We start from the raw sequence: 110,437 nt of genomic DNA, 5'->3' as shown, positions 1-110,437 counted from the left end.
GATGCTGCAGATGCTGTTCATCTACTTCGCGCTGCCCTTCGTGCCGGTGATCGGCATCCGCCTGCCCGATTTCCCGGCGGCGATCGTCGCCTTCACGCTGAACTACGCGGCCTACTTCGCCGAGATCTTCCGTTCCGGCATCCAGTCGGTCGGCCGCGGCCAGTACGAGGCGGCGCGCGTGCTCGGCATGAGCTACGGCCAGACGATGCGGCGCATCATCCTGCCGCAGGTGGTCAAGCGCATCCTGCCGCCGATGAGCAACGAGACCATCACCCTGGTCAAGGACACTTCGCTGATCTACGTGCTGGCCATGAACGACCTGCTGCGCGCGGCGCGTGGCATCGTCCAGCGCGATTTCACGACCATGCCCTTCGTCGTCGCCGCCGCCTTCTACCTGATCATGACCCTGGTCCTGACCTGGGGCTTCATGCGCCTGGAAAAACGCTATGCCGTCTATGAAGACTGAAGCCGTGCCGATGATCTCGGCGCGCGACATCCGCAAGCACTTCCACGGCACCGAGGTGCTCAAGGGCGTCTCGCTCGACATCGGCAAGGGCGAGGTGATCGCCGTGATCGGCCCGTCGGGTTCCGGCAAGAGCACCTTTTTGCGCTGCCTCAACCACCTGGAAACGATCGACGCCGGCAGCATCGTCATCGAGGGCGAAACGCTCGCTACCACCGACGCCGCCGGCCACTGCCGCTACGCGCCGGAAGCCGAGGCGCGGCGCATCTGCCGCAAGATGGGCATGGTCTTCCAGCAGTTCAACCTGTTCCCGCACCTGACCGTGCTGCAGAACGTCATCGAGGCGCCGCTGACGGTCAAGGGCCTGAGCCGCGACGCCATCGTGCCGCGCGCCGAGGAGCTGCTGCGCAAGGTCGGCCTGATCGCCAAGTGCGGCGCCTATCCGTCGCAACTGTCGGGCGGGCAGAAGCAGCGGGTGGCGATTGCCCGGGCGTTGGCGATGGAACCGGACATCATGCTCTTCGACGAGCCGACCTCGGCGCTCGATCCCGAGCTTACCGGCGAGGTGCTGCGCACGATGCGCCAGTTGGCCGAGGAACGCATGACCATGCTCGTCGTCACGCACGAGATGAGCTTTGCCCGCGACGTGTCGACCGAGGTCGTCTTCATGGATCATGGCGAGATCGTCGAGGCGCGGCCGGCCGCCGAAATGTTCGCCGACCCGCGCCACCCGCGTACCCGCTGCTTCCTCGAGCACATGCTCTGAGCGGCCGCCGGCCGCGTCCGCTCAGAATGCCGAGATGCCGGTCTGGGCCCGGCCGAGGATCAGCGCATGGACGTCGTGCGTGCCCTCGTAGGTGTTCACCACTTCCAGGTTGACCAGGTGGCGAATGACGCCGTAGTCGTCGCAGATGCCGTTGCCGCCGAGCATGTCGCGGGCGTTGCGGGCGATGTCGAGGGCCTTGCCGCAGGCGTTGCGCTTCATCAGCGAGATCAGTTCGGGCGTCGCGCTGCCGTCATCCATCATGCGGCCGAGGCGCAGTGCGCCCTGGATGCCCAGCGCGATTTCGGTCTGCATGTCGGCCAGCTTCTTCTGGATCAGCTGGTTGCTGGCCAGCGGCCGCTCAAACTGCTTGCGCTCCAGCGTGTATTGCCGTGCCGTGTGCCAGCAGGCCTCGGCGGCGCCGGTGGCGCCCCAGGCGATGCCGTAGCGCGCTGAATTGAGGCAGGTGAACGGACCTTTCAGGCCGGCCACTTCCAGGCGGTTTTCCGTCGGCACGAAGACCTCGTCCATGACGATGTCGCCGCTGACCGAGGCGCGCATGCCGACCTTGCCGGCGATGGTCGGGGTCGACAGCCCGGCCATGCCTTTTTCCAGGATGAAGCCGCGCAGCAGGCCTTCGTCGTCCTTGGCCCAGACGATGAGCACATCGGCGATCGGCGAGTTGGTGATCCAGCGCTTGACGCCGGACAGTTTCCAGCCGCCCGGCACGCTGCGCGCCCGGCTGGTGGCGCTGGCCGGATCGGAGCCGGAATCCGGCTCGGTCAGTCCGAAGCAGCCGATCAGTTCGCCGCGGCCGAGCCCGGGCAGGTATTTCTCCTTCTGGGCGATGGTGCCGAACTCGTGAATCGGTACCATGGTCAGCGAGGACTGCACCGAGACCAGCGTCCGCCAGGCCGAGTCGACATATTCGACCTCGCGGGCGATCAGCCCGTAGGACACGTAGTTGAGGCCGGCGCCGCCGTATTGCGGTGGCAGCGTCGCGCCGAGCAGGCCCATCTCGCCGAGGGCGCGATAGATGGCCGGGTCGGTGGTTTCGTTGCGGAAGGCGTCGCGGGTGCGTGGCGCCAGTTCGCGCCGGGCGAAGTCGCGGGCGGCATTGCGAACCTGGCGTTCGTCGGCAGCCAGCTGGCTGTCGAGCAGAAAGGGGTCGTCCCAGGCGAAATTCGGCTTGCTCATGCTTGTCTCCTCTGTTTTTTTGGGGATGGCGGCGGACGGTCGAGCGCCCGCCGTCCGGGGTCAGCTACGTACGTGGCCGTCGCCGAAGACGATCCACTTCTGGCTGGTCAGGCCGTCGAGGCCGACCGGGCCGCGGGCGTGGATCTTGTCGGTGGAGATGCCGATCTCGGCACCGAGGCCGTATTCGAAACCGTCGGCAAAACGGGTCGAGGCGTTGACCATGACCGAGGCCGAATCGACCTCGCGCAGGAAGCGCATCGCCTTCGGGTGGTTGTCGGTGACGATGGCTTCGGTGTGCCCGGAGGAATAGCGGTTGATGTGGGCGATCGCCTCGTCGATGCCGGCGACGACCTTGACCGAGATGATCGGGGCCAGGAACTCGGTGGCGTAATCCTCGTCGCTGGCGGCGACGGTGTTCGGCAGCAGGGCGCAGGTTTCGGCGCAACCGCGGATCTCGACGCCCTTGCCGGCGAGCATGGCGGCGATCGGCGGCAGCAGGGCGGCGGCGACGGCACGGTCGACGAGCAGCGATTCGGCGGTGTTGCAGGTGCCGTAGCGCTGGGTTTTGGCGTTTTCGACGATCTTCAAGGCTTTTGCCGGGTCGGCGTCGGTTTCGAGGTAAACGTGGCAGTTGCCGTCGAGGTGCTGGATCATCGGCACCCGCGACTCGGCCAGGAGGCGGGCGATCAGGCCCTTGCCGCCGCGCGGCACGATGACATCGACGAACTCGCGCATGGTGATCAGTTCGCCAACCGCGGCGCGGTCGGTGGTGGCGACGACCTGCACGGCTTCGGCGGGCAGGCCGGCGGCCAGGAGCGCTTCGTCGATCAGCGCGGCGATCGCGCGGTTGCAGTGGATCGCTTCCGAACCGCCGCGCAGGATCGCCGCGTTGCCCGATTTCAGGCACAGCGCGGCGGCGTCGGCGGTGACGTTCGGGCGGGCTTCGTAGATGATGCCGATGACACCGAGCGGCACGCGCATCTTGCCGACCTGGATGCCCGACGGGCGGAACTTGAACTCGCCCATCTCGCCGATCGGGTCGGGCAGCTTGGCCACCTGCTCGACGCCTTCGGCCATGTTATCGACGCCCTTGTCGGTCAGCGTCAGGCGGTCGACCATGGCCGGTTCCAGGCCGCTGGCACGGGCGGCGGCGAGGTCTTCGGCGTTGGCCGCGAGCAGGGCTGCCTTGTCGCGGCGGATGGCGGTGGCGAGGTGCAGCAGCGCCGCGTTCTTTTCCGCAGTGCTCGCCGTGGCCAGCCGGCGCGACGCGGCGCGGGCCTGGCGGCCGAGGTCCTGCATGTAGTTCTTGATGTCCATGGTCTGTCGTGTTCGGGGCAAAAGAACATTATAGCCAGACAAATTACAGGGAACTTCCGGAACCGGGTAAACTCTTATCCGCGATGACAACAGGGCTTTCCATCGAGGAACAGATGGCCGAAAAACTGATATTGCCCACCGAGGTGAAGGTTTGTGCAACCTGCAGCTACTGGGATGGCGAACGCCAGGTGGACGCTGAAATGAAGCTGGTCGTCGTTTCCGACGAGTGCCAGGGCGAATGCCTGGTCCAGGAAACGAACAAGCCGGGACTGCACGATGTGCGCAAGGAATGCGACTGCATCTGGGAGGATCTCGAGCCGGACGACGACGTCGGGTCGCCGCCGGCCGCCGCCTAGGCTGGCTCAGTCGCCGAGGCGCCAGAAGGCACGGTTGCGGCCTTCGGCCTTGGCTGCATAGAGTGCTGCATCGGCGCCGGAAAACAGCCGCGGATCGACATCGCCGCCCGCCGGAACGATGGTCATCCCGCCCAGGCTGACGGTGATCACCGGTGCCACCGGCGATGCCGGATGCGCGATTGCCAGCGCTTCGATCTGCTGACGGAGTTCGTTACCGATCTGGTAACCCGAGTCGGCGTCGGTTTCCGGCAGCAGCACGGCAAATTCCTCGCCGCCGTAGCGGGCGACCAGGTCGCCCGGGCGGCGCAACAGGCCGTTCATCGCCTGGGCGATGCGGCGCAGCACGCGGTCGCCGGCAGCATGCCCGAGATGATCGTTGTAAGCCTTGAAATGATCGACATCGACGATGGCCAGCGATAACGGTGCGGCATTGCGGGCGCAGCGCCGCCATTCGCTTTCCAGAACCTCGGCGTAACGGCGGCGGTTGGCGATCTCGGTCAGGCTGTCGATCATCGCCAGGTTCTCGAGCAGGTGGCGATGGTGTACCGAGAGCAGGTGATTGCGCACGCGCTTACGGACGATCGACGGGTGGAAAGGCTTGGCGATGTAATCGACGGCGCCGAGGTCGAGCCCGCGTTCCTCGTCGGCTGGCGCATCGAGTGCCGAGATGAAGATCACCGGGATGTGACGGGTCGCGTCGTCGTTCTTCAGCGTCTGGATGACTTCGTGTCCGCTCATGTCGGGCATCAGCACGTCGAGCAGGATCAGGTCAGGCTGCTGCTCGCGTGCCCGTTCCAGGGCCTGATTGCCGTTTTTCGCCAGGATCACCCGGCAATCCTCGTGCAGCAGTTCGGTCAACAAGTCGCGATTCTGCTTTTCGTCGTCGACGACGAGAACCGTCGGGAGGGCGGTCATGCCTTGGTTTTTGTCCATGATTCGCGCAGCGTCTGCAGTTTTTCCAGCGCGGCTTCGTATTCGACGTCGTCGATCAATGCGCTGATCTCCTCGATGATTTTATCATTTTTCTTGTAGCTGGTGTTTTTCTCCAAGGCCGTGCGCAGTGCGCAAAAAGCGCTTTCACTGCTGGCACTGGCGCTGCGCAGGTCGTTTTCGAGTTCCGCGAAGAGTTGCTCGGGGGCTGACCCGCTTTCCTCTTCGGCCGGCGGTGGCGGTGCCGGCAAGCCGGCGAGGCTGGCGAGCAGTTCGTTCAGGCAGCGCTCGAGTGCATGCTGGGCCGTGGCCAGGGCTTCCCGGTCGCTATCCGGTGCGGCCAGCAATTGCTCGAGGCGGCGTGCCTGTTCGGCCAGCGGGCCGGCACCCAGCGCGGCACCGACTGACTTCAGCGAGTGCGCCAGCCGGCGCGCTTCGGCGGTTTCGCCTCGGGCCAGCGCGGTGGCAATGGCCTGGCAGCTGCCGGCAAAATCGCGGCGGAAGGCGTGCAGCGATTTGAGATAGAAGGCTGGACGGTTGAGGTGCAGGGCCAGGCCACGCTCCTGATCGATACCGGCGAGCGCAGGCAGGTCGCCGGCCCCCTCGCCGTCGGTGGCGCTGCTTGTCTCACCGAGCGGCGGCAACCAGCGGGCGATCTCGTCATAGAGCAGGCGCGGCATGATCGGTTTGGTCAGGTGCGCATTCATGCCGGCGGCGCTCGACTGCTCATGATCCTCGCGCGTTGCGTGTGCGGTCATCGCGATGATCGGCAGGTCCCGGAAGCGCTCGTCGGTGCGAATCTGGCGGGCGGCGGTGAGACCGTCCATGACCGGCATCTGGATGTCCATGAGGATCAGCCGGAAGCTTTCGCGTTCGAGCGCAGCCAGCGCTTCGTTACCATCGCCGGCGGTGGCGACGCTGAGCCCGACTTTCTGGAGCAGGGCGACGGCGATGGTCCGGTTGACCGGAATGTCTTCGACCAGCAGGACCCGTTCGCCCGACCAGCGCGGCAGCGTCGCCGACGGGCGTGTGTCGGCGACCGCCGGGGCCGGCTCGGGGGCAGCGTCGAACCAGGCGCTGAAGCGGAAGCGGCTGCCGTTGCCGGGGTGGCTATCGACTTCGATCTCGCCGCCCATCAGTCCGACCAGCTGGCGGCAGATGGCCAGGCCGAGGCCGGTGCCGCCGAAGCGCCGGGTGATGCTGCTGTCGGCCTGGCTGAACGGCGAGAACAGTTTGTCCAGCTGTTCGGCGGAAATGCCGATGCCGCTGTCGTCGACCGTGAACGCGATGCCGATGCGCGCGTCGTCGGCGGCGGCAATGCGACTGGCGGTGACCGTGATGCCGCCGCGCTCGGTGAACTTGAGCGCATTGCCGACCAGGTTGATGAGTACCTGGCTGAGGCGCAGTGCATCGCCCTGGAGGCGTTGCGGCAGCGCCTCGCAGCCGGTGAAGCTGAGCGTCAGCCCCTTGCTGCGGGCCTTCAGCGAAAACAGCCCGGCCACCGAGCGGAATACCGCCGCCAGCTCGAACGGGGCTTTTTCCAGCGTCAGGCTGCCGGCTTCGATCTTCGAGTAGTCGAGGATGTCGTTGATGATGCCGAGCAGCGATTCCGACGACTGCACGACCTGTTCGAGATATTCGCGCTGCTGGGTGGCCAGCGGCGAGTCCACCAGCATGTGGCTGAGGCCGACGATGGCGTTCATCGGCGTCCGGATTTCGTGGCTCATCCGGGCCAGGAAGTCGGACTTGGCGCTACTCGCCTGGCGTGCCTCGGCAGTCGCCTGCTGCAGTTCGGCGGTGCGCCGGGCGACCATGGTTTCCAGCGATTCGCGGTAGTTGGCAAGTTCGCGGTCGCGCATCTGCAGCGAATCGAGCATCCGGTCGAAGCTCTGGCCCAGGCTGCCGATCTCGTCGCTGCGCTGGGTCGCGATCCGCTCGTCGAGCAACGCGTCGTGCGAGATCCGGTTGGCCAGGTCGTCGAGCTTCTCCAGCGGCGCGGTCAGCCGGCCGACCACGTAGCGCGTCAGCAGGAGTGCGCCGGTCAGCGCCAGCAGCAGGAGCAGCGCCGTCTCGTTGATCGTCTGGCGCATCGTCGTGTGGTACTGGGCCAGCGACACCTGCAGTTCGATGCGGCCGCCGGCGGTGGTCTGGCCGTCGAGGCGGATCGGTTCGCGGACCAGCAGGTAGCCATCGGCGAACAACTGGCTTTCGTCGCCATCCGGAAAAGCCGGGCTGCTTTCGCCGGGGCGATGGTACTCGCCGAGGATGGAACCGTCGGCGAGCATGACGCGGCCGGCGACGATGGCCGGGTTGACCGCCAGCGATTCGAGCAGGCGAGCGGCTTCGCGGCGGTCGGAGAAGGCCGTCGCGGCCTGCAGGTTGCTGGCCAGGAGGCGGGCCTGGGCGGCCATCGAACCGGCCCACTGCGATTGCAGCAGGTGCTTCTGCTGGGTGAACACCAGCACGAAGACCATGCCGACCACGGTCAGCAGGAACAGGAAGGAGAGCGCGACCAGCTTGTTGCGGATGGTCGGCGCCGGCATCAGCTGGGCGAACAGGCGCTGGCCGCTCATGGCTCGATGACCCGCGCCAGGCGCAGCAACTGCGCGTTGAATTCGAAGCCGCGGGCCTGTGCGGCCTGGCGATTGACGACGATGCCGACGCGGGCGCCTTCGAGCGGCAGTTCGATCATGCCGCCGGCCCGGGCGAAGCCGGGAATGTCGGAGACCGTGACCAGCGCCCGGGCGGCGCTGCGCTCCAGCCAGCTGCCGAGATTGCCGGCTTCGCTGCGCGGAATGAACAGCAGGTGGCAGCTGCCCAGCTCGAACGGTGGCAGGCGGACCTCGGCATGCGGCGTGTCGTTGTCGATCTGGGCAAGGGCGGCACCGAACGGGTTGCGTCCGGCGACGCACAGCACGGTCGGCTTTGGCGCGGGGACGCCGCCCGGCCAGTAAACGAACTGGGCAAGGCGGACGAAGAGCACCGCCTTCATGCCGTACTCGGTCACCTCCTGGGCTGGCGCAGCCAGCGGCCAGAGCGCCAGCAGGAGCAGGCGCGCGCGTCGGAGGCAGGGGCGGCTGGTCACGAGGCGGATCAGAAGCGGTATTCGAGGGTGCCCATCAGCGTTCGCGGCTGCTGCGGCACGGCCTGCATGACGACGCCCGACGACGAGGTGTGGGCCGCGTGATAACGCTTGTCGAACAGGTTGTAGATGTCGACATAGAGCGACAAGCGTTCGTCGGCCAGCTTGTGCAGGCCGACGTGCAGGCTGGCCAGGGCGTAGGCGTCGGTCTTCTTGACGCGGTCGTTGGCGGCCCGGTTGATCGCGCCGGTGGTGGTCTCGCCGATCCACTGCAGGCGCGGCGTCAGCGTCAGCCAGTCCTGGTAGCGCAAGGTGACGCCGAGCTTGAGCTTGTGCCGGGCGATGTTGATCTGTTCGAGCCTGGGGCCATCGTTGACCTCGCGGAAATAGCCTTCGACATAGCTGTAGCTGCCCCAGAAGTCGGCGGTCCAGGCGCCGCCGAGGTGGCTTTGCCACTGCGGGATCAGGTCGATGCCGCGATAGCGGTCGCTGCCGCCGTTCTGCTTCGAATCGGTGGCGGTCAGCGTGGCGCCGGGGATGTACTGGATCGGCGTGGCGTTGGCGCGGGTGATGATGACGTTCTCGACCGCGGTCTGGTAGGCGTTGGCAATCAGGTTGAAGGTCCGGGTCGGGCGCCAGTCCCAGGTCAGCGACAGGGTTTTCGATTTTTCCGGGCGGAGGTCGGGGTTGGGGGCGCGGAAGGTGCCGATCGGGTTGCCGCCGCCGTCGAAGCTGCCGAAGGCGCTGTAGCTTTCTTCCGGCGACGGCGCCCGGAAGGCCTCGCCGTAGAGCAGCTTGAGGAAGTTGCCGGCGCGCGGTTGCCAGACCAGGCCGAGGCGCGGATTGGTGCTGCCGCCGTAGGTCGAGTACCAGTCGTGGCGCAGGCCGGCGACCGTGGAGAAATCGGGGCGCCACTGCGCCTGCCATTGCAGGTAGCCCGACCAGCTGCGGTAGCGGGCCTCGAAGATCTGCAGCGGCAGGCTGGTATTCGGGTAGTTCATGCCCTGGTTGGCGGGTGATTTGCCGGTGTCGTAGGGCTGCGGCAGGTCGGGCGTCTCGATTGCCCGGTAATCGCGGTAGCCGAGGCCGGCCTGCAGCGTGTGGGCGTCGTTCGGGCGCCAGCTGAGGTTTTGCTCGATTCCGGCACGTCGACCGTAAGCGTAGTCGTAGCCGTGGTTCTCGAAGTCGGTGAAGATGTTGATGTAGCGGCTTTTCGGGTCGAGCTGGTAGCGCGAGTGGTCGACCAGCGTCTCGCTGCTCAGGGTCGGCGACAGGTCGGCGCGGTAGCGGGCCTGCCAGGTTTCCAGCGTGGTGTCCCAGTAGGCGCTGTCGAGATAGAGGACGCTGGCCGGGCGGTCGCCGGTGCTCGACAGGCTGCGGAAGCGGTTGCGGTAGAAGCCGAGCGTCAGGCGCTCGCCGACGTCGACGCGCAAGTACTGGCTCTGGCTGCTGATCCCGCCTTTATAGTCCTCGCGCTGGTCGGCCGGGACGACGATGCTGCCGCCGAAGGTGCGCGCCGCGACCTTGGCGAAGTCGCGCGGGTAGTAGTCGTCGAGCGGGGCGCGGTCGCTCCTCTGGTCGTGGGCGCCGGCGGTGATGCCGACGCCGCCGAACTTGCCGCTGACCAGGAAGTCGCCGTCGAGCGAGCCGAAACTGCCGGCGCCGACGGCGAACTTGCTACCGGCTTCGCCCCCCTTGTCGGTGATGATGTTGATCACGCCGGCGACGGCGTCGGCGCCGTAGAGCGCGGCGGCCGGGCCGTAGAGGATTTCGACCTGGCGGGCGAAGTGCAGCGAGAAGTTGTCGGCGACCGGGATCTTGCCGCCGGCCGGGTGGTCGATGCGGACCCCGTCGAGCAGGATCAGCAGCTTGTTGTTGCCGGCGTTGCCCTGGAAGACGAAATGGTTGAACTGGGTGGACCGGGTGCCGCGCTGGAAGTCGACGCCGGGCAGGTCCTCGAGCAGGTCGGCGAGGTTCTTGTAGCGGCGGTCGCGCATCTGTTCGCGGGTGATCACGATGATGTGCGCCGGCGTCTGGGTGCGGGCCTCGGCGCGGCGGGAGGCGGTGGTCACCGGGGTGGCGATCAGCTCGTCGAGCGACAGCGGCAGCAGCGGCAACACGTCGTCGGCCGCCTGCAGCGGCGCCAACGCGAGCAGCGTCAGCGCGGCGGCGATGGCGCGGCGGTCGATGCGAAACATGGAATTTCCCCCGGTATTTTTCCCCGGGTGAAGCTTACACGCGATTTCTTGCGTCAGCCTTACCGGGCTGGCATAGGGAGAGGCCGAGGCGGAGGAACTCCTCCCACAGGTCGCCCTGGCCGATGCCCTTGATCAGGCGGTCGATCCGCCCGGCGTGCCGGAGCGCCGCCTCGAGTGTCACGGTCGACAGGCGTTGCAGGGCTTTTTTCACCGGCAGCTGGCGCGGGCCCCAGACCTTGGCGTCCTTGAGCAGTCCGTCGACCGGGCGGCCGGCGTCGAGGCCGGCGCGGATCGTCGCCAGCGCGCGGATTTCCTCGCTCATCGCCCAGAGCACCAGGGGCGGCGCCTCGCCTTCCTGCATCAGGCCGTCGAGGGTGCGCGCCAGGCGGCCGATGTCGCCGGCCAGCAGCGCCTCGCGCAGGCCTTCGATGTCGTAGCGGGCGACGTTGAGCACCGCTTCGCGGACCTGTTCGTGGGCCAGCTTGCCGGCCGGATAGAGCAGCGCCAGCTTCTGGATTTCCTGGTGGGCGGCGAGCAGGTTGCCCTCGACCCGTTCGGCGATGAACTTCAGGCTCTCCGGGTCGGCGCTCTGCTGCTGCCGGCGCAGGCGACCAGCAATCCAGCCGGGCAGTTCGGCGAGCGGCGGGGCATTGAGCTTGACGGCGACGCCGGCGTTGGCCAGCGCGGTGAACCAGGCAGCCTTTTCCTCGCGCCAGTCGAGTTCGGGCAGGGTCACCAGCAACAGGTTGTCGGGCGACAGGTTCTGGCACCACTGCTGCAGCGCCGCGCTGCCTTCCTTGCCCGGCTTGCCGGCCGGGATGCGCAGGTCGATCAGCTTGCGGTCGCCGAACAGCGACAGGTTGCCGCCGGCAGCGAGCAGCTGGCCCCAGTCGAACTGCGGCAGCACAGTGAGCACTTCGCGCTCGCTGTAGCCGTTGCTGCGTGCCCGGGCGCGGATCGCGTCGGCGGCTTCGATGACCAGCAGCGGCTCGTCGCCGTAGAGCACGTAGAGCGGGCGCAGCTCGCGCTCGAGGTGCGCCGCCAGTTGCTCGGCCTTGAGCAGCATCAGTCGTCTTCCTGCTCGGGGTCCTTGGGCTTGGTCAGGCTCAGGCGGCGCATGATCTGGTTGACCAGGTCGTTGTTCATGTCGCGCCAGAGCAGGCCTTCCTCGATGTCCTTGGTGAGCACGCTCGAGTCATCGAAGCTGATGTCGCGGCTGAGTGCGATGCGGTTCGGGGCGACGATCTCGCGGCCCTTGCCGTCAACCAGCCGGAAGCTGTAGTTCAGCTGCATCCGGTATTCGCGCACGCGGCCCTGGGCGTTGACGCTGAGGATGGTCTTCTGGCGGTTGTCGCCCAGCTGCTGGAAGACCGCGTCGGCAGCCTTGGGGTCGTCGACCAGGCGCGTGTCGCCGGTGGCCTTGATGTAGCGCTCCAGCCAGATCCTGACTTCGGCGGTTTCCGGCAGGGCGATGTGCATCGTCTTGTACGGCAGCTGGCCGCTGCCCGAGCCACGCAGGTGGAAGCCGCAGCCGGCCACCAGGGCGGCGACCAGCAGGGCCAGCAGGAAGCGGAGCGGGAGGCGGGGCAGCGGGCGCATGCGGTTTTCCTCAGACGACGATATTGACCAGGCGGCCGGGGACGACGACGACCTTCTTGGCCGGCTTGCCTTCCATGAACTTCTGCGCGTCCGGGTTGGCCAGCGCGGCGGCTTCGATGCTCGCCTTGTCGGCCTCGGCCGGGACGCGGATCGCACCGCGCAGCTTGCCGTTGACCTGGACGACCAGCTCGATCTCGTCCTGCTTGAGGGCGGCCGGGTCGGCTTTCGGGAAAGCCGAGCTGCCGGCATCGGCACCCGGCTTCAGTTCGGCGTAAAGGGCCTGGCCGATGTGCGGGACGATCGGGAAGAGCAGCAGCACGGCGCTTTCCAGGACTTCCTGGGCGAGCGCGCGGCCGGCGGCATCGGCGAGGTCGCACTTGTCGTAGGCGTTGAGCAGTTCCATGACGGCGGCGATCGCCGTGTTGAACTGCTTGCGCCGGCCGTAGTCGTCGGCGACCTTGCCCATCGTCTGGTGCAGCTTGCGACGCAGGTCGGCCTGCACGGTCGACAGCGTTTTTTGCTCGATTTTCGCGTCGACCGTGCCCGACTGGACGTGGTCGTACACGGTCTTCCACAAGCGGCGCAGGAAGCGGTAGGCCCCCTCAACGCCGGCGTCGGACCATTCCAGCGACTGGTCGGGCGGGGCCGCGAACATCATGAACAGGCGCGCGGTGTCGGCGCCGTACTGCTCGATCAGCGACTGCGGATCGACGCCGTTGTTCTTCGACTTCGACATCTTCTCGGTGCCGCCGATGATCACCGGCTGGCCGTCGGCCTTGAGCGTGGCGCCGGTCGGGCGGCCGCGCTCGTCGGTGACGACATCGACCTCGGCCGGGTTGAGCCACAGCTTCTTGCCGTTCTCGGCTTCGCGGTAGAAGGTCGGGGCGACGACCATGCCCTGGGTCAGCAGGTTGGCGAAAGGCTCGCCGAGGTCGCCGATCAGGCCGACGTCGCGCATCAGCTTGGTGAAGAAGCGCGAGTACAGCAGATGCAGGATGGCGTGCTCGATGCCGCCGATGTACTGGTCGATGCCGCCCTTGCACCAGTAGGCGACGCGCTCGTCGACCATGGCCGTGGCGTTGTCCGGGCAGGCGTAGCGCAGGAAGTACCACGACGACTCGAAGAAGGTGTCCATGGTGTCGGTTTCGCGCCTGGCGTCACCGCCGCATTTCGGGCACTTGCATTCGTAGAACTCGGGCATCTTCGCCAGCGGCGAGCCGGCGCCGGTGATCTCGACGTTCTCCGGCAGGACGACCGGCAACTGGTCATCGGGCACCGGCACGTCGCCGCAAGTCGGGCAATGGATGATCGGGATCGGGCAGCCCCAGTAGCGCTGGCGGCTGATGCCCCAGTCGCGCAGCCGGAACTGGGTTTTCTTCTCGCCCAGGCCCTTGGCGGCGAGGTCGGCGGCGATGGCGTCGACGGCGGCTTCATAGCCGAGGCCGTCGTACTTGCCGGAATTGACCAGCTTGCCCTTGACCTTGTCGGCGTAGGACTCGGCCCAGGCCTGGTCGCTGAAGGTTTCACCTTCGACGGCAACGACTTGCTTGATCGGCAAGTCGTACTTCAGCGCAAACGCGAAGTCGCGCTCGTCGTGCGCCGGCACGGCCATCACGGCGCCGTCGCCATAACTCATCAGCACGTAGTTGCCGACCCAGACTTCGACTTTCTCGCCGGTCAGCGGATGGCTGACGTAGATGCCGGTCGGCATCCCCTTCTTTTCCATCGTCGCGAGGTCGGCTTCGGCGACGCCGCCCTTCTTGCATTCCTCGATGAAGGCGGCGAGTTCCGGGTTGCTGGCGGCAGCCTTGGTGGCCAGCGGATGCTCGGCGGCGACGGCGACGAAGGTGACGCCCATGATGGTGTCGGCGCGGGTGGTGAACACCCACAGCTTTTCGTCAGGATTGTCGGCGAGCGGGAAGGCAAAGCGGACGCCGGTGCTCTTGCCGATCCAGTTCTTCTGCATCAGGCGGACCTGTTCCGGCCAGCCCGGCAGGTTGTCGAGTTCGGCCAGCAGTTCCTCGGCGTAGGCGGTGATCTTCATGTAGTACATGGGGATCTCGCGCTTCTCGATGAGCGCGCCGGAACGCCAGCCGCGGCCGTCGATGACCTGTTCGTTGGCGAGCACGGTGTGGTCGACCGGGTCCCAGTTCACGGTGCCGAGCTTCTTGTACACCAGGCCCTTTTCATAGAGACGGGTGAACAGCCATTGTTCCCAGCGGTAGTACTCGGGCGTGCAGGTGGCGAACTCGCGTTCCCAGTCGATGGCGAAGCCGAGCGACTTGAGCTGCGTCTTCATGTACGCGATGTTCGAGTAGGTCCACCCGGCCGGGGCGACGTTGTTGGCCAGCGCGGCGTTCTCGGCCGGCATGCCGAAGGCGTCCCAGCCCATCGGCTGGAGCACGTTGTAACCCTGCATCTTGTGGAAGCGCGAGAGCACGTCGCCGATGGTGTAGTTGCGCACGTGGCCCATGTGCAGCTTGCCCGACGGATACGGGAACATCGACAGGCAGTAGTACTTGGGTTTGCTGGCGTCTTCGACGGCGCGGGCGGCACCGGTTTCATCCCAGTGTTGCTGGGCGGCGCGCTCGAGGTCGGCCGGGGTGTATTTTTCCTGCATGGGCATGGGGTTCTGGCTGAAATGCGTCGTTCAAACCGCCGATTATAGCGGTTGCGCGGCCGGGTTTCGGCCCCGGTTTTTCAGCGAATCCGACGGTCGACCGTCGGAACCGGGCGTTTTTCCCGGATTCGGGGTTCGGTTCCCCGGGGCGGCGGTGCGACCTGCTGCCCCGGGCCGGACGTCAGCGACGCCCGGTCAGGCGGCTTTTTTTTGGCCGACCATGTCGTTCCAGGTGTTCTGCCAGCAGCGATAGGCATTCTGCGCGGCCATCAGCGAGAGCAGCGACATGCGCGTCTGGTGACGCCACATCCAGGTCAGCTGCGGCGCCGGGTCGAGGCGGTCGCTGGCGATCGCGCCGGATTCTTCCTCGACGATGGCGAGGAAACGCTGCACGGCAAGGCCGCAGAATTCGGCGCCGGCCGACTGGCCGCTCAGGTATTCGGCTTCGCTGACCGCGCGACGCCACAGCTTGAGTGCCAGCTCTTCGCTGATGCCGGCCTTCTTGGCGATCCACGGAAGGATCTTGGGCGCTTGCATGTTGTTCATGATGTTCTTCCTTCTCTGTCGTGGCGGTGACCACTCGCTGTAAGACTGCCTTGTGGGCAAAAAGTTTTGTGCAGTGCAATATATTTTTCGCCAGTATACTTTTTACCGTCCTGGCGGTCAGTAAGGGATAACACGTATCCGATTGTTGCGTTGCACAATCGCAACACGCCGCGCCGCCCCGGCTGCGGGCAAAACCGGGGCGGCGTTGTACACTGGCAGGCTGTTTCCGCGAACCGCCCACACCATGTCCGACCTGCTCGCCAACCTCAATCCTCCCCAACTGCAGGCAGTGACGCTGCCGCCGGTGCATGCGCTGATCCTGGCCGGTGCCGGCAGCGGCAAGACGCGCGTGCTGACGACGCGGATCGCCTGGCTGATCTCGACCGGGCAGACCGGCCCGCACGGCGTGATGGCGGTGACCTTCACCAACAAGGCGGCCAAGGAAATGACCGCGCGCCTGTCGGCACTGCTGCCGATCAACGTGCGCGGGATGTGGATCGGCACCTTCCACGGCCTGTGCAACCGGCTGCTGCGCGCGCACTACCGCGAGGCCGGCCTGCCGCAGACCTTCCAGATCCTCGATTCGGCCGACCAGCTGGCGATGGTCAAGCGCCTGTTGAAAAACCTCAATATCGACGACGAGAAGTATCCGCCGCGCGAGTTGTGCCATTTCATCAACGCGCACAAGGAGCAGGGCGTGCGCGCCGGCCAGGCCGAGGTGTACGACCACTACACGCAGAAGCGCGTCGAGATCTACGCCGAGTACGAGGCCCAGTGCAATCGCGAGGGTGTCTGCGACTTCGCCGAGCTGCTGCTGCGCTGCTTCGAGCTGCTGCAGCGCAACGAGCCGCTGCGCACGCATTACCAGCAGCGTTTCCGGCACATCCTGGTCGACGAGTTCCAGGATACCAACAAGCTGCAGTACGCCTGGCTGCAACTGCTCGCCGGCGGCGGTGCCCGGCTCTTCGCGGTCGGCGACGACGACCAGTCGATCTACCGCTTCCGCGGCGCCGAGGTCGGCAACATGCGCGACTTCGAGCGCGACTACTGCGCCGACAACATCATCCGCCTCGAGCAGAACTACCGCTCGCACGGCAACATCCTCGCCGCCGCCAACGCCATCATCAAGTACAACCGCGAGCGCCTCGGCAAGAACCTGTGGACCGACGCCGGCGACGGCGAGCCGATCCGCGCCTTCGAAGCCTATTCGGACATCGATGAAGCGCGCTTCATCGTCGACGAGATCCGCGAACTGGTCCGCGACGGCGTGCCGGCGACGCAATGCGCCATCCTCTACCGTTCGAACGCCCAGTCGCGCGTGCTCGAACACGAGCTGTTCACCAAGGGCGTGCCCTACAAGGTCTATGGCGGCCTGCGCTTCTTCGAGCGCCAGGAAGTCAAGCACGCGCTCGCCTACCTGCGCCTGCTGGGTAACCCGGACGACGACACCGCGTTTCTGCGCGTCGTGAACTTCCCGACCCGCGGCATCGGCGCCCGTTCGCTGGAAAACCTGCAGGCCGCCGCGCACCAGATGAACTCCAGCCTCTACAACGCCGCCGCCTCGCTGACCGGCAAGGCCGGCCAGACCGTCGGCGCCTTCATCCGCCTGGTCGAGACGCTGCGCCAGGAGACCGAGAAGCTGCCGTTGCCCGAGATCATCGAGCATGTCGTCGAGAGGTCCGGCCTGGCCCAGCATTACCGGCTGGAGAAGGAAGGCCAGGAGCGGCTGGAGAACCTCGACGAACTGATCAACGCCGCCGCCACCTTCGTCGACGACGAAGGCGCGATCGGCGAAGGCGGCGCGCTCGCTTCATTCCTCGCCCACGCTTCGCTCGAATCCGGCGAGCACCAGGCCGGCGAGGGCCAGGAAGCGGTGCAGTTGATGTCGGTGCACGCGGCCAAGGGCCTGGAGTTCGACGTCGTCTTCATCAGCGGCCTCGAACAGGGCCTGTTCCCGCACGAGAACGCGGTCAGCGAGGGACGCGACGGCCTGGAGGAAGAGCGCCGGCTGATGTACGTCGCGGTCACCCGCGCCCGCCAGCGGCTTTATCTCTCGTGCGCGCAGACGCGGATGCTGCACGGGCAGACGCGCTATTGCACGGCCTCGTCCTTCTTCGACGAGATTCCGGAAGAACTGCTGCTCAAGCTCAACAAGAAGGCCGCGGCCCCGGCGCCGACCTGGGGCGGCTACGCCGCCGCCAGCAGCGAGCCGGTGGCCGGCGGGCTGCGCGTCGGGCAGAGCGTCGAGCACGCCAAGTTCGGCCTCGGCGTCATCGTCGCCACCGAGGGGCGCGGCGCCGATGCGCGGGTGCAGGTCAATTTCGGCGGCGGTGCCGGCATGAAATGGCTGGCGCTGGAATATGCCAAGCTGACGCCGGTTTGAGGCCGGCGTTTTTGCCCGGATTTTACGGTCGACCGTCGAAAAGCCCCGATTTCCGCCGCCCCGCGCTAGATCGCCGGCGGCCGCGGTGATACCCTCGGCATCTTGACGACGACAGGGTTTTCCCGAAGACGCATGATGGCGAAAATCAAGGCTGGCCTACTTTCCTTACGCGACCTCTTTGCCACCGCCTGGTGGATCTTCCTGATCGCCGGCATCGGCTTCGTCGTCGCCTACCAGTTCGTCGAGCCGGCGCCACCGCGCCACGTGGTCATGACCAGCGGCGGCGAGAGCGGCGCCTACCATCACTTCGCCAAGCGCTACGCGGCGATCCTCGCCCGTGCCGGGATCACGCTCGAGGTGCGCACCTCGGAAGGCTCGCTGCACAACCTTGAGCGCCTGAAAAGCGGCGAGGCGCAGATCGGCTTCGTCCAGGGCGGCGTCATCCAGCCGCCGCCCGACCTCGGTCTCGACGAAGAGCCTGACAACTTCGGCCTGGTCTCGCTCGGCAGCATGTTCTACGAGCCGGTCTGGGTCTTCTACCGCGGCCCGACCATCAGCCGCCTGGCCGACCTGCGCGGCAAGCGCATCGCCATCGGCCAGGAAGGCTCCGGCGTGCGCCAGCTGGCGCAGCGGCTGCTGACCGACAACGAGGTCGATTTCGCCCGCAACACGGTCGCCATTTCCGGCCTCGACGCCGCCGAGGAACTGCAGCAGGGACGCATCGACGCCGCCTTCGTGATCGCCGCCGAGCACGCGCCGGTGGTCCAGGTGCTGCTGCGCTCGCCGGGGGTCAAGCTGATGAACTTCTCGCAGTCCTTCGCCTACGAGCGCCGTTATCCCTTCCTGACCCGGCTGACGATGCCCAAGGGCGTCGCCGACCTGGTCCGCGACCTGCCGCCGGAAGACACCCGGGTGCTGGCGCCGACGGCCAGTCTGGTGGTCAGCGAGGATCTCCACCCGGCGCTGCAGAACCTGCTGCTGCAGGCGGCGCGCCAGGTCCATGGCAAGCCGGGCTTCTTCCAGACGGCGAACGAATTTCCCGCCTACATGGACGGCATGCTGCCGCTGTCCTCCGAGGCCGAGCGCTTCTTCAAGGCCGGTCCGCCCTTCCTGCAGCGCTACCTGCCGTTCTGGATGGCGGTGCTGGTCGACCGGCTGATCGTCCTGCTGGTCCCGGTGATCGCCCTGCTCATCCCGCTGCTGCGGGTGGCACCGGCGCTCTACAGCTGGCGCGTCCGCTCGAAGGTGTTCCGCTGCTACGGCGAGCTGAAATTCCTCGAGGACGACCTCAAGAACCACTACGATCCGGCCCGCCTCGCCGAATACCGGCAGCGTCTCGACGCGCTCGACGAGGAGGCGGTCGGCCTGCACGTGCCGCTCGGTTTCACCGACCTCGTCTATACGCTGCGCGAGCACGTGAACCTGGTACGCAACATCCTCGACAAGAAGGAGCTGTCGGCATGAAGGGCTTCCTCGTCGCCAATCCCAAGGGCGGGTCGGGCAAGAGCACGCTGGCCACCAACCTCGCCGGCTACTTTGCCCATCGCGGCCACGACGTCATGCTCGGCGACATCGACCGCCAGCAGTCGGCGCGCGAATGGCTGGCGACGCGGCCGTTCGAGCTGCCGACCATCGAGACCTGGGCGATCGGCCACGACAACGTCGCCCGGCCGCCGAAGGGGACCACGCACGTCGTCCTCGACACCCCGGCCGGCCTCGGCGGCAAGCTGCTCGACAAGGTACTCAAGCTGTCCACGCGGGTGATCGTGCCGGTGCAGCCGTCCACGTTCGACATGCGCGCCACCCGCCACTTCCTCGAGGCACTGCTCGACGAGAAGGCGGTGCGCAAGGGCCGCGCCGACGTCGCCGTGATCGGCATGCGCGTCGATGCGCGCACCCGTGCCGCCGGCGAACTCGAACGCTTCCTCGCTTCCTTCGAGCTGCCGGTGCTGGCCTACCTGCGCGACACCCAGGTCTATGTCCAGGCCGCCGCCGCCGGCATGACCCTGTTCGACCTGCCGCGCTCGCGGGCCGAGCGCGACCTCGAACAGTGGCAGGCGATCCTCGACTGGGTCGAGCGCTGACCGGAGTCGCCGCCATGCTCAAATACCTGTTGCTGATCGCCCTGGCCCTGGTCGTCTGGTGGGGCTGGAAGAAGCGCCGCGCCGCCGCCGATGCCGCCGCGGCACCGCCGCCGGCCCGCTCGCCGGAGGCGATGGTCCGCTGTGCCCATTGCGGCGTCTACCTGCCGGCCAGCGATGCCGTCGCCGATGGCGAGCGCCACTACTGCAATCCGGCGCATCGCGACGCCGCCCGCCGCCGGGGCTGACGTGCAGGGCTGGCTGACGGCGACCTGGGAGCCGAACTGGCGCTCCTTCCAGTATTTCATCCTCTACCGCCTGCTCCTCGGCGGGCTCTGCCTGCTCGTCCTGTTCTTTCCCGGTGACTGGAACCAGCGCCTGAGCCTGCTGCCTTCGCCGATGCTGTTCGCGCTGGCTGGCGCCTACCTGGCGGCGACGCTGGCCGGGCTCGGCCTGGCGCATTTCTGGCGCCAGCATTTCAATCTCCAGCTGTCGTTCCAGGTCGGCGTCGACGTCGTCGTCATCAGCATGCTGATGTACATCGCCGGCGGCGTCGGCAGCGGTTTCGGCCTGCTCCTGCTGATCTCGCTGGCGGCTGCCAGCCTGGTCGGCCAGGGCCGCCTGGTGCTCTTCTACGCGGCGCTGGCGACGCTGGCGGCGCTGGCCGTGCAGGCACTGCTGATCGTCGCCCGCGACCTCGATCCGGGCAGCATCGTCCAGGCCGGCTTCATTTCCGCCGGCTACTTCGCTACCGCCATCCTCGCCCGCCTGCTCGGCCAGCGCATCATGATCAACGAGGATCTGGCCCGCCGGCGCGGAATCGCGCTCGACAACCAGATCCGGATCAACCAGCGCGTCGTCGAGCGGATGCAGGACGGCGTGCTGATCGTCGGCCGCGACGGCACGATCGTCCGCCACAACCCGATGGCCGCCCGCCTGCTCGGCCTGCCGGCAACGGCCGGCAACCTCGGCGCGCAGGCGCCGACGCTGGCCGCGGCGCTCGGCCACTGGCTGGCCGGCGGCGGCGACGACAGCATCATCCTGGCCGGCGCCGGCAGTGCCGAACTGGGCGCGCGCTTCGAGTCCACCGCCAGTTCCGAGGGCGAGGTCCTGGTCTTCCTCGAGGACGTCGGCCGGGTCAAGGAGCAGGCCAAGCAGCTCAAGCTGGCGGCGCTCGGCCGGCTGACCGCGAGCATCGCCCACGAGATCCGCAACCCGCTCTCGGCCATCGGCCACGCCGCCGAACTGCTCAAGGAGGAGCGGCGCGGCGAGATCTTCGAGCGCCTGCTGCGCATCATCGGCGACAACACCGCGCGCCTCGACCGCATCGTCGGCGACGTCCTCGAACTCGGCCGGCAGAAGCAGGCGCAGGTCGAAACCATCGAATTGCGCGAGTTTCTCGGCAATTTTGCGGTCGACCTGCTGGGCAACGAAAATCTGCCGGCGGCGACGATCGCCCTCGACGCACCGGCCGGCCTGGCCATCAGCTTCGATCGCTCGCACCTGCAACAGGTCCTGTGGAACCTGGTCGGCAACGCGCTGCGCCATTCGTCGCGCGGCCCGGCCGCGGTGCGGCTGACGGCGCAGGCGGCGGCGAGCGGCGGCTGGGTCGAGCTGCATGTCGTCGACGACGGCCCCGGGGTGCCGGCCGAACTGCGCGACCAGGTCTTCGAGCCGTTCTTCACCACGCATACGCAGGGTACCGGCCTCGGCCTGTTCATCGCCCGCGAGCTGTGCGTCGCCAACGGCGCCACGCTGGTACTCAAGGCCGCTGCCGGCGGCGGCCATTTCATTGTTTCCGGGAGAAGCGATTGGTGTCTGTTACCCGTAGCGAGCGGCGACCCCGCAGCGAACTGAACCGCGTCCTCGTCATCGACGACGAGGCCGACATCCGCGAACTGATCGACCTGACGCTGTCGCGCATGGGCCTGGCCGCGGAGTGCGCCGGTTCGGTCGCCGAGGCGAAGGCGGCGCTGGCCGCCGGCAGCTTCCAGCTGTGCCTGACCGACATGCGCCTGCCCGACGGCGAAGGCCTGGAGATCGTCCGCTACATCGGCGAAAACCACCCGCGCCTGCCGGTCGCCGTGATCACCGCCTGGGGCAGCGCCGAGAACGCCGTCGCCGCACTCAAGGCCGGCGCCTTCGACTACCTGGCCAAGCCGGTCGGCCTCGAACAATTGCGCGCCCTGGTCCGCTCGGCGCTGCGCCTGCCCGAGGGCGTTGCCGAAAACGACGAACTGCGGGCCTTGACCGGCGAGTCGCCGAGCATGCAGCAGGTCCGGGCGATGATCGAGAAACTGGCGCGCAGCCAGGCGCCGATCTACATTTCCGGCGAATCCGGTTCCGGCAAGGAGCTGGCGGCGCGCCTGATCCACGCGCGCAGCGCGCGCAGCGCCGGGCCCTTCGTCCCGGTCAATTGCGGCGCCATTCCCGAGAACCTGATGGAGAGCGAGTTCTTCGGCTACCGCAAGGGCGCCTTCACTGGCGCCGACAGCGACCGTGACGGCTTCTTCCAGGCTGCCAGCGGCGGCACGCTGTTCCTCGACGAGGTCGCCGACCTGCCGCTGGCGATGCAGGTCAAGCTGCTGCGGGCGATCCAGGAAAAGCGCGTGCGCAAGGTCGGCAACGTCACCGAGGAGCCGGTCGACCTGCGCATCATCTGCGCCACCCACCGCAACCTGCGCGAGCGGGTCGAGCAGGGCAGCTTCCGCCAGGATCTCTATTACCGGCTGAACGTCATCGAGCTGCGCATGCCGCCCTTGCGCGAGCGCCTGGAGGACATCGCGCCGCTTGTCGACAGCTTGCTCGGCAAGCTCTGCGGCGACGGCCATCCGCGCTTGTCGCCGGCGGCGATCAAGGCGCTGCAGCTGTATTCCTTCCCCGGCAACGTGCGTGAACTGGAGAACATCCTCGAGCGGGCGACCGCGCTCTGTGCCGGCGATCTGGTCGAGCCCGACGATCTCCACCTCGAGCCCGAGGACGGGGTCGGCGGCGATCTGCAGGGGCGCGGCAGCGAGACGCTCGACGACTACCTCAACCGCCTCGAGCGGCAGGCCATCCTGGAAGCGCTGCAGAAGACCGAGGGCAACCGCACCGCGGCGGCGCGGCTGCTCGGCGTCACCTTCCGCTCCTTGCGCTACCGGCTGGAACGGCTGGGCATCGAATGAGTGCGGCGTGGGCTGAAAATGGCTGGTTGTTGACGGTCGACCGCAAGATTTCGCCAAATTTCGGCGAGCGGCCGGCCGGCGTCGAGGTTTCGCTGGTGGTCGTGCACAACATCAGTCTGCCGCCCGGTGAATTCGGCGGCGACTGGGTCGAGGATTTCTTCCTCAATCGCCTCGATGCGACGGTCCACCCCTATTTTTCCGAGATTTCCGGGCTGCAGGTGTCGGCGCATTTCTACGTCCGGCGCGACGGCCGTGTCGTCCAGTTCGTCGGCTGCGACCAGCGCGCCTGGCATGCCGGCCAGTCGACCTGGTGCGGGCGCGGCAACTGCAACGACTACTCGGTCGGCATCGAGCTCGAGGGCTGCGACGAGCAGCCCTTCACTGCGGCCCAGTACGCGGCGTTGTGGCGCCTGGTCGACGCCTTGCGCCAGCGTTATCCGATCACGGCGATCGCCGGCCACAGCGACATCGCGCCGGGGCGCAAGAGCGATCCCGGGCCGCATTTCGACTGGCCGGCGCTGGCCGCCCGCTACCCCGACCTCGACTTACCGCCCGAAGTGGCGGCGTAGGCGCTCGACCGCCTCGGCCAGCCGGTCGACGCCGGTGGTGTAGGCGAAGCGGATGTACTTTTCCGGCGCGTTAGTGCCGAAATCCAGCCCCGGCGTCGCGGCGACGCCAGCCTCCTCCAGCAGTTCGCGCGCCAGCGCGAAGCTGTCGGCAGCCACCGCCGAGCAGTCGCAGTACAGGTAGAAGGCGCCTTCCGGGCGGGCGACGACGGCGAGGCCGATGCCTTCCAGTGCCGGCGCCAGGAAGTCGCGGCGACGGCGGAACTCGGCCCGCCTTTCCTCAAGGATGGCGATCGTTTCCGGCTGGAAAGCGGCAAGCGCCGCGTACTGCGCCGGCGTCGACGGACAGAGGACGAGGTTCTGCGCCAGCTTCTCGACGTCGCGCACGAAGGCCTCGGGAATCACCATCCAGCCCAGCCGCCAGCCGGTCATCTGGAAATACTTGGAGAAGCTGTTGATCACCCAGATGTCGTCGCCGGCGGCGCAGGCGGTCGGCGCATCGGTCTCGTAGGTGAGGCCGTGGTAGATCTCGTCAACCAGGAAGTGGCCGGCGCGGGCGCGACAGACGTCGGCCAGCGCGGTGATCTCCGGCAGCGTCAGCAAGGTGCCGGTCGGGTTCGCCGGTGAGGCGACGAGCAGGCCGGCGGTGTTTTCGTTCCAGGCCGAGGCGACTTGTGCCGGCGTCGGCTGGAAGTTGCTCTGGGCGCCGACCGGGATGGCGACCGGGCGGCCTTCGTAGGTGCGCAGGATGTGCCGGTTGCACGGGTAGCCGGGATCGGCGAGCAGCCACTCGTTGCCGGGGTCGGCGAGGCAGGCGAAGGCCAGGTTGAGGGCGCCGGAAGCGCCGTTGGTGACGGCGATGCGCGCCGCCGGCACGGCGACGCCGTAGCGCTGACGGTAGAAATCGCTGATCGCCTGGCGCAGCTCGGGCAGGCCGAGCGCCTGGGTGTACAGCGTTTTTCCGCGGTTCAGGGCGTCGACCGCGGCATTGACGATCGGCGCCGGCGTCGCGAAATCGGGCTCGCCGACTTCCATGTGGATGATGTCGCGGCCTTCGCTTTCCAGCTGGCGGGCGCGGGTCAGCAGTTCGACGACATGGAAGGGGGCGATGTCGGCGAGGCGTTGGGCAGAGCGCAGCATGCAGTTCTCCAAAGTAAAACGGCCACCCGCGGGTGGCCGTTCGATTATCGCTCAGGCGATGTTCAGGCAGCGTCCTTGAAGATGCCCATTTCGAACAGTTCGCGCTTGAGCACGAGTTCGCGCGGCATCTTCTCGCCCATCTTGTCGAACCACTCCTTGTGGCCGGCCAGTTCGGCCTTCCAGGCGTCGCCGTCGATCGAGGTCAGGGCTTCGAAGTCGTCCTTGTTGATTTCCAGGCCGGTCCAGTCGATGTCCTCGAACTTCGGCATCCAGCCGAGCACGGTTTCCTTGGCCGCGACCTTGCCCTTGCAGCGGTCGACGATCCACTTCAGCACGCGCATGTTGTCACCGAAGCCCGGCCACATGAATTCGCCCTTCTCGTTCATGCGGAACCAGTTCACGCAGAAGATCTTCGGCGTGGCATCGACGGTCTTGCCCATCTTCAGCCAGTGGTTGAAGTAGTCGCCCATGTGGTAGCCGCAGAAGGGCAGCATGGCGAACGGGTCGCGCCGCACGACACCCTGCTGGCCGAAGGCGGCCGCGGTGGTTTCGGATCCGAGCGTGGCGGCCATGTAGACGCCGTAGTTCCAGTTGAAGGCCTGGTACACCAGCGGCACGGTGGTGGCACGACGGCCGCCGAAGATGAAGGCAGAGATCGGCACGCCGGCCGGGTCTTCCCAGGCCGAGTCAACCGACGGGCACTGGTTGGCCGGGGCGGTGAAGCGCGAGTTGGCATGCGCAGCCTTGCGGCCGGCCTTGCCGTCTTCCGGCGTCCAGTCCTTGCCCTGCCAGTCGATCAGGTGCGCCGGGGCTTCCTTGGTCAGGCCTTCCCACCACACATCGCCGTCGTCGGTCAGCGCGACGTTGGTGAAGATGATGTTTTCCTTGAGCGTGGCCAGGGCGTTGTAGTTGGTCTTCTCGCTGGTGCCCGGGGCGACGCCGAAGAAGCCGGCTTCCGGGTTGATGGCGTAGAAGCGGGTGACGCCGTCGGCATCGACGCGCGGCTTGATCCAGGCGATGTCGTCGCCGATGGTGGTGATCTTCCAGCCATCCAGGGTCTTCGGCGGGATCAGCATGGCGAAATTGGTCTTGCCGCAGGCCGACGGGAAGGCGGCGGCGACGTAGGTCTTTTCACCTTCCGGCGACTCGACGCCGAGGATGAGCATGTGTTCGGCCAGCCAGCCCTGGTCGCGCGCCATGTTGGAGGCGATGCGCAGGGCGAAGCACTTCTTGCCGAGCAGGGCGTTGCCGCCGTAGCCGGAACCGTAGGACCAGATTTCGCGGGTTTCCGGGTAATGCACGATGTACTTGACGGTCGGGTTGCACGGCCAGGCCACATCCTTCTGGCCGGCTTCGAGCGGCGCGCCGACGGTGTGCACGCAGGGAACGAATTCGCCGTCGGTGCCGAGCACGTCGAAGACCTTGGCGCCCATGCGGGTCATCGTGCGCATGTTGACGACGACGTAGGCGGAATCGGAGATTTCAACGCCGATGTGGGCGATCGGCGAACCGAGCGGACCCATCGAGAACGGGATGACGTACATCGTGCGGCCCTTCATGCAGCCCTTGAACAGGCCGTTCAGGGTTTCGCGCATCTTGGCCGGTTCTTCCCAGTTGTTGGTCGGGCCGGCGTCTTCCTTGTTGGCGGAGCAGATGTAGGTGCGGTCTTCGACGCGGGCGACGTCGGAGGGGTCGGAGAAGGCCAGGTAGGAATTTGGGCGCTTCTGTTCGTTGAGCTTGATCAGCGTGCCGGCTTCAACCATTTCCGCGCACAGGCGGTCATACTCCTGCTGCGAGCCGTCGGCCCAGTAGATGCGGTCAGGCTGGGTCAGTGCGGCAATCTCGGCGACCCATTGTTTAAGGCCTTCGTGTTTGACGTAGTCGGGGGCGTTCAGCGGTGCGGTCATGGCGGTTTGTCTCTCTCTAAGGTACTGAAATAGCAAAGTTTCACGCCAGTCGCCGGGAGCTGCCACCAAGACTGCGAGCGGCTGGAGGCCGTCGGCTGGGAAGCCCGTAATTATGCCTGAGATAAGGGTAAATAGCTACTTGACTTTTTTCGACTAAGTGATGTCCGAAATGCCATGCGGCAGACTGCGTGCTACAATTTACCGCATCCCAAAACCGTGTTTCACGATATAAAATGGAGGCAGACATGGATCCCAGGCAACTGCGCGAGGCCGCGCTCTACTATCACCGTCACCCGAAACCGGGCAAGATCGCGGTCACCCCGATCAAGCAACTGACCAACCAGTACGACCTGTCGATGGCCTATTCGCCGGGCGTCGCCTTCGCCTGCGAGGAGATCGTCGCCGATCCGGCCGAGGCCAGCACGCTGACCGCCCGTGCCAACCTGGTCGGCGTCATCACCAACGGCACCGCCGTGCTCGGCCTCGGCCCGATCGGTCCGCTCGCCGCCAAGCCGGTGATGGAAGGCAAGGGCGTGCTGTTCAAGAAGTTCGCCAACATCGACGTCTTCGATCTCGAGATCGAAGAGCGCGATCCGGACAAGCTGATCGACACCATCGCCTCGCTTGAGCCGACCTTCGGTGGCATCAATCTCGAAGACATCAAGGCGCCCGAATGCTTCTACATCGAGAAGAAGCTGCGCGAGCGGATGAAGATTCCCGTCTTCCACGACGACCAGCACGGTACCGCCATCGTGGTCGGTGCCGCCATCCTCAACGGCTTGCACCTGATCGGCAAGGACCTGACCAAGGTCAAGATCGTCACCTCCGGCGCCGGTGCCGCCGCGCTGGCCTGCCTTGATCTCCTGGTCATGCTTGGTGCGCCGGTCGAGAACATCTGGGTCACCGATATCAAGGGCGTGGTCTACGAGGGCCGCGTCGAGGAAATGGACGAGATCAAGGCGCGCTACGCCAAGAAGACCGACGCCCGTACCCTGGGCGAAGTGATCGCCGACGCCGACGTCTTCCTCGGCCTGTCAGCTGGTGGCGTGCTGAAGCCGGAAATGGTCGCGAAAATGGCGCCGACGCCGGTGATCATGGCGCTCGCCAACCCGACCCCGGAAATCCTGCCCGAGCAGGTCAAGGCCGTGCGCGACGACGCCATCATCTGCACCGGTCGTTCCGACTATCCGAACCAGGTCAACAACGTCCTCTGCTTCCCCTTCATCTTCCGCGGCGCGCTCGACGTCGGTGCGACGACGATCACCGAGGAAATGAAGATGGCGGCAGTCAAGGCGATCGCCGAACTGGCTCGCGCCGAACAATCGGAGGTGGTCGCCTCGGCCTACGGCGAGAAGATTTCCGGATTCGGCCCGGAATACCTGATTCCGAAGCCCTTCGATCCGCGCCTGATCGTCAAGATCGCGCCGGCGGTGGCCAAGGCCGGCATGGATTCGGGCGTGGCGACGCGACCGATCCAGGACTGGGATGCCTACCTGCAGGGGTTGAACGAGTTCGTCTACCACTCCGGCCTGATCATGAAGCCGGTTTTCGGTCAGGCACGCATGTCGCCCAAGCGCATCGTTTTTGCCGAGGGCGAAGACGAGCGCGTGCTGCGCGCGGTCCAGGTCGTGCGCGACGAAGGCATTGCCCAGCCGATCCTGATCGGTCGTCCGGACGAAATCCAGCGGCGGATCGAGGCAGCCGGCCTGCGCATCCGTGAAGGCGAGGACTTCGAGGTCATCCACTCGGAAAACAACGCCTTCTTCGATGCGCATTTCGACGAATTCTGGCAGACCTACTACGGGATCATGCAGCGCAAGGGCGTCTCGCCCGATTACGCCCGCCGCGAGGTGCGCCGCCGCAATACCCTGTACGGTGCCCTGATGGTCCGCCTAGGCCACGCCGACGGCCTGATCTGCGGCACCTTCGGCCGTCACGAGACGCACCGCGAGTACGTGCAGAGCGTCATCGGCACCCGTGCCGAGCACGACCGCTACTACACGATGAACCTGCTGCTGCTGCCCGGGCGTACGGTGTTCATTGCCGATACCTACGTCAACTACGACCCGAGTGCCGAACAACTGGCCGAGATGACGCTGATGGCGGCGGAGGAAATCCGCAATTTCGGCATCGTGCCGAAGGTTGCGCTGCTCTCGCATTCGACCTTCGGTACCGAGAACACGCCGACTGCACTGAAGATGCGCGAGGTCCTGGCCGAGCTCAACCGGCGCGCGCCCGAACTCGAGGTCGAGGGCGAAATGCACGGTGATGCGGCGCTCGACGAGCAGATTCGCCAGGCCGCTTTCCCCAACTCGCGCCTCAAGGGGCAGGCCAACCTGCTGGTGATGCCGACGCTCGATGCTGCCAACATCTCGTTCAACCTGCTCAAGGTGGCGGCTGGCGACAACCTGACGGTCGGTCCGATCCTGCTCGGGGCGGCGAAGCCGGTCAACATCCTGACGCCGACGGCGACGGTCCGCCGCATCGTCAACATGACGGCGCTGACGGTGGTTGACGCCTGCTGAAAAGGAGCTTGAGTTTTCGCCGCTATCCTCATGGTTTGATTGAAATTTTGAACCACGTTGATAAACTCGGATAGAATCTGCGGCTATTATCCGGAGCCTATCCATGCGGCGAAAACTACTTGCCTTGCTGGCGTCATTTTCACTGATCGCAGCCCCCCTGCCGACCCTGGCCGCCAAGGCCGAGGCGCAGGCCACCAAGAAGACCGTGGCGAAATCGTCGGTGGCCAAGAAACCGGTGGCCAAGAAGACCCAGGCAAGCAAGAAGAAGGTCGCCCGCAAGAATGCCGGGCCGGTGCGTCACGTTGCCGTCAGCGACGATCCGGCGCGCCTGGCGATCCAGTCGTCGGCGGCGCTGGTGATCGACCAGAACAGCGGCAAGGCGCTGGTCGAGAAGCAGCCCGACGCCGTCGTGCCGATCGCCTCGATCTCCAAGCTGATGACGGCGATGGTCGTGCTCGATGCCGGGCTCGGGCTCGATGAGGTGATCAGCATCGGCCACGAGGACATCGATGATCTCAAGGGCACGCGCTCGCGCCTGCCGGTCGGGACGACGATGACCCGCGAGACGGCGATGCTGCTGGCCCTGATGTCTTCCGAGAATCGCGCGGCGAACGCGCTCGGCCGGCATTATCCGGGTGGCCTGCGCGCCTTCGTCGAGGCGATGAACCGCAAGGCGCGCTCGCTCGGCATGTTCGATTCGCGCTTCGAGGAGCCGACCGGTCTTTCCAGCAACAACGTGTCCACCGCCCACGATCTGGCGCGGATGGTTGCCGCCGCGGCCCGTTACCCGCAGATCCGCATGTTCTCGACTACCGCCGAGGCCAAGATCGAACTCAACGGGCGCATCCAGACCTTCGGCAACACCAATGCGCTGGTGCGTAGCGACAACTGGCAGATCGGCCTGTCGAAGACCGGCTACATTTCCGAAGCCGGGCGTTGCCTGGTGATGCAGGCCTGGGTTGCCGACAAGCCGGTGGTCATCGTGCTGCTCGATTCGCAGGGCAAGATGACCCGCGTCGGTGATGCCAACCGGATCAAGCGCTGGATGGAGAGTGCTTCGCTGGCCAAGGTGACGCGGCCGACCTGAGCCGCCTGGCGGCAAGGTGAAGCGATGCGGGCTGCCCTGGGCAGCCCGTTTTCATTTGCGCGGGCCGGTGTAGCCGAGGGCCTGCGATACGGCGTCGGCGGTTTCCCGGACCTGGCGGGCCCAGTCGGGGTCGTGGCGGTCGGCCGGTGCCGAGACCGACAGCGCCGCCACGACATGGCCTTCGTCGTCGTGGATCGGCGCGGCGACGCACTTGAGGCCGAGTTCGGCTTCCTCGTCGTCGTAGGCGATGCCGTGGCGACGGACCTTGTCGAGTTCCTTCTCGAGGCCTTCGAGGGTGGTCAGCGAGTGCGGCGTCTTGCCCGGCAGGCCGGTGCGGCGGGCATATTCGCGGACGCGCTGGGTGCCCTCGGCGGCGAGGAAGAGCTTGCCGAGCGAGGTCAGGTGCAGCGGCGCACGGCCGCCGACGAGATAGACGACGCGAACCAGCGAGCGGCCCGACGAGGTCCGCTCGAGATAGACGATTTCGTCGTCGTGACGGGCGCCGAGGTTGATCGCTTCGCCGATCTTCTCGTGCAGTTCCTGCATGTAGGGCAGGGCGACTTCGCGCAGGTTGATCCGCGACTTGACGATGTTGCCGAGCTCGAGCAGACGGATGCCGAGGCGATAGGTGCCGGCGTCCTGGCGTTCGACGAAACGGGCGTTGCACATCGCTGCGAGGATGCGGTGGGCGGTCGACGGATGCAGTTCGGTGGCGCCGGCCAGCTGTTTCAGGCTGGCGGCGTCGGGGGCGGCGGCAAGCGCGTCGAGCAGCGACATCATGCGCTCGATGACCTGGATCGAACCGGGCGTGCGGGTGGCGCCCTCGGCTGCTTCTGACAACTGGATTCCTTTATTTGCGGGGTTTGAGTAGCATTGGCTACTTTGCCTTCTTGTGCGGCGCAATATTAGCATGCGGATCGCCTTATTCGTTACCTGCCTCGTAGACCTGATGCGCCCAGCCGTGGGCTTTGCCGCCTTGCGCCTGCTCGAGGCGAGCGGCAACGAGGTGGTCGTGCCGCCGGGCCAGACCTGTTGCGGTCAACCGGCCTGGAGCGCCGGAAACCGCCCGCTTGCCGAGGACCTGGCGCGCCAGACGATTGCCGAGCTGGAAGCCTACGATGCGGTGGTCGTGCCCTCCGGCTCCTGCGCCGAGCAGATCCGCCTGACCTATCCCAAGCTGTTCGCCGACGATCCCGTCTGGGGGCCGCGGGCACAGGCCTTGGCGGCGCGGACCCGCGAACTGAGCGAATTCCTTGCCGGGCAGGAGCCCCCGCTGCTGCCGCCCGGCGAGTTTGCCGGCCGCGTCACTTACCACGACTCGTGCAAGGGCTTGCGCGGTCTCGGCATCAAGGCCCAGCCGCGTGCCCTGCTGGGCCGGGTGCGTGGCCTGAGCCTGACCGAGATGGCCGATTGCGAGGAGTGCTGCGGTTTCGGCGGCGCCTTCGCGGAGAACTACGCCGACATCTCGGCGCGCATCGTCGACCGCAAGTGCGAATCGATTGCCGCGGCCGGTGCCGATGCGGTGGTTGGCGGCGATCTCGGCTGCCTGCTCAACATCGAGGGCCGCTTGCGCCGGCGCGGCGACGAGACGACGCGCGTCCTCCACTTCGCCGAAGTGCTTGCCGGCGAGGAGCCCCGATGAGCGTCACCCGGCACAACGCGGCGCATTCGCAGGCGATGTCGTTCACCGCCCAGGCTGCCGTCAAGACCCGCAACCCGGTGCTGCAGAAGGCCTTGCAGAAGGCCAAGCCGCTCTTCTCCGGCAAGCGTGCCAAGGCTATCGCGGCGCTGCCTGACGACGGGCTCGAGTTCGAGCAGTTGCGCGATGCCTGTGCCGGCATCCGCGACCGGGTTCTCGGCGATCTCGACGTCTGGCTCGAAATCTTCGAGGAAAACGCCCGGGCGCGCGGCGCCGAGGTGCTGTGGGCGCGCGACGGCGCCGAGATCTGCGACCTGGTCATCGATGTCGCTCGCCGCCACGGCGTGCGCAAGGCCACCAAGTCGAAGTCGATGCTCTCCGAGGAGGCGCATCTCAACGCCGCGCTCGCCGCCGCCGGCATCGAGCCGGTCGAGACCGACCTCGGCGAGTACATCATCCAGCTTGCCGGCGAAGCGCCCTCGCACATCATCGCGCCGGCGGTGCACAAGACGCTGGCCGAGGTCGAGGCATTATTTGCCGAAAACCACGGTCGACCGCAACAGCCGCGCACTTCCGACGACATTCCGGCGCTCACCCGCGAAGCTCGCGGCGTGCTGCGCCAGCATTTCCTGTCGGCCGACATGGGCATTTCCGGCGCCAACTTCCTGATCGCCGAGACCGGCACCGCGGCGCTGGTCACCAACGAGGGCAACGGCCGCATGGTGACGACGCTGCCGCGCGTGCATGTGGTCGTTACCGGGATCGAGAAGGTGGTTCCGACGCTCGAGGACTTCGCGACGCTGATGCGCCTGCTGCCGCGTTCGGCAACCGGCCAGACGATCTCCAACTATGTCTCGCTGCTCACCGGCACGCGCGCCGACGACGAAAGCGAGGGGCCGACCAAGACCGTCTTCATCCTGGTCGACAACGGTCGTGCCGACGTCGTCGGTTCGCACTACCGCGAGATCCTGCGCTGCATCCGCTGCGGCGCCTGCATGAACCACTGCCCGGTCTATTTTTCGCTCGGCGGTCACGCTTACGGCTGGGTCTATCCGGGGCCGATGGGGTCGGTGCTGACGCCCTTGTACACCGGCATCGAGAACGCGCTCGACCTGCCGCACGCGTCCACCGGCTGCCGCCAGTGCTCGAACGTCTGCCCGGTGCGCATCCCGCTGCCCGAGCTGATGCACGGCCTGCGCCAGGAGCAGCAGCGGCGCGGCCTGCGCCCTTGGGGCGAGCGCTTCGGCCTGCGCGCCTGGGCCTGGATCGCCGGTCGGCCGCGGCTGTACCGGGCGCTGACCCGGATCGCCGCGCGTTACCTGAACTGGCTGGCCGACGGCCAGGGACGCATCCGCATTTTCGGCTTCGCGCCGGGGTGGACCGCTGCACGCGACCTGCCGGTCGCCGGCGGCCGCACATTTTTCGAACAATACGCAGCAAGAAAGCGAGACTGACGATGGAATTCGCACCCGACGGCCCGATGGCCATTCCGCTCTGGATCAACGGCCGGGCCTGCCTGACCATGGGCGAGCGCTTCTTCGACGTGGTCAACCCGGTCAGCGGCGAGGCCCGCTACCGCGTGCCGATGTGTGCCGCCGGGGAAGCGGCGCAGGCGGTTGCCGCCGCCCGCGATGCCCAGGGCGCCTGGGCGGCGATGGGCCTGTCGGCGCGCCAGGTCTGCCTGGGCCGCCTGGCCGACGGACTCGAGCGCTACGCTGGCCATTTCGCCAAGTTGCTCAGCCAGGACAGCGGTTGCGCCGAGGCTGACGCGGCGGCCGAGGTCGCCGCCGCGGTCGCCGGGCTGCGCACGCTGGCGGTCGGCGAGACCGGCGTTGCCGGCCTGGTGGTCGACGCCGGCAGGCCGCTGGCCGGGCTGGTCGAGGCAGCCGTGCCGGCACTGCTCGCCGGTGCGACGCTGGTCGTCAAGCCGAGCCCGCAGGCGCCGTCGGCGGCCTTTGCGCTGTGCGAACTGGCGACTCGCGCCGACTGGCCGGCCGGCGTGCTCAACCTGGTGCACGGCGACGGGCCGGTGATCGAGGGCCTGTGCGCCGCCGGTGTCGACCGCCTGCGCTTTGTCGGCGACGCGGCGCTCGGCGCCCGTGTCGGCGAACTCGCCGGCAAGTACGGCACTGCCTTCGCTGCCGCCTGATGCAACGGATCGTTTACCTCGAGCGCGAGTCGATCGTCGCCGACGTGCGCCGGCCGGCCTTCGAGCACACCTGGGTCGAGTATCCGAAGACGGCGCCCGGCGAGGTCGTCGAGCGCCTGCAAGGGGCGACCATCGCGATCGTCAACAAGGCGCCGCTGCCGGCGTTTGCGGTCGACGCGCTGCCGGCGCTGAAAATGGTCGCGGTCGCCGCCACCGGTACCAACATCGTTGACCTCGAGGCCTGCCGCCGGCGCGGCATCGTCGTCAGCAACATCCGCGGTTACGCCGCGCAGACCATTCCCGAGCACGTCTTCGCACTGCTGCTGGCGCTCTCGCGCAATCTCTTCGCCTGGCGCGAGACGGTCGCTGCCGGTCGCTGGCAGCAAGCCGAGCAGTTCTGCCTGTTCGACCATCCGATCCGCGACCTGCACGGCGCCACGCTGGGTGTTGTCGGTTCGGGCAGCCTGGGCAGCGGCGTCGTCCGCCTTGGCGAGGCCTTCGGCATGCGCGTGCTGCGCGCCGAGCAGCGCGATGCCACGGTCGTCCGTCCTGGCTACACGCCCTTTGCCGAAGTCCTGGCCGAGGCCGATGCGATCAGCCTGCATTGCCCGCTGACCGAATCGACGCGACACCTGATCGGCGCCGCCGAGCTGCGGGCGATGAAGCGCTCGGCCCTGCTGATCAATACCGCGCGCGGCGGCATCGTCGACGAAGCGGCGCTGATCCAGGCCCTGCGCGAAGGCTGGATCGCCGGTGCCGGTTTCGACGTGATCACTGCCGAGCCGCCGCCCGCCGGTCATCCGATGGTCGATCCGGCCCTGCTGGCGCTGCCCAACTTCATCCTCACGCCGCACGTCGCCTGGTCGAGCCGGCCGGCAATACAGGCGCTGGCCGACCAGTTGATCGACAACATCGAGGCCTTCGTCGCCGGCACGCCGAGGAACGTCGTCGCATGAGCGCGCGCGACGAGATTCTCGGCCGCGTTCGCGCCGGCCTTGCCAAGGGCGATGCCGGCAGTCGCCGGGCGGCGGCGCTGGCCCGCCTGCAGGCGCATCCGCCGGGGCCGCGGCCGACCTTGGCCGGCGACCTGGTGGCGCGTTTTCGTGACAAGGCCCAGAGCCTGGCCAGCACCGTCGAGCAGGTCGACGACTACGCCGCGGTGCCGGCGCGCGTCGCCGCCTATCTCGCCGGCCTCGGCTTGCCGGCGCAGGCGGTGACGGCGCTCGACGTCGCCGGCCTCGACTGGGCGGCGGCAGGCCTGGCCTGGCGCAGCGGTGTCGCGGTCGACGCCGATCCGGTGGGAATTTCCGGCTGCTTCTGCGCGATTGCCGAAACCGGCACGCTGATGCTGCTGTCCGGGGCGTCGACGCCGGCCTCGGTCAGCCTGCTGCCGGAAACGCACATCGCGCTGGTGCCGGCGGCACGCATCGTGGCCACGATGGAAGACGCCTTCGCGCTGCTGCGCGCCGAACGCGGCGCCTTGCCGCGCGCCGTCAATTTCGTGTCCGGGCCGTCGCGCACCGGCGACATCGAGCAAACCATCGTTCTCGGCGCCCACGGGCCCTGCCGGGTGCATCTGATCGTGATCGGGGAAAACGCATGACCATCCAGTTTGCCGTGCGCGGCGACCATATCCAGCTCGACCAGCTGCTCAAGGCGACCGGCCTGTGCGAATCCGGCGGCGCCGCCCATGCGGCGATCGCCGACGGCCAGGTCTGCGTCGATGCGACGGTCGACACCCGGAAACGGGCAAAATTGCGGCCCGGTCAGCGGGTCAGCTTTGCCGGTGCAGAGATCGAGCTGATCGCCGGCTAGGTAGCCGCCGGCCTCAGTCGAGCCAGCGAACCGGGGCGGCCAGCCCGGGATGCTTGCCCGGGCGCCCGGCGTAGTGCGCGGCGATGGCCGCCAGGTCGCGCTCGCGGTCGCCGCTCGGTGTCAGGTAGGCGAGGATGCCGGCCTCGCGCCGGGCGTAATCGACGAAGCCAAGGCCGATCGGCACCCCGGCGGCGACGGCGATGCGGTAGAAGCCGCTTTTCCAGCCGGCGGTCAGCGCCCGCGTGCCTTCGGGGGCGATGACCAGCATGAAGTGCTGGCGTTGCCCGAACTCGGCCGCCATCTGGTCGACGAAGCCGTTGCGTCGGCGACGATCCACCGGGACGCCGCCGAGGCGTCGCAGCAGGCCGCCGAAGGGCCAGCGGAAAAGACTGTCCTTGCCCACCCAGTGGGCGTCGAGACCGAGCGCCAGCTTGACCAGCAGGGCATAGACGCCGTCCCAGTTGGAGGTGTGCGGGTAGGCGACGAGCACCGCCCGCGGCGGGCGATCCGGGCTGTCGACGAGGGTCCAGCCGAGGCTGGCGAGGAGCTTGCGGGCGAGTTTCTGCATCGGGGTTTCAGCACATCTTGACGACGATGTCGTGCAGCGTGTTGGCGCAGTGCGCCATGCGGTCGGCGGCGTTGGACAGGTGGCGGTAGATTTCGCGGCGCTTGAACATGTGGATGTAGTCGTCGCCCTGGAAGAGGTCGGCGATCGCCCGCCGATAGGCTTTCTCGACCCGCCGCTCGGCCTTGCGTGCGGCGTCGGCGTCGTCGGCCGCTGTCGCCGGGCTGGTCGCCAGCCGGGTGAAGCCGAGCAGCAGCGCGTCGGTGCCGAGCTTGATGTGCATCGCCATCTCCAGGCAGTGCTTGTCCGGCGCCAGGCCGAGGACTTCCATCTCGCTGACCGTGGTCTTGCAGTAATTGACGATCTCGTCGAGGTCCATGATCGCGCGGTAGAGATCCTCGCGATCGATCGGCGTCGAAAAGGCCTCGTTCAGCGTGTGCAGGTTGTGGATCTTGACCCGGTCGGCCTCGTGTTCGTCCTTGCGGATCTGGCGGCCGGTTTCGGGCGCGGCGGTTTCCATGAATTCGACCAGCAGGCCGGCGGTTTGCGCCACCTGCTGGCACTGCAGCGTCAGCATCGCGAAGAAGTCGGGCATCTTGGGAAAGATGCGTTCGAGCAGCCGGGCGAACAGCGAGGGCGGGGCGGCGCCTGGATTCATGGATGGCCTCCGAGGAAAAGATGGACCAGGGCATAAGCCTGGATGGCGACGAGGGCGGCGCCGGGAATGGTGATCAGCCAGGTTGTCGCGATGTCCTTGGCCTTCGCCCAGCGCACCGCGCGCGGCCGTTCCGAGGCGCCGATGCCCATGATCGAGGTGGCGACGATGTGGGTTGTCGATACCGGTGCGCCGCCGAGCGAGGCGCCCATGATCACCAGCGCCGAGGTCAGCTGCGAGCCGAGCGCATGCACCGGGCGCACCCGGTAGATGGCGAAGCCGAGGGTGCGCACGATGCGCCAGCCGCCGGAGAGGATGCCGAGGGTGATCGCCGAGGCGCAGGCGAGCATCACCCAGAACGGCACCTCGAAATGCGGGATGAAGCCGCCGAGCAGCAGCACCAGGGTCAGGATGCCCATGCTTTTCTGGGCGTCGTTGGCGCCGTGCGAGAAGGCCAGGCCGGCGGCGGTGAAGAACTGGGCGTAGCGCAGCCGGGTGTTGGCGGCCGGGGTCGCGGCACGCAGCAGCAAGTGCATCAGGCGATGGATCAGGAAGCCGGCCCAGAAGCCGAGCAGCGGCGACAGCACCAGCGCGGCGAGGACCTTGACGATGCCGCTCAGGCGGCCGTCGGCGAGTTCGGCGAAGCCCCAGACGACATGGTCGACGCCGACGCCGACGACGACCGCGCCGATCAGGCCGCCGACCAGCGCGTGCGACGACGACGAGGGAATGCCGAAATACCAGGTCGCCAGGTTCCAGGCGATTGCCCCGAGCAGGCCGCAGAGCAGGACCGACAGCGAGAGCAGCGGGGCGACGCCGTCGAGGGCGACGAACTTGCCGATGGTGTTGGCGACGGCGGTGCCGCCGAGCAGCGGGCCGAGGAATTCGAAGAAGCCGACGACGATGACGGCCTGCACCGGCGTCATCGCGCGCGAGGCGATCACCGTGGCGACGATGTTGGCGGCGTCGTGGAAGCCGTTGGTGTAGTCGAAGAGCAGGACGACGACGACGGTCGCCAGCGCCAGCAGGAACAGGGTATCCATGCATTCGGCCCGGTTGCGGGCCTGCCTCCGTATCGTTCTTGGTTTTTGCCCAGTATAGGCGTCCGCCGGAGCCCGCGGAAGCCCCGCATTGACGGTCGACACGGTAAAATAAGCAAATTCTAATAATTTGTCGTGCTACCGAGAACCGCCATGTCCCGTCCCCGCTTTTTCGAGATTTCCCGTACCTTCGCCCCCGGCTGGTTCGCCGCCGTCATGGGCACCGGCGTGCTCGCCCTGAGCACGCGCGGGCTGGCTGCGCACTGGCCGGCTTTGCTGCTGCCGGCGCAGCTGCTGCACTGGTTCAACGTCGGCCTCTTCTGCCTGCTGGCGCTGCCCTGGCTGACCCGCTGGCTGCGTTTTCCGGCGGCAGCGCTGCAGACGCTGCAGCATCCGGTCCAGGCCAGCTTCTATCCGACCTTCTCGATTGCGCTGCTGGTGCTTGCCGCCCAGTGGCTGCAATTCACGTCGTGGACCGGCGTCGCGCTGGTCTTCTGGTGGGGCGGCGTCGGCCTGCATTTCACGTTCAGCTTCGTGGTGCTGTTCTTCGTCTTTCGCGGCGAACAGGTCACGGTCGACCACGTCACGCCGGCAAAATTCATCCCCGCGGTCGGCCTCGTCGTCATGCCGCTGGCCGGCGCTCCGCTGCTGGCGCATGTCGGCGACGGCCTGCGCGAATGGATGCTGACGATCAACCTGATCGGTCTCGGCGCCGGCAGCATGATGTACCTTGGCCTGCTCGGCATGACGCTGCAGCGGCAGTACCTGCACAAGCCGGCACAGGGCATCCTGACGCCGACCGTGTGGATCCACCTGGCGCCGATCGGCGTTATTCCGGTCAGCCTGATGAACCTCGTCGAGCAACTGCCGTGGCCGGCGCTGCGCGATGTCGCAGCGCTGTTGATGGCGCTGGTCTGGGGCTTCGGCGTCTGGTGGCTGGTGATGGCGACGTTGCTGACGCTGGCGGCGCGGGCCGCCGGCCAGCTGCCGTTCGCGCTGTCGTGGTGGGGGTTCACCTTCCCGCTCGGCGCCTTTGCCGGCGAGAGCCTGCGCCTGCATGCGCTGTTCGGCTGGGCGAGCTTCCTTGTCGTCGCGACGCTGGCCTGGGCGCTGCTGTGCGGCTTGTGGGCGACGACCGCCTGGCGCACCGCGCGCGGCGCGATCGGCGGCGGCATCTTCGCGCCGCATCCCTGAACCTCGCCGGCCCGCGGTGTTCGGCCCCGAACTGCTCTGCCTGCCGCCGCTCGCCTGGTGGCTGCTCAACCGCGCCATCCGGCGCGGTCTGCGCGCGCCGCGCCTGGCCAGGCCGGTGCTGCCGCCCGGCTTGCCGGCCGAGCTGGTGAGCCTGCCGACGGTCAACGGCAAGACCCTGCGCGGCTGGTTCGTGGCGGGGGCGCCGCCGGCCCGCATCGTCGTCCTGATGCATGGCTGGGGCGGCAATGCGGCGACCCTGCTGCCGCTGGCCGAACCGCTGGCCCGGGCCGGCTACGGCCTGCTCATGGTCGATGCGCGCTGCCACGGCGACAGTGACGGCGACAGCTTCGCCTCGCTGCCACGCTTCGCCGAGGATATCGAGGCCTGCCTCGAGTGGCTCGCCGCCCGCCCCGGATTGGCGCCGGCCGGCGTCGCCCTGGCCGGACATTCGGTCGGGGCCGGCGCGGCGCTGCTGGTCGCCAGCCGGCGACCGGGGTTGCGGGCGGTGCTCAGCCTCGCCGCCTTCGCCCACCCGGCACCGCTGATGCGCCGCTGGCTGGCGGCGTTGCGCATCCCTTACCGGCCGCTCGGCGCCTACATCGTGGCATACGTCGAGCGGACCATCGGCCGGCGTTTCGACGACATCGCCCCGGTGCGGACGATCCGCGATGTCGCTTGTCCGGTCCTGCTGGTCCATGGTGACGCCGATGTCACGGTGCCGCCGGCCGAGGCCCGCGAAATCCTGGCGGCTGCCGGCGGTCACGCCGAATTGCTGATGGTGGCCGGCAGCCACGACGATTTCGGCGACGTCGAGGCGCATCTGCCGACGCTGCTGGCCTTTTTCGAGTGCGCATTCGCGGACGAAAAAAAGGCGGGCGACTAGCGCCCGCCCAAGCGGAGTCTGCCCCGTTTGGCGTCAGGGCAGGAGGAAAGAGGCTTTTTCGCGCAGCGTGATCTCGGGATTGCCTTCGGCGGCGATCGTGAAGTGGATCGGGTTGGAGCCGCGCTTGCCGGATTCCGGCGGCGCCGCGACGACGACGTTGAACGAGGTCAGGCCGGCCGCCTTGGCGTCGACGCTGTCGTCGCCGGCGATTTTTGCCCCGTCGAGGCCGTCGACCGTGATCTTGTAGCGCTGCGGCGATTCCGACGTGTTCATGATCTGCAGCATGAAGACGTTCTCGATGCTGCCATCGTCGGCTTCGCGGGCCAGCGTCGAGCGGTCGCGGATGATGTCGACCTTGAGCGGGATGCGGTGCATCAGGAACCAGCCGGCGATCACCGTGATCAGGATCAGGATCGCCGTGTACACCAGGATGCGCGGCCGCACGATGTGCGCCAGGATGCTCTTGTGATCGAGCTTCTCCTTCATCGCGTTCTCGGTCGAGTAGCGCACCAGGCCGCGCGGCAGTCCGACCTTGTCCATCACCTGGTCGCAGACATCGACGCAGGCGGCACAGCCGATGCACTCGTACTGCAGGCCGTCGCGGATGTCGATGCCGGTCGGGCAGACGACCACGCACTGGCCGCAATCGACGCAATCACCGAGCTTGCTGGTGTCGGCGCCTTTCTTGCGGATGCCGCGCGGCTCGCCCCGTTCCGGGTCGTAGGTGATGATCAGCGTGTCCGGGTCGAACATCACGCTCTGGAAGCGGGCATACGGGCACATGTACTTGCACACCTGCTCGCGCATGAAGCCGGCGAAGAGCATCGTGAAGCCGCCATAGACGAAGATCCAGAAGGTTTCCCAGGGGCCCAGGCTGTTGGTCAGGACGTTGTTGATCAATTCATGCACCGGCGTGAAATAGCCGACCAATGTGAATCCGGTCCAGAGCGAGAGCAGGCCCCAGAGCAGGAATTTGGTGCCCTTGATGCGCAGCTTGCGGGCGTCGAGCGGTGCCTTGTCGAGCTTGATCCGGGCGTTGCGATCGCCCTCGACCCAGTTCTCGATCCACATGAACAGCTGGGTATATACCGTCTGCGGACAGGCGTAGCCGCAGAACAACCGGCCGGCGACGGCGGTGACCAGGAACAGGGCGTAGGCCGAAATGATCAGCAGGATCGCCAGGTAGATGACGTCCTGCGGCCAGAAAACCAGGCCGAAGATGTAGAACTTGCGCTCTACCAGGTGGAAGAGCAGCGCCTGACGACCGTTCCATTCCAGCCAGAGTCCGCCGTAGAAGAGGATCTGGGTGAGGACGACGAGGGCGATGCGCCAGTTGTCGAAAAAGCCGCGCACATGCTTGGCGTAGATTTTCCGGCGTTTTTCGTAAAGGGAAACTTCGGCGGGTTGATCCGCTGTTTTCTGACGATCCGCGTGACTCATTGTTGTTCTGCATCCGTTGATTGTTATGGTCGGAAACCGGGGGGCCGGCACCCCGCCCGCCCGGCGGCAAGAAGCAAGCCTGCGGGGCGAACTAAGGGGGAAATGCCCCCGGACGGACGGGGTGCCGGCAGCCCAATCTTGCCAAGGAAAGCGCTGCGAGCTGTGGAAGGTGTCCCCCGGTTTCCACTATTCTGATATCAAGTTGCGTGCCAGCCTATGTCTTTCGTCAAGTGGCGATTCAAATCAATGGCTTGCGGTTTATTTTCAGTGGGCTGGTCCTTTTGTCCGGCGCCTTGTGTCAGAATCGTCTGCAACGAATGACCGGAGTGCCAGTTTTGACATCGCATTTCCTCAGCGAGCTGATTTCCTTCCTCGACGGCCTGCCCGAGCCGCGCATCGTGATGAGTGCCGACTACCGGATCATCGCCGCCAATGCCGCCTACACGCGCGAGTTCGGCGGCGGCCGGGAAATCGTCGGGCGCGCCTGCTACGAAGTCTCGCACCGCTTCAGCGTGCCTTGCGACCAGGCCGGCGAATCCTGTCCGCTCAAGCTCAGCCTCGAAGCCGGCGAACCGCAGCGCGTGCTCCACCTGCACCACACGCCGCGCGGCGAGGAACACGTCGCCGTCGAGACGTCGCCGATCCGCGACGAGACCGGCGAGATCGTCTATTTCGTCGAGACCATGCGAGTCGTCCGCCAGGCCAGCAGTCGGGCCGCGGCGCGCGGCCTGGTCGGGCGCTCGCCGGCCTTCGTCGGCATGCTCGACAAGATGATGCGGGTGGCGCCCTCGAATGCAGCCGTGCTGCTGCTCGGCGAAACCGGTACTGGCAAGGAACTGGTCGCGCATGCGATCCACGAGGCCAGTGCCCGTGCCGATGGTCCCTTTGTCGCGGTCGACTGCGCCGGGATGACGGAAACGCTGTTCGAGGCCGAATTGTTCGGTTACGAGAAGGGCGCCTTCACCGGGGCGACGCATCGCAAGATGGGACTGGTCGAGGCGGCTTCCGGTGGCACATTGTTTCTCGACGAGATCGGCGAGTTGCCGCTGGCGCTCCAGGTCAAGCTGCTGCGCCTGCTCGAGACCGGTACCTTCCGCCGGGTCGGCGGCCTCGACTGGCTGCCCGCCGATTTCCGCCTGGTTTCCGCGACCCACCGGGATCTTGCCGCGATGGTCCAGGCCGAGACCTTTCGCCGCGATCTCTATTTCCGGATCAATACCTTCCCGATCCGGACGCCGGCCCTGCATGAGCGCAGCAGCGACATCCCGCTGCTCGCCGAATCGCTGCTCGGCCGGGTCGACCGCAAACCCGGCCGGCGCTTCACCGAGGCCGCGCAAGCCTGGCTTTCCGGGCGCCGTTTCAGTGGCAACATCCGCGAACTGCGCAACCTGATCGAGCGGGCATCCCTGTTCGCCGATGGCGACAGCATCGATGTCGCCCATCTCGTCGAAATGGACGATTCACCCCCGGCACCTGCTGCCGTTGCTGACGGTAGCGGCTTCGCCGTCGATCGGGTAATCCCGCTCGACCGCCTGGAGAGCGCCTATCTCGACTGGGCGCGGCGCACGCATGGCGGCGATGCGGCAAGCCTGGCAGAGCGCCTGGGGGTCAGTACACGAACGCTGTATCGCAAGCTCGAACGCCGTGAATGATCACCGGGCTTGGTGATTTTGTTGTTTTATCAACGGGCTGTTCCTGGCCTTTGTCATTTTTATTGCCCTTTTTACCTTGATTTTTTTACCAAACCTTACAATCCGGAATGATTGTTAACCTAAAATCAAGTCGAACAGCTGTTTCCCAAATCCAATAGAGGTGCCATGTCCTCAAGTCGGCCGCAGTGCCGGCATGGCGTGGTCAACGTCGGTTCTTTGCGAGCGAACTCATGAAAATCAGAACGATCCCCTTTTTGCTGGCCGTGTCGGTTTATCCGGTACTCGGTCAGGCCCAGGAGCAGACCGCCCCGGAAGTGCAGCAGGCCCTGCGCGAGATTGCCCAGCAGGCGGTGCTGAAAAGCCCGGAGGTCACCACCAAGTGGCGCAACTACAAGGCGGCGGACGAGGAGATCGGGGTCGCGCGTGGCGGTTACTTTCCCCGTCTCGACCTGTCGGCTGGTGCCGGTCGCGAGAGCTTGCAGACGCCGCCGACGAACACCAAGGACGATTACAGCCGGCGTGGTTACTCGCTGACCTTGAACCAGATGGTTTTCGACGGCTTTGCCACGCGCAGCGAAGTCCGCAAACTCGACAAGGCCCGCCTGGTCCGTTACTACGAACTGCTCGAGGCTTCCGAGAATGTCGCCCTGGAAGCCAGCAAGGCTTATCTCGACGTTCTCCGCTATCGCTTCATGCTCGATCTGGCGGAAGACAACTACGTTCGCCACAAGGCGACCCACGAGCAACTGAAGGCACGTACCGCTTCCGGCGTCGGCCGTCGCGTCGATCTCGAGCAGGCTGGCAGCCGCCTGGCCCTGGCCGAAGTCAATCTGACCACGGAAACCGCGAACCTGCACGATGTCTCGGCCCGCTACCAGCGTCTGGTCGGCAGCATGCCGCCGGGGGTGATCATTCCGCCGCGCCTGGTTGGCAGCGCCTTGCCGCCTTCGCCGAAGGCCGCGCTGGAAACGCTGCATCGCCGCAATCCGACGCTGCATGCGGCGATCGAGAACATCGAGGCGGCCCAGCACGATATCGATGCCAAGCGTGCCGCCTACTCGCCGCGCGTCGATCTGCGGGCGCGGACCGAAAGCACCAACAACTACCTCGGCGCCCGCGGCGACCGCGACTACAACGTTGCCGAAGTCGTCGTCAGCTGGAACCTGTTCAACGGCGGTTCTGATCGTGCCCGCGAACGCCAGTACGTCGAACGCAAGCACATGGCCGTCGAGATGCGCGAAAAGGCCTGCCGCGATACCCGCCAGACCTTGTTGATCGCCTATAACGACGTTCAGCGTCTGCGCGAGCAGACCAGCTACCTGGCAACTCAGGTGGCGTTGCTTGAGCGGACTCGTGACGCCTACCGCGATCAGTTCAATGTCGGCCAGCGCACGCTGCTCGACTTGCTCGATACCGAAAACGAACTGCTCTCGGCCCGTCGTGCCTCGGTCAATGCCGATACCGACCTGACGCTGGCTTATCTGCGTACCTACGCCGGAATGGGTACGCTGCTCGAGTTTATGGGGTTGCAGAAACTGGATACCCATACGCCGACCGCGTCCGAACTGTCCGAACTCGATGCCGCCTCGCTCTGTCCGGCCGACTCGGTTGCCATCGGCAGCGAAGCGCGCGATGCGCTCGATGCCAAGGCCAGGGAAATGATGGTTGCGCCGCGTTCGCCAGTGGTCCCGCAAGCACCGGTGGCCGTGGTGTCTCAGGGGGCGGAAAAGGATATCGAGGGTCGTGTGCGTTCGTGGGCCGAGGCCTGGTCGGCGAAGGATTATTCCGCCTACACCGCCTTCTACGCCCAGACCTTCACGCCGGATGGCGGCCTGTCGCGGGAAGACTGGAACCAGTTGCGTCGCGCCCGGATTTCGCCGCGCGAAACGATCTCGGTCACGGTCGACAACCTGTCGGTGCGCATGGACGGGGAAGATCGCGCCTTCGCCGAGTTCGAGCAGACCTACCGCTCGAACATCTTCAACGACCGCGTCAAGAAGACCCTGGAGATGATCCGCGTCAATGGCAAGTGGCTGATCAACCGCGAGAGCTCGACGCCCTGCGTCGGCAACACGGTGGGCGGCTGCAAGGGGCTGTCGCGCTGATTCTGACCGACCGGGAGGCTCCCGGTCGGATCATTGAAGCGAAAAAAAACCGGGGTTTTCCCCGGTTTTTTGTTGTCGCTGTCTCTCGTTCAGCCAGCTTCGACCGATGAAACGAAGACGTAGCCCTGCGAGCGCAGGGTCTTGATGAAGCTGCTGCCGTCGGGCTGATTGCCGAGGATGCGCCGGATCTGGCTGACGTGCACGTCGATGATCCGGTCGTAGGGAACATATTCCCGCTTGAGTACGCGCGACAGCTTTTCACGCGACAAGGGCTCGAACGGATGCTCGAGGAAGGCCATCAGCAGCGCAAAGCCGGAAACCCCGATGGACACCGGCTGGCCGTCACCGTTGAGCAACTCGCGTGCGGCCGTGTCGAGCGTCCAGTGGGCGAAGCGCAGGCGTCGCATTTCCGGGCGCAGCGGTGCCGGCGCACTGCGCAACTGGCTGCGCCGCAGCAGGCTGCGCGTACGCGCCAGCAGTTCGCGCATGTTGCAGGGCTTGGGCAGGAAATCGTCGGCACCGATTTCGATACCGATGATGCGTTCGATTTCGTCCGAGCGGGTCGAATGGATCAGGACCGGAACTTCGGATTGCTGGCGCAGTTGCCGCAAAAGCTCGAGACCATCGGCATCGGGCAGGCTCAGGTCGAGAATGATGACGTCCGGGCTCTGGCCGAGGAGACGCCACATCGCTGCTCCGTTTTCGGCGAAAATACTCTCGATGCCGGCCGTGGCGAGCGTCGTCCCGAGCACGTGGCGAGTTCCCGGGTCATCTTCGACGATCAGTGCGGTCTGGGTCATGGGTTGGACAAAGATGCTCAATGGAAGCGATTGTAATGCATTGTAAAGGGAAGTGTGTGGCTGCCGGGCGGGACGGCGTGGCTCCCTTCGCTCGTGCGGCAGTCCGGCTTTACGATTCTTCAACCTTGCCTCTGGGCGGACGCGGGAGAATGACCACTTCTCCCAATGCCGGTGGTGTCCCCCGATGATGCTGATTCCCCAAAAGCTCGATGGCTTCGATGTCGAGGATGCCGTGGCCCGCATGCTTGATCGCCCTGAACTGTGGTGGCAGGCGGTCGGTTTCTTCGTGCATCATTTTGCCGGCTGGAAAACGACATGGCAGGCAAGTGTCGGCGACGACGCTGCCGAGCGCCGGCAGGTGCATGCGCTGCGCAGCGCCGCGGCGAATGTCGGTGCGGTGACCCTGGCCGCGGCTGCCGAGCGTCTCGAGAAGGCCCTGCTCTCGCGCCTCGACGGCAAGCCCGAAGAGATACCCGGGAACTGGCGGACGCTGCTCGGTGAAGCCTTCGACCGGGCCTGGGGCGCCGCTGCCCGGGCCTGGCAGGACGCCGGCTGCGACTTGCCGGAGCGACCGTGAGCCAGAGCCGGCCGGCATCGCTCAGCCGGCACCTGACCGGGACCAATCTCAAGGTCCTGCTGCCGGCCTTCCTGGTTTTGGCCTTGCTGATCCTGTTGACCGCAGGATGGCTCAATCTCGGGGAGCGCATCGATGAAAGCCGGGCGCGCCTGGCGCTGCTCCAGGATACATTTGCCGGCAGCCTGAACGGCGACGAAAACGTCCTTTCGCCCGGCTATGCGAACATCCTGCATGCGCAGACCGACTTGCGTTCGCTGGCCCTTTACCGCAGCGGCGGTGCCCTGTTTTTCGAATATCGCCGTCCGGACGTCGAGGCCGTTCCTCACGCCTGGCCTGAGGACATCCGGGACGGTTACCGCGTGGCCTGGGACCGCATCGACTTTGCCGGTCCGGTCGTGCGTGACGGTGCTCAGGTCGGCTGGATAGGGATCAGTATCGACCTGGCGCAGTTGCACGGGCAGTTGCTGGCTTACGCGCTGCTGATCCTGGTCGAATTCGCGCTGGCGCTGTGGGTCATCCTGCGCCTGCAGGCGGCCGAGGTCGAAGGGGCGATGCGGCCGCTCGGGCTGCTCAACGAAAGCATGGCCGAAATCTCGCTCGGTCGCCTCGATGCCCGCGCGCCGCACGCCGACATCGCCGAGTTCGACCGTCTCAGCGAAGGTTTCAACCAGATGGTCGCGCAGATTCGCGAGCGCGACCACTGGCTGGCCTCGCATCTCGGCAACCTCGAGCAGATCGTCGAGCAGCGCACGCGCGAGTTGCGCCAGGCGAAGGAGGTGGCCGAGGCCGGCAGCCAGGCCAAGAGCGAGTTCCTGGCAACGATGAGTCACGAGATCCGGACGCCGATGAACGGCGTTCTCGGAATGACCGAACTCCTGCTCAATACCGAGCTGACACCGACGCAGCGCCAGTTCGTCGAGGCGGTCGACCGTTCCGGCCGCCACCTGCTGGCGATCATCAACGACGTGCTCGATTTTTCCAAGATCGAGTCGGGGCATTTCGAACTCGAGGAGACGGTTTTCGACCTCGGCCAGTTGCTCGAGGATGCGGTCGAACTATTCTCGCGCCCGGCGCACAAGAAAGGCCTGGCCCTGCTGATCGAACTGCCGGCCGCCGGTTCCCTGCGGGTCCGCGGGGACGCGCTGCGCCTGCGCCAGGTGGTTGCCAACCTGCTCAACAATGCAGTCAAGTTCACCGATCAGGGCGAAATCGCGGTGGTCCTGCGCCGTCTGCCGGCCGCCGCCGATCGTCTGCGCTGCGAACTGCAGGTGCGCGACAGCGGCATCGGCATTCCGCTCGAGGCGCAGCAGCGCATCTTCGAGCACTTCGCCCAGGCCGATGGCTCGACCACCCGCCGCTTTGGCGGTACCGGGCTCGGCCTGGCGATCTGCCGGCGCCTGGTCGACATGATGGGCGGCACGATTGGCGTCGATAGCCGGCCCGGCGCCGGTGCCTGCTTTACCGTTTCGCTCGAACTGCCGCTGGTCGAACCCGGTCTGGCCGACGTTGACGCTGCGGCGACGTTGCGCCGGGTCGGGCCGCAGGCCGAGGCCGCCGAACCGGCGTTGCCGCGCTTGCGCGGACGCGTCTTGCTGGCCGAGGACAACGAGAGCAACCAGATCGTCGCACGCACCCACCTCGAGCGCTTCGGCCTGCAGGTACTGGTCGTCACCAACGGCCAGCAGGCGCTGGACATGCTTGCGCAGGAGCATTTCGACCTGGTCCTGATGGATTGCCAGATGCCGGTGCTCGACGGTTTTTCCGCCTGCGCGGCCTTGCGCCAGCGCGAGACGCAGGGCGGCAGTCCGCGGCTGCCGGTGGTCGCGCTGACCGCCAACGCCATGAACGATGATCGTGAGCGCTGCCTGGCGGCGGGGATGGACGACTATCTGGCCAAACCCTATCGCGGCGAGGAAATGCTGGCCGTGCTCGAGCGCTGGCTGCCGCGCGAGCGGCGCAAGCCGCAAGCGACGGCCAGCGGCGGTGGTGCGCTGACGGCGGCGAGTCCGCTTGATCCCGGGGCCTTCGAGCAGATGCGCAGCCTGGCGCCGGCCGGCGCCAATGCGCTGATCCGACAACTGGTCGAGGCTTATCTGCGAGGGGGCGAAGGGCTCTGGCAGGATTACCAGCAGGCGCTGGCGGCCGGTGATGCGGTGGCGATGGCGAGCGCCTGCCACACGCTCAAGTCGAGCAGCTACAACGTCGGCGCCCTGCGTTTCGCCGGCCTCTGCCGCGAAGTTGAGGGCTTGTGCCGCGCCGGCCGGGCCGAGGAAGTCCAGGCTCTCAATGCCGGCCTGGCCAGCGAATGGGATGCCGTGCGCGAGGCCCTGGCGGCCTTGCTTGACAAGGAGTTGCGATGAGCATGACAGCCCTCCGCGTACTTGCCGCCGACGACGATCCGACCATGGCGATCCTGCTGCGGGCTGTGCTCGCGGCGCCGGATTTCGACCTGTGCCTGGTTGCCGACGGCGATGCTGCGCTTGCCGCCTGTGCCGAGCCGGGGCGCTTCGACATCGTCCTGCTCGATGTCGAGATGCCCGGCCGCGATGGCCTGCAGGTTGCTGCCGAACTGCGTCGCCGCGACGGAACGGACCTGCCGATCGTCCTCCTGACCGGGCGCGAGGATGCCGCCTTCGCGGCGGCACTGGCCGCCCTGCCGGCCCGACACCTGGCCAAGCCGGTGAACTGGACGACGCTGCCCGACCAGCTGCGGGAGTGGCTGCGCTTTTCCGGCAACTCGGGTTAGACTCCGGGCGGGGCCAAGACCCCATTCATACGGAGGATAAATAATGATCAAAAAAGCCATTCCCGCGCTGTTGACCGTGATCGTCGTCATGGCGCCGGCCCAGGCCTCGGAGGAGCTGGCCAAGGCCAAGAACTGCATGACCTGCCACTCGATCGAACGCAAGATCGTCGGCCCGAGCTACAAGGAAATCGCTGCCAAGCGCGCTGCCGAAAAGGGGGCCGAAGCGGCGCTCGCCGGCAAGATCAAGGGCGGCAGCAAGGACGAATGGGGCAAGGTGCCGATGCCCGCCAACGCGGTCAGCGATGCCGAGGCGGCGACGCTGGCCAAGTGGGTCCTGTCGTTCAAGTAAGTTGGCCTGAGCAGCAAGGCGCCCGCAGAGGCGCCTGACATCACAACCTGACGGAGACAGACATGCAGCCGTTGACTTCCGAACAGCGGCGACGGCGCTGGATGGCCCTGGCCATCGTCGCGCTGGCGTACATCCTTTCGTTCTTCCAGCGTTTCGCGCCGGCCGGCATCGCCCAGGACCTGGCCGCCGCCTTCCAGACCTCGGCGGCTTCGCTCGGCGTGCTCGCCGCCACCTATTTCTACATCTACACGGTCATGCAGATCCCGACCGGGATCCTTGCCGATACCCTCGGCCCGCGCCGGATCCTCGCACTCGGCGGCCTGGTCGGCGGCGTCGGCAGCCTGCTCTTCGGCCTGGCGCCGACGCTCGAGATCGCGCTGGTTGGCCGCACCCTGGTCGGCCTCGGCGTTTCGGTGATCTTCATCGCGATGCTCAAGCTGGTCGCCGTGTGGTTCGAGGAAAACCGCTTCGCGACCATCGTCGGCATCTGCATGCTGGTCGGCAACCTCGGCTCGGTGCTGGCCGGGGCGCCGCTCTCGGCGCTCGCCCAGGCGACCGGCTGGCGCGGCGTGTTCATCGGCGTCGGCGTGGTGTCGCTGGTCCTCGGCGTGCTCTGCTGGCTGCTCGTCCGCGATGCGCCGACCGCCTCGGGCGAGGCGGTGCGTCCGCGTTTCGACCGCACCGCCGTGCTCTCCAGCCTGCTGGCGGTGATCCGCAACCGCGCCACCTGGCCGGCGGCGCTGGTCAATACCGGCATGTCCGGTTCGTTCTTCACCTTTGCCGGCTTGTGGGCAACACCCTACCTGATGCAGGTGCACGCCATGGAGCGTGCCGTCGCCGCCAGCCACCTGTCGTTGTGGTTCGGTGGCTTCGCTGTCGGCTGCCTGTTCATCGGCAGCCTTTCCGACCGGCTCGGCCGGCGCAAGCCGGTGATGATCGCGGTCTCGCACCTGTACGTCGCGATCTGGCTGGTTCTGCTCTCCTGCGTGACCCTGCCGCTGGCCCTGTCGTACGCGCTTTTTGCCCTGCTCGGCCTGTCCACCGCCGGCTTCAGCCTGACCTGGGCGTGTGCCAAGGAGGTCAATCCGCCCTTGCTGTCGGGGATGTCGACCAGCGTCGCCAACATGGGCGGCTTCCTCTGTGCCGCAATCATGCAGCCGGTCGTCGGCTGGATCATGGACCTCGGCTGGCAGGGCGAGACGCTCGCCGGCGCCCGGGTCTACGACGTCGCCACCTGGCAGCACGGCGTGCTCGCGGTGACCTTGTGCGCGGCGCTCGGTGCCGCAGCCAGCTGGCGCATCCGCGAAACCGGCTGCCGCAACATCTGGCAGGCTGCCTGATCGACCCCTGACGGCGCGCCGCGCTTGCGGCGGCTTCGTGAATTAGCGTATGCTTATATTCATGAAGCCCATCGCCGCCGTTCTGGTTTTTGCCCTCGGACTGACGTCGACCGTGACATTCGCGGCCGACGCCTTGCCGGTGGTCGTCGTCCGCCCGCAGCCGGTGGCCCTCGGTTTTGTCGCCGAATCGGTGGTCGAGGCGGTGCACCAGGCGACGGTTGGCGCGCGGGTTGCCGGCCGCGTCGTCGAGGTACACGCCGATGCCGGCCAGACGGTCGCCCGCGGGGCGCTGCTGATGCGCCTCGACGCCCGCGAGGCGAGCGAGGCGGCGCGTGCCGCCGAGGCGCAATACACGGTGGCCCGGCTCAGCTACGAGCGCCAGCGCCAGTTGCAGGCACAGAATTTCGTCAGCCAGGCGGCGCTCGACAAGGCCCGCGCCGATCTCGATGCCGCCGCCGCCGAGCGCAGCGCCGCCGGCGCCGGCCAGAGCCATGCCACCATCGTCGCCCCGATCGCCGGCGTCGTCGCCCGCCGCCACGCCGAGGCCGGCGACATGGCGCTGCCGGGCACGCCGCTGTTCACGATCTACCAGCCGGGCGGCCTGCGCGTCAGCGCCAGCATCCCGCAGCACCGACTGGCGGAAATGCGCCGGGTGCGCACGGCGCGGGTCGAGTTTCCCGAACTCGGCAAGTCGGTCGAGGCGACCGCCGTGCAACTGCTGCCGACCGCCGACGCGGCGACCCACGTGTCGCTGGTGCGCGTCAGCCTGCCGCCGCTGCCGGAAGCCGTGCCGGGCATGTTCGCCCGCGTCCGCTTCATCACCGGCAGCGCCGACAAGCTGACCGTGCCAGCCAGCGCCGTGCTCCGTCGCGGCGAAGTCGCCGCTGTCTATGTGCAGCTGGCCGACGGGCGGCTGAGCTTGCGCCAGCTGCGCCTGGGCGAAGCTGTCGGTGACGGCGGCTTCGAGGTGCTGGCGGGGCTGGCCGCCGGCGACAAGGTGGTCGTCGATGCGCGGCGGGCGGCGTTGCCGCCGCGTCCGGGCAACTAGGCCGTGGCCGCCGACTCCGCCGCGCCGGGCATCGCCGGCCGCCTCGCTGCGGCCTTCCAGGATTCGCGCATCACCCCGCTGCTGGCGCTGGTCGCCTTCCTGCTCGGTGTTTTCGCGACGCTGGTGACGCCGCGCGAGGAAGAGCCGCAGATCGACGTGACCATGGCCGACGTGCTGGTCGCCTGGCCCGGGGCCTCGGTCCGTGACGTCGAGAGCCTGCTGGCAACGCCGGGCGAGCAGGTGCTGTCGCGCATGCACGGTGTCGAACACGTGTATTCGATGGCGCAGCCGGGCCGGGCGGTGCTCACCGTGCAGTTCGCGGTTGGCGTCAAGTACAACGACGCGGTGCTGCGCCTGCACGACACCGTGATCAGCCACCGCGACTGGCTGCCGGCCGGCCTCGGCGTCGCCGAGCCGGTGATCAAGCCACGCGGCATCGACGATGTGCCGATCGTCGCGCTGACCTTCCATACCGCCGATCCGGCGCGCTCGGCCTACGAGTTGCAGCAGGTGGCGCGGGCGGTCGAGATCGAACTGAAACGGATCCCGGGCACGCGCGACGTGTCCACGCTCGGCGGCCCCGACCACGTGCTGCGCGTGCTGCTCGACGGCGAGCGGATGAACGCCTTTGCCATCACGCCGCAGGAGATCGCTGCTGCGCTGAGCGTGGCCAATACCGCGCAGACGTCCGGCAGCCTGGTCGGCGGCAATCGCGAAATCCTCGTCGAAACCGGCGCCCTCCTCGAGACGGCGGCCGATGTGAAAAACCTGGTGGTCGCGGTGCGCGAGCGCAAGCCGGTTTACCTGGGCGACGTCGCCACGGTCGACGCCGGCCCCGACCAGCCGCGGCGTTACGCCTGGCACGGAACGAAGGCGGGCGAGTTCCCGGCGGTGACCCTGCAGCTTTCCAAGCAGCCCGGCGTCAATGCCGCCGATATCGCGAATGCGACGGTCGACCGCATCGAAAGCCTGAAAAACGTCGTCATCCCGGACGGCGTCGAGGTCACGGTTACCCGCAACTACGGGGCGACGGCGACCGAGAAGGCGCAGAAACTGATCGGCAAGCTGGCCTTCGCCACCGCTTTTGTTGTACTGCTGGTGTTCTTCGCCCTGGGTAAGCGCGAAGCGCTGATCGTCGGCATCGCCGTGACATTGACCCTGGCGGCGACCCTGTTCGCCTCCTGGGCCTGGGGCTTCACGCTGAACCGGGTGTCGCTGTTCGCGCTGATCTTCTCGATCGGCATCCTCGTCGACGACGCCATCGTCGTCGTCGAGAACATCCACCGCTGGCAAGGCCTGCATCCGGAAAAATCCTTGCGCGAGATCATCCCCGGCGCCGTCGACGAGGTCGGCGGACCGACCATCCTGGCGACGCTGACGGTGATTGCCGCGCTGTTGCCGATGGCCTTCGTCTCCGGGCTGATGGGACCGTACATGAGCCCGATCCCGATCAATTCGTCGATGGGCATGGCCATCTCGCTGGCCATCGCCTTCGTCGTCACGCCCTGGCTGGCGCTGCGCCTGATGCGCGCCGACGCCGCCGGCCATGGTCCGGCGGCGGTGACGACGCTGGACGCCCGCCTCGACGGCATGTTCCGCAAGCTGCTGACGCCCTTCCTCGATCCGCTGAGCGGGGGCGCGGCACGCCTCAAGCTGGCCGTCGCCGTCGTCGTGCTGATCCTCGGTTCAATGTCGCTGGCCTACTTCCAGTGGGTCGTGCTGAAAATGCTGCCCTTCGACAACAAGAGCGAGTTCCAGATCGTCGTCGACATGCCGCTGGGCACGCCGGTCGAGGAAACCGCGCGCGTGCTCCAGGAAATCGGCGGCGTGCTGGCCACGGTCGAGGAAGTGAGCAATTACCAGGCTTACGCCGGCAGCGCCAGCCCGATCAACTTCAACGGCCTGGTCCGCCAGTACTACCTGCGTTCGGCGCCGGAGAAGGGCGACATCCAGGTCAACCTGGTGGACAAGGCGCAGCGCTCGCGGCAGAGCCACGCCATCGCCGTTTCGCTGCGCGACGCGGTCGAGGCCATCGGCCGGCGCAACGGCGGCGTCGCCAAGGTGGTCGAGGTGCCGCCCGGGCCGCCGGTGCTGTCGCCGATCGTCGCCGAGGTCTATGGTCCCGACTACGCCGGCCAGATCGAGGTGGCCCGGCAGCTGCGCCGGGTCTTTGCCCAGACCCCCGACATCGTCGGCATCGACGACAGCATCGACGCCGATGCCGGCAAGCTGGTGCTGCACGTCCTCCAGGCCAAGGCCGCCCAACTCGGCGTCGCCCAGCGCGACATCGTCGACATCGTCGGCATCGGCCTGGGCGGCCTCGACGTCACGCCGCTGCGCAATACCGGGGCGAAGTTTGCGGTGCCGGTGCGGATCACGCTGCCGGCGGCGCAGAAATCGACGCTCGATGCCCTGCTCAAGCTGCGTGTCCGCGCCGGCGACGGCCATCTGGTGCCGGTCTCGGAACTGGTCGAGGTGCGCCAGGCCGGGCGCGAGAAGACCATCTACCACAAGGACCTGCAGCCGGTCGTCCGGGTCTTCGGCGACATGGGCGGCAAGCTCGATTCGCCGCTCTACGGCATGTTCGACATCCGCAGCCGGAGCGAGGGCATGCCATTGCAGGAAGGCGGCCGGCTCGGCGAATGGTTCATCCGCCCGCCGGCCGACCCCTACGCCGGCTACAGCATCAAGTGGGACGGCGAATGGCAGATCACCTACGAGACTTTCCGCGACATGGGCCTGGCCTACGCGGTCGGCTTGATCCTGATCTATCTGCTGGTGGTCGCTCACTTTGGTAGCTACCTGGTGCCGCTGGTGATCATGGCGCCGATCCCGCTGACGATCATCGGCGTCATGCCCGGGCATGCGTTGTTCGGCGCCCAGTTCACCGCCACCTCGATGATCGGGATGATCGCGCTGGCCGGCATCATCGTCCGCAACTCGATCCTGCTCGTTGATTTCATCCGCCAGCAGGTCGCCGCCGGCGTCGATTTCCGCGCCGCGGTGATCCAGTCGGCGGCGGTGCGCGCCAAGCCGATCGCGCTGACCGCGCTGGCCGCGATGCTCGGCGCGCTCTTCATCGTCGACGACCCGATCTTCAACGGCCTGGCGCTGGCGCTGATCTTCGGCATCCTGGTGGCGACGCTGCTCACCCTGGTCGTCATCCCGGTCCTTTATTACGCCGCTTTCCGCAAGGAGCATCAAGCATGACCACCGAACGCATCATCCGCATCCTCGCCGGCTTCTTCGTCATGCTCTCGCTGGCGCTCGGCTGGCAGGGCAGCCCGCTCTTCGTTTCCGAGTGGTTCCTGGCGTTCACCGCCTTCGTCGGCTTCAACCTGTTCCAGAGCGGCTTCACCGGTTTCTGTCCGCCGGAGAAGCTGCTGCGCCGGCTCGGGGTGCGTGGCGGCGGCTCCTGCGGCAATTGAGGCGACGGTTTTTGCCGCAATCTTGCGGTCGACCGCAAGATTTGCCGCTTTTCCGGCTCAGCCGGCGGCGCCGCCCATCGCCCGATAGGCGGCCAGCGCGCGGGCGACCTCGGGGTTCGGCCGGGCCGCGTCGCCGAGGCCGAATTCCATCTGCAGCGCTGCCTTGTTGCGGTCGATGTAGTCGATCACCCGCGACAGGTTGGCCAGCCGGTTGGCAATGAAGTTGCCGTCGCTGTTGAGCAGTTCGGCCGAGCGGGCGAAGTTGGCAGCGAAGTCGTCGATGGCCCCGACGGCGCCGCTGCGGTTGCCGGCGAGGACGCCGGCCAGTTGCTGGCGGTCGAGGCTGGCGCGGTTGCTGACCGGGTCGATGACGATGCCGAGCGCGGTCATGCCGCGGACGCCGCCGGCGGCGCCGTGGAAGATGCTCTCGATGCTCTTCTCCAGCTCCCATTGCGCGACCGTCGCCGCCTGCGTGCCGGCGAGCAGGCCGTCGGCGGCCAGGGCTTCGTCGAAGCGGTCGATCCAGGCGTTGTAGGCGGCGACGAAGTCGTCGATGCCGGCGGCGATCGCCGTGTCGCTGCTGGTCTCGTCGAGCGTCGCCAGTCGATCGGCGGCGCCACGCAGCGCCGCGACCTCGCTGCCCATCTCGCGCATTTCGGCGTACTCGGCCTGGTAAGCGACTTCGCGACGGTTGATCTCGGTCATCATCCGGTAGGCCGACTCGGGGTCGGCCAGCAGCGGATTACGCCCGGCGACGAAGCTGCCGGCGCCGGCGGCACCCGGCAGGGCATCGAGGAGGCTCGCCGTCAGCGTCTCCACCTGGCGTTGCAGCAGCGCCAGGAAGCTGCCATCGAGGCCGCCGGCCCCGGCCAGGCTGATGCCGGCGGTGCTGCTGCCGGCAATCGGGGTGAGGGTGATGTTCATGCTGCCTCCGCGCGCAATGCTGTCCTGTGCGAATGCAGCAAGAAGCGGGCCGGCAATCCGGCCGGGCTCACTCCTCGGCGTGATGCTTGCCGCCGAGCTTGTCCATGACCGCAAAGAGCACGCCGGAGACGACGAAGGTCATGTGGATGCCGACCTTCCAGGCGAGCTGCTCGTTGGTGTAGGTGCCGACGTGCATGAAGGCCTTGAGCAGTTCGATGCCGGAAATCGCGACGATCGAGCCGATCAGCTTCATCTTCAGGTCGGCGAAGCCGACGTGGCCCATCCAGCTCGGGCGATCCTCGTTGTCGCCGGTGTTGATCTTCGAGACGAAGTTCTCGTAGCCGGCAAAGACGATGATGATCAGCAGGTTGGCGATCATCACCACGTCGATCAGCGTGAGGATGCCGATGATGATGTCGCTGCCGTCGGCACTGAATACCTGCGGCACGAGGCTGACGAATTCCTTCACGAACTTGACCAGCAGGATGACGATGCCGAGGATCAGGCCGACGTAGAAGGGCGCCAGCAGCCAGCGGCTGTTGAACATCAGGCGTTCGAGTTTCTGTTCGAGCGATTTCATGGGGTTCTCCGTTGCAACGGGCTAATAATTGGGCTGGCTATTGTGCGTTGCCGCATCGGCGAAATCCAGGGCTGGCAATTGCACGGGCCGGCTATCCGGGCGTCGATGCTGCGCTGCGCAACGGTGAATTCCCGGCTGTTCCGGCCTCGGTCGCGGTTTTGTCTGGTTTTTCGGAATAATCGATGAAAATCTTCCGTTTTTGCGAAGCGTTGGCAATCGCAGGGGCTGACAGGCAGATGGCCTTTGCGGCATCATCCGCCTGTCACCCATTCAAGAAAGGCCCGGCGGCGCTCGCTGCGCCGCACTATGACCGACTGTTCCTGTTGCCCGTTGTCCCACTCGTCATCCTTCGCCAACCCTTGCCCGGCTGCGGAGGCCTGACATGGAAATCCTTGTCCTGGTCGCGCTGATCGTCCTCAACGGCCTCTTCGCGATGTCCGAGATCGCGCTGGTCACCGCCCGCCGGGCGCGTCTGGCCAAGCTGGCGGAAGACGGCGACGGCGCCGCGGTGGTGGCCATGCAGCTCGGCGAAGACCCGACCCGCTTCCTGTCCACGGTCCAGATCGGCATCACCTCGATCGGCATCCTCAACGGCATCGTCGGCGAGGCTGCGCTGGCCGGCCCGCTCGCCGAGTGGCTGCAGGGCTACGGCGCCGACCCGCGGTTCAGCGAAATCGGCGCCACGGTGCTGGTCGTCGTCGTCGTCACCTATGTTTCCATCGTCGTCGGCGAACTGGTCCCGAAGCGGATCGGCCAGATCGACCCGGAGGGCATCGCCCGCCTGGTGGCGCGGCCGATGAACCTGCTTGCCGTCGCCTCGCGTCCCTTCGTCCTGCTGCTCTCCAACTCGACCGCGCTGATCCTGCGCCTGCTCGGCCAGCGCGAAGTGCGAGGTCCGAGCGTCACCGAAGAGGAAATCCACGCCATGCTGGTCGAAGGGTCGGCCGCCGGCGTCATCGAGAAGAACGAGCACGACATGGTGCGCAACGTCTTCCGCCTCGATGACCGGCAGATTTCGTCGCTGATGGTGCCGCGTTCCGAAATCGTCTGGCTCGACATCAACCGCCCGCTCGACGAGAACCTGGCGATCATCACCGAGTCCGAGCACGCCCGCTTCCCGGTCTGCCGCGACGGCCTCGAGGACATCGTCGGCATCCTCAACGCCCGTCAGCTGCTCGGCAAGACGCTGCGCGGAACGACGCCGAGCCTGAGCGAGAAACTGCAGGCGGCGGTGTATGTCCCCGAATCGCTGACCGGCATGGAACTGCTCGAGCATTTCCGCAGCAGTGGCACCCACGTCGTCTTCGTCGTCGACGAGTACGGCGAGGTGCTCGGCATGGTGACGCTGCAGGACCTGATCGAGTCGGTGACCGGCGAGTTCGTCCCGAAGAACAAGGAAGACGCCTGGGCGGTCCGGCGCGACGACGGTTCCTGGCTGCTCGACGGGCTGATCCCGCTGCTCGAGCTGAAGGACACGCTCGGCCTGAAGAGCGTGCCCGAGGAAGACAAGGGGCGCTACCACACGCTCTCGGGGATGCTCATGCTGCTCCTTGGCCGGCTTGCCGCGACCGGCGACAAGCTCGACTGGGAAGGCTGGACGCTGGAGGTCGTCGATCTCGACGGCAAGCGTATCGACAAGGTGCTGGCGACGCCTTTGCCAGCCGCGCCAAGCGTCGGCGACAACGCCGATGCCGATGCGGGGACGGCGCCATGAGCTGGCGCGCCTTCTTCGGCCAGCGCTGGCAGGGGCGCGTTTCCTTTCACCAGCTGTTCTGGTGGGACATGTTCTCGGTCGGCACGCTGGTCAATGCCTTCTTCTCGCTCGCCTCGCTGATCCTCCTGACCCAGGGCGCCAGCGGCGGGCTGTGGCTGGCCCTGCACCTGCTGGTGCTGCCCTACAACCTGTTCCTGGTCGCCTCGATCTGGCGCCACCGCCAGGCCTCGACGCTGTCGCGTGCCTCGGCCGGCGTCTGGCTGGGGGCGACGGTGCTGGTCTAGCGCTATTCGTGGCGCAGCGCCTCGATCGGATCGAGGCGTGCCGCCCGGCGGGCCGGGAAATAGCCGAAGACGACGCCGATCGCCGCCGAGAAGGCGAAGGCGGTCAGGTTGATGCCCGGGTTGAACAGGAAGGGCATGCCCATCAGCGTCGCCAGGCCAAGGCAGGCGAGCAGCGCCAGGGCGATGCCGACCAGGCCGCCGAACGCCGAGAGCACCACGGCCTCGATCAGGAACTGCAGCAGCACCTCCTGCTCCAGTGCGCCGATGGCCAGCCGGATGCCGATCTCGCGGGTCCGCTCGGTGACCGACACGAGCATGATGTTCATGATCCCGATACCGCCGACGAGCAGGCTGACCGCGGCCACGGCCCCGAGCAGCGCGGTCATCGTGCCGATCGTCCCGGACAGCGTCTCGGCGATCTGCTTGGTGTCCATCACATTGAAGTTGTCGTCGGCGTTCGCGGCCAGCTTGCGCCGTTCGCGCAGCAGCCCGCGCAACTGGCCGACGACCGTCGCCGTATCGGCGTCGTCGCGCATCGAGACCAGGATGCCGCCGATGTCGAGGCTGCCGGTCAGTCGCCGTTGTACGGTATTGAGCGGCATCAGCACCGTATCGTCCTGGTCCTGGCCCATGCCGCCCTGACCTTTGCCGGCGAGCAGGCCGATCACCTCGCAGCTGAAGGACTTGACGCGGATGCTGTTGCCGAGCGGGCTGGCGCTGCCGAACAATTCCTTGCGCACGGTCTGGCCGATGATGCAGACGGCCTTGCCGGCCTGTTCCTCGTCGTCGCTGAAGCGCCGGCCGGCGGCCAGCGTCCAGTTGCCGGCGGTGAAATATTCGTTGCTGGTGCCGTTGACCGTGGACGACCAGTTCTGCGTCCCGGCGACCAGCGTCACCGCGCTGCCGACCTGCGGCGCCACCGCCTGCAGGCCGCCAACCTGCTGGCGGATCGCCTCGACGTCGCCAATCCGGAATTTCGGCGCGCCGGCACTGTCGCGCCCCGGACCGAGGCGCTGGCCGGGCATCACCATCAGCAGATTGCTGCCGAGGCTGGAAATCTGCTCGGCGACCATGCGCGTCGCGCCGTTGCCCAGCGTCACCATGGTGATCACCGCGGCGACGCCGATGACGATGCCGAGCACGGTCAGGAAGGAGCGCAGCAGGTTGCGGCGGATTTCGCGCAGGGCGAGCAGCAGGGCGTTCAGGAGCATGATGTCTGGCGGCTGTCGCGGTCGACGCGGCCGTCGACGAAATGCACGCAGCGGCTGGCGTAGGCCGCCATGTCCGGCTCGTGGGTGACCATGACGACGGTGATGCCCTGTTCGCGGTTGAGCGCCACCAGCAGTTCCATGATCTCGTGGCTGCGCTGGCTGTCGAGGTTGCCGGTCGGCTCGTCGGCGAGCAGCAGCAGCGGATTGGTGACGATGGCGCGGGCGATCGCCACGCGCTGCTGCTGGCCGCCGGAAAGCTCGGCCGGCGTGTGCCCCGCGCGTTCGGCCAGGCCGACCCGTTGCAGCGCGGCGCGCGCCGCCGCATGGCGCTCGGCGACCGGTTCGCCGCGGTAGAGCAGCGGCAGCTCGACGTTCTCCAGTGCCGTCGTCCGTGCCAGCAGGTTGAAGCCCTGGAAGACGAAGCCCAGGCAGCGCCGGCGCAGCAGCGCGCGCTGGTTGCGGTCGAGCTGCTCGACGGCGATGCCGCGGAAGCGGTAGGCGCCGCTGCTCGGCGTGTCGAGGCAGCCGAGCAGGTTCATCGCCGTCGATTTGCCGGAACCGCTCGGTCCCATCACCGCGACGAACTCGCCGGCGGCGATGGCGAGGTCGATGCCGCGCAGCGCCTGGAAGGCGACGTCGCCATGCCCGTAGGTGCGGGTGATGCCGCGCAGTTCGACCAGGGGTTCCGGATTCACGGTTTTGCCGCCCGGTAGTCGGTGATCACGGCCATGCCGGCCTGCAGCGGGCCGCCGGTGATCTCGGTGAAACGGCCGTTGCTGACGCCGGTGACGACGTCGACGGCGCGCGGCGTGCCGTTGTCGAGCACCCAGACCTGCGCCGACTTGCCGCTGGCGGCGGCCGGCGCCGGGCGGGGCTTCGGCTGCTCGGGCGGGCGCGGCACCAGGCGGCCGAGCAGGCTGCCGCCGCCGACCTCCGGTGTCGTCGCGGGAACGTAGCGCAGCGCAGCGTTGGCGACCAGCAAGGCATCCCGGCGTTCGGCGGTGACCACGGTGGCGGTCGCGGTCATGCCCGGACGCAGCGCCAGGTCGTCATTGGCGACCTCGAGCACGGTCTTGTAGGTGACCACGTTGTCGGTTGTCGTCGCGCCCAGGCCGACGCGCCGGATGCTGGCCGGAAACTTGCGCCCCGGCCAGGCCGAGACGGTGAAGCTGGCCGGTTGCCCGGGCTGGACGGCGGCGACGTCGGCCTCGTCGACCTTGACCTGCAGCTCCATCCGGGTCAGGTCTTCGGCGAGCACGAACAACACCGGCGTCGTCATCTGCGCGGCGACCGTCTGTCCGGGTTCGACCTTGCGCGTCAGCACGACGCCGTCGACCGGCGAGCGCACGGTCGCCTTGGTCAGGTTGGTCTCGTTGGTTTTCAGCGTCGCCTGCGCCTTGGTCACCTGTGCGATGGCGCTGGCTTCGGCGGCCTGGGCGCGGAGGACCGCGGCCTCGGCGGTTTCGAGTTCGGTGCGGGCCGGCACCTTGCCGCCGGAAAGCTCGGCGACGCGTTGCATGCGGGCCAGCGCAGCACGGCTTTCGGCGAGCGTCGCGCGGGCTTCGGCGACGCCGGCGGTGGCCGCGGCGACGGCGGCGCGCGACTCGATCACCGCGTCCTCGAGCTTGGCGGTATCGAGCCGGGCCAGCACCTGGCCACGACTGACGACGTCGTTTTCCTGGACGCGGACGTCTGCCAGCGTTCCCGACAGCTCGCTGCCGACGTCGACCGACTTGGTCGGCTGCAGGGTGCCGCTGGCCGTGGCCGTGACCACCAGGGCGCCGCGGGCTGCCGGTTCGGTCAGATACTGGCCGGCGGGCGCCGGCTTGCCGGCGGCTGCGATCGCCAGCACGACGCTGGCAAGCAGCCCGCAGGCGGTGAGGAGCCAGCGTCGCCGGTTGCCGGTCGGCGTTTTGCTGCGGGCGGCATCGAGCAGTTGCCGCAGGTTGTCGTCGGGCGGGAGCGGGGTCGTCATGGGGTGTCCGTTGCAGTGTTGTCCCAGCCGCCGCCGAGCGCCTTGTAGAGCTTGACCAGCGAGCTCAGCTGGCTGGCCTCGGCGAGCGCCAGGTTGTCTTCGGCGGAGAGGCGGGTGCGTTCGCTGTCGAGCACGTCGCGGAAATCGGCGAGACCGGATTCGTACAGCTGGCGGGAAAGCAGGGCGGCGTTGCGCGCGGCGTCGGCGGCCAGGCGCCGGGCGGCGAGGCGGTCGCGGGCGGCGGCGTGGGCGAAGAGGGCGTTCTCGACTTCCTCGATCGCCCCCAGCACGCTGCCCCGGTAGGCGGCCAGCGCTTCCTCGGCGACGGCCTGTTGCGCATCGACGGCGGCGCGCAGGCGGCCACCGTCGAACAGCGTCGCCGCCAGCGATCCGGCCAGGGTGCGCAGCAGCGTGTCGCTGCCACCGAGCGCGCCGAGGCTGTAGGCCTGCCAGCCGAAGCTGGCATTCAGCGTCAGGCTGGGAAAGCGTGCCGCCAGCTTCTGGCCGGTGCGCGCGGTCTCGGCGGCAAGCTGGCGTTCGGCGGCGATCAGGTCGGGGCGGCGGGTCAGCACCTCGGCCGGAATGCCGGTCGCCAGGTCGGCCGGCACGTCCGGCAGCGGCGCCGGCTTGGCCAGCGTCGTTGCCAGGGTCCCGGGCAGCTCGCCGGTGAGCACGGCCAGCCGGTTGCCGGCGGCAGCCAGCCCGATCTCGAGGTCGGGCAGGCTGGCACGCGTCTGCTCGCGGCTGGCGATCGCCTGCTCGACGTCGCTGCTGCGGCCGAGCCCGGCCTGCAGCCGCCACTCGGCGAGGCGGGTGGTTTCGCCCTGGGTTTCCAGATTGTCGCGGGCAATTGCCAGGCGCTGCTGGTAGCTGCGCAGTTCGATGTAGTTCTGCGCGACTTCGGCGAGCAGCGAGACGCGGGTGTTCTCGAGGCGGGCGGCAACGGCGGCGGTATCGGCGGTGGCGGCCTCGAGGCCGCGCCGGCGGCCGCCGAACAGATCGATTTCCCAGGATGCGTCGAAGCCGGCGTCGTAGAGCGTAGACGTGCTCTCGGGCGCATGCTGGCGGTTGGCGCCGGTGCTTGCGGCGAGGCTCGGGAAGAGGGCGCCGACGGCCTGGCTACGGGTGGCCCGCGCCTGGCGCAGGCGGGCTTCGGCTTGCTGCAGGTCGGAATTGGCGGCCAGTGCCCGGGCGATCAGCCGGTCGAGTTCGCCGTCATCAAGCTGCTGCCACCAGTTGCGCAGCGTCGCCGGCTCGGCCGGCGGTGGCGTGGCCGACCGCCAGGCGGTTGGCAAGGTGAAGGCGGGAATCCGGTAGGCCGGGCCGACCGAGGGCAGCGAGGTGCAGCTGGCGAGCACCAGGCAGGCCAGTGCGGCGAGGCGGTGGGGGAACTTGGCGGTGGGGCGGCGGTCGGTGTTCATCGGCATGGCGGATGATCGCCTGCAGGCGCGTTAAGCGCGGTTAAGAAGCTGTATTTGTTTGCTTCCTTGCCGCTGCCGCCGGGGTTTTGCGGCAATCGGCTAGAATTCCGGCCATTCACGGAGGAGTTGGGCATGAAGATCGGTTTTATCGGCCTCGGCATCATGGGCCGCCCCATGGCGCTGAACTTGTTGAAGGGTGGCCATCAGGTTGCCGTCTGGGCGCGTCGCGCCGAATCGATGCAGCCGCTGCTCGACGCCGGCGCCGTCGGTGCAGCGTCGCCGGCGGCAGTGGCCAAAGGCCAGGATCTGGTGATCTCGATGGTCGCCGATGCGCCGGACGTCGCCGACGTCATGCGCAGCGTCGCCAGCGCCGGCAACCGCGGGCTGGTCGCCGTGGACATGAGCACCATCGCGCCGGCGGCGGCTCGCGCCATCCACGCCGAACTGGCGGCGGCCGGCGTCGATTTCATCGATGCGCCGGTATCCGGCGGCGAAGTCGGCGCCATCGCCGGCAGCCTGGCTATCATGGCCGGCGGCTCCGACGCCGCCTTCGCCCGGGCTAAGCCCGCGTTTGCATGCATGGGCAAGAACATCGTCCACGTCGGCGGCCCCGGCGCCGGGCAGGTGACCAAGGCAGCCAACCAGATCGTCACCGGCATGGGCGTGCTGGCGGTTGCCGAGGCGATGGCTTTTGCCTCGAAAAACGGCGTCGACCGTGGCAAGGTGCGCGAGGCGCTGCTCGGCGGCTTCGCTTATTCGAAGATCCTCGAGAATCACGGTCAACGCATGCTCGACCGCAATTTCCAGCCGGGCTTCAAGAGCTGGATGCACGAGAAGGACCTCAACATCGTGATGCAGACGGCGCACGAGCTCGGGCTGTGCCTGCCCGGCTCGGCGGCGACCGCGCAGATGTTCAACGCGATGGTCGGCTCGGGCCTCGGCGAGGAGGATTCGATCGCCGTGCTCAAACTCCTGGAAAGTCTCTCGGGACAGGCATGAAGGTCGGCTTCATCGGTCTGGGCGCGATGGGGCGCCCGATGGCCCTGCACCTGCATGCGGCCGGCCAGGAATTGCACGTCTGGGCGCGTCGACCGCAAACTTGCGCCGGCCTGCCGGCCACCGTCCATGCCACGCCGGCGGCGCTCGGTGCCGCCTGCGAGGTGGTGTTCACGATCATCACCTCGAGCGCCGACGTCGAAGGCGTCGCCCTCGGCGAAAATGGCCTGATCCACGGCATGGCGCCGGGCAGCGTGCTGGTCGATTGCTCGACCATTGCGCCGGATGTCGCGCGGCGCATCGCCGGCCGGCTGGCGGAACGGGGCATCGCCATGCTCGACGCGCCGGTTTCCGGCGGCGAGCAGGGGGCGATCGCGGCGACGCTGGCGATCATGGCCGGCGGCGACGCGGCGGTGCTCGAACGGGTACGCCCGCTGCTCGAGACGCTCGGCCAGCGCATCGTCCATGTTGGCCCGAACGGCGCCGGCCAGGTCGCCAAGGCCTGCAACCAGATGATCATGGTCGCCGCCATCGAGGCGGTCGCCGAAGCGATGCACCTGGCCAGGGCGGCCGGCGTCGATCCGGCGAAAGTGAAACAGGCGCTGGCCGGCGGCTCGGCCGGCTCGCGCGTGCTGGAAATCATGGGCCAGCGCATGGTCGACCGTGACTTTGCCGCCGGCATTGAAGCCCGCCTGCATCACAAGGATTTCGGGCTGGTCCTCGCCGCGGCGCGCCAGAGCGGTGTGCCGGTAGCGTTGACGGCGAGCGTCGCGCAGCAGCTCAACGCGCTGATGGCGCTGGGCTTCGGCAAGGACGACACGAGCTCGCTGCTGCGCGTGCTGGAGGCCGCGTGAGCCAGCTGGCACAGTTGTCCGAAGCCGAGATCGAAGCGCGCTTTCACATCACCGGCCGGCGCGCCGTCGCCTTCACGCTGGCGGCGATGGCGCGCGACGGCGAGCGCTTTTCGCTGCATTTCGGCGACGAGTTGTTCCTCACCACATTGCTTGCCGCCGACCCCGAGCGGGCGACGCTGACCTTCGACAGCAGCGGTGCCGAGGCGCTAAACCGGCGCCTGCTAGCCGCCGGCCACGGGGTCTTCGTCGGCCGACCGGAGGGCGTGCATGTCCAGTTCGCCGGCCAGCGCATCCGGGCGGCGACCTTTGCCGGTCGTCCGGCCTTCGTCGCCGACCTGCCCGGGCACATCGTCCGCCTGCAGCGGCGCGAAAGCTTCCGCATCGAGACGCCGCGCGGCCGGCCGCTCGGTTTCACTGGCCGGCTGGCCGACGGTAGCCTGCTGCAACTGCCGGTGCACGACATCTCGGTCGCCGGCATCGGCCTCAACGCGGCCAGCCTGCCCGCCGGCGCGGCGCGCGGCGACCGCCTGCAGGCCTGCCATTTCCAGCTCGACGAAGGGGCGCACGAACTCGCCTGCGCCGCCGACATCCGCCACCTGACCGAGCGCGAAGGGCGCAACGGCCAGCGCTACTGGCGCCTCGGCCTGGCTTTCGACGCGCTGCCGGCAGCCGGCCAGAACATCGTCCAGCGCTACATCATTCGCGTCGAGCGCGAACGGCACGGCCTGGTCTGATCAGGGGCGCAGGGCGACCAGCAACAGCAGCGACTGGACGTCGATGTCGAGCCGGCGTTGCAGCGCCGGCGCCAGTTGCGCCAGGTAATCGGGGCTGTGCGCGACGATCCGGCTGAGCGCGTGGTGGAAGCGGATCGCCAGCGCTTCGTCGATGCCGCCGTGGTGGCCGGCCAGGCCGAACATGAAGCAGCGGCAGACGAGATGCAGGCAGGCCAGTTCGCGGTACTGCGCGAGCAGGTCCGGACTGCGCAGCGGGAACCGCGACTGGAACACCTGGCTGACCAGATAGTGCTCGGCCAGCTGCGGCTGGCGCTGCTCGAACGGCAGCACGGCGGCGCTGGCGATTGCCGCATGGCGTCCGGCCAGTGCCGCGAAATCCTCGCCGGCGGCGGCGCTGAAGCCGAGGCCGGCCATTGCTTCGCCGTAGAGCTCGCGCAACGGGCCGTCCTGGCAGTCGTGCCGGAGTTCGGCGAGGATCGCCCGGAACAGCCGGGCGCGCTGGACCGGGTCCGGGCGCAGCGCAGCCATTTCCTGTTCGATGGCCGGCAGTTCGTCGAAAACGCCGAGGAACCCGCCGATCGCCGCCGGCAGGCCGGCCGGGCCGCCGGCCTCGGCGCAGGCGCGGATCAGCTTGCCGAGCAGCCAGAGGCGGGTTTCGATGCCGGCCTGGCGTTGCTGGAGCAGGCCGATGACCAGCGCCCGCAAGTCGTTGAGGAGTTCGGCGCTGGCCTTCTCCGGGCGTGGCCGGCGGGTTGCCAGCAGCTCCAGCCGGGGATCGCGGGGGACTTCGCCAAAGGCCATCGGCGCCGGGTCGAGCAGCACCATGCGCGCGGCCTCGGGACAGCTGAGGTCGAGCGCGTACTCGAATTCGTCGCCGCAGCGGCTGGCCTGCCGCGGAAAGCTGGCGCAGGTGGTGGACAGCGCGCCGGGGCCGAGCTCGGCGTGGATCCGGCAGAGCTTGCGGGCGTCGAGCATCGGGCAGGCGCCGTCGGCGGCCAGCGTCAGCCGGCCGTAGTCCTGCTCGCCGCGGGCTTTCGGGTTGCGCTGCAGGGCGGCCGCGAAGAGCGGCTGCAGTTGCGGGTGGGTGCTGCGCCGGTAGTCGGCGAAGCTGCGCCGGTCGATGTTGATCGCCCAGCGCTGGCAGCAGTGGTCCTCGCAGGCTTCGCCGATGCAGCGGAAGGCGGCATAGGCCAGCGGCGCCAGGGCGCCGGCGTCGTTCACGCCGCTTCCCGGCCGGCGACGCACTGCGGGCAGACGGCGCTGATCTCGACTTCCGGGCTGTCCAGGCGGTGGCCGGTGGCGGCCAGGCTGGCGTAGAGACTGGTGACCATGTCCGGGTCTTCCAGTTCGGTGACGCCGTTGCACTTCGGGCAGACCAGGAACAGGCTGGGCGACGAGTGGGCGCCGTGGCGGCAGGCGACGAACAGGTTCATGCGGCCGATCTTGTGCGCCAGGCCCTGCTCGATCAGGAAGTCGAGGGCGCGGTAAACGGTCGGCGGCGAGGCGTTGCCGCGCGTCTGCCGCATCTGCTCGAGCAGGTCGTAGGCCTTGATGCCCTTGGGCGTCCGGTAGAGCAGTGCGAGCACTTCGCGGCGGATCGCGGTCAGGCTGGCACCGCGCTCGCGGCAGCTCGCCGCGGCGCGTTCAAGCGCCTGCGTGGCATCGCTGAGATCACTATTCATCGAATTCGACTTGGTGGCGGATATGCGATGTTATAACATCGCTGCCTTGTGATCGATACCGCCGCCGCCGCTTCCCGGTATCGCCTTCTGCGGGAACGCTCCCGCACTCCGCACCGATCCACGACGAACAAGGAACGATCGATGAGCCGATCCGCCAAGCTGCCGACCGAGGCAGAACTACTCGCCGCCGGCGAGGATGACTACATGTCGCCGGGCCAGCTGGCCTTCTTCCGCCAGCGCCTGCTCGACGAGGAGGCCGCGCTGCGCGGTGCCGCCGAGGAAACCACGCACCACCTCCAGGAAAACGCCGCCGAGCCCGATCCCAACGACCGCGCCAGCGCCGAGGAAGAGCACACGCTCGAACTGCGCGTGCGCGACCGCGAGCGCAAGCTGCTGAAGAAAATCGACCAGGCGCTCAAGCGCATCGACGACGGCAGCTATGGCTGGTGCGAGGACACCGGCGAGCCGATCGGGATCGCGCGCCTGCTCGCCCGGCCGACCGCCAGCCTGTGCCTGGAGGCGCAGGAGCGCCACGAAATGAAACGGCGCCAGTTCGGCGGCTGAGCGGTGCACAACGACGACGCCGACCGGCGCATTCCGGTCGTCATCCTCACCGGCTTTCTCGGCGCCGGCAAGACGACGCTGCTCAACCACCTGCTGCGCCAGCCGGAAATGGCGGAAACCGCCGTGCTCATCAACGAGTTCGGCTCGGTCGCGGTCGACCATCATCTGGTCGAGAAAATCGACGATGACGTGATCCTGCTCGACTCCGGCTGCATCTGCTGCACCGTGCGCGGCGACCTGACGCGCAGCCTGACCGACCTGTTCATGCGCTGCCTGCGCCGCGAGATCAAGCCGATCCGCCGCGTCGTCATCGAAACCACCGGCCTGGCCGACCCGTCGCCGGTGATCTACACGCTGATGGAAGATTTCTTCCTGGCCGAGCGTTACCGCATCGACGGCGTGGTGACTGCGGTTGATGCAACGCATGGCGAAGGCCAGCTGGCAACGCACGGCGAGGCGATCAAGCAGGTGGCGATGGCCGACCGGCTGCTGCTGACCAAGGCCGACCTGGCGACGCCGGAACAACTGGCCGCGCTGGCCGCCCGGCTGACCACGATGAACCCGTCGGCACCGCAGCTGCGCGTCGAGCGCGGTGCCGTCCCGGCCTCGGCGATCCTCGGCTGCGGCCTCTACGATCCGGCCGCCAAGTCGCCCGATGTCGCCGGCTGGCTGGCCGAGGAAAAGGTCCGCGACGAGCGTCGTAAAGCGCACGGCCACCATCATCACCACGACGTCGACCGCCATGACGCGCACGTCTACAGCTTCGCCCTGACCTTCGCCGAGCCGCTCGCCTGGCCGAGCTTCGCCGACGCCGTCGGCGTCCTGCTGGAGAGCATGGGCGAGCGCATCCTGCGCATCAAGGGCCTGCTCAACGTCGTCGGCGACCACAAGCCGCGCGTCGTCCAGTGCGTCCAGCACGTCCTCTATCCCTACTCCCGGCTCGACGACTGGCCGGCGCAAGCGCCGTACAACGACCGCCAGAGCCGGCTCGTCTTCATCGTTCGCGATGTCGACCAGTCGCTGGTCGAACAGGCATTCGCGATGTTCTGTGGAGTGCGCGACCAATGCTGATCCGCAAGCTGTTCAAATTCGAGAACGCCCACATCGTCCGTGGCTGCAGCACGCGCCGCTGCTCGCATTCGCTCCACGGTCATTCGTACAAGGTCGAGCTGATCCTCGAGGCGCACGCCTTCGACAACGGCCAGATGCTCTACGACTTCGGCCTGCTCAAGGGCGGCCCGCGCGACCTGATCGATGCCTTCGACCACGCCGTCGCCATCTGGGACGGCGACGACGCCGACTACGTGGCCGCCTGCCAGCGCTTTTCCGAACGCTGGATCAGCCTGCCCGTGTCGCCCAGCGCCGAGCAGTTCTCGCGCCTGTTCTTCCGCCTGGTCGATACCCTGCTGCGCCTGACCGACACCGTCAACGGCGAGCAGGACGTGCGCCTGCACTCGGTCATCGTGCACGAGACCGAAACCGGCTATGCCCAGTGCTTCCGCGAGGACGCCGAGAACCCGCGCATGGGCTTGATCGAACTCGACCGCATCGTCTTTTCCGAGGCCATCACCCAGGCCTGGCGCGACCCGCAGCTGTTCGAGAAGCTCAAGCGCGGCGAGCGCCTGCGCAACCCGTCCGCCGTCTGATTTTTTCCCCGAAGGAGAGCCCGATGAAAAAGCTGCCCGTCCTGCTGTTGACCGTCATGCCCCTGCTTGCCGCGGCCCACGCCGACCATGCTCACCAGCATGGCGCCGGCCAGCTCGGCATCGTCGTCGAGGGCGGCCAGCTGACGCTGCTGCTCGAAGTCCCGCAGCACGACCTGGTCGGCTTCGAGCGCGCCGCGAAGAGCCCGCGCGAGCAGCTCGCCGTGCAGGCGGCGCTGGACAAGCTGAAGAATCCGGCCCGCCTGTTCGCGCCAAGCGCCGCCGCCGCTTGCGAAATCAGCGCCCAGCAGATCGATGCGCCGCTGCTCGAGGGCGGCAAGGGCCACGACGGCCATGGCGACGTCGAAGCGCGCTACGTCTATCGCTGCGCCCGGCCGGAGGCGCTGGTCGACCTGCGCTCCATGGTCGCCGCCGAATTCCCGCGCCTGCGCTCGCTCGCGGTCAGCTTCGCCGGGCCGAAGGGGCAGAAGGCCGGCAAGCTCGACGCCAAGAATCCGCGCTTCGCCTGGTAACGATGGCCGCTGCGGCGATCCGCATCGACGACCTGGTCTTTCGCTGGCGCCCGGATGCGGCGCCGGCGGTCAAACTGGCGAAGTTGACGGTCGACGCCGGAAAAAGCCTGTTTTTGCACGGCCCCAGCGGCGCCGGCAAGAGCACGCTGCTCAACCTGCTCGGCGGCGTCCTGCTGCCCGAGCGCGGCCGCATCGAGGTGCTCGGCCAGGTCCTCGGCGACCTGCCGGCTGCGCGCCGCGATGCCTTCCGCGCCGATCACCTCGGGTTCGTCTTCCAGCAGTTCAACCTGCTGCCCTGGCTGTCGGCCCTCGACAATGTCCTCCTGCCCTGCCGTTTCTCGCGGCGCCGGGCGCAGCGCGCCGGCGAACCGGACGCCGCGGCACGGCGCCTGCTCGCCGCGCTCGACCTCGACGCGGCGGCGCACGGCGCGCCGGCCGGCGAACTCTCGGTCGGCCAGCAGCAGCGCGTTGCCGCCGCCCGGGCGCTGATCGGCCGGCCGGAAATCGTCATCGCCGACGAGCCGACCTCGGCCCTCGACGCCGCCCGCCAGGACGCCTTCATCGACCTGCTGCTGGGCGAGGCGAAGGCGGCCGGCAGCACGGTCGTCTTCGTCAGCCACGACCTGCGCCTGGCGGCGCATTTCGATGAAAAACTGGCGTTGACCGTCGGAGCCGACGCATGAGGGCGCTGCTCCGCCTGGCCCTGGCCAGCGCCTGGAACCGTCGGCTCGGACTGGGCCTGACGCTGCTTTCGGTGATGCTGGCGGCAACGCTGCTACTCTCGGTCGAACGCGTGCGCCAGGCGGCGCGCGCCAGCTTCGCCCAGTCGGTGTCGGCCACCGACCTCGTCGTCGGTGCCCGCAGCAGCCCGGTCCAGCTGGTCCTCCATGCCGTCTTCCACCTCGGCGAGCCGACCGGCAACCTCGGCTGGGACAGCTACCGCAAGATCGCTGCCGACCCGGCGATCGCCTGGAGCGTACCGCTGTCGCTCGGCGATTCGCACCGCGGCTATCCGGTGCTCGGGACGACCCCCGACTACTTCGTCCATTTCCGTTACGGCGACCGCCAGCCGCTGAGCTTTGCCAGTGGTGCCGCCTTCGCCGGCATCTTCGAGGCGGTGCTCGGGGCCGAGGTCGCTGCGCGCCTCGGCTACCGCGTCGGCGAGCGCATCACCCTGAGCCACGGCGACGGCGGCCTGGCCGGCATGGAACACGAGGACAAGCCGTTCACCGTGGTCGGCATCCTGGCGCCGACCGGGACGCCGGTCGACCGCAGCGTGCATGTCGGCCTGGCGGCGATCGAGGCGATCCACCTCGACTGGATCGGCGGCGCGCCGGTGCCCGGTTTCAGCATCGGCGCCGAGGTCGTGCAGAAGTTCGACCTGACGCCGAAATCGATCACCGCCTTCCTCGTCGGCCTGCACCGGCGCGGCGAGGTCTTCGCCGTCCAGCGCCGCATCGGCGCCTTCGCCGGCGAGCCGCTGACGGCGGTGCTGCCCGGCGTTGCCCTCGACCAGTTGTGGCAGAGCGTCGGTTTCGCCGAGCGTGCGCTGCAGGTCCTGTCCTGGCTGGTGCTGGCGGTCGGCCTGGCCGGGCTGGCGGCGACGATGCTGGCCGGCCTCGATCAGCGCCGCCGCGAACTGGCGATCCTGCGCTCGCTCGGTGCCGGTCGTCGCCACCTGCTGGCCCTGCTGGTCCTTGAAAGCGGTGTCGTCAGCCTGCTCGGCTGCCTGCTCGGTCTGGCCGCGACGACGCTGCTGGCGCTGTTCGGCGCCGGCCGGCTGGCTGCCTTCGGGCTCAGCGCGCTGCCGCTGACGGTCGCCGCCGGCGAAATGCAACTTCTCGCCGCCGTGCTGGTCTGTGGCCTCCTGGTCGGGCTGTTGCCGGCCTGGCGCGCCTACCGCCTGTCGCTCGCCGATGGCCTGACGCCCCGTTGTTGAAGGAAACTCCATGACCGCCCGCCTGCCGCTGCTTGCCCTGACGCTGACCCTGCTGCTGCCGTTGTCGCTGCCCGCCGCCGATTACCGCGTCGGCGAGCGCCTGCCGGCGGCCAAGGCCGGCACCAAGGGCTTTCGCGAAATCCAGTGGGACGACCTGATGCCCAAGGGCTGGGACCCGATGGCGGCGTTCAAGGGCGTCAACCTCAACCGTTTGCAGGACAGCGATCCGAAGGCCGCCGAGTTGCTGGCCAAGGTCCGCGTCGAATGGGACAAGGCGCCGGTCGAGCCGGCGCTGAACGGCCAGCGCGTCCGCATTCCCGGCTTCGTCGTGCCGCTCGAGCGCAAGGGCGACGAAGTCAGCGAATTCCTGCTCGTGCCGTATTTCGGGGCTTGCGTGCATGTGCCGCCGCCGCCCTCGAACCAGGTCATCCACGTCGTCCCGGCCAAGCCGGTCAAGGGCATGCAGACGATGGAGACCTTCTGGATCAGCGGCACCCTCAACCTGCAGGGCGGCGACAGCGGCATGGGCGTCTATGCCTACCGGCTGGCCGCCGAGCGGGTCGAACCCTACGTCGTCAAACAAGGAAAGAAGCAATGAACACCCTGAGCATGATCCTGCTGGCCTGCCTGGCCGGCGGCCTGATCAGCATGGCCGCGGCGGCGCTGGTGGTTTTCCGCCTGTCGCGGCAGTCGACCGCGATACTGGTCGCTTTCGCCGCCGGCGTGATGCTGTCGTCGGCCTTCCTGCACATCCTGCCGGAAGCCTTCAACTCGCTGCCACCGGTCGACATCCATGCCGGCCACGACCACGGCCCCGACGACCACGCTGCCATCGCCGCCGAGGAGGATGCGCATGCCGGTCACAACCACGGCGGCCCGTTCGCGACGCTGTTCGCGCTGATGCTGGGCACGCTGTTCGCGTTCTTCGCGCTCGAGCGGCTGGCCCTGTGGCGCCACTCGCACGGCGACTGCAGCGCCCATGAAGGTCACCACGCGACGGTCACGGCGCCGCCGCTGATCCTGATCGGCGACGCCTTCCACAACTTCGTCGACGGCGTCCTGATCGCCGCCGCCTTCATCGCCGATCCGGTGCTCGGCATGACCACGACGGTGGCCATCATCGCCCACGAGGTGCCGCAGGAAATGGGCGATTTCGTGCTGCTGCGCAACGCCGGCTGGAGCAATACCAAGGCCTTCCTGGCCAACGCCGGTTCCAGCCTGAGTTCGCTGCTCGGCGGCGCGCTCGGCTACTTCGCGCTGTCCACCGCCGATTTCGTGCTCCCCTACGTCCTGGTGATCGCCGCCTCGAGCTTCATCTACGTCGCGCTGGCCGACATCTTCCCGCTGCTGCACAAGCAGCGCGACAGCTTCGTCCGGCAGAGCCTGCTGATCGGCGCCGGCGTCGCCGTGGTGCCGCTGGTCGGCTGGTTCACGCACTAGGCCGCGCGCGCGGCAGCGTCAGGCGGACGCGCAGGCCGCCGCCGGGCGCGTCGAGCAGCGCCAGTTCGCCGCCGTAAAGGCTGGCCAGATCGTCGACGATGGCCAGGCCGAGGCCGCTGCCGGCGACCTGTTCGTCGCCGCGCCGGCCCCGGCGCACCAGTTCGCCGCGAGCTGCCACCGGAATCCCCGGGCCGTCGTCGTCAATGTCGATGACCAGCATCCCGTCGGTGGCGCCCATCCCGATCCGGATCCGCGAGCGCGCCCACTTGCCGGCGTTGTCGAGCAGGTTGCCGAGCATTTCCTGAAGATCCTGGGCCTCGCCGCGAAACGCCGTCTGGGCGTCGCCTTCGACGACGAAGCTCAGGCCGCGCTCGCCGTGCACGCGCTGCATGACCCGGACCAGACCGTCGACCACCGGGCGCACCGCGCACTGGCCGTGGCGTGCCTGGGCGTTGGCGGCGACGCGGGCACGCGCCAGGTGATGGTCGATCTGGGCGCCGGCGGTCGCCACCTGGCTGCGCACCAGCGCCGCCAGTTCGCCGTCGGCGCCGGCGGCGGCATTGGCGAGCACGGTCAGCGGCGTGCGTACCGCGTGCGCCAGGTTGCCGGCCTGGCTGCGGGCGCGCTCGACGAACTCGGCGTTGCGCCGCAGCAGGACGTTGAGTTCGTCGACCAGCGGCTGGATCTCGCGCGGATGATCGTCGCCCAGCGTCGCCCGGTCGCCGTCGCGCAGTCGGGCCAGCTCGTCGCGCAGCCGGGCCAGCGGACGCAGGCCGGCGAATACCTGGAAGGCGGCGGCCAGGCCGAGGCCGCAGGCGAGCAGGGCGAGCCCGGCGAGGAGCAGGGTACGCAGACGGTCGACCGGCTCGACGAGGCGTTTTTCGTCGGCGGCGACGATCAGCCGCCAGGCCGCGTCGGGCGTCTCGGCCGGGCGCAGGGTCTGTTCGAGCAGGCGCAGCGACTGGCCTTGCGGGCCGGCAACCCGGTGTTCGTGGCGTTCGCCGTCGGCCAGGCGGTCGCCGGGGACGGCCAGTTCGGCATCCCACAGCGAGCGCGAGCGCAGTACCGCGGTCTGGCCGGCGCCGCCAGCCTCGGCCATCCGGTCTACCTGCCAGTAGAGGCCGGCGTAGGGGCGCTCGAGGCGCGGGTCGCTGAGCGGGCGGGCGAGCACCGGGCGGCCGTCGGCGCCGGCTTCGAGGTTGGCCGCCAGTTGCTCGAGGTGGATCGCCAGTTCGGCGCGGAACTGGCCGGCCAGGTGTTCCTCGAACATCGCCTGGAGCAGCCAGCCGGTTGCCGCGATGGTCGCCAGCATCCAGGCCAGGGTGCCGGCGAGCAGGCGCAGGCGGAGCGAGGCCGGGCGCTTCATGGTTCGGCGCGCAGCCGGTAGCCGAGGCCGCGCAGGGTCTCGATCATGCCCTCGGGCAGCTTCTTGCGCAGCCGGCCGACGAAGACCTCGAGGGTGTTCGAGTCGCGCTCGGCGTCGAGCGGATAGACGTGCTCGGCCAGCGTCGCCCGCGAGACGACCTCGCCGCGCTGGCGGAGCAGGCAGGCGAGGACGCGGAACTCGTGGCTGGTCAGCGTCAGCGGCTGGCCGTCGAGGCAGACGCGGGCACTGCGCAGGTCGAGGCTGAGCGGGCCGTTGCGCAGTTCGTTGCCGGCCTGGCCGGCGGCGCGACGGATCAGGGCGCGCAGGCGGGCGCTCAGTTCTTCCATGTGGAAGGGCTTGACCAGGTAGTCGTCGGCGCCGGCGTCGATGCCGGTGACGCGTTCGTGCCAGTCGCCGCGTGCGGTCAGGATCAGCACCGGCATGGCGCGGCCGGCGGCACGCCATTCGCGGAGTACGGAAAGGCCGTCGAGCTGCGGCAGGCCGAGGTCGAGGACGACCGCGTCGAAGCTTTCCTCGTTGCCCAGGTGCAGCGCGTCGCGGCCGTTCACCGCGACATCGACGACATAGCCCTCGGCGCGCAGGCTGCGGGCGATCTGCAGGTTCAGCGTCGGTTCGTCCTCGACGACCAGGAGATGCATCAGTCGCGCCCCTTCCGGCCATGGCGGCCCTTGATCGCGAGCAGGCGGCCGTCGCGGGCGTCGACCAGCAGCTTGTTGATGCCGCCGTCGCGGCGCAGCATCTTGATTTCGTAGCGCCACTGGCCATCGTCGCGTTCGAGCTCGACTTCGAGCACTTCGCCGTGGTGTTCGCGCTCGACCCGTTCGAGGACGCTGGCGAGCGGCAGGATTTCACCGGCGGCCAGCGCCCGGCGGGCGATCTCGTGATCCTGGCGGCCGTCGGCCCGGGCCGGCGGCTGCCAGATCAGGGCGCAGCCGAGGCCGAGCAGCAGGCCCAGGCAGCGGAGCGGGCGCATCGGCACCGACGGCCTACGGACGGTTGCGCCCGGCACCCGGGCCGCGGCCGGCGCCAGCGCCCGGCGACTGCGGGTTGACCGGCGTCAGGACCTGGCCGCGGGCGGCGGCGCGCTCGCTCATCCGCTGATGGTTTTCGGCGCGGATGGCGGCGCGTTCGTCCTCGGTCCGGGCGGCGCGCATGCGGTTGCGCTGCTCGGTACGTTCCTCGGCGGTCATCAGCTGGTCGGCGGTGACCGTCGCCGGTTCGGCGGCGGCCAGGCTGCCGGCGCAGGCGACGAGAAGGGCGACGAGGGTGGTGCGGAAGCGGGTTGCGGACATGATGGACTCCTTGCGATCTGAATGATGTCATGCGGGCGCGTGGCCCGCCATGCGTTGATGCAGGCCGGACTTCATTCCCCATTGACGGTTTTACACCGCGCTGCCTGAACCTGAGCTGAACGCGGCTTTCAGGTTGCATTCAGCGGTGCACCTGCATAGTGCGAGCCATCGTCACCCGCAGGAGCTCACCGATGTCCATCCGCCACCTTTCCCTGATCGCCCTCGTCGCCGCCTTTTCGCCGGCGTTCGCGGCGACGCCCCTGGCCGCCCAGCTGACCGCCTACGCCAGTGCCGCCCGCAGCGAGAACCCGGCCTTCGCCGGTTTTTCGGCACAACGCGGCGAAGTTCTCCACCGCACCGAGTTTGGCCGCGGCAAGCCCGATTCACCGGCCTGCGCCAGCTGTCACGGCCAGGATCCGCGCCAGCCGGGCACTGCCCGCAGCGGCAAGCGCATCGATCCGATGGCGCTTTCCGTCACCCCCGGGCGCTATGCCGACCCGGCCAAGGTCGAGAAATGGTTCAAGCGCAATTGCGACGAAGTCCTCGGTCGCGCCTGCACCGCCCAGGAGAAGGGCGACTGGCTCAGCTTCGTGGCCAGCCGCTGAGGAGCGCGACGATGAAAATGACACTGCGCCCCCTGGTCCTGGTCGCCCTGGCGGCCGGCTTTTCCGCCCTCGTCCTCGGCAGCGCCCGCGCCGGCGGCAGCCATTTCTTCCCGCCGGTCAGCGAGCCGCTGGTTCGCGAAGAATGCGGCAGCTGCCACCTGGCCTTCGCCCCGTCGATGCTGCCGGCGGCGTCGTGGCGGAAGATGATGGGCGAGCTCGACCGGCATTTTGGCGAGGATGCGACGGTCGACCCTGAAATTGCCCGAAAAATCACCGCCTGGCTGGTCGCCAACGCCGGCGACAGCGGCGGCAGCCGCTACGGCGCCAAGTTGCTGCGCGGCGTCGATGCCGGGGCGGCGCCGCAGCGCATCACCGGGCTGCCGAAGTGGGTGCGCGAGCACCGCGAGGTGCCGGACTGGGAGTGGCGCCACAAGGAAGTGCGCAGCAAGGCCAATTGCGTCGCCTGCCACGCCGATGCCGAACGCGGCTATTACGAGGACTGACGGCGTGTCGCGCCGTCGCTGACAGGGAGAAACATCATGCACAGGATCCATCATTGCCTGGCGGCACTGCTCGCCGCCTGCAGTCTCGGCGTTGCCGCCGGCGAAACGCGCCAGCCGCCGGCCGGCGGCTGGTTGCCGATGTCGGCGCTGGTCGCCCGGCTGGAAGCCGCGGGCTACCGCAACATCGAGGAAATCGAGCGCGAACACGGGCGCTACGAGGTGCGCGCCACCGACCGCCAGGGGCTGCGCGGCAAGTTCCTTTTCGACGCCCGCAGCGGCGAGTTGCTGGTTCCCCGCCCGGCCGGGCAGGCCGCCGGCGAGGCTCGCGAATGCAGCAAGCGGCGCTGCCGCGACGACCTGCCGGCCGGCGGAGGCCGGCCATGAAGGCGCTGCTCGGCGGTCTGGTCGCGGTGCTGGCGCTGGCCTGGGCGGCCGCCTGGTCGCTGGCGCCGGCGTCGACGGCCCATCCATGGTGGATCGCCTACCAGCAGCTGCTTTACCTGAGCGGCCTGCTCGCAATCGGCCTGCTCTCGCTGGCGACCTTCCTGGCGGCGCGCCCGGCCTGGCTGGAAACGCCGCTCGGCGGCATGGACCGGATCTACCGGACGCACAAGTGGGCGGGCATCCTCGGCGGCGTCTTCGCGATCCTGCACTGGCTGATCGAGATGTCCGACGATCTGCTGAAATCGTCGATCGGCCGTGCCGGCCGGGTGCCCAAGGAAAAGTTCGGCAACATCCTGGACAGCCTGCGCCACCTCGCCGGCGATCTCGGCGAATGGGGTTTCTACCTGCTTGTCGTCCTGGTCGCGATCACCCTGTGGCAACGTTTTCCCTACCGCAACTGGCGCTTCCTGCACCGGGCAATGCCGGTGCTCTACCTGCTGCTCGCCTTCCATTCGGTGCTGCTCTCGCCGGCGACCTACTGGACCCAGCCGAGCGGCTGGCTGCTTGGCCTGTTCGTCGCGCTGGGAAGCTACGGCGCATTGCGTTCGCTGCTCGGCAATGTCGGTCGCGGCCGCAGCGTGAGCGGCCGCATCGTCGAACTGGAAACACTCGCCGACGATGTCCTGCGCGTGCGCTGCCGCCTCGATGCCGGCTGGCGCGGCCACCGTCCGGGGCAGTTCGCGCTGGTCACCTTCGACCGCGCCGAGGGCGCCCATCCATTCACCATCGCCGATGCCGATCGCGGCGACGCTTGCGTCGAGTTCTGCATCAAGGCCCTCGGCGACTACACCCGGCGCCTGCCGGCGACACTCGCGATCGGCAGCCCGGTTGTCGTCGAAGGCCCCTACGGCCGCTTCGAGCTTGCCCGCCGGCGTGCCGACGTCCGCCAGCTGTGGGTCGCCGGCGGCATCGGGGTGACGCCCTTCCTGGCCTGGCTGGCGGCCCTGCAGGAAACGCCGGCCGTCGCCCAGGCCGAACTGCATTACTGCACCCGCGACCGCGAGCGCGATCCCTTCGTCGCCCGCCTGCAGGCCCTGTGCGCCGGTCTCCCCGGCGTCCGCCTGCGCGTGCACGGCGCCGCCCAGGGCGAGCGGCTCGACGCCGACGCTCTGCTGGCCGGCCGCGGCGGACCCGCCGAGGTCTGGTTCTGCGGCCCGGCCGGCCTGGCCGGCGCCCTGCGCGACGGCCTAGGCCGCCAGGTCCGCCGCTTTCACCAGGAGGCCTTCGTGATGCGCTGAAGCGGGATTGGCTCAGCTTGAGCCCGGATTCAATCCTATTGTCAGGCGGTTAGGCTGGACGGCAGGCAACGCGCTGCGGCGGTAAATGGTGAAGCGATAGACGAGCAGGCAGATGTTCCAGTCGATCAGCAACGTCCACAAGTTGTGCGAGAGGAAATGGGCACCCTGGATCATGCGCCCGGCAGCGAGCAGGCTGCCGAAGGCCAGGGCGCCGACCAGCAGGCTTCTGGCGAGCCGCGGCCGGCGGTCGCGCAGGGCGAAGAAGAGGGCAATCAGCGAGAAACCGGTCGAAGCGTGACCGCCCGGCCAGCAGCGTCCGGGATGTTCGGTCGATGGCCGCGCGGAGAGCAGGGATGAAAAAGTCTCGCTGCCGCCGAAGGCGCTGAGATCCCACGGACATTGCACCGCGCTGACTACCTTGAGCGGCGGTACGACCGCAGTGGACAGGGCGATCGCCAGCAGCGCGTAGGCGAGCGGGCCGCGCCACGGGCGCAGCGCGGCGAGCCGGGTGCTGGCGGCGAGGGCGACGCCCAGGGCGAGCACGAAGACGATGACCAGCGTTTTCGCCCGGTCGTGCAGGACGGTTTCCAGCCAGTAGTTGTCGCGGGCAACGAAGCCGCTGCCCGGAACATGGAAATGGCCGGCGATCCAGAAGTCGAGTGGAGCCGGATCGATCGCCAGCAACAGCCCCATCGCCGCCAGCGGCAGGCCCAGCCAGAGCGCGAAGGCGAACGGGCGGGACGGGCTGGGGTCAGCGCTTGGTGCCATCGCTTGCCGCCTTCAGCGGGTGCCAGGCCAGCAGGCCGTTACGGAAGGCGTGACTCGCTCCCTGGTAATAGGCGATGTCGCGGCGGATCAGCGGATCGTCGGCGCCGACGCGGCTTTCCCGGCTTTCGCCGAGCGCGTCGTCGTGGCGGCGCATGTCGCGGCGCGGGCTGAGGATGGCGAGGTCCTTGCCGTCGAACAGGCCGAGGTGCTGGTAGTTGCCAATCACCGCGCGGCCCGGACGTTGCGCGTCGAGCAGCAGGTTGTGACCGAAGAAGGTGGATTCGTAATCGATGCCGAGCAGGCCGAGCAGGGTCGGTGCCAGGTCGATCTGGCTGGCCAACGTCGTCACTTCGCGCGCCTTGATGAGGTCCGGCGCGTAAATGAACAGCGGGATGTGGTAGTTGGCCACCGGCAGATCCTCGTAACCGGCGCTGCCGGCGGTGTGGTCGGCGACGAAGACGAAGATGGTGTCGGTAAACCATGGCTTGCTGCGGGCCCGTTCGAGGAACTTGCCGATGGCGTGGTCGGTGTATTTGACGGCGCCTTCGCGGCCCGAACCGGAGGCAATATCGATGCGACCGTCCGGATAGGTGTAGGGACGGTGGTTGGACGTCGTCATCAACTGCAGGAAGAAGGGCTTGCCGGCGGCGTGGTCCTGGTCGCCGATCTTCAACGCCTGTCCGTAGATATCCTCGTCGGCCATGCCCCAGGCGTTCTGGAAGGACATTTCGCTGTCCGGGACGCTGCTCTGGTCGACGATGCGGTAGCCATTGCCGCTAAAGAAGGCATTCATGTTGTCGAAGTAGCCGCGTCCGCCATAGACGAAGACGCTGTCGTAGCCGCGCGCGGTGAGTTGCTGGCCGAGGCTGGCGTAGCCGCTTTCACGGCCCTGGCGTTTGACGATGGAGCGACCGGGCGTCGGCGGCATCGACAGGGTGATTGCTTCCAGACCGCGGTCGGTGCGCGTGCCGGTCGCCCGGAAATTGCTGAAGAACAGGCTCTGGCCGCGCAGGACATCGAGGTTCGGGGTCAGTCCGCGCTGGTCGCCGTAGCTGCCGAGGTACTTGGCGCTGAGGCTTTCGATGGTGACGAGGACGATGTTGTGATGGCGTTCCGGCCCCGGGTTGTCGATGGCGCGCCGGATGTCGAGCGGATGGTCGCCGACGAAACGGGCATTCGGCTCGGCGACTTCGGCGCGCAGCAGGGCGCCAGCCTCGGCGTCGGGCAGGGTGGCGTAGAACTGGCGGTAGTCGAGTTCGTTGTTGCGGAAGGCGGCGAAGAACTGGAAGGGGCCGTTGCTCGCCAGTTCGCGCTGATAGACGTTGCCGCCCTGGCCATGCGGGAAGGACTGGCCGACGATGGCGAGGTTGAGACCGGCGACCAGCAGCAGCCCGCCAAAAGCCAGCGCCGCCCGGCGACGCGGCAGTAACGGCGCATCGAAGCTGGCGACGAGCTGGCGTTTCAGCGCCAGCGTGGCGACGCCGGCGACGATGGCGAGAATGCCGAGTAGGCGATAGATCGGGTAGGACTCGACAATGTTGTCGACGACTTCCTTGGAATAGACCAGGTAATCGACGGCGATGAAATTGAAGCGGACGCCGAATTCGTCCCAGAACAGCCACTCGGCGGCGGCGACGAAGAGCATGGCGAAGATGCCGATGCCGGTGGCGAACAGCAGCAGCGTGCGGTGCCAGCGGGCGCGCCACAGCTTCTCCGGGCAGAGTAGCAGGTAAAGGGCGGGCAGCAGCGCGGCATAGACCAGGAAAGCCAGGTCGTACAAGGTGCCGACGGCGAACAGGCGCAGGATTGCCAGGAAACCGGCATCAGCCTCGGCGAAATGGGTGGTCAGCAACAAACCACGGACCAGGAAGAAAACCAGCAGCCAGCTGGCGAGAGCGATAGCGAGGAAGCGGGTTTGGGCGTGGCGGAAGAAAGGCATCGGCTGCGCGAAGAGTTTGTGATGGCGCGCAGTCTGCGACGGGAAACGTCAATGGCGTGTGAACGGATTGTCAAAAAAACGTCAAGAAACCTCAACCTTCTGGTTGGTGGGCGATTAAGACGCGATTCAGCCGCCATCGCTATACTCTCTTTTCTGCAACCGGAAGTCCCAAGCGCATGCGTCTGCTGATCGTTGAAGACAACTCTGACATCCTCGCCAACATTCTCGACTACCTCGAAGCTGCCGGTCATGTCGTCGATTGCGCGCGCAACGGGCCGGGCGGGCTGCATCTGGCACTGACCGGGCATTACGACCTGATCGTCCTCGACATCATGCTGCCCGGCATGGACGGCTACCAGCTCTGCCGCAGCCTGCGCGAAGCCGGCTGCCAGGTGCCGGTGATCATGCTCACCGCCCGCGACGCGCTCGACGATCGCTTGCAGGGCCTGCGCAGCGGTGCCGACGACTACCTGGTCAAGCCTTTCGCGCTGGCCGAACTGGAAGCGCGCATCGAGGCGATCCTGCGCCGCACGCGCGGCGCCAGCCAGCGCCTGCAGGTCGCCGACCTGGTGCTCGATCTCGACACCTGGCGGGCGACCCGCGCCGGCCAGCCACTGCGCCTCAACCCGGCCTGCCTGAAGCTGCTCGAAACGCTGATGCGCAAGAGTCCCGGCGTCGTTCGCCGCGAGGCGCTGGAAACGGCGCTGTGGGGCGACGATCCGCCGGCCAGCGACAGCCTGCGCAGCCACCTGCACCTGCTGCGCCTGGCTGTGGACAAACCCTTCCCGCGGCCGCTGCTGCATACCGTGCACGGCGTTGGCTATCGTCTCGGGGAAGATATCCATGGCTGACAAGCAGCCGCTCGCCCGCCGCATCCTGCTTTCCTTCATGTTGCTGACGGCGCTGATCGCCGGCATCAACGCCTGGGCGATCATCGCCGTCGTGCACGTCGTCGAGGAAGACCTGATCGGCGACGAGATGCGCCAAGAGATGGAAATGGTCGAGACGGTCTACCTGACCGAGGGGCGGATTCCCGACCTCACCGGCGGCAGCGCGCTCTACGTGCCGACGCTGAAGGCGCAGCCCCTGCCGGCGGCGTTTGCCGGGCTGCACCCGGGCTATCAGGAAGTGGTCGGCGAAAACGGCGCTTGGCATGTACTGGAAACCAGTATCGAAGGACATCGCTTCATCCTTGCCCGCAACCAGGATGCTTTCGAAGCACGCGAGCAGATGCTGTACAAGGTGGTGGTTGGCGGTTTCCTGCTCGCCATTGTGCTCGCCTGGTTGATCGGACGCCTGACCGTGCGCCGGGTGATCGACCCGGTGATCCGCCTGGCCGGCCAGGTTCGCGGCCGCGATTCGATGCATGAGCTGGCACCGCCGCTGGCCCCCGAATACGGCGACGACGAGCTCGGACAGCTGGCCGGCGCGTTCGACCAGGCCTTTGGTCAGCTGCGCCGCGCGATCGAGCGCGAGCGCCTGTTCACCAGCGACGTCAGCCACGAACTGCGGACGCCGCTGATGATCGTCGGCACTTCGGCCGAACTGCTGCTGCGCGGCGAACTGTCGGGGCGGGCGCGGCGGCAGGTCGAACGCATCGCCAAGGCCGCCGGGGAAATGCGCGCGCTGGTCGAGGTCTTCCTCCAGCTGGCCCGGGCCCAGGCGGCACCGGCCGCGCCGGAGGCGGCGGTCAGCCTGGCGGCGATGGCGGCGGAGCAGGGCGAGGTCTGGGGGCCGGAAATCACCGCCCGCGGGCTCGCCTTCGTCGTTGTCAGCGAGGCCGCGATGCCCGGCGTCTGGCATGCGACCCTGTTGCGGGCGGTGATGGGCAACCTGTTGCGCAATGCCAGCCACTACACCGAACGCGGCGAGATCCGCCTGATCCTCGATGCCGGCGGTTTTCGCGTCGAGGACAGCGGGCCGGGCATCGCCGCCGACGAACGCGAGCGTCTGTTCGACAGCTTCGTGCGCGGCAGCGCAGCCCGCGGCGAAGGCCTCGGGCTCGGCCTGTCGCTGGTTCGCCGGATCTGCGAGCAGCAGGGCTGGCGCATCGAGGCGCACAACCTGGCCGGTGGCGGCAGCTGTTTTTCCGTGCGCCTGGGCCGGTTTTGACGTTTTTTTGACGGGCTTTTGACGGCCCCTTGACGGGCCTCCGCCTATCGTTGGCACCTCTGCTACAGGAGGTACGACGATGACCCCGAATCTGCCGATCCAGCTCGAATTCTCGAACAAGTACGACAGCGCGCACGCGCTGCAGTATTTCCACAAGCACCGCGCCGGCCTCGCCCGCCGCCTTTCCGACTGGCGCGACCGCCAGCTGGCGCGGCGGGCCCTGCAACTGGCCGGCGACCCCGGGCTGGTCCTCGACCTGCCCTGCGGCGCCGGCCGTTTCTGGCCGCTGCTCGGCGAGCAGCCGAACCGCGTCATCCTGGCCGCCGACAACTCGCCGCACATGCTCGAAGTCGCCCGCCGCGAAATGCCGCCGGCCCTGGCCGGGCGCGTCCATACCCTGCACACCTCGGCCTTCGCCATCGATCTCGAGGCGGCGTCGGTCGACAGCATCTTCTGCATGCGCCTGCTCCATCACATCGCCGATCCGGCGCACCGGCTGGCGATGCTGCGCGAGTTCCACCGCGTCACCCGCGACACGGTGATCGTCTCGCTGTGGGTCGATGGCAACTACAAGGCGTGGCGCCGCCGGCGCCTGGAAGCCCGGCGCGCCGGCCGTCCCGGCGAAAACGGCAACCGTTTCGTGATTCCCGCGGCAACCGCCGAAAGCGAGTTCGCCAGCGCCGGCTTCGCCATTCTCGGCCACCACGATTTCCTCCCCGGCTACGCGATGTGGCGGGTGTATACGCTGCGCAAGCTGGCCTGAACGCCGCGAGTCGAGTCACGACCCGCCTTCCCGGCGCCGGGGCGGGGCGTTTTCAGCGAGGCGCCGGCAAGAGGTCCCGATGTCTGCCCAGGAAACCGCCGGCGTGCTGCGCCGCTACTTTGCGCTGCTCTATGTCGCGCTGTTCTCGATGATCGCCCTGTTCTGGCCGGTGGTTCCGATCCAGGGCGCCGCCGCCTGGGGCTTCGCGTTCGCCGCGACCGCCGCCTATGCCGGCCTCTACCTGGCCGCCGCGTTGCTGCCTTGCCTGCTGCTCGCCCTGCTGCCCCGGCACCTGGCCCTGCGCCCGCCGCTGCTGGCCGGCGCCGCGGTGCTCGGCGGCAGTCTGGCCTTGCTGGCGATCTACGCCGACTACCGCCTCTACGCGCTCTACCAGTATCACTTCAACGGTTTCGTCTGGAACCTGCTGACCACGCCCGGCGGCATCGCCGCCCTCGGTGCGACGGCGTCGACCGAGATCACCGTGGCACTGCAGGTCGGTGCCATCGTTCTCGCCAACCTGGGGCTGCTCTGGGCGCTGCACCGCTACCGCCAGCGCGGCTGGCAGCTGCCGGCACGGGCCGCGGCGATCGCCGGCATCGTTCTCGCCGGCCTGTTCGCCGGTGAGGAAGTCGTCTTTGCCTACAGCGTCCATACCGGCCAGGAAGAACTGCTGGCGGCAGCCGATGCCGTGCCCTTTCACTTGCGGAGCAGCGGCAAGACCCTGTTCAACCGACTGGGCATCGAGCGGCGGGCGCTGCAGGCCCTGCGCCTGGCCGGCGGGACCGTGGCTTATCCGGGGACGGCCGTGGACAGCAGCCGCCTGCGGCCGACCAACGTCGTTGTCCTGGTCGCCGAGTCCTTCCGCTGGGATCTGCTCGACCCGGAAATCACCCCCCACCTGTGGCGGTTCGCGCAGCGCGCGACCCGCTTCGAGAACCACTACAGCGGCGGCAACCGTACCCGGATGGGACTGTTCTCGCTGTTCTACGGCGTCTATGCGCCCTACTGGTACAGCTTCGAACAGCAGCGCGTGGCGCCGGTGCTGATGAACGTGTTGCGCGAGCACGATTACCAGATCGCCGCCCATACCAGCCAGAGCTTCGATTACCCGGAGTTGCGCCATACCGTGTTCGCCGGCGTGCCCGCGGCGCAGTTGCAGGAGATCAAGACCGGCGAGCCCTGGCAGCGCGACATCCGCAACATCGACGACCTGGTCGCCAAGGTCGACGCGCGCGATCCGCGGCGGCCCTTCTTCGGCTTCATGTTCTTCGAGTCGACGCATGCGCCCTACAGCTTCCCCGAGGCCCAGGCGCTGCGCGCCGACTACCTGCGCGACATGAACTACATCGACCTCGACCTGCGCAACAACATCGGCGCCATCCACAACCGCTACATCAATGCCGCCCACCATATCGACGCCCAGGTCGGCCGTCTGCTCGAACACCTCGAGAAGACAGGCATGCTCGAACAGACGGTGCTGCTGTTCACCGGCGACCACGGCGAGGAGTTCATGGAGAAGGGGCGCTGGGGGCACGGCCACGGCACCACCTTCCCCGAGGAGCAGGTGCGCGTGCCGCTGGTGCTGTGGCGGCCGGGCGTCGCGCCGGCGGTGGTGACGCACCGCAGCTCGCACCTGCAGGTGGCGCCGACGCTGCTCGCCACCCTTGGGGTCGACCAGCCTTCGCGCAGCTACAGTTCGGCCGATCCGCTCGAGCAGGAGCTGCCCTATTTCGTGTTCGGCGAATACAACTACATGGGCGTCGACGACGGTCGGCACAAGATCACCTTCCCGTTCACCGGCAGCGACTATTTCCGTTACAGCGTCTTCGACGAGGCCGACCATCCGGTCGCCCGCGACCAGCGCGATAGCGTCGTCGCCGGCGCCGCCGGCCTGCTCGACGCAGTGAGCCGCGAGAGCCGGCGCTTCGTGCGCTGAGCCGGTTCAGCCGGCGAGCGGCAGTTCGAGGTCGACGCGCAGGCCGCCGCCGGCGAGGTTTTTTGCCGTGATCGTGCCGTCGACCGTCAACATCACCCGGCGGGCGATCGCCAGGCCGAGGCCGTGGCCGTGGCCGATCGCGTTGCGGGCGCGGCGGAAGGGTTCGAAGATGTGCGCCAGTTCGTCCTCGGGCACGCCCGGGCCGTGGTCGAAGATGCTGATCCGGCAGCGCCGGTCGGCGGTGGCAGCGGTGACGATGCGGATGCGGCCGCCGTCCGGCGAATGCTTGAGTGCGTTGCGCACGACATTCTCGATGGCGCGGTGGAGCAGTTCGGGATTGGCCCGGACGTGCAGGCCGGGCGTTTCGTCGAGATCGACGATGAGGTGCCGCGGTGCCGCCTCGAGACGGGCATCCTCGAGCAGTTCGGCGACCAGTTCGTCGAGGGCGACGATCTCCGCGGCGCCGCCGACGCCGGCTTCGAGGCGCGACAGCGTGAGCAGTTCGCCGACCAGCTGGTTCATCCGCTCGCCTTCGCGTTCGAGCCGGCTCATCGTTTCCTCGAAGCGTTCCGGCGCCTGGCGGGCCAGGCCGATTGCCGCGTGCAGCCGGGCCAGCGGCGAGCGCAGCTCGTGCGAGACGTCGTGGAGCAGGCGGGTCTGCGCCTCGAGCAGGCTGGCCAGGCGTTCGCTCATGCGGTCGAAATCGTCGCCGAGTTCGCTCAGTTCGTCACGTCGGCGGCCCATCGCCGGGCCGATGCGCAGGCTCAGGTCGCCGTCGCTGGCGGCGGCGAAAGCGGCCTTCAGGCGGCGCACCGGGCGGGCGACGTACCAGGCGATGGCGCCGGCCGAGAGCAGGCTGGCGAGCAGGCCGGTGAGCAGCGGCAGCACCGGCAGGCGCGGGCCTTCGCCCGGCCGCGGCCCCGGCGGCGGCCGGAATTCGCTGCCGGGCGGCGGTGGCGGTGGCGGGAACTGGCGCTCGAAGCGTGCCTGCAGTTCGTGTCGCTCGATCCAGAAGATCGCTGCAGTGCCGAGGATCGCGGTCAGCTGGGCCAGCCAGACGATGAGGAAGAATTTCCAGAAGAGGCGGCCCATGCTCAGCCCGGAATCATCTGGTAACCCTGGCGGAAGACCGTCTGGATCGGCGAGCGGCCGTCGTCGAGCGGGCCGAGTTTCTGGCGGATGCTCGACAGATGCACGTCGATGCTGCGGTCGTAGCGCGCCAGCGGCCGGCCGAGCGCCTGCTGCGACAGCTCGTCCTTGCCGACGGTGCGGCCGGCGTTGCGGGCGAGCACCTCGAGCAGGTTGAATTCGGTGCTGGTCAGCTCGAGCCCGCGTCCGCGCCATTCGGCCAGGCGCTGCGCCGGGTTCAGGCGCAGCGGACCGACTGTCAGTTCGCCCGCAGGCGCCGCCGGTGCCGTGCTGCCGCGGCGCAGGATGGCACGCAGGCGGGCGGCCAGTTCGCGCGGCAGGCAGGGCTTGGGAACGTAGTCGTCGGCACCGAGTTCGAGGCCGACGATACGGTCCATGTCGTCGCCGCGTGCGGTCAGCATCAGCACCGGCATCTGGCTGGCGGCGCGGATCCGGCGCAGGGCCTCGATGCCGGATAGCCCGGGCAGCATCACGTCGAGCACGGCGATCGCGAAGCGGCCGCCGAGCGCCGCGGCGATGCCGCTTTCGCCGTCGTGCGCGAGTTCGACGCTGAAGCCGTCGCCCCGCAGGTAGTCGGCGAGCATGCCGGCGAGTTCAACATCGTCGTCGATCAGCAGCACGGCTGCCATGTCCTGCACTCCATTGATTGCGTTTCAGGGCCGCATGATAGCCGGGTGGTCGCAGCCAGTGCGCTGTTTTTACAGACTTTTACCCCGCCTTGCCGGGGGCGGCGGCAAATTTCGCCGGAGGCAGGTTTTGCCGCTTTTCGGCGGGTTTTTGCACGAATTTGACGGTCGACCGTCAAATTTCGCCGATTTCTTGACAAGTTTTTACCCCCTTTAACCTGGTTCGCCACGAATTTTTGCGGCAAATGGCCGATAACTTGCTCAGTTAGCGCCGCCGGATGTCTGTCCGGCGTTTTCAACCCGATTCAAGGAGTCAATCATGATCAGCGGTCTGGGCAGTTCGTCACAGATGAGCCAGCTGTTTTCGCGGCTGGACAGCAAGAGCCAGGGATACCTGGAAAAGAGCGACCTGGCGTCGGCCTTCGGTGCCATTTCCGGCGGCGACGATAGCGCGGTCGACGAGGTTTTTGCCGCCTTCGACACCGACAGCGACGGCAAGGTCACCGAAAGCGAGTTTGCATCGACCTTGAGCAAGCTGCAGGAAGAACTCGACGCGCAGTTCGGCCAGATGCGCATGCAGGGCGGCATGCCGCCACCGCCGCCGGCCGGCGACGAAGGCTTCACGCAGGAAGAGCTGGCCGCCCAGCTTGAGGAAATCGGCGATGCCGATAGCGACCGCGCCAGCCTGATCGCCGACGTCGTCGCCAATTTCGAGGCGACCGACGCCGACGGCGACGGCAAGGTCAGTTTCCAGGAGGCGATGGCCTACAAGAACGGCGGCACCGACGATACGACCGCGCAGTCCGAGATGGCGGCGATGCAGGGAATGCCGCCACCGCCGCCGCCGGCCGGTGACGCCGGCTTCACGCTCGACGAGCTGGAGAGCCAGCTGGCCGAAATCGGCGACAGCGACAGCGAGCGGGCCGGCCTGATCGCCGACATCGTCGCCAACTTCGAAGCCGCCGACAGCGACGGTGACGGCAAGGTCAGCTTCCGCGAGGCGCGGGCCTACGACGAGTCGCAGCAGTCGTCGGCGAGCGCCGCCAGTGCGGGGACGCAGGCGGCGAGCAGCGAGTCGCAGGTGATGATGAAGATCATGCAGCTGATGCAGGCCTACGGCCAGGCCGACGAGCGCACCAGCAGCCTGTTGTCCACGCTGGCCTGAGCGGCCTCAGGCCGGGCACTCGTCGCAGCGGTGGATCTCCACGGTGACGTGGACGATCTCCTCGTGGATGGCGAGTGCCTCGCGCACGGCCAGCGGCGTCAGCGCCGCGTCGTGGGCGAGCAGCGAGACGGCGCAGGCGTAGGCGCCGTTGCCAACGCGCCAGACGTGAAGATCGGTGAGGTGGGTGCCGGCCGGCAGGGTGGCGATCACCTCGCGGATTTCCTCGACCACCGGGTGGTCCATCTCGCGGTCGAGGAGCACGCTGCCGGTCTGGCGCAGCAGGTTCTTCGCCCATAGCGCCACCAGCACCGCACCGACCACCGCGCAGGCCGGATCGAGCCAGTCCCAGCCGTAGAGCCAGCCGCCGGCCAGGGCGGCGATCGCCAGCACCGAGGTCAGCGCGTCGGTGATGACGTGAATGTAGGCGGCCTTCAGGTTGAGGTCGGCGTGGCCGTGCGCATGGTCATGCCCGTGCCCGTGATCGTGGCCATGGTGATCGTGGCCGCCGGCCCGGTGCAAAATTGCCGCGCAAGCCAGGTTGACCGTCAGACCGAGGGCGGCGACGACCATCGCCTCGAGGTAGCGGATCGGCTGCGGGTCGAGCAGCCGCTCGCCGGCACCGATCACCATCAGCGCGGCGACGGCGAGCAGGAAGAGGGCGCTGGTGTAGCCGCCGAGCACCTCGATCTTCCAGGTGCCGAAGGCGAAGCGGCTGTCCCGGGCGTACTTGCGGGAGGCGGCGTAGGCCAGCGCGGCGAGGCCGATGGCCAGCGCGTGCGAGCTCATGTGCCAGCCGTCGGCGAGCAGCGCCATCGAGTTGAACCACCAGCCGGCGCCGATCTCGACCACCATCGTCGCCAGCGTGATCCACAGCACCCAGCGGGTGCCGGCCTCGGCGCGGGCGTTGCCGGTGCCGTAGTCGTGCGTCTGTTCCCAGCGCGAAAGGTCGTGGTGCGCGTTCATTGCTGTCCGTAAGTGGCGAATTTATCGATCACCGCCGCCATTTCGCCGGCGTCGAGGAGGACCGGGGCGCCGAGCTGGCAGGCGCGCCAGTACTGCTCGCAGAGCTCCTCGAGCTCGATGGCGAGGGCCAGGGCTTCGTCGAGGTCGCGGCCGGCGACGAGCAGGCCGTGATTGGCGAGCAGGCAGCCGCGCCGGCCCTCGAGCGCCGCCAGGGCAGCGGTCGACAGCGCCTGCGAGCCGAAAATGGCGTAGTCGGCGCAGCGGATCGTGCTGCCGCCGAAGCGCGCGATCATGTAGTGGAAGGGGGGAATCTCGCGGCGCAGGCAGGCGAGCGTGACGGCGAACGGCGAATGCGCGTGGAGCACGGCGCCGACGTCCGGGCGGGCGGCGTAGAGATCGCGGTGGAAGCGCCATTCCGACGATGGCTTGCGGCGGCCGTGGTAGCTGCCGTCGGCGCTGTCGTCGATGGCCATGCGCGGCAGGTCGTCCGGGGTCAGCGCGGCGTAGGCCATGCCGGTCGGCGTGATCAGGAAGCCGTCGCCGTCGCGCACGCTGACGTTGCCGGCCGTGCCGCGGTTCAGCCCGGCCGGCTGCATGGCCCGGGCGGTGGCGATCAGCGCCGCGCGCAGCTCAGTCACCGGCAACCTCGGGGTAAAGCTGGCGCAGGCCGGCGTGGCTGGCCGCGCAGCGGCCGCGCTCGGTCAGGATGGCGCTGACCAGGCGGGCCGGGGTCACGTCGAAGGCCGGGTTGGCGACCGCCTCGGCCGCCGGCAGCTGTTGCAGCGCCGACGGCACGCCGCGCGCGTCGAGGCCGTGCACGCGGCGGAATTCGTCGCCGTCGCGGGCTTCGATCTCGATGTCCTTGCCTTCGGGCAGGTCGAAGTCGATCGTCGAGCGCGGCGCCGCGACGTAGAAGGGCAGGCCGTTGTCGGCGCAGGCCAGGGCCTTGAGGTAGGTGCCGACCTTGTTGGCAACGTCGCCGTTGGCGGCGATCCGGTCGGCGCCGACGATGACCGCATCGACGCGACCTTCGCGCATCAGGATGCCGGCCGCGTTGTCGGCGATCAGCGTGTGCGGCACGCCGTGCTGGGCCAGCTCCCAGGCGGTGAGCAGGCCCTGGTTGCGCGGCCGCGTCTCGGAGACCCAGACATGCACCGGCAGGCCGGCATCGTGGGCGGCATAGACCGGCGCCAGCGCGGTGCCGCCGTCGACGGTGGCGAGCCAGCCGGCATTGCAGTGGGTCATCACGTTGAGCACGCTGCCCTGGCGGCGCGGCAACTGGCGCAGCAGCTCGAGGCCGTGGCGGCCGATGGCCAGGTTCTGCGCCACGTCCTCGTCGGCGATCTGCGTCGCCGCCTGCCAGGCTGCGGCTTCGCGTTCGGCCGGCGGCAGCGGGGCGACGATGCGGTCCATGCGGGTCAGCGCCCAGTGCAGGTTGACCGCGGTCGGCCGGGTTTCCCACAGCGTCAGCACGGCCTCGCGCAGCCAGGCATCGTCGCTGCGCTGGCCGAGCGCGATCGCCAGTCCGTAGGCGGCGGTGGCGCCGATCAGCGGCGCGCCGCGCACCTGCATGGCGCGGATCGCGTGCGCGGCCTCGGCCAGCGTGGCGACGCGCAGCCAGTGCAGCGCGTGCGGCAGGCGGGTCTGGTCGATGATGTCGATGGCGCGCCGCTCGGGGTGGGCGCGCAGGGTTCGGGTGGGGATGCCGTCGATGTTCATGGGGACGCATTGTGGCATAGTGGGCGCCTGCCAAACACCCGTTCCGCCCCATGGATACTCCGCTTCGCATCGATTCCCGCTTCCCGGCGATGGGCACGACGATCTTCACGGTGATGTCGAAACTGGCCGCCGACTGCGGCGCCGTGAACCTGTCGCAGGGCTTTCCCGATTTCCAGGCCGACGTCTCGCTGTTCGACGCCGTGCATCGCCACATGTGCGCCGGCCACAACCAGTACCCGCCGATGACCGGCATGCCGGCGCTGCGCCAGGCGATCGCCGGCAAGGTGGCGGCGCTCTACGGCGCCCGCGTCGACGCCGACAGCGAGGTCACCGTCACCGCCGGCGCCACCCAGGCGATCTTCACCGCGATCGCCGCCTGCGTCCGCCCGGGCGACGAAGTGATCGTCTTCGCCCCGGTCTACGACAGCTACGTGCCGGCGATCGAGACGGTCGGCGGCACGGCGGTCTACGCGCAACTGCGCTTTCCCGCCTATGCGCCCGACTGGGACGAGGTGCGCGCGCTGATCACGCCGCGGACGCGGATGATCATCGTCAATTCGCCGCACAACCCGACCGGCGCGCTGATGTCCACGGTCGACCTCGACGAATTGGCAAAAACCGTGCGCGGCACCGACATCGTCATCCTTTCCGACGAAGTCTACGAACACATCCTGTTCGACGGCGAGGCGCACGCCAGCCTCTGCGGCCACGCCGAACTGGCGGCGCGCAGCATCGTCGTCTCCAGCTTCGGCAAGACCTACCACATCACCGGCTGGAAGATCGGCTACGTCGTCGCCCCGGCGGCCCTGATGGCCGAGTTCCGCAAGGTGCACCAGTTCAACGTGTTCACGGTGCATACGCCGTCGCAGCTGGCACTCGCCGAGTACATGCAGGATGCCTCCCGCCACCTTGGCCTGGCCGCCTTCTACCAGGCCAAGCGCGACGCCTTCCGGGCGCTGCTGGCAGCGACGCCGTTCGAGTTGCTGCCCTGTCGCGGCACCTATTTCCAGCTCGCCCGCTACGACCGGATTTCCGACCTGCCCGACCGAGCCTTCGCCGAATGGCTGACGCGCGAGGTCGGCGTCGCCGTGATCCCGGTCTCGGCCTTCCAGCCCGATGGGCGCGACGACAAGGTGGTCCGCTTCTGCTTCGCCAAGCGCGAGGAAACGCTGGCGGCGGCGGCAGAAAAGCTGATGCAGGCTTTCGCAAAGTAATGTTGAGAAATGCAAATCGCCTTGACGCTGCTTCGCGCCAGCCCGAATAATTCGCCCGCTTAACCAATCACCGGAAAGGAATCGCCATGGGCATGCTGCAGGAATTCAGGGAATTCGCCGTCAAGGGCAACGCGATGGATCTCGCCGTCGGGGTCATCATCGGCGCCGCCTTCGGCAAGATCGTCGATTCGATCGTCGGCGACCTGATCATGCCGATCGTCAGCATCGTCGTCGGCAAGCTCGATTTCACCAACCTCTTCGTCGTCCTCGGCGACAACCCGCAGAACCTGGCGACGCTGGCCGAACTGAAGAAGGCCGGCATCCCGGTGTTCGCCTACGGTTCCTTCGCCACCATCCTGCTCAACTTCATCATCCTGGCCTTCATCATCTTCATGATCGTCAAGCAGATGAACCGCCTGCGCAAGGAAGAAGCCGCCCCGGCCCCGGCCGAGCCGGCGCCGACGCCGGAAGACGTCGTCCTGCTGCGCGAGATCCGCGACGCGCTGAAGAAGTAGGCCGCGCCGACGCCGTTGCCGGGCCGCCTGCGGGCGGCCTTTTTGTTGCCGGCGGCACGGCGGATGCAAGCAAACGTAACAAGTCGTGAAAACGGTGCACCGCTGATCGGGGGCGGGCGTTGATGGCTTCAGGAACACCCCAAGGAGAGCCTGTCATGAACAAACGCCTGATCCTCGCCGCCGTCCTCGCCACCCTTGCCGGGGCCTGTGCCGTGGTCCCGGCCGAGCCTTACTACGGCGGCACGGTGGTCGTCGAACCGCCGCCGCCGCGGGTCGAATATCCCGGCTATCCGCCTTATCCCGGCTATGTCTGGATCACCGGCTACTGGTCCTGGGGCGGTCATCGCCATGTCTGGGTGCCCGGCCGCTGGGTGGCGCCGCGTCCCGGCTACGTCTGGGTCGCCCCGCGCTGGGTCCGCGACGGTCCGCACTGGCGGATGCATGAAGGTCGCTGGGATCACGACGCGCGGCCGCGCCCGGCGCCGCCGCCGGTCCGCGTCGTACCGCCGCGCGGCTACGACGAGCGCCACGACGACCGACGCGGCCGTGACGATCGCCGCCATGACGACTATCGCCCGGATTACCGTCCCGATTACCGGCCGCCGGCGCGCCAGGAGGCACCGGCGCGGCCGCCGGAAATGCGCCAGCAGCGGCAGGCGCCGCCGGACGGGCGGGAGGCCCGCCGAGACGAGCGCGAACGCGAACGCGAGGCGCGTCGCGAATCCGGACATCGCCGTGGCGAGCCGGGGTTTGACCCGTACCGCTGAGTGCTCAGTCGCGCGCGCCGAAAACCGCCTGCCAGAGGGCGTCGACCGCAACAATGTGGCGTTCGACCTCTTCCCTCGGCACCGGTGCCTTCGGCGTCGCCGACAGCCGCCGGGCGTGCTGCAGGCGACGGTACTCGCGGTAGGCGTTGCCGCAGGCCAGCGCCAGCTGCGGGTCGATCAGGCCGAGTTCGCCGGCGATGCGCAGCAGCGCGATGTTGCCGAGGTTGCCGGTGAGCTCGGGATAGCGGTGGGCATGGCCGAGGACCAGGTACTGGACGATGAACTCGACGTCGATGATGCCGCCGGCGTCATGCTTGAGGCCGAAATCGACCGGGCTGTTCGAGGCGTGCGCGTCGTACATCTTGCGGCGCATGGCGACGACTTCCTCGCGCAGCTTGGCGAGGTCGCGCGGCTGGCGCAGGATTTCGCAGCGGATGGTCTCGAAGCGAGCGCCTACTTCGCTGTCGCCGGCGCAGAAACGAGCCCGGGTCAGCGCCTGGTGTTCCCAGGTCCAGGCCTGCTTGAGCTGGTAGTCGCGGAAGGCATCGACGGTCACCGCGAGCAGCCCGGCGTCGCCGTTCGGGCGCAGGCGCAGGTCGGTCTCGAACAGGATGCCGGCCGGTGTCTGGCTCGACAGCCAGGTGTTCAGGCGCTGGGCCAGGCGGGTGTAGTTCTCCTGGGCGTCGGGGTCGGCATCGTCGTAGAGGTAGACCATGTCGAGGTCGGAGGCGTAGCCGAGCTCCTTGCCGCCCATCTTGCCGTAGCCGATGACGGCGAATTTCGGCGTCTCGCAGTGGCGTTTCTTGATCTTGCGCCAGACCAGCGGCAGCGTTTCCTGGACGATGCTGTCGGCCAGCTCGGTGAGGTGGTCGGAAAGCTTCTCGATCGTCTGCAGTCCGGCCAGGTCCTGGGCCAGCAGGCGGAACACCTGGGCGTGGTGCATCTCGCGCAGGATGTCCATCTCGCGCTCGGTGTCGTCGAGATGGTCGGCGAGGTTGCGCTGCAGCTGCTCGCGGAAACCCTGCCAGTCGGTCGCCATCTCGTAGAGCCGGGGATCGAGCAGCTCGTCGAGGAGCAGCGGGTGGCGGTTGAGATAGTCGGTCGCCCAGGTCGAGGCGCAGACCATGTCGGCGACGCGCTTGAGGGCCAGCGGGTACTGCTGCAGCAGCGCCAGATAGGAGCCGCGGCGGGCGATGCCTTCGAGGAAGGCGATGCCGCGCACCAGCGTCGTGTCCGGGTCGGGCGTCTGGCCGGCGGCTTCGATCAGGCGCGGGCCGACCGCGTCGAGGCGCTGCCGGTTGGTCGCCGGCAATTGCTGGTAACGGCTCGAGGCGCGCAGCTCGGCAAGGCGGGCGATGGCCTCGCGCGGGCGGCGAAAACCGAGGTTGCCGAAGGCCTCGAGCGCGGTGTCCTCGTCCAGCTGGTTCATCCACAACCCGGTCAGCGGGTGTTCGCCGGCCTCGGGGTCGGAGAAGACCGCGTCGAAATGCCGGCTGACCCGGGCGCGGTGTTCGTCGAGCACGGCGAGCAGCGCCGGCCAGTCGGCGAAGTCCATGCTGACGGCGATTTTCTGCCGTTCCGCGGCGTCGACCGGGAGCAGGTGCGTCTGCTGGTCGCCGACGTATTGCAGGCGATGCTCGAGGCGGCGCAGGAAGACGTAGGCCTCGCGCAGTTCCTGTTCGGTGTCGGCCGGCAGCAGCTGGCGCTCGACGAGCAGGGCGAGCACCGCCAGCGTCGGCCGGATCTGCAGCGCCGGATCGCGGCCGCCGCGGATCAGCTGGAAGACCTGGGCCATGAACTCGATCTCGCGGATGCCGCCGGGACCGAGCTTGACGTGGTCGGCCATGTCCTTGCGCGCGACTTCGCGGCGGATCTGTGCGTGCAGGTCGCGCATCGCGTTGATCGCGCCGAAGTCGAGGTATTTGCGGAAGACGAAGGGGCGGGCGATCTTCTGCATCGCCTCGACCCATTCCGGCTGCAGGTTGTCGCCGGCGTTCATCGTCCGGCCCTTGATCCAGGCGTAGCGTTCCCACTCGCGGCCCTGGGTGATGAAGTAGTTCTCGAGCGAGTCGAGCGAGCAGACCAGCGGCCCGGAATCGCCGTTCGGGCGCAGGCGCATGTCGACGCGGAAGACCTGGCCGTCGGCGGTGATGTCGCCGAGCGCCTGGATCACGCGCTTGCCGAGGCGGGTGAAGAAATCGTAGTTCTCGATCGACTTCGGGCCGGCGGTGTCGCCTTCCTCGGGGTAGACGAAGATGTAATCGACGTCGGAGGAGACGTTCAGCTCGCGGCCGCCGAGCTTGCCCATGCCGATCACCAGCAGCCGCTGCGGCCGTCCCCGGCTGTCGAGCGGTTCGCCGTAGCTGGCGGCGAGCTGGCGGTGGTAGTGGGCGAGGGCGAAATTGGTGGTGACGTCGGCGAGCAGCGTCATGCTCTCGACGACCTCGGCCAGCGGTGCCAGTCCGCACAGGTCGCGCAGCATCAGGTGGGCCATCGCCCGGTGGCGCAGCCGGCGCAGCGCCGACTTGAGCGCCTCGTCGTCGGCGAAGTCGCCGCTCAGCGCCGCCGTCAGCAGCCCGGCGTCGAGCGGTTGCTGCCAGCTGGCGGCGAGTTCGGGAATCAGCGCCGGGCGCGCCTGGAGGAGGTTGCTCAGGTAGCGGCTGTGGGCCAGCGCCGGTTGCCAGCGGGGATCGATTTGGGTGTCCATGGAATCTGTCGGCGACGGGCCGAGAAGGTAGAATGTGCGCACAATTATCAGTTTCCCGATTGTAGTGACCTCCGACCGCATCTGGCAAAGCGACGCGACGCTTGAGTAATCCGTCCGGCCAACCTCCTTCCGAACTCGCCCGTGATCTTCGCCGCGGGGCCTACTACCGGCTGCACGGCTTGCGCACCCTGCTCGCCCGGCCGGCGCTCCGGCTCGGCCTGCGCATCGCTGCCTGGGCGGCGTTCGCCGGCTGGCTGCTCTTCGTCGGGCTGGTGCTGGCGCTGCGCTTCGCGGTCCTGCCGGCGATCGGCGACTACCGCGACGATCTCGAGCGGGCGCTCGGCAGCGCGCTCGGCCAGGAAGTCCGGATCGGCCGGGTCGAGGCGCACTGGCGCGGACTCAATCCGGAGCTGCTGCTCGACGACCTGGCCTTGCTCGACGCCGCGGGCGTGCCCAGCTTCACGCTCGAGCGCGTCGATGCCGTGCTTTCCTGGCAGAGCCTGCTGCGCCTGCGCCCGGTGCTTGCCCTGCTCGCCTTCGAGCGGCCGGTGCTGCATGTCCGCCGCGACGCCGGCGGCAACATCCGCATCGCCGGCATCGAATCCGGTGGCAACAGCGATCCGGCTTTCGCCGAATGGGTGCTCGAGCAGCAGCGCATCCGCATCCACGACGCGACCATCGTCTGGGAAGACCAGTTGCGCCAGGCGCCGCCGCTGCTGCTCGAAGATCTCCAGTTCGGCCTCGACAACCGCGGCCGGCGCCATCGCTTCGGTCTGTCGGCGGTGCCGCCGTCCGAACTGGCGGCGCGCATCGACCTGCGCGGCGAGGTCGAAGGCGACCTCGACGATGCGCTCGAGCGCTTCGCCGGCAAGCTCTACCTCGAACTCGATTACGCCGACCTCGCCGGCTGGAAGCCCTGGGTCGATTACCCGGTCGACCTGCCGCGCGGCCGCGGCGCCTTGCGCCTGTGGGGCGATCTCGACGAAGGCGCCGGCCGGGTGACCACCGACCTGGCCCTCGAGTCGCTGCGCATCCACCTCGGCCAGACCCTGCCGGCGCTCGACCTGGCCAGCCTGCGCGGCCGCCTGCGCGGCGAGTACCGCAGCGGCGCCTGGTCGCTGGCGGCGCGCCAGCTGGAACTGCTCACTGTCGACGGCATCCGCCTGGTGCCGACCGACTTCGACCTCGACTGGCGCCAGCAGGATGTCACGGTCAACGGCAATTTCCGGGCAAATTTGCTCGACCTCGACGTGCTTGCCCGACTCGCCGCCCATCTGCCGCTCGACGCGCGCAGCCGCGAGCTGCTGCTCGCCTACGCACCGCATGGCCGGATCGCCGAGTTGCGCGCCAGCTGGGGGCTGGAAGCGCAGGCGCTGAGCCGCTACGCGCTGGCCGCCCGCTTTGCCGGCCTGGGCGTCCGGGCCGCGAGCTATTTCCCCGGTGCCAGCGGACTGTCCGGCAGCATCGACCTGACCGAGAACGGCGGCAAGCTGAACATCGATGCGACGCAGGCCGGCCTGTCGCTGCCGGCGGTCTTCCCGGAACCCGACATCGCCTTCGACAAGCTCAAGGCCCGGGTCGCCTGGCGTAACCGGGCCGACGGCCTGGAAATCGACATCGACCGGGTCGACTTCGCCGGCCCCGACGCCGCCGGCAACGCCCACGGCAAATATCGCTACAGCGGCGACGGCCCGGGCGAGATCGATCTCCAGGCAAAGATCGATCGCGCCAACGGCAACGCCGTCTGGCGCTACATGCCGCATGCCGTCAATGCCGATGCCCGGGCCTGGCTGCGCCGCGGCATCGTCAGCGGCACCGCGCACGAGGGCAAGCTGGTGCTCAAGGGCGACTTGCGCAATTTTCCCTTCCGCGACCCGTCGACCGGTAAATTCCTGGTCACCGCCAAGGCCCGCGACACCCGCATCGACTACGCCGAGGGCTGGCCGGTGATTGACGGGGTCGCCGCCGACATGGCCTTCGATCACGGCATGCGCGTGCATGCGACCGCCGGCCGCATCCTCGAGGCCAGCCTGCCCGACGTCTCGGTGAGCATTCCCGATTTCGAGGCCGCGGACGAGATGCTGCTGGTCCGCGGCATCGCCGCCGGGCCGACCAATGCCTTCCTCGATTTCATCGAGCGCAGCCCGGTCGCCGCCAGCATCGATCATTTCACCGAAGGCATGCGCGCCGTCGGCAACGGCCGCCTCGACCTAGAGCTCGACATCCCGCTGCGGCGCGCGCTGGAGACCCGGATGCGCGGTACCTACCATTTCCACGACAATCAGGTGCACCTGGTCGACGGCCTGCCGATGATCGGCCAGGTCAATGGCCGCCTCGACCTGACCGACCGCTCGGTCAGTGCCAGCGAGATCACCGGCCGCGGCTTCGGCGGCCCGCTGCGCGTCAAGGTCGGCAGCAACGGCGGCAAGGTCACCGTCAGCGCCGCCGGCAGCGCCGTCATCGGCGAGGTCGGCAAGCATTTCGGCTGGCCGCTGCTCGGCCAGCTGAGCGGCTCGACGCCGTGGAAGTCGGACATCGTCATCAACAAGCGCAATGCCTACGTGCTGGTGACTTCCGACCTGCTCGGCGTCAGCTCGCCGCTGCCCGACCTGTTCAACAAGACCGCCAGTGCCCGTCTGCCGCTGCGCGTCGAACGCACCGGCCCGGCGCCCGGGGTCGAGCAGTACCGGATTTCGCTCGGCAACATCGCCCGCGGCACCGTGCTGCGCCGCGACGGCAAGTGGGCGCAGGGCGTCTTCGCCGTCGGCGACGCCGACGCCAGCCTGCCCGAGAGCGGCCTGGCGGTGCGCGTGGCGATGCCGCAGGTGGACGGCGACGCCTGGCGCAATTTCCTGTCGGCCGACGCCGGCGGCAATGCCGGCGGTGCCGCCGGCGACGGCCTGGCGCTCGGGCGGATCAGCCTGAAGACGCCGCTGCTCAAGCTGTTCGGCAGCGAATTCCACGACATCGACGTCGGCCTGGCACCGCAGGGCGCCGCCTGGAAGATCGACCTGCGCATGCGCGAGGCGCTGGGCGAGCTGACCTGGCGTGCCGCCGACGACGGCTGGATCGAGGGGCGCTTGCGCCGCCTCCACCTGCCGGCAGCGAGCGGCAGTGGCGAAGCCAGCCAGCCGCCGACGGCAATCGACCACCTGCCGGGCATGAGCCTGGTCGTCGACGACCTCTGGCTGGGCAAGAAGGCGCTCGGCCAGCTCGAACTGCGCGCCCGCAACCTGCGCGGCTCCTGGCTGCTGGAGAAGTTGCGCCTGCACAACGCCGATGGCGAGCTGTCCGGCAGCGGCCGGTGGACGCGCGGCGCGCGTCAGCGCACCGATCTCGATTTCGAGCTCGCTGCCGGTGACATCGGCAAGCTGCTCAACCGGCTCGGCTACGAGGATGCGGTGCGCCAGGGCAAGGCCAGGCTGGCCGGCAGCCTGCGCTGGAACGGGCCGCTGACCGCGCTGCACTACCCGTCGCTGGCGGGCGAGCTGACGGTGAAGGCGGAAAAGGGGCAGTTCAACAAGCTCGAGCCGGGCGTCGGCCGCTTGCTCGGCCTGATTTCGCTGCAGTCGCTGCCGCGCCGCCTGACCCTCGATTTCCGCGACCTGTTCAGCGAGGGCCTCGCCTTCGACAGCATCGAGGGCCGGCTGGCCGTCGAAAGCGGCGTCATGAAGACGCTCGGGCCGCTGGCGATCAACGGTCCGGCAGTGCAGGTGGCGATCGACGGCCGCACCGACCTGCAGCAGGAAACCCAGGACCTCCAGGTCACCGTCCGGCCCGAGGTCAGCACCCTGGCGATCGGCGCCGCGGCGCTGGTCAACCCGGTCGCCGGCGCCGCGGCGCTGGTCGCCAACACGGTGCTGAAGAGCCCGCTCAACCGCGTTTTCTCGTATCGTTACCACGTCACCGGCAGCTGGTCCGACCCGCTGGTCGAAAAGCTCGGCCAGAGCGAACCGGTGCCGTCCCAGGAGCAGAAGCCATGACCCCGCAGAACTGCCGCATCGCCGCCTTGCAGATGGTTTCCGGCCCGCGCGTCGGCGACAACCTGGCAACCGCCGGCCGGCTTGCCGACGAGGCGGTGGCCCAGGGCGCCCAGTTGCTGGTCCTGCCCGAGTATTTCCCGATCATCGGTGCGGCCGACGCCGACCGTGTGCGCGCCCGCGAGGACTATGGCCGCGGCCCGGTCCAGGATTGGCTGGCGGATACCGCACGGCGGCACGGCGTGTGGATTTTTGCCGGTTCGCTCCCGTTGACCGCCAGCGTCCCCGGAAAGATGCGGAACAGCAGCCTGGTCTTCGATCCGCAGGGGGCGTGCGTCGCCCGCTACGACAAGATCCACCTGTTCGGCTTCCGCAAGGGCGACGAAGCCTACGACGAATCCGCCTTCATCGAGGCCGGCGAGACGCCGGTCGCGGTGACCACGCCGTTCGGGCGGATCGCCCTGTCGATCTGCTACGACCTGCGTTTCCCCGAGCTCTACCGCGGCCTCGGCCCGGTCGACCTGATCCTGATGCCGGCTGCGTTCACCGAGACCACCGGCCGTGCCCACTGGGAAATCCTGCTCCGTGCCCGGGCCATCGAGAACCAGTGCTACCTGCTCGCGGTCGGCCAGGGCGGGCGGCACGAAAACGGCCGCGAAACCCACGGCAACAGCATGATCGTTGATCCCTGGGGCGAGATTCTCGACCGCAAGCTGAAGGGGCCGGGCGTCGTCATCGCCGACCTCGATCACCAGCGCATCGCCGCCATCCGCGAGAGCCTGCCGGCGCTCGCTCACCGCAAACTTTAAGGACCATCCATGAGCCAATCCAGCGCGCTGGCGCAAGCCGAATCCCTGCTGCTGACGCCGTTCTCGCTGAGCGAGCGCGACCTGACGCGGACCTTCGGGCAGATCATGGCGCACCGGGTCGATTACGCCGACCTCTACTTCCAGTATTCGCGCTCCGAGGCCTGGAGCCTCGACGAAGGCATCGTCAAGTCGGGCAGCTTCAACATCGACCAGGGGGTCGGCGTCCGGGCCGTGTCCGGGGAGAAGACCGCTTTCGCCTACTCCGACGACATCAGTGCCGCCGCCCTGGGTGATGCCGCCAGCGCCGTACGCGCCATCGCCAGTGCCGGCCAGTCGGGCATTTTGCCGGCTTTGCAGGCGTCGACCGTGAACCAGTCGCTGTACCTGCCGAACGACCCGCTGGCGTCGCTGCCGGCTGACGCCAAGGTGCGCCTGCTCGAACGCTTCGAAGGCTTCGCCCGGGCCCTCGACAGCCGCGTGCAGCAGGTCAATGCCTCACTCGCCGGCGAGTACGAGGTGATCCTGGTTGCCGGCTCCGACGGCCGTCTGGCGGCTGACATCCGGCCGCTGGTGCGTTGCTCGATCTCGGTCATCGTCGAGGAGAACGGCCGGCGCGAGCAGGGCGCTTCCGGCGGCGGCGGCCGTTTCGATTTCGCCTATTTCAGCGACGAGGTGCTGCAGCGCTATGCCGCCGAGGCAGTGCACCAGGCCGTCACCAACCTCGGCGCCGAAGCGGCGCCGGCCGGCCAGATGACCGTCGTGCTCGGTTCCGGCTGGCCCGGCATCCTGCTGCACGAGGCGGTCGGTCACGGCCTCGAAGGCGATTTCAACCGCAAGGGCAGTTCGGCCTTTTCCGGGCGCATCGGCGAGCGCGTCGCCGCCCGCGGCGTCACCGTCATCGACGACGGCACCATCGCCGACCGGCGCGGTTCGCTGAACATCGACGACGAGGGCAACCCGACCCGGCGCAACGTGCTGATCGAGGACGGCATCCTCAAGGGCTACATGCAGGACAGCCTGAACGCCCGCCTGATGGGCGTCGCCCCGACCGGCAACGGGCGCCGCGAATCCTTCGCCCACCTGCCGCTGCCGCGCATGACCAACACCATGATGCTGGCTGGCGAGCACGATCCGCAGGAAATCATCCAGTCGGTGAAGAAGGGCATCTATGCCGCCAATTTCGGTGGCGGCCAGGTCGACATCACCAGCGGCAAGTTCGTCTTCTCGATGAGCGAGGCCTACCTGATCGAGGACGGCAAGGTGACGCGGCCGATCAAGGGCGCGACGCTGATCGGCAACGGTCCGGATGCGCTGACCCGGGTGTCGATGATCGGCAACGACCTCCGGCTCGATCCTGGCGTCGGCACCTGCGGCAAGGAAGGGCAGAGCGTGCCGGTCGGCGTGGGCCAGCCAACGCTGCGAATCGATGGACTGACGGTGGGCGGGACGGCATAATTCCGAATTGTCATTTTCTGGAGCCAAGTCATGCGCGTGATCCTGTTTCTGGCCGGTCTGCTGGCGAGTGGTCCGTTGTTCGCCCAGTCGGCGGCACATGAGCGCATGAAAACCCTGCAGGCCGATCCTGCCAGCCTGCAGGCGGCGATCGCGGCCGGCAAGAAGGCCAGCTTCTTCTGCGCCAACTGCCACGGCGAAGGCGGCGTCGCCAAGACCAGCGACGTGCCCAACCTGGCCGGCCAGCATCCTGCCTACCTGCTCGAGCAGATCCGCAAGTTCGGCGCCGGCGAGCGCAAGGACCAGTTCATGCAGGGGCTGATCAAGGTCCTCAACGATGAGGAACGCGCCCAGATCGCCCTCTACTACGCCAGCGTCACGGTGCCGCCGTCGAAGGCCGACAGCAGCCAGATCGCCCACGGCAAGATGATGTTCGACAAGCTGTGCGCCCGCTGTCACGGGCCGAACGCCCGCGGCAACGAGCTCTATCCGCGGCTGGCCGGCCAGCAGCAGCCCTATCTGAAGAAATCGATCACTCACTACCGCGACGGCACCGGCGTGCGCAACAACCAGCTGATGGCGATCGCCACCTCGCCGCTGAAGAACGAGGACATCGTCGCCCTCTCGCATTACCTGACGCAATTGCCCTGAGCCTTCCGGTAGAATTGCCGGTTCCCGGCAAATTCACAGGAAGATTCAGGATATGGCAGCGAACAGCACGGCAACGGGCAAACCGGTCACCGACGACGTACGGATCAGGGAAATCAAGGAGCTGGTGCCGCCGGCACACGTTTTCCGCGAATACCCGGCGTCCGGGCGCGCCGCGCAGACGACCTACGCCGGCCGCCAGGCCATCCACCGTGTCCTGCATGGTGCCGACGACCGGCTGCTGGTGGTCATCGGTCCGTGCTCGATCCACGACTACGATGCGGCGATGGAATACGCGCAGCGTCTGGCTCGCGAGGCCGACAAGTATGCCGACGACCTGATCGTGGTGATGCGCGTCTATTTCGAGAAGCCGCGCACCACGGTCGGCTGGAAGGGGCTGATCAACGACCCGCGCATGGACAATACCTTCCGCATCAACGAAGGCATCCGTCTGGCCCGGCGCATCCTGCTCGAGATCAACGAACTCGGCCTGCCCTGCGCGACCGAATTCCTCGACACGATCACCCCGCAATACACCGCCGACCTGATTGCCTGGGGCGCCATCGGCGCCCGCACCACCGAATCGCAGGTACATCGCGAGCTGGCCTCTGGCCTCTCCTGCCCGGTCGGCTTCAAGAACGGCACCGACGGCAACATGCGGATCGCGGTCGACGCCATCCGTTCGGCAAATTCCCCGCACCACTTCCTGTCGGTGACCAAGTCGGGGCACACCGCGATCGTGTCCACGATGGGCAACGAGGACTGCCACGTCATCCTGCGCGGCGGCAAGGAGCCCAACTACGACGCTGCCAGCGTGGACGCGGCCTGCCAGGAAATCGCCAAGGCCGGACTGGCGGCGCGGCTGATGGTCGATTTCTCGCATGGCAACAGCCGCAAGCAGTACAAGCTGCAGATGGAAGTCTGCGACAGCGTCGCCGCCCAGTTGTCTGCCGGCGAGGAGCGGATCATGGGGGTCATGGTCGAGTCGCACCTAGTCGAGGGGCGCCAGGACCTGTCGCCGGAAAAACCGCTGACCTACGGCCAGAGCATCACCGACGCCTGCATCCACTGGGATGACAGCCTCCTTGTGCTCGAGCGCCTGGCTGCTGGTGTGCGTGCCCGTCGCGTCGCCAAGGCCGACTAGGCGTCAGAGTTCGAGGAAATCGCCGACTTCGCCGGCCCGCGCCAGCGTGTCGGCGTAGCCAAGGTCGATCAGGCGGCGGGTAAACGGTTTTTCGAACAGCAGGTAGCTGGTCAGGGCGCCGCCGTGCCGGTTCATTGCGCCGATGCCGCCGAGCAATGTGCGGATCGGCCAGGGCAGGGCGCTGGCATGTTCGGCGGCGATACGGTCGATTTTTTCCGAGGGCGCAATGACCAGCGTCGCGATCGGCCGCAGCTTGATGCCGGCGTTGCTGCGCAAGTCTTCGGGGATCGCCGCCAGCGTTCGGTTGATCCGTTCGACGCGCTCGATGTCGACGGCCAGGCCATCCAGGAAGATGCTCGATAGGGCGTGGCCGGCAATCTGGGCGAGCGATGGATAGTCGTCGACGTGCGCCCGCTCGCGTTGTTCGCTCGCCCGCGTGGCACCGATCACCAGCAGGCGCTCGGCACCGAGGTGGATGGCCGGCGAGAGGGGGGCGATCTGGCGCATCGAGCCATCGCCGAAATACTCGCGATTGATCCGCGTCGCCGGAAAGATGAATGGAATGGCACTCGACGCCAGCAAGTGGTCGACCTTCAGCTGCGTACGCATGCCGATGCGCTGGGCGCGGTGCCAGGGAGCGGCGGCATCGTGTCCCTGGAAGAAATTGATGTTTTCGCCGGTCTCGTAGCCGGAAGCGGCAATGCTGATTGCCTGCAGGGCGCCATTGGCGATTGCCCTGTCGATTCCGGAAAAATCCATGTGGCGTTCGAGCAGGGTGCGCAACGGCGAGTTGTCGAGCAACGAGCGCGGCGGCCGGCCGATCAGCCAGCCGAATGCCAGCGCCGACAGCCAGCGGGCGCCCGAGGCGCCGACGCCGATCGGATCGGCGCGGTAGATGTCGCTGGCCTGCATGTTGCGCCAGAAATTGGCGAGGGTGCCGGCGGCCTTGCCGAAATTGTCGGCCCGGCAGGCCAGGCCGACCGCGTTGATGGCGCCGGCCGAGGTGCCGCAGATGATCGGGAAAGGGTTGTAGCGGCGTTGCTTCCCGGCCAGCCTGGTGATCGCCAGGAGAACGCCGACCTGGTAGGCAGCGCGGGCACCGCCGCCGGTCAGGACCAGCGCCGTCGGTCTGGTGCCGGCCTGGCGGGTCGGTCGCATTCCAGTCATTCGACAGCCAGCCTGTGGAAATAGGGCATGGGGAAACGGTTCGCCATTGGATGCCCTGATTATACAATGCAGGCATGCTCAGTACCGACGACCACAGCCGCGACAGCGCCGGCCTCCGCTACGTTTACCCGGTGGTTTCCAGGCGCGCCGGCGGCGTTTCGGTGGGCGTCAATCTCAATCCGAACAACGCCTGCAACTGGGCCTGCGTGTATTGCCAGGTCGAAGGCCTGAGTCGCGGTGGCCCGCCACCGCTCGATCTCGAGCGTCTCGAACGCGAGCTGGCCGGCTTTCTCGATGCTGCCCTGCATGGCGATTTCATGCGCGATCACGTGCCGGAGTCAGCGCGCCGCCTGATGGATGTGGCTTTTTCCGGCAACGGCGAACCGACTTCCGCCGCCGAGTTTGCGGAGGCCATCGATCTTGTTGTCGGTCTGGTCGGCCGCCTGGCGCCGGGGCTGACCATCCGTTTGATCACCAATGGCAGCCTGGTGCACCGCCCTGTCGTGCAGGAGGGCCTGCGCTGCCTCGGTGCGGCGGGCGGCGAGGTCTGGTTCAAGCTGGACCGGGCGCTGGCTGACGAGGCTGCGCTGGTCAATGGTGTACCTTGGTCGCCGGAAAAGGCGGCACGAAACCTCGGGCTCTGTGCCGGATTGGTGCGGACCTGGGTGCAAACCTGCTGGTTCGCCGTTGATGGGCTGGCGCCGCCGGCTGCCTCGCAGCAGGCGTATTGCGAGTTGTTGCGGCCGTTGGCGCCCGTGCTTGCCGGTGTGCACCTCTACGGGCTGGCGCGGCCCTCGCTGCAACCTGCGGCGGCGCGCCTGTCGGCCTTGCCGTACGAGACGCTGGCCGCGTTTGCCGCCCGCATCGAAAAAGAAACGGGCCTCAGGGTGAACGTCTCACCGTGAGGCCCGTCGGCCCGGGGCCGTCGCTCCCGGCGGGAGCGAGGGGTCAGGCAGCCTTCTTGGCGTGGTTGCGCGCCGATTTCTTCAGCGACTTGAACAGCTCCGGCTCCTGCGCCTTCAGGTATTCGACGACTTCCCAGTCGTCACGCTTGATGCTCTTGATGTCGACCTGTTCGACGTGCACCAGGCGCAGCAGTTCGCGCACCGGCTTGGGCATGTTGCGGCCGCTTTCGTAGCGGGAGCCGCCGCTCTGCGTCACGCCCAGGGCGGACCAGAATTGCTGCTGGTTGAGGCCAAGCTTGCGACGGATTTCGCGAGCGTCGATCTTTTCGATGGTTTTGACGGAAGTCATGGAAATCTCTCCTATGCGAGGGGTCTATTCGTAGCTGACTGTCTTAACGACGTATTACTTAAGTCATATGCGAAAGTGTATATGCAGCTATGACGTTCGGCAAGTGTCAAAGCCATAAATTTTGTTAAAGACGCCGATAGTTTTTTTCTCTTGAATGTCATTGATGCCGATCAAGGCGGTCAGTGCTTTGCGCTTCGCGGTGGCTTAATCTAAGATCGCCCGGACGGCGGCAACGCTGCACTAGGAGAGAGAGCATGCTGGTCAGGGAAATACTCCGCGTCAAAGGCGGGGCGCTGTATACGACGACGCCGGAACAGACGCTGGATGCCGCCATCGCGGCCATGGCCGAATTCGATGTCGGTTCGCTGGTGGTGATCAAGGACGGTCGCATGGCCGGTATCGTGACCTTCCGCGAAGTGCTGCAAACCTTGAATAAGGCAGGCGGTGCGGGCACGGCGATGGCGATTGGCGAAGTGATGGTTGCCGACCCGGTGACCGTCTGCCCCGACATGGAAGCCAATGATCTGCGCCGACTGATGATCGAAAAGCACTCGCGCTACCTGCCGGTGCTCGAGGGCGGGCAGTTGCTCGGCGTCATTTCCTTCCTTGACGTGGCCAAGGCGGTGCTCGAAGAGCAGGGGCTGGAAAATGCCCTGCTCAAGAACTACATCAGGAACTGGCCGGAAGACTCGGCCGCCTGAGTCCCCGGGCGGGGCCAAGGGGGCGGCGTGGTACACTCCGCCCTCCTCAAGATGGTGTGATTTTCATGTCCGGCAATACCTTCGGTACCCTGTTTACGGTGACTTCCTTTGGCGAGTCGCACGGCCCCGCGATCGGTTGCATCGTCGATGGCTGCCCGCCCGGGCTGGCCTTGTGCGAGGCCGACATCCAGGGCGAGCTCGACCGGCGCAAGCCGGGCACCTCGCGCCACGTGACCCAGCGGCGCGAACCGGATACCGTCGAGATTCTCTCCGGCGTCTTTGAAGGCAAGACCACCGGTACGCCGATTGCCCTGCTGATTCGCAACCAGGACCAGCGCAGCAAGGATTACGGCAACATCGCGACGACTTTCCGTCCCGGCCATGCCGATTACACCTACACCCAGAAATACGGTTTCCGCGACTATCGCGGCGGTGGTCGTTCGTCGGCGCGCGAAACCGCGGTCCGCGTTGCCGCCGGGGCAATTGCCCGCAAGTGGCTGATGGAGCGTTACGGCGTCAGCATCCGCGGCTGGATGAGCGCGCTCGGGCCGATCGAGATTCCTTTCGTCAGCGCCGATGCGATCGACGGCAACGCTTTCTTTGCACCCAACGCCGAGATCGTGCCGACGCTCGAGGCCTACATGGACGATCTGCGCAAGTCGCTCGATTCGGTCGGTGCCCGGATCACCGTGATTGCCGACGGCGTACCGCCGGGCTGGGGCGAGCCGGTGTTCGACCGGCTCGATGCCGAGATCGCCTACGCGATGATGGGGATCAATGCGGTCAAGGGCGTCGAGATTGGCGACGGTTTCGCTGCGGTCGCCCAGCGGGGCAGCGAGCACGGTGACGAGATGACGCCGCAGGGCTTCGCCAGCAACCACGCCGGCGGGATTCTCGGCGGCATTTCCACCGGCCAGCGGATCGTCGTCAACATGGCGATCAAGCCGACCTCGTCGATCGCCCAGGCGCGCCGTTCGGTCGATGTCGATGGCAACGCCGTCGAAGTGGCGACCCAGGGGCGTCACGATCCCTGTGTCGGCATCCGGGCGACGCCGATTGCCGAGGCGATGCTGGCGCTGGTGCTGATCGATCATGCCTTGCGCCACCGGGCGCAGTGTGGCGATGTCGTGTGCACGACGCCGCGCATTCCCGGCTGAGCTTTTCCACGGGTCGGCCACGGGGTCGGCCGTGATATCCAAGGGGAGCATCATGCAGGTTGACCATCACGATCTTCACAGCGAATTTCCCGAATTTGCCGATGCCATCATCGCCCTGAAGGCGGGCAATGCGCTGTTCTCCCGCCAGTTCGCCAGCTACAACCGGCTGACCGGCAAGGTCGAGGATCTGGAAGAGCACGACATGCCGGTGGCCGACTTCACGCTGGAAGACATGAAGAAGCAACGCGTCAAGCTGAAGGACCAGCTCTATCACATGCTGCTGGCTTTCCGCGCCGGCCAGCAGTCGGTCGGCTGAGTTGCGCCTGGCCCGACGCCGCCGCTAGGAGCGCGGCATGAACGCCTTGCCGCGCTGGCGCCTGTCGGGTTACTACTTCTTCTATTTCGCCTTCATCGGCGCCTTCTCGCCGTATTTCGGGCTGTATCTCCAGTCGCTCGATTTTTCGGCC

The 110,437-nt window shown here is 67.9% G+C and carries 106 protein-coding genes (2 of these 106 cut by a window edge); 66 read left to right on the top strand and 40 right to left on the bottom strand.

The features are described 5' to 3' along the window. A protein-coding gene (locus DFR40_RS07365) for an amino acid ABC transporter permease (protein ID WP_121457832.1) crosses the window boundary here: on the top strand, positions 1–466 show its 3' portion. Its footprint begins 188 nt before the window's first position; 466 of the gene's 654 nt are visible here — the last part of the coding sequence; the start codon falls outside the window, past its left edge; its stop codon occupies positions 464–466. 10 nt (positions 467–476) lie between these two features. Then, positions 477–1,229, top strand: a complete 753-nt coding sequence (locus DFR40_RS07360; protein WP_211329753.1) for an amino acid ABC transporter ATP-binding protein — start codon at positions 477–479, stop codon at positions 1,227–1,229. A gap of 21 nt (positions 1,230–1,250) precedes the next feature. Here the strand turns inward: DFR40_RS07360 and DFR40_RS07355 are convergent, their stop codons facing one another. Together DFR40_RS07355 and DFR40_RS07350 are read right to left on the bottom strand one after the other, a co-directional pair. Continuing rightward, positions 1,251–2,423 (bottom strand): acyl-CoA dehydrogenase, encoded by a 1,173-nt coding sequence (locus tag DFR40_RS07355; RefSeq protein WP_121457830.1) that lies wholly within the window; start codon positions 2,421–2,423, stop codon positions 1,251–1,253. A 60-nt stretch (positions 2,424–2,483) separates the two neighbouring features. After that, on the bottom strand, positions 2,484–3,740 hold the full coding sequence (locus DFR40_RS07350) for a glutamate-5-semialdehyde dehydrogenase (protein WP_121457829.1): 1,257 nt from the start codon (positions 3,738–3,740) through the stop codon (positions 2,484–2,486). A 113-nt stretch (positions 3,741–3,853) separates the two neighbouring features. Between DFR40_RS07350 and DFR40_RS07345 the strand changes: the two genes are divergently transcribed. Next, on the top strand, positions 3,854–4,096 hold the full coding sequence (locus DFR40_RS07345) for a hypothetical protein (protein ID WP_121457828.1): 243 nt from the start codon (positions 3,854–3,856) through the stop codon (positions 4,094–4,096). A 6-nt stretch (positions 4,097–4,102) separates the two neighbouring features. Here DFR40_RS07345 and DFR40_RS07340 read toward each other — a convergent pair whose 3' ends face one another. The 8 genes from DFR40_RS07340 to DFR40_RS07305 all read right to left on the bottom strand — a co-directional run bounded on the left by DFR40_RS07340 (position 4,103) and on the right by DFR40_RS07305 (position 15,071). Next, entirely contained in the window at positions 4,103–5,011 is a 909-nt protein-coding gene (locus DFR40_RS07340) for a GGDEF domain-containing response regulator (protein ID WP_121457827.1), read from the bottom strand. Continuing rightward, positions 5,008–7,599 (bottom strand): ATP-binding protein, encoded by a 2,592-nt coding sequence (locus DFR40_RS07335; protein WP_121457826.1) that lies wholly within the window; start codon positions 7,597–7,599, stop codon positions 5,008–5,010. The genes DFR40_RS07340 and DFR40_RS07335 overlap by 4 nt, the downstream gene beginning before the upstream one ends. Next, entirely contained in the window at positions 7,596–8,111 is a 516-nt protein-coding gene (locus DFR40_RS07330) for a YfiR family protein (protein WP_121457825.1), read from the bottom strand. The genes DFR40_RS07335 and DFR40_RS07330 overlap by 4 nt, the downstream gene beginning before the upstream one ends. Before the next feature lie 8 nt (positions 8,112–8,119). Beyond that, positions 8,120–10,306: a TonB-dependent receptor plug domain-containing protein gene (locus tag DFR40_RS07325; protein ID WP_245985631.1), complete on the bottom strand. Its 2,187-nt coding sequence runs from the start codon at positions 10,304–10,306 to the stop codon at positions 8,120–8,122. Positions 10,307–10,340: 34 nt separating this feature from the next. Then, on the bottom strand, positions 10,341–11,372 hold the full coding sequence (holA, locus tag DFR40_RS07320) for a DNA polymerase III subunit delta (RefSeq protein WP_121457824.1): 1,032 nt from the start codon (positions 11,370–11,372) through the stop codon (positions 10,341–10,343). After that, positions 11,372–11,905, bottom strand: coding sequence for an LPS-assembly lipoprotein LptE (locus tag DFR40_RS07315; protein WP_121457823.1), 534 nt, complete (start codon positions 11,903–11,905; stop codon positions 11,372–11,374). The genes holA and DFR40_RS07315 overlap by 1 nt, the downstream gene beginning before the upstream one ends. A 10-nt stretch (positions 11,906–11,915) precedes the next feature. Next, positions 11,916–14,525 (bottom strand): leucine--tRNA ligase, encoded by a 2,610-nt coding sequence (gene leuS / locus DFR40_RS07310; protein WP_121457822.1) that lies wholly within the window; start codon positions 14,523–14,525, stop codon positions 11,916–11,918. A 195-nt stretch (positions 14,526–14,720) separates the two neighbouring features. After that, on the bottom strand, positions 14,721–15,071 hold the full coding sequence (locus tag DFR40_RS07305) for a hypothetical protein (RefSeq protein ID WP_121457821.1): 351 nt from the start codon (positions 15,069–15,071) through the stop codon (positions 14,721–14,723). Positions 15,072–15,315: 244 nt separating this feature from the next. Here DFR40_RS07305 and DFR40_RS07300 point away from each other — a divergent pair, with 244 nt between their 5' ends. The 7 genes from DFR40_RS07300 to ampD all read left to right on the top strand — a co-directional run bounded on the left by DFR40_RS07300 (position 15,316) and on the right by ampD (position 23,271). Next, positions 15,316–17,454: a UvrD-helicase domain-containing protein gene (locus DFR40_RS07300; RefSeq protein WP_121457820.1), complete on the top strand. Its 2,139-nt coding sequence runs from the start codon at positions 15,316–15,318 to the stop codon at positions 17,452–17,454. A gap of 135 nt (positions 17,455–17,589) precedes the next feature. Beyond that, a complete protein-coding gene (locus tag DFR40_RS07295; RefSeq protein ID WP_245985630.1) occupies positions 17,590–18,918 on the top strand; it encodes a TAXI family TRAP transporter solute-binding subunit in 1,329 nt (442 codons plus the stop codon). Then, positions 18,915–19,538 carry a ParA family protein gene (locus tag DFR40_RS07290; RefSeq protein ID WP_121457818.1) on the top strand — a complete coding sequence of 208 codons (624 nt, stop codon included), beginning with the start codon at positions 18,915–18,917 and terminating at the stop codon, positions 19,536–19,538. Before DFR40_RS07295 ends, DFR40_RS07290 begins: the two co-directional genes overlap by 4 nt. A 14-nt stretch (positions 19,539–19,552) precedes the next feature. Continuing rightward, positions 19,553–19,783, top strand: coding sequence for a PP0621 family protein (locus tag DFR40_RS07285; RefSeq protein WP_121457817.1), 231 nt, complete (start codon positions 19,553–19,555; stop codon positions 19,781–19,783). Next, positions 19,725–21,392 carry a two-component system sensor histidine kinase NtrB gene (locus tag DFR40_RS07280; RefSeq protein ID WP_121457816.1) on the top strand — a complete coding sequence of 556 codons (1,668 nt, stop codon included), beginning with the start codon at positions 19,725–19,727 and terminating at the stop codon, positions 21,390–21,392. Before DFR40_RS07285 ends, DFR40_RS07280 begins: the two co-directional genes overlap by 59 nt. Continuing rightward, complete coding sequence (locus tag DFR40_RS07275; RefSeq protein WP_121457815.1) at positions 21,350–22,702, top strand: sigma-54-dependent transcriptional regulator; 1,353 nt, start codon at positions 21,350–21,352, stop codon at positions 22,700–22,702. The genes DFR40_RS07280 and DFR40_RS07275 overlap by 43 nt, the downstream gene beginning before the upstream one ends. Next, the gene (gene ampD / locus DFR40_RS07270; protein WP_121457814.1) at positions 22,699–23,271 is read left to right on the top strand and encodes a 1,6-anhydro-N-acetylmuramyl-L-alanine amidase AmpD; all 573 of its coding nucleotides are present in this window, start codon (positions 22,699–22,701) and stop codon (positions 23,269–23,271) included. The genes DFR40_RS07275 and ampD overlap by 4 nt, the downstream gene beginning before the upstream one ends. On the opposite strand, the gene DFR40_RS07265 is transcribed toward ampD, so the two are convergent. Together DFR40_RS07265 and DFR40_RS07260 are read right to left on the bottom strand one after the other, a co-directional pair. Further along, complete coding sequence (locus DFR40_RS07265) at positions 23,248–24,408, bottom strand: pyridoxal phosphate-dependent aminotransferase (RefSeq protein ID WP_121457813.1); 1,161 nt, start codon at positions 24,406–24,408, stop codon at positions 23,248–23,250. The two genes, ampD and DFR40_RS07265, sit on opposite strands and share 24 nt — an antisense overlap. Before the next feature lie 62 nt (positions 24,409–24,470). Beyond that, positions 24,471–26,315, bottom strand: a complete 1,845-nt coding sequence (locus DFR40_RS07260; protein ID WP_121457812.1) for a phosphoenolpyruvate carboxykinase (GTP) — start codon at positions 26,313–26,315, stop codon at positions 24,471–24,473. A 245-nt stretch (positions 26,316–26,560) separates the two neighbouring features. Between DFR40_RS07260 and DFR40_RS07255 the strand changes: the two genes are divergently transcribed. Then, positions 26,561–28,840, top strand: coding sequence for an NADP-dependent malic enzyme (locus DFR40_RS07255; RefSeq protein ID WP_121457811.1), 2,280 nt, complete (start codon positions 26,561–26,563; stop codon positions 28,838–28,840). 103 nt (positions 28,841–28,943) lie between these two features. Beyond that, entirely contained in the window at positions 28,944–29,927 is a 984-nt protein-coding gene (gene pbpG, locus DFR40_RS07250; RefSeq protein ID WP_121457810.1) for a D-alanyl-D-alanine endopeptidase, read from the top strand. 51 nt (positions 29,928–29,978) lie between these two features. Here the strand turns inward: pbpG and DFR40_RS07245 are convergent, their stop codons facing one another. Beyond that, the gene (locus DFR40_RS07245; protein WP_121457898.1) at positions 29,979–30,707 is read right to left on the bottom strand and encodes an IclR family transcriptional regulator; all 729 of its coding nucleotides are present in this window, start codon (positions 30,705–30,707) and stop codon (positions 29,979–29,981) included. Between the two features lie 130 nt (positions 30,708–30,837). Between DFR40_RS07245 and DFR40_RS07240 the strand changes: the two genes are divergently transcribed. The 6 genes from DFR40_RS07240 to DFR40_RS07215 are packed head-to-tail and all read left to right on the top strand — an operon-like array spanning position 30,838 to position 35,530. After that, a complete protein-coding gene (locus DFR40_RS07240) occupies positions 30,838–31,569 on the top strand; it encodes a (Fe-S)-binding protein (RefSeq protein ID WP_121457809.1) in 732 nt (243 codons plus the stop codon). Continuing rightward, positions 31,566–33,020, top strand: a complete 1,455-nt coding sequence (locus tag DFR40_RS07235) for a lactate utilization protein B (protein ID WP_211329745.1) — start codon at positions 31,566–31,568, stop codon at positions 33,018–33,020. Before DFR40_RS07240 ends, DFR40_RS07235 begins: the two co-directional genes overlap by 4 nt. Before the next feature lie 2 nt (positions 33,021–33,022). Continuing rightward, positions 33,023–33,715 (top strand): aldehyde dehydrogenase family protein, encoded by a 693-nt coding sequence (locus DFR40_RS17375; protein ID WP_121457808.1) that lies wholly within the window; start codon positions 33,023–33,025, stop codon positions 33,713–33,715. Continuing rightward, positions 33,715–34,671: a D-2-hydroxyacid dehydrogenase gene (locus DFR40_RS07225; RefSeq protein ID WP_121457807.1), complete on the top strand. Its 957-nt coding sequence runs from the start codon at positions 33,715–33,717 to the stop codon at positions 34,669–34,671. Before DFR40_RS17375 ends, DFR40_RS07225 begins: the two co-directional genes overlap by 1 nt. Continuing rightward, positions 34,668–35,318 (top strand): LutC/YkgG family protein, encoded by a 651-nt coding sequence (locus DFR40_RS07220; RefSeq protein WP_121457806.1) that lies wholly within the window; start codon positions 34,668–34,670, stop codon positions 35,316–35,318. Before DFR40_RS07225 ends, DFR40_RS07220 begins: the two co-directional genes overlap by 4 nt. Then, positions 35,315–35,530 carry an RNA-binding S4 domain-containing protein gene (locus tag DFR40_RS07215; protein WP_121457805.1) on the top strand — a complete coding sequence of 72 codons (216 nt, stop codon included), beginning with the start codon at positions 35,315–35,317 and terminating at the stop codon, positions 35,528–35,530. The genes DFR40_RS07220 and DFR40_RS07215 overlap by 4 nt, the downstream gene beginning before the upstream one ends. 13 nt (positions 35,531–35,543) lie before the next feature. Here the strand turns inward: DFR40_RS07215 and DFR40_RS07210 are convergent, their stop codons facing one another. From DFR40_RS07210 to DFR40_RS07200, 3 genes are read right to left on the bottom strand one after another with little or no spacing between them, the layout of a single operon-like run. After that, entirely contained in the window at positions 35,544–36,098 is a 555-nt protein-coding gene (locus DFR40_RS07210) for a lysophospholipid acyltransferase family protein (protein WP_121457804.1), read from the bottom strand. 7 nt (positions 36,099–36,105) lie between these two features. After that, entirely contained in the window at positions 36,106–36,753 is a 648-nt protein-coding gene (locus DFR40_RS07205; RefSeq protein ID WP_121457803.1) for a DUF47 domain-containing protein, read from the bottom strand. Continuing rightward, positions 36,750–37,793 (bottom strand): inorganic phosphate transporter, encoded by a 1,044-nt coding sequence (locus DFR40_RS07200; protein ID WP_121457802.1) that lies wholly within the window; start codon positions 37,791–37,793, stop codon positions 36,750–36,752. The genes DFR40_RS07205 and DFR40_RS07200 overlap by 4 nt, the downstream gene beginning before the upstream one ends. A gap of 150 nt (positions 37,794–37,943) precedes the next feature. Here DFR40_RS07200 and DFR40_RS07195 point away from each other — a divergent pair, with 150 nt between their 5' ends. Both DFR40_RS07195 and DFR40_RS07190 read left to right on the top strand, forming a co-directional pair. Further along, positions 37,944–38,984 (top strand): TDT family transporter, encoded by a 1,041-nt coding sequence (locus DFR40_RS07195; RefSeq protein ID WP_121457801.1) that lies wholly within the window; start codon positions 37,944–37,946, stop codon positions 38,982–38,984. 16 nt (positions 38,985–39,000) lie between these two features. After that, entirely contained in the window at positions 39,001–39,867 is an 867-nt protein-coding gene (locus DFR40_RS07190; RefSeq protein WP_121457800.1) for an alpha/beta hydrolase, read from the top strand. Between the two features lie 33 nt (positions 39,868–39,900). Here the strand turns inward: DFR40_RS07190 and ccoG are convergent, their stop codons facing one another. Next, positions 39,901–41,307 carry a cytochrome c oxidase accessory protein CcoG gene (gene ccoG / locus DFR40_RS07185; RefSeq protein WP_121457799.1) on the bottom strand — a complete coding sequence of 469 codons (1,407 nt, stop codon included), beginning with the start codon at positions 41,305–41,307 and terminating at the stop codon, positions 39,901–39,903. Between the two features lie 335 nt (positions 41,308–41,642). Between ccoG and DFR40_RS07180 the strand changes: the two genes are divergently transcribed. After that, positions 41,643–42,959 carry a sigma-54 interaction domain-containing protein gene (locus DFR40_RS07180; RefSeq protein WP_245985628.1) on the top strand — a complete coding sequence of 439 codons (1,317 nt, stop codon included), beginning with the start codon at positions 41,643–41,645 and terminating at the stop codon, positions 42,957–42,959. A 230-nt stretch (positions 42,960–43,189) separates the two neighbouring features. Further along, entirely contained in the window at positions 43,190–45,064 is a 1,875-nt protein-coding gene (locus tag DFR40_RS07175) for a TolC family outer membrane protein (RefSeq protein WP_121457797.1), read from the top strand. An 89-nt stretch (positions 45,065–45,153) separates the two neighbouring features. Here the strand turns inward: DFR40_RS07175 and DFR40_RS16940 are convergent, their stop codons facing one another. Then, a complete protein-coding gene (locus tag DFR40_RS16940) occupies positions 45,154–45,864 on the bottom strand; it encodes a response regulator (RefSeq protein ID WP_170160172.1) in 711 nt (236 codons plus the stop codon). A gap of 187 nt (positions 45,865–46,051) precedes the next feature. On the opposite strand from DFR40_RS16940, the gene DFR40_RS07165 reads away from it, so the two are divergent. The 8 genes from DFR40_RS07165 to DFR40_RS07130 all read left to right on the top strand — a co-directional run bounded on the left by DFR40_RS07165 (position 46,052) and on the right by DFR40_RS07130 (position 55,352). After that, positions 46,052–46,441 (top strand): Hpt domain-containing protein, encoded by a 390-nt coding sequence (locus DFR40_RS07165; protein WP_170160171.1) that lies wholly within the window; start codon positions 46,052–46,054, stop codon positions 46,439–46,441. Next, positions 46,438–48,801: an ATP-binding protein gene (locus DFR40_RS07160; RefSeq protein WP_121457795.1), complete on the top strand. Its 2,364-nt coding sequence runs from the start codon at positions 46,438–46,440 to the stop codon at positions 48,799–48,801. The genes DFR40_RS07165 and DFR40_RS07160 overlap by 4 nt, the downstream gene beginning before the upstream one ends. Beyond that, entirely contained in the window at positions 48,798–49,187 is a 390-nt protein-coding gene (locus DFR40_RS07155; RefSeq protein WP_121457794.1) for a response regulator, read from the top strand. Before DFR40_RS07160 ends, DFR40_RS07155 begins: the two co-directional genes overlap by 4 nt. Positions 49,188–49,230: 43 nt before the next feature. Beyond that, positions 49,231–49,536 (top strand): c-type cytochrome, encoded by a 306-nt coding sequence (locus DFR40_RS07150; RefSeq protein WP_121457793.1) that lies wholly within the window; start codon positions 49,231–49,233, stop codon positions 49,534–49,536. Between the two features lie 62 nt (positions 49,537–49,598). After that, positions 49,599–50,876: an MFS transporter gene (locus tag DFR40_RS07145; RefSeq protein ID WP_121457792.1), complete on the top strand. Its 1,278-nt coding sequence runs from the start codon at positions 49,599–49,601 to the stop codon at positions 50,874–50,876. A gap of 61 nt (positions 50,877–50,937) precedes the next feature. Continuing rightward, positions 50,938–51,924, top strand: coding sequence for an efflux RND transporter periplasmic adaptor subunit (locus DFR40_RS07140; RefSeq protein WP_245985627.1), 987 nt, complete (start codon positions 50,938–50,940; stop codon positions 51,922–51,924). A gap of 3 nt (positions 51,925–51,927) precedes the next feature. Beyond that, positions 51,928–55,134 (top strand): efflux RND transporter permease subunit, encoded by a 3,207-nt coding sequence (locus DFR40_RS07135; RefSeq protein WP_121457790.1) that lies wholly within the window; start codon positions 51,928–51,930, stop codon positions 55,132–55,134. After that, positions 55,131–55,352 carry a YgaP family membrane protein gene (locus DFR40_RS07130; RefSeq protein ID WP_121457789.1) on the top strand — a complete coding sequence of 74 codons (222 nt, stop codon included), beginning with the start codon at positions 55,131–55,133 and terminating at the stop codon, positions 55,350–55,352. Before DFR40_RS07135 ends, DFR40_RS07130 begins: the two co-directional genes overlap by 4 nt. A gap of 57 nt (positions 55,353–55,409) precedes the next feature. On the opposite strand, the gene DFR40_RS07125 is transcribed toward DFR40_RS07130, so the two are convergent. Both DFR40_RS07125 and DFR40_RS07120 read right to left on the bottom strand, forming a co-directional pair. After that, complete coding sequence (locus DFR40_RS07125; protein WP_121457788.1) at positions 55,410–56,276, bottom strand: flagellar filament capping protein FliD; 867 nt, start codon at positions 56,274–56,276, stop codon at positions 55,410–55,412. 67 nt (positions 56,277–56,343) lie between these two features. After that, positions 56,344–56,856: a TIGR00645 family protein gene (locus DFR40_RS07120; protein WP_121457787.1), complete on the bottom strand. Its 513-nt coding sequence runs from the start codon at positions 56,854–56,856 to the stop codon at positions 56,344–56,346. A gap of 182 nt (positions 56,857–57,038) precedes the next feature. Between DFR40_RS07120 and DFR40_RS16935 the strand changes: the two genes are divergently transcribed. Genes DFR40_RS16935 through DFR40_RS07110 form a run of 3 tightly spaced genes read left to right on the top strand, consistent with a single transcriptional unit; the run spans position 57,039 to position 58,854 of the window. Beyond that, entirely contained in the window at positions 57,039–57,266 is a 228-nt protein-coding gene (locus DFR40_RS16935; RefSeq protein ID WP_147431295.1) for a hypothetical protein, read from the top strand. Further along, on the top strand, positions 57,239–58,570 hold the full coding sequence (locus DFR40_RS07115) for a hemolysin family protein (protein WP_121457786.1): 1,332 nt from the start codon (positions 57,239–57,241) through the stop codon (positions 58,568–58,570). The genes DFR40_RS16935 and DFR40_RS07115 overlap by 28 nt, the downstream gene beginning before the upstream one ends. Beyond that, on the top strand, positions 58,567–58,854 hold the full coding sequence (locus DFR40_RS07110; protein ID WP_121457785.1) for a hypothetical protein: 288 nt from the start codon (positions 58,567–58,569) through the stop codon (positions 58,852–58,854). The genes DFR40_RS07115 and DFR40_RS07110 overlap by 4 nt, the downstream gene beginning before the upstream one ends. A gap of 2 nt (positions 58,855–58,856) precedes the next feature. Here the strand turns inward: DFR40_RS07110 and DFR40_RS07105 are convergent, their stop codons facing one another. Genes DFR40_RS07105 through DFR40_RS07090 form a run of 4 tightly spaced genes read right to left on the bottom strand, consistent with a single transcriptional unit; the run spans position 58,857 to position 63,467 of the window. Next, positions 58,857–60,065, bottom strand: a complete 1,209-nt coding sequence (locus tag DFR40_RS07105; RefSeq protein ID WP_121457784.1) for an ABC transporter permease — start codon at positions 60,063–60,065, stop codon at positions 58,857–58,859. Then, positions 60,056–60,760, bottom strand: coding sequence for an ABC transporter ATP-binding protein (locus DFR40_RS07100; RefSeq protein WP_121457783.1), 705 nt, complete (start codon positions 60,758–60,760; stop codon positions 60,056–60,058). The genes DFR40_RS07105 and DFR40_RS07100 overlap by 10 nt, the downstream gene beginning before the upstream one ends. Next, positions 60,757–62,040: an efflux RND transporter periplasmic adaptor subunit gene (locus DFR40_RS07095; RefSeq protein ID WP_121457782.1), complete on the bottom strand. Its 1,284-nt coding sequence runs from the start codon at positions 62,038–62,040 to the stop codon at positions 60,757–60,759. Before DFR40_RS07095 ends, DFR40_RS07100 begins: the two co-directional genes overlap by 4 nt. After that, the gene (locus DFR40_RS07090) at positions 62,037–63,467 is read right to left on the bottom strand and encodes an efflux transporter outer membrane subunit (RefSeq protein ID WP_245985626.1); all 1,431 of its coding nucleotides are present in this window, start codon (positions 63,465–63,467) and stop codon (positions 62,037–62,039) included. Before DFR40_RS07090 ends, DFR40_RS07095 begins: the two co-directional genes overlap by 4 nt. Before the next feature lie 126 nt (positions 63,468–63,593). Here DFR40_RS07090 and DFR40_RS07085 point away from each other — a divergent pair, with 126 nt between their 5' ends. From DFR40_RS07085 to DFR40_RS07075, 3 genes are read left to right on the top strand one after another with little or no spacing between them, the layout of a single operon-like run. Next, positions 63,594–64,460 (top strand): NAD(P)-dependent oxidoreductase, encoded by an 867-nt coding sequence (locus DFR40_RS07085; protein WP_121457781.1) that lies wholly within the window; start codon positions 63,594–63,596, stop codon positions 64,458–64,460. Beyond that, on the top strand, positions 64,457–65,311 hold the full coding sequence (locus DFR40_RS07080) for an NAD(P)-dependent oxidoreductase (RefSeq protein WP_121457780.1): 855 nt from the start codon (positions 64,457–64,459) through the stop codon (positions 65,309–65,311). The genes DFR40_RS07085 and DFR40_RS07080 overlap by 4 nt, the downstream gene beginning before the upstream one ends. Next, entirely contained in the window at positions 65,308–66,045 is a 738-nt protein-coding gene (locus tag DFR40_RS07075) for a flagellar brake protein (protein WP_121457779.1), read from the top strand. Before DFR40_RS07080 ends, DFR40_RS07075 begins: the two co-directional genes overlap by 4 nt. Here the strand turns inward: DFR40_RS07075 and fliB are convergent, their stop codons facing one another. Both fliB and DFR40_RS07065 read right to left on the bottom strand, forming a co-directional pair. After that, on the bottom strand, positions 66,046–67,266 hold the full coding sequence (gene fliB / locus DFR40_RS07070; RefSeq protein ID WP_121457778.1) for a flagellin lysine-N-methylase: 1,221 nt from the start codon (positions 67,264–67,266) through the stop codon (positions 66,046–66,048). Then, a complete protein-coding gene (locus tag DFR40_RS07065; protein WP_121457777.1) occupies positions 67,263–67,727 on the bottom strand; it encodes a Fur family transcriptional regulator in 465 nt (154 codons plus the stop codon). Before DFR40_RS07065 ends, fliB begins: the two co-directional genes overlap by 4 nt. A 141-nt stretch (positions 67,728–67,868) precedes the next feature. On the opposite strand from DFR40_RS07065, the gene dksA reads away from it, so the two are divergent. Genes dksA through DFR40_RS07025 form a run of 8 tightly spaced genes read left to right on the top strand, consistent with a single transcriptional unit; the run spans position 67,869 to position 73,846 of the window. Next, positions 67,869–68,291, top strand: a complete 423-nt coding sequence (gene dksA, locus DFR40_RS07060; RefSeq protein WP_121457776.1) for an RNA polymerase-binding protein DksA — start codon at positions 67,869–67,871, stop codon at positions 68,289–68,291. A gap of 3 nt (positions 68,292–68,294) precedes the next feature. Beyond that, positions 68,295–69,362 (top strand): CobW family GTP-binding protein, encoded by a 1,068-nt coding sequence (locus DFR40_RS07055; RefSeq protein WP_245985625.1) that lies wholly within the window; start codon positions 68,295–68,297, stop codon positions 69,360–69,362. After that, a complete protein-coding gene (locus DFR40_RS07050) occupies positions 69,356–69,937 on the top strand; it encodes a 6-pyruvoyl trahydropterin synthase family protein (RefSeq protein WP_121457775.1) in 582 nt (193 codons plus the stop codon). The genes DFR40_RS07055 and DFR40_RS07050 overlap by 7 nt, the downstream gene beginning before the upstream one ends. 23 nt (positions 69,938–69,960) lie before the next feature. After that, on the top strand, positions 69,961–70,467 hold the full coding sequence (locus DFR40_RS07045) for a ZrgA family zinc uptake protein (protein ID WP_121457774.1): 507 nt from the start codon (positions 69,961–69,963) through the stop codon (positions 70,465–70,467). Positions 70,468–70,469: 2 nt separating this feature from the next. Continuing rightward, on the top strand, positions 70,470–71,150 hold the full coding sequence (locus DFR40_RS07040; protein ID WP_121457773.1) for an ATP-binding cassette domain-containing protein: 681 nt from the start codon (positions 70,470–70,472) through the stop codon (positions 71,148–71,150). Beyond that, entirely contained in the window at positions 71,147–72,406 is a 1,260-nt protein-coding gene (locus DFR40_RS07035; protein ID WP_121457772.1) for an ABC transporter permease, read from the top strand. The genes DFR40_RS07040 and DFR40_RS07035 overlap by 4 nt, the downstream gene beginning before the upstream one ends. A gap of 10 nt (positions 72,407–72,416) precedes the next feature. Then, positions 72,417–73,004 carry a DUF3299 domain-containing protein gene (locus DFR40_RS07030; RefSeq protein ID WP_121457771.1) on the top strand — a complete coding sequence of 196 codons (588 nt, stop codon included), beginning with the start codon at positions 72,417–72,419 and terminating at the stop codon, positions 73,002–73,004. After that, positions 73,001–73,846 carry a ZIP family metal transporter gene (locus DFR40_RS07025; protein ID WP_121457770.1) on the top strand — a complete coding sequence of 282 codons (846 nt, stop codon included), beginning with the start codon at positions 73,001–73,003 and terminating at the stop codon, positions 73,844–73,846. Before DFR40_RS07030 ends, DFR40_RS07025 begins: the two co-directional genes overlap by 4 nt. On the opposite strand, the gene DFR40_RS07020 is transcribed toward DFR40_RS07025, so the two are convergent. From DFR40_RS07020 to DFR40_RS07005, 4 genes are read right to left on the bottom strand one after another with little or no spacing between them, the layout of a single operon-like run. Then, a complete protein-coding gene (locus DFR40_RS07020) occupies positions 73,836–75,212 on the bottom strand; it encodes a sensor histidine kinase (RefSeq protein ID WP_121457769.1) in 1,377 nt (458 codons plus the stop codon). The two genes, DFR40_RS07025 and DFR40_RS07020, sit on opposite strands and share 11 nt — an antisense overlap. Continuing rightward, positions 75,209–75,871 (bottom strand): response regulator transcription factor, encoded by a 663-nt coding sequence (locus DFR40_RS07015; RefSeq protein WP_121457768.1) that lies wholly within the window; start codon positions 75,869–75,871, stop codon positions 75,209–75,211. The genes DFR40_RS07020 and DFR40_RS07015 overlap by 4 nt, the downstream gene beginning before the upstream one ends. Then, positions 75,871–76,206 carry a PepSY domain-containing protein gene (locus tag DFR40_RS07010; protein WP_121457767.1) on the bottom strand — a complete coding sequence of 112 codons (336 nt, stop codon included), beginning with the start codon at positions 76,204–76,206 and terminating at the stop codon, positions 75,871–75,873. The genes DFR40_RS07015 and DFR40_RS07010 overlap by 1 nt, the downstream gene beginning before the upstream one ends. A gap of 13 nt (positions 76,207–76,219) precedes the next feature. Further along, the gene (locus DFR40_RS07005; protein WP_121457766.1) at positions 76,220–76,525 is read right to left on the bottom strand and encodes a hypothetical protein; all 306 of its coding nucleotides are present in this window, start codon (positions 76,523–76,525) and stop codon (positions 76,220–76,222) included. A 191-nt stretch (positions 76,526–76,716) separates the two neighbouring features. On the opposite strand from DFR40_RS07005, the gene DFR40_RS07000 reads away from it, so the two are divergent. The 4 genes from DFR40_RS07000 to DFR40_RS06985 are packed head-to-tail and all read left to right on the top strand — an operon-like array spanning position 76,717 to position 79,315. Then, the gene (locus DFR40_RS07000) at positions 76,717–77,130 is read left to right on the top strand and encodes a DUF1924 domain-containing protein (protein WP_121457765.1); all 414 of its coding nucleotides are present in this window, start codon (positions 76,717–76,719) and stop codon (positions 77,128–77,130) included. A gap of 11 nt (positions 77,131–77,141) precedes the next feature. After that, complete coding sequence (locus DFR40_RS06995) at positions 77,142–77,633, top strand: diheme cytochrome c (RefSeq protein WP_121457764.1); 492 nt, start codon at positions 77,142–77,144, stop codon at positions 77,631–77,633. 36 nt (positions 77,634–77,669) lie between these two features. Then, positions 77,670–78,017 carry a PepSY domain-containing protein gene (locus DFR40_RS06990; RefSeq protein ID WP_121457763.1) on the top strand — a complete coding sequence of 116 codons (348 nt, stop codon included), beginning with the start codon at positions 77,670–77,672 and terminating at the stop codon, positions 78,015–78,017. Further along, complete coding sequence (locus DFR40_RS06985; protein ID WP_121457762.1) at positions 78,014–79,315, top strand: ferredoxin reductase family protein; 1,302 nt, start codon at positions 78,014–78,016, stop codon at positions 79,313–79,315. The genes DFR40_RS06990 and DFR40_RS06985 overlap by 4 nt, the downstream gene beginning before the upstream one ends. A gap of 12 nt (positions 79,316–79,327) precedes the next feature. On the opposite strand, the gene DFR40_RS06980 is transcribed toward DFR40_RS06985, so the two are convergent. Further along, a complete protein-coding gene (locus tag DFR40_RS06980; protein ID WP_121457761.1) occupies positions 79,328–80,083 on the bottom strand; it encodes a phosphatase PAP2 family protein in 756 nt (251 codons plus the stop codon). Continuing rightward, positions 80,067–82,022, bottom strand: coding sequence for an LTA synthase family protein (locus DFR40_RS06975; protein ID WP_121457760.1), 1,956 nt, complete (start codon positions 82,020–82,022; stop codon positions 80,067–80,069). The genes DFR40_RS06980 and DFR40_RS06975 overlap by 17 nt, the downstream gene beginning before the upstream one ends. A gap of 176 nt (positions 82,023–82,198) precedes the next feature. On the opposite strand from DFR40_RS06975, the gene DFR40_RS06970 reads away from it, so the two are divergent. The 4 genes from DFR40_RS06970 (at position 82,199) to DFR40_RS06955 (ending at position 86,833) form a co-directional block, all read left to right on the top strand. Continuing rightward, complete coding sequence (locus DFR40_RS06970; protein ID WP_121457759.1) at positions 82,199–82,873, top strand: response regulator transcription factor; 675 nt, start codon at positions 82,199–82,201, stop codon at positions 82,871–82,873. After that, a complete protein-coding gene (locus DFR40_RS06965; RefSeq protein ID WP_121457758.1) occupies positions 82,866–84,134 on the top strand; it encodes a sensor histidine kinase in 1,269 nt (422 codons plus the stop codon). The genes DFR40_RS06970 and DFR40_RS06965 overlap by 8 nt, the downstream gene beginning before the upstream one ends. A gap of 79 nt (positions 84,135–84,213) precedes the next feature. Next, entirely contained in the window at positions 84,214–84,897 is a 684-nt protein-coding gene (locus tag DFR40_RS06960) for a class I SAM-dependent methyltransferase (RefSeq protein WP_121457757.1), read from the top strand. Between the two features lie 79 nt (positions 84,898–84,976). Next, positions 84,977–86,833, top strand: a complete 1,857-nt coding sequence (locus DFR40_RS06955; protein WP_121457756.1) for a sulfatase-like hydrolase/transferase — start codon at positions 84,977–84,979, stop codon at positions 86,831–86,833. A gap of 6 nt (positions 86,834–86,839) precedes the next feature. Here the strand turns inward: DFR40_RS06955 and DFR40_RS06950 are convergent, their stop codons facing one another. Beyond that, on the bottom strand, positions 86,840–87,925 hold the full coding sequence (locus tag DFR40_RS06950) for a HAMP domain-containing sensor histidine kinase (RefSeq protein ID WP_121457755.1): 1,086 nt from the start codon (positions 87,923–87,925) through the stop codon (positions 86,840–86,842). A gap of 2 nt (positions 87,926–87,927) precedes the next feature. After that, positions 87,928–88,611, bottom strand: a complete 684-nt coding sequence (locus DFR40_RS06945; RefSeq protein WP_121457754.1) for a response regulator transcription factor — start codon at positions 88,609–88,611, stop codon at positions 87,928–87,930. Positions 88,612–88,927: 316 nt separating this feature from the next. On the opposite strand from DFR40_RS06945, the gene DFR40_RS06940 reads away from it, so the two are divergent. Further along, the gene (locus DFR40_RS06940) at positions 88,928–89,773 is read left to right on the top strand and encodes an EF-hand domain-containing protein (protein WP_121457753.1); all 846 of its coding nucleotides are present in this window, start codon (positions 88,928–88,930) and stop codon (positions 89,771–89,773) included. A gap of 6 nt (positions 89,774–89,779) precedes the next feature. On the opposite strand, the gene dmeF is transcribed toward DFR40_RS06940, so the two are convergent. The 3 genes from dmeF to mtnA are packed head-to-tail and all read right to left on the bottom strand — an operon-like array spanning position 89,780 to position 92,455. Then, the gene (dmeF, locus tag DFR40_RS06935) at positions 89,780–90,736 is read right to left on the bottom strand and encodes a CDF family Co(II)/Ni(II) efflux transporter DmeF (RefSeq protein WP_121457752.1); all 957 of its coding nucleotides are present in this window, start codon (positions 90,734–90,736) and stop codon (positions 89,780–89,782) included. Then, positions 90,733–91,332, bottom strand: coding sequence for a class II aldolase/adducin family protein (locus DFR40_RS06930; protein ID WP_211329751.1), 600 nt, complete (start codon positions 91,330–91,332; stop codon positions 90,733–90,735). Before DFR40_RS06930 ends, dmeF begins: the two co-directional genes overlap by 4 nt. A 34-nt stretch (positions 91,333–91,366) precedes the next feature. Further along, the gene (mtnA, locus tag DFR40_RS06925; protein ID WP_121457750.1) at positions 91,367–92,455 is read right to left on the bottom strand and encodes an S-methyl-5-thioribose-1-phosphate isomerase; all 1,089 of its coding nucleotides are present in this window, start codon (positions 92,453–92,455) and stop codon (positions 91,367–91,369) included. A 50-nt stretch (positions 92,456–92,505) separates the two neighbouring features. Between mtnA and DFR40_RS06920 the strand changes: the two genes are divergently transcribed. The 3 genes from DFR40_RS06920 to DFR40_RS17230 all read left to right on the top strand — a co-directional run bounded on the left by DFR40_RS06920 (position 92,506) and on the right by DFR40_RS17230 (position 94,951). Continuing rightward, complete coding sequence (locus DFR40_RS06920; protein ID WP_121457749.1) at positions 92,506–93,669, top strand: pyridoxal phosphate-dependent aminotransferase; 1,164 nt, start codon at positions 92,506–92,508, stop codon at positions 93,667–93,669. Positions 93,670–93,755: 86 nt separating this feature from the next. Next, positions 93,756–94,184, top strand: coding sequence for a large conductance mechanosensitive channel protein MscL (mscL, locus tag DFR40_RS06915; protein ID WP_121457748.1), 429 nt, complete (start codon positions 93,756–93,758; stop codon positions 94,182–94,184). Positions 94,185–94,339: 155 nt separating this feature from the next. Continuing rightward, complete coding sequence (locus DFR40_RS17230) at positions 94,340–94,951, top strand: hypothetical protein (RefSeq protein ID WP_245985624.1); 612 nt, start codon at positions 94,340–94,342, stop codon at positions 94,949–94,951. A gap of 4 nt (positions 94,952–94,955) precedes the next feature. Here the strand turns inward: DFR40_RS17230 and glnE are convergent, their stop codons facing one another. After that, complete coding sequence (glnE, locus tag DFR40_RS06905; protein ID WP_121457747.1) at positions 94,956–97,658, bottom strand: bifunctional [glutamate--ammonia ligase]-adenylyl-L-tyrosine phosphorylase/[glutamate--ammonia-ligase] adenylyltransferase; 2,703 nt, start codon at positions 97,656–97,658, stop codon at positions 94,956–94,958. 101 nt (positions 97,659–97,759) lie between these two features. On the opposite strand from glnE, the gene DFR40_RS06900 reads away from it, so the two are divergent. From DFR40_RS06900 to aroG, 5 genes are read left to right on the top strand one after another with little or no spacing between them, the layout of a single operon-like run. Next, positions 97,760–101,641, top strand: a complete 3,882-nt coding sequence (locus tag DFR40_RS06900; RefSeq protein WP_121457746.1) for a YhdP family protein — start codon at positions 97,760–97,762, stop codon at positions 101,639–101,641. Continuing rightward, the gene (locus DFR40_RS06895) at positions 101,638–102,447 is read left to right on the top strand and encodes a carbon-nitrogen hydrolase family protein (RefSeq protein WP_121457745.1); all 810 of its coding nucleotides are present in this window, start codon (positions 101,638–101,640) and stop codon (positions 102,445–102,447) included. Before DFR40_RS06900 ends, DFR40_RS06895 begins: the two co-directional genes overlap by 4 nt. Positions 102,448–102,456: 9 nt before the next feature. After that, the gene (gene tldD, locus DFR40_RS06890; protein ID WP_121457744.1) at positions 102,457–103,902 is read left to right on the top strand and encodes a metalloprotease TldD; all 1,446 of its coding nucleotides are present in this window, start codon (positions 102,457–102,459) and stop codon (positions 103,900–103,902) included. A 30-nt stretch (positions 103,903–103,932) separates the two neighbouring features. Beyond that, positions 103,933–104,550 (top strand): c-type cytochrome, encoded by a 618-nt coding sequence (locus tag DFR40_RS06885; protein ID WP_121457743.1) that lies wholly within the window; start codon positions 103,933–103,935, stop codon positions 104,548–104,550. Between the two features lie 52 nt (positions 104,551–104,602). Further along, positions 104,603–105,691: a 3-deoxy-7-phosphoheptulonate synthase AroG gene (gene aroG, locus DFR40_RS06880; protein ID WP_121457742.1), complete on the top strand. Its 1,089-nt coding sequence runs from the start codon at positions 104,603–104,605 to the stop codon at positions 105,689–105,691. Between the two features lie 3 nt (positions 105,692–105,694). Here aroG and DFR40_RS06875 read toward each other — a convergent pair whose 3' ends face one another. Then, complete coding sequence (locus DFR40_RS06875; RefSeq protein WP_121457741.1) at positions 105,695–106,849, bottom strand: patatin-like phospholipase family protein; 1,155 nt, start codon at positions 106,847–106,849, stop codon at positions 105,695–105,697. Between the two features lie 83 nt (positions 106,850–106,932). Here DFR40_RS06875 and DFR40_RS06870 point away from each other — a divergent pair, with 83 nt between their 5' ends. Further along, on the top strand, positions 106,933–107,763 hold the full coding sequence (locus DFR40_RS06870) for a radical SAM protein (RefSeq protein WP_121457740.1): 831 nt from the start codon (positions 106,933–106,935) through the stop codon (positions 107,761–107,763). Between the two features lie 43 nt (positions 107,764–107,806). Here the strand turns inward: DFR40_RS06870 and DFR40_RS06865 are convergent, their stop codons facing one another. Beyond that, positions 107,807–108,112 carry a helix-turn-helix domain-containing protein gene (locus DFR40_RS06865; protein WP_121457739.1) on the bottom strand — a complete coding sequence of 102 codons (306 nt, stop codon included), beginning with the start codon at positions 108,110–108,112 and terminating at the stop codon, positions 107,807–107,809. A gap of 254 nt (positions 108,113–108,366) precedes the next feature. Between DFR40_RS06865 and DFR40_RS06860 the strand changes: the two genes are divergently transcribed. From DFR40_RS06860 to DFR40_RS06845, 4 genes are all read left to right on the top strand, one after another. Next, positions 108,367–108,813 carry a CBS domain-containing protein gene (locus tag DFR40_RS06860; RefSeq protein WP_121457738.1) on the top strand — a complete coding sequence of 149 codons (447 nt, stop codon included), beginning with the start codon at positions 108,367–108,369 and terminating at the stop codon, positions 108,811–108,813. 65 nt (positions 108,814–108,878) lie between these two features. Then, complete coding sequence (aroC, locus tag DFR40_RS06855) at positions 108,879–109,970, top strand: chorismate synthase (protein WP_121457737.1); 1,092 nt, start codon at positions 108,879–108,881, stop codon at positions 109,968–109,970. A gap of 52 nt (positions 109,971–110,022) precedes the next feature. After that, positions 110,023–110,286: an HP1242/YdcH family protein gene (locus tag DFR40_RS06850; RefSeq protein WP_121457736.1), complete on the top strand. Its 264-nt coding sequence runs from the start codon at positions 110,023–110,025 to the stop codon at positions 110,284–110,286. Positions 110,287–110,323: 37 nt separating this feature from the next. Then, positions 110,324–110,437 carry the 5' portion of an MFS transporter gene (locus DFR40_RS06845; RefSeq protein ID WP_121457735.1) on the top strand. 1,074 nt of this gene lie beyond the right edge of the window, so the window shows 114 of its 1,188 coding nt (coding positions 1–114); its start codon is at positions 110,324–110,326; the stop codon falls past the right edge of the window.

Source organism: Azonexus fungiphilus, from assembly GCF_003634965.1.
GTDB lineage: Bacteria > Pseudomonadota > Gammaproteobacteria > Burkholderiales > Rhodocyclaceae > Azonexus > Azonexus fungiphilus.
The sequence above is the reverse complement of the archived record's forward strand: the minus strand, read 5'-3'. Positions and strand labels throughout refer to the sequence as shown.

Bases quoted from the DNA above. Each gene is read 5' to 3' on its own strand.
- DFR40_RS07360 (WP_211329753.1), top strand. From the start codon at position 477: ATGATCTCGGCGCGCGACATCCGCAAGCACTTCCACGGCACCGAGGTG.
- DFR40_RS07355 (WP_121457830.1), bottom strand. From the start codon at position 2,423: ATGAGCAAGCCGAATTTCGCCTGGGACGACCCCTTTCTGCTCGACAGC.
- DFR40_RS07350 (WP_121457829.1), bottom strand. From the start codon at position 3,740: ATGGACATCAAGAACTACATGCAGGACCTCGGCCGCCAGGCCCGCGCC.
- DFR40_RS07345 (WP_121457828.1), top strand. From the start codon at position 3,854: ATGGCCGAAAAACTGATATTGCCCACCGAGGTGAAGGTTTGTGCAACC.
- DFR40_RS07340 (WP_121457827.1), bottom strand. From the start codon at position 5,011: ATGACCGCCCTCCCGACGGTTCTCGTCGTCGACGACGAAAAGCAGAAT.
- DFR40_RS07335 (WP_121457826.1), bottom strand. From the start codon at position 7,599: ATGAGCGGCCAGCGCCTGTTCGCCCAGCTGATGCCGGCGCCGACCATC.
- DFR40_RS07325 (WP_245985631.1), bottom strand. From the start codon at position 10,306: ATGTTTCGCATCGACCGCCGCGCCATCGCCGCCGCGCTGACGCTGCTC.
- holA (WP_121457824.1), bottom strand. From the start codon at position 11,372: ATGCTGCTCAAGGCCGAGCAACTGGCGGCGCACCTCGAGCGCGAGCTG.
- DFR40_RS07315 (WP_121457823.1), bottom strand. From the start codon at position 11,905: ATGCGCCCGCTGCCCCGCCTCCCGCTCCGCTTCCTGCTGGCCCTGCTG.
- leuS (WP_121457822.1), bottom strand. From the start codon at position 14,525: ATGCAGGAAAAATACACCCCGGCCGACCTCGAGCGCGCCGCCCAGCAA.
- DFR40_RS07305 (WP_121457821.1), bottom strand. From the start codon at position 15,071: ATGAACAACATGCAAGCGCCCAAGATCCTTCCGTGGATCGCCAAGAAG.
- DFR40_RS07300 (WP_121457820.1), top strand. From the start codon at position 15,316: ATGTCCGACCTGCTCGCCAACCTCAATCCTCCCCAACTGCAGGCAGTG.
- DFR40_RS07295 (WP_245985630.1), top strand. From the start codon at position 17,590: ATGGCGAAAATCAAGGCTGGCCTACTTTCCTTACGCGACCTCTTTGCC.
- DFR40_RS07290 (WP_121457818.1), top strand. From the start codon at position 18,915: ATGAAGGGCTTCCTCGTCGCCAATCCCAAGGGCGGGTCGGGCAAGAGC.
- DFR40_RS07285 (WP_121457817.1), top strand. From the start codon at position 19,553: ATGCTCAAATACCTGTTGCTGATCGCCCTGGCCCTGGTCGTCTGGTGG.
- DFR40_RS07280 (WP_121457816.1), top strand. From the start codon at position 19,725: ATGGCGAGCGCCACTACTGCAATCCGGCGCATCGCGACGCCGCCCGCC.
- ampD (WP_121457814.1), top strand. From the start codon at position 22,699: ATGAGTGCGGCGTGGGCTGAAAATGGCTGGTTGTTGACGGTCGACCGC.
- DFR40_RS07265 (WP_121457813.1), bottom strand. From the start codon at position 24,408: ATGCTGCGCTCTGCCCAACGCCTCGCCGACATCGCCCCCTTCCATGTC.
- DFR40_RS07260 (WP_121457812.1), bottom strand. From the start codon at position 26,315: ATGACCGCACCGCTGAACGCCCCCGACTACGTCAAACACGAAGGCCTT.
- DFR40_RS07255 (WP_121457811.1), top strand. From the start codon at position 26,561: ATGGATCCCAGGCAACTGCGCGAGGCCGCGCTCTACTATCACCGTCAC.
- pbpG (WP_121457810.1), top strand. From the start codon at position 28,944: ATGCGGCGAAAACTACTTGCCTTGCTGGCGTCATTTTCACTGATCGCA.
- DFR40_RS07245 (WP_121457898.1), bottom strand. From the start codon at position 30,707: ATGATGTCGCTGCTCGACGCGCTTGCCGCCGCCCCCGACGCCGCCAGC.
- DFR40_RS07240 (WP_121457809.1), top strand. From the start codon at position 30,838: ATGCGGATCGCCTTATTCGTTACCTGCCTCGTAGACCTGATGCGCCCA.
- DFR40_RS07235 (WP_211329745.1), top strand. From the start codon at position 31,566: ATGAGCGTCACCCGGCACAACGCGGCGCATTCGCAGGCGATGTCGTTC.
- DFR40_RS17375 (WP_121457808.1), top strand. From the start codon at position 33,023: ATGGAATTCGCACCCGACGGCCCGATGGCCATTCCGCTCTGGATCAAC.
- DFR40_RS07225 (WP_121457807.1), top strand. From the start codon at position 33,715: ATGCAACGGATCGTTTACCTCGAGCGCGAGTCGATCGTCGCCGACGTG.
- DFR40_RS07220 (WP_121457806.1), top strand. From the start codon at position 34,668: ATGAGCGCGCGCGACGAGATTCTCGGCCGCGTTCGCGCCGGCCTTGCC.
- DFR40_RS07215 (WP_121457805.1), top strand. From the start codon at position 35,315: ATGACCATCCAGTTTGCCGTGCGCGGCGACCATATCCAGCTCGACCAG.
- DFR40_RS07210 (WP_121457804.1), bottom strand. From the start codon at position 36,098: ATGCAGAAACTCGCCCGCAAGCTCCTCGCCAGCCTCGGCTGGACCCTC.
- DFR40_RS07205 (WP_121457803.1), bottom strand. From the start codon at position 36,753: ATGAATCCAGGCGCCGCCCCGCCCTCGCTGTTCGCCCGGCTGCTCGAA.
- DFR40_RS07200 (WP_121457802.1), bottom strand. From the start codon at position 37,793: ATGGATACCCTGTTCCTGCTGGCGCTGGCGACCGTCGTCGTCGTCCTG.
- DFR40_RS07195 (WP_121457801.1), top strand. From the start codon at position 37,944: ATGTCCCGTCCCCGCTTTTTCGAGATTTCCCGTACCTTCGCCCCCGGC.
- ccoG (WP_121457799.1), bottom strand. From the start codon at position 41,307: ATGAGTCACGCGGATCGTCAGAAAACAGCGGATCAACCCGCCGAAGTT.
- DFR40_RS07175 (WP_121457797.1), top strand. From the start codon at position 43,190: ATGAAAATCAGAACGATCCCCTTTTTGCTGGCCGTGTCGGTTTATCCG.
- DFR40_RS16940 (WP_170160172.1), bottom strand. From the start codon at position 45,864: ATGACCCAGACCGCACTGATCGTCGAAGATGACCCGGGAACTCGCCAC.
- DFR40_RS07165 (WP_170160171.1), top strand. From the start codon at position 46,052: ATGCTGATTCCCCAAAAGCTCGATGGCTTCGATGTCGAGGATGCCGTG.
- DFR40_RS07155 (WP_121457794.1), top strand. From the start codon at position 48,798: ATGAGCATGACAGCCCTCCGCGTACTTGCCGCCGACGACGATCCGACC.
- DFR40_RS07150 (WP_121457793.1), top strand. From the start codon at position 49,231: ATGATCAAAAAAGCCATTCCCGCGCTGTTGACCGTGATCGTCGTCATG.
- DFR40_RS07145 (WP_121457792.1), top strand. From the start codon at position 49,599: ATGCAGCCGTTGACTTCCGAACAGCGGCGACGGCGCTGGATGGCCCTG.
- DFR40_RS07140 (WP_245985627.1), top strand. From the start codon at position 50,938: ATGAAGCCCATCGCCGCCGTTCTGGTTTTTGCCCTCGGACTGACGTCG.
- DFR40_RS07130 (WP_121457789.1), top strand. From the start codon at position 55,131: ATGACCACCGAACGCATCATCCGCATCCTCGCCGGCTTCTTCGTCATG.
- DFR40_RS07125 (WP_121457788.1), bottom strand. From the start codon at position 56,276: ATGAACATCACCCTCACCCCGATTGCCGGCAGCAGCACCGCCGGCATC.
- DFR40_RS07120 (WP_121457787.1), bottom strand. From the start codon at position 56,856: ATGAAATCGCTCGAACAGAAACTCGAACGCCTGATGTTCAACAGCCGC.
- DFR40_RS16935 (WP_147431295.1), top strand. From the start codon at position 57,039: ATGAAAATCTTCCGTTTTTGCGAAGCGTTGGCAATCGCAGGGGCTGAC.
- DFR40_RS07115 (WP_121457786.1), top strand. From the start codon at position 57,239: ATGGAAATCCTTGTCCTGGTCGCGCTGATCGTCCTCAACGGCCTCTTC.
- DFR40_RS07110 (WP_121457785.1), top strand. From the start codon at position 58,567: ATGAGCTGGCGCGCCTTCTTCGGCCAGCGCTGGCAGGGGCGCGTTTCC.
- DFR40_RS07105 (WP_121457784.1), bottom strand. From the start codon at position 60,065: ATGCTCCTGAACGCCCTGCTGCTCGCCCTGCGCGAAATCCGCCGCAAC.
- DFR40_RS07095 (WP_121457782.1), bottom strand. From the start codon at position 62,040: ATGACGACCCCGCTCCCGCCCGACGACAACCTGCGGCAACTGCTCGAT.
- DFR40_RS07090 (WP_245985626.1), bottom strand. From the start codon at position 63,467: ATGCCGATGAACACCGACCGCCGCCCCACCGCCAAGTTCCCCCACCGC.
- DFR40_RS07085 (WP_121457781.1), top strand. From the start codon at position 63,594: ATGAAGATCGGTTTTATCGGCCTCGGCATCATGGGCCGCCCCATGGCG.
- DFR40_RS07080 (WP_121457780.1), top strand. From the start codon at position 64,457: ATGAAGGTCGGCTTCATCGGTCTGGGCGCGATGGGGCGCCCGATGGCC.
- DFR40_RS07065 (WP_121457777.1), bottom strand. From the start codon at position 67,727: ATGAATAGTGATCTCAGCGATGCCACGCAGGCGCTTGAACGCGCCGCG.
- dksA (WP_121457776.1), top strand. From the start codon at position 67,869: ATGAGCCGATCCGCCAAGCTGCCGACCGAGGCAGAACTACTCGCCGCC.
- DFR40_RS07050 (WP_121457775.1), top strand. From the start codon at position 69,356: ATGCTGATCCGCAAGCTGTTCAAATTCGAGAACGCCCACATCGTCCGT.
- DFR40_RS07045 (WP_121457774.1), top strand. From the start codon at position 69,961: ATGAAAAAGCTGCCCGTCCTGCTGTTGACCGTCATGCCCCTGCTTGCC.
- DFR40_RS07040 (WP_121457773.1), top strand. From the start codon at position 70,470: ATGGCCGCTGCGGCGATCCGCATCGACGACCTGGTCTTTCGCTGGCGC.
- DFR40_RS07035 (WP_121457772.1), top strand. From the start codon at position 71,147: ATGAGGGCGCTGCTCCGCCTGGCCCTGGCCAGCGCCTGGAACCGTCGG.
- DFR40_RS07030 (WP_121457771.1), top strand. From the start codon at position 72,417: ATGACCGCCCGCCTGCCGCTGCTTGCCCTGACGCTGACCCTGCTGCTG.
- DFR40_RS07025 (WP_121457770.1), top strand. From the start codon at position 73,001: ATGAACACCCTGAGCATGATCCTGCTGGCCTGCCTGGCCGGCGGCCTG.
- DFR40_RS07020 (WP_121457769.1), bottom strand. From the start codon at position 75,212: ATGAAGCGCCCGGCCTCGCTCCGCCTGCGCCTGCTCGCCGGCACCCTG.
- DFR40_RS07015 (WP_121457768.1), bottom strand. From the start codon at position 75,871: ATGCATCTCCTGGTCGTCGAGGACGAACCGACGCTGAACCTGCAGATC.
- DFR40_RS07010 (WP_121457767.1), bottom strand. From the start codon at position 76,206: ATGCGCCCGCTCCGCTGCCTGGGCCTGCTGCTCGGCCTCGGCTGCGCC.
- DFR40_RS07005 (WP_121457766.1), bottom strand. From the start codon at position 76,525: ATGTCCGCAACCCGCTTCCGCACCACCCTCGTCGCCCTTCTCGTCGCC.
- DFR40_RS07000 (WP_121457765.1), top strand. From the start codon at position 76,717: ATGTCCATCCGCCACCTTTCCCTGATCGCCCTCGTCGCCGCCTTTTCG.
- DFR40_RS06995 (WP_121457764.1), top strand. From the start codon at position 77,142: ATGAAAATGACACTGCGCCCCCTGGTCCTGGTCGCCCTGGCGGCCGGC.
- DFR40_RS06990 (WP_121457763.1), top strand. From the start codon at position 77,670: ATGCACAGGATCCATCATTGCCTGGCGGCACTGCTCGCCGCCTGCAGT.
- DFR40_RS06985 (WP_121457762.1), top strand. From the start codon at position 78,014: ATGAAGGCGCTGCTCGGCGGTCTGGTCGCGGTGCTGGCGCTGGCCTGG.
- DFR40_RS06980 (WP_121457761.1), bottom strand. From the start codon at position 80,083: ATGGCACCAAGCGCTGACCCCAGCCCGTCCCGCCCGTTCGCCTTCGCG.
- DFR40_RS06975 (WP_121457760.1), bottom strand. From the start codon at position 82,022: ATGCCTTTCTTCCGCCACGCCCAAACCCGCTTCCTCGCTATCGCTCTC.
- DFR40_RS06970 (WP_121457759.1), top strand. From the start codon at position 82,199: ATGCGTCTGCTGATCGTTGAAGACAACTCTGACATCCTCGCCAACATT.
- DFR40_RS06965 (WP_121457758.1), top strand. From the start codon at position 82,866: ATGGCTGACAAGCAGCCGCTCGCCCGCCGCATCCTGCTTTCCTTCATG.
- DFR40_RS06960 (WP_121457757.1), top strand. From the start codon at position 84,214: ATGACCCCGAATCTGCCGATCCAGCTCGAATTCTCGAACAAGTACGAC.
- DFR40_RS06955 (WP_121457756.1), top strand. From the start codon at position 84,977: ATGTCTGCCCAGGAAACCGCCGGCGTGCTGCGCCGCTACTTTGCGCTG.
- DFR40_RS06950 (WP_121457755.1), bottom strand. From the start codon at position 87,925: ATGGGCCGCCTCTTCTGGAAATTCTTCCTCATCGTCTGGCTGGCCCAG.
- DFR40_RS06945 (WP_121457754.1), bottom strand. From the start codon at position 88,611: ATGGCAGCCGTGCTGCTGATCGACGACGATGTTGAACTCGCCGGCATG.
- DFR40_RS06940 (WP_121457753.1), top strand. From the start codon at position 88,928: ATGATCAGCGGTCTGGGCAGTTCGTCACAGATGAGCCAGCTGTTTTCG.
- dmeF (WP_121457752.1), bottom strand. From the start codon at position 90,736: ATGAACGCGCACCACGACCTTTCGCGCTGGGAACAGACGCACGACTAC.
- DFR40_RS06930 (WP_211329751.1), bottom strand. From the start codon at position 91,332: ATGCAGCCGGCCGGGCTGAACCGCGGCACGGCCGGCAACGTCAGCGTG.
- mtnA (WP_121457750.1), bottom strand. From the start codon at position 92,455: ATGAACATCGACGGCATCCCCACCCGAACCCTGCGCGCCCACCCCGAG.
- DFR40_RS06920 (WP_121457749.1), top strand. From the start codon at position 92,506: ATGGATACTCCGCTTCGCATCGATTCCCGCTTCCCGGCGATGGGCACG.
- mscL (WP_121457748.1), top strand. From the start codon at position 93,756: ATGGGCATGCTGCAGGAATTCAGGGAATTCGCCGTCAAGGGCAACGCG.
- DFR40_RS17230 (WP_245985624.1), top strand. From the start codon at position 94,340: ATGAACAAACGCCTGATCCTCGCCGCCGTCCTCGCCACCCTTGCCGGG.
- glnE (WP_121457747.1), bottom strand. From the start codon at position 97,658: ATGGACACCCAAATCGATCCCCGCTGGCAACCGGCGCTGGCCCACAGC.
- DFR40_RS06895 (WP_121457745.1), top strand. From the start codon at position 101,638: ATGACCCCGCAGAACTGCCGCATCGCCGCCTTGCAGATGGTTTCCGGC.
- tldD (WP_121457744.1), top strand. From the start codon at position 102,457: ATGAGCCAATCCAGCGCGCTGGCGCAAGCCGAATCCCTGCTGCTGACG.
- DFR40_RS06885 (WP_121457743.1), top strand. From the start codon at position 103,933: ATGCGCGTGATCCTGTTTCTGGCCGGTCTGCTGGCGAGTGGTCCGTTG.
- aroG (WP_121457742.1), top strand. From the start codon at position 104,603: ATGGCAGCGAACAGCACGGCAACGGGCAAACCGGTCACCGACGACGTA.
- DFR40_RS06875 (WP_121457741.1), bottom strand. From the start codon at position 106,849: ATGCGACCGACCCGCCAGGCCGGCACCAGACCGACGGCGCTGGTCCTG.
- DFR40_RS06870 (WP_121457740.1), top strand. From the start codon at position 106,933: ATGCTCAGTACCGACGACCACAGCCGCGACAGCGCCGGCCTCCGCTAC.
- DFR40_RS06865 (WP_121457739.1), bottom strand. From the start codon at position 108,112: ATGACTTCCGTCAAAACCATCGAAAAGATCGACGCTCGCGAAATCCGT.
- DFR40_RS06860 (WP_121457738.1), top strand. From the start codon at position 108,367: ATGCTGGTCAGGGAAATACTCCGCGTCAAAGGCGGGGCGCTGTATACG.
- aroC (WP_121457737.1), top strand. From the start codon at position 108,879: ATGTCCGGCAATACCTTCGGTACCCTGTTTACGGTGACTTCCTTTGGC.
- DFR40_RS06850 (WP_121457736.1), top strand. From the start codon at position 110,023: ATGCAGGTTGACCATCACGATCTTCACAGCGAATTTCCCGAATTTGCC.